General features: G+C 46.9%; 113 protein-coding genes, 5 pseudogenes and 2 riboswitches (1 of these 120 cut by a window edge). Of the genes and pseudogenes, 77 read left to right on the top strand and 41 right to left on the bottom strand.

Annotated features, from left to right (window positions below):
• Positions 1 to 2010, top strand: the 3' portion of a protein-coding gene (locus R5H20_RS19725) for a heavy metal translocating P-type ATPase (RefSeq protein WP_006639095.1). The gene continues 426 nt to the left of window position 1, outside the view; 2010 of the gene's 2436 nt are visible here — the last part of the coding sequence; the start codon falls outside the window, past its left edge; it ends in the stop codon at positions 2008 to 2010.
• The gene (locus tag R5H20_RS19720) at positions 2007 to 2141 is read left to right on the top strand and encodes a hypothetical protein (protein WP_006639094.1); all 135 of its coding nucleotides are present in this window, start codon (positions 2007 to 2009) and stop codon (positions 2139 to 2141) included. Before R5H20_RS19725 ends, R5H20_RS19720 begins: the two co-directional genes overlap by 4 nt.
• A 93-nt stretch (positions 2142 to 2234) precedes the next feature.
• Here the strand turns inward: R5H20_RS19720 and R5H20_RS19715 are convergent, their stop codons facing one another.
• The 15 genes from R5H20_RS19715 to R5H20_RS19645 form a co-directional block, all read right to left on the bottom strand.
• Positions 2235 to 2417 carry a hypothetical protein gene (locus R5H20_RS19715; protein WP_141231089.1) on the bottom strand — a complete coding sequence of 61 codons (183 nt, stop codon included), beginning with the start codon at positions 2415 to 2417 and terminating at the stop codon, positions 2235 to 2237.
• A gap of 14 nt (positions 2418 to 2431) precedes the next feature.
• Positions 2432 to 3283: a tagatose bisphosphate family class II aldolase gene (locus R5H20_RS19710; protein WP_006639092.1), complete on the bottom strand. Its 852-nt coding sequence runs from the start codon at positions 3281 to 3283 to the stop codon at positions 2432 to 2434.
• Positions 3284 to 3306: 23 nt separating this feature from the next.
• Positions 3307 to 3765, bottom strand: a complete 459-nt coding sequence (locus R5H20_RS19705) for a PTS sugar transporter subunit IIA (RefSeq protein ID WP_006639091.1) — start codon at positions 3763 to 3765, stop codon at positions 3307 to 3309.
• A 5-nt stretch (positions 3766 to 3770) separates the two neighbouring features.
• Positions 3771 to 5174: a PTS fructose transporter subunit IIC gene (locus R5H20_RS19700; protein ID WP_006639090.1), complete on the bottom strand. Its 1404-nt coding sequence runs from the start codon at positions 5172 to 5174 to the stop codon at positions 3771 to 3773.
• Positions 5175 to 5190: 16 nt separating this feature from the next.
• Positions 5191 to 6105: a 1-phosphofructokinase gene (gene pfkB, locus R5H20_RS19695; protein WP_006639089.1), complete on the bottom strand. Its 915-nt coding sequence runs from the start codon at positions 6103 to 6105 to the stop codon at positions 5191 to 5193.
• Between the two features lie 83 nt (positions 6106 to 6188).
• Entirely contained in the window at positions 6189 to 6977 is a 789-nt protein-coding gene (locus R5H20_RS19690) for a MurR/RpiR family transcriptional regulator (RefSeq protein ID WP_006639088.1), read from the bottom strand.
• A gap of 129 nt (positions 6978 to 7106) precedes the next feature.
• On the bottom strand, positions 7107 to 7436 hold the full coding sequence (locus tag R5H20_RS19685; protein WP_224254438.1) for a four-helix bundle copper-binding protein: 330 nt from the start codon (positions 7434 to 7436) through the stop codon (positions 7107 to 7109).
• A gap of 107 nt (positions 7437 to 7543) precedes the next feature.
• A complete protein-coding gene (locus tag R5H20_RS19680) occupies positions 7544 to 8479 on the bottom strand; it encodes a metal ABC transporter substrate-binding protein (protein WP_006639086.1) in 936 nt (311 codons plus the stop codon).
• Between the two features lie 19 nt (positions 8480 to 8498).
• On the bottom strand, positions 8499 to 9356 hold the full coding sequence (locus R5H20_RS19675) for a metal ABC transporter permease (RefSeq protein WP_006639085.1): 858 nt from the start codon (positions 9354 to 9356) through the stop codon (positions 8499 to 8501).
• Positions 9356 to 10099 (bottom strand): metal ABC transporter ATP-binding protein, encoded by a 744-nt coding sequence (locus R5H20_RS19670; protein ID WP_006639084.1) that lies wholly within the window; start codon positions 10097 to 10099, stop codon positions 9356 to 9358. Before R5H20_RS19670 ends, R5H20_RS19675 begins: the two co-directional genes overlap by 1 nt.
• Positions 10100 to 10325: 226 nt before the next feature.
• Positions 10326 to 13262: a glycoside hydrolase family 3 C-terminal domain-containing protein gene (locus R5H20_RS19665; protein WP_029419524.1), complete on the bottom strand. Its 2937-nt coding sequence runs from the start codon at positions 13260 to 13262 to the stop codon at positions 10326 to 10328.
• Between the two features lie 13 nt (positions 13263 to 13275).
• Entirely contained in the window at positions 13276 to 15588 is a 2313-nt protein-coding gene (yicI, locus tag R5H20_RS19660; protein WP_006639082.1) for an alpha-xylosidase, read from the bottom strand.
• A 16-nt stretch (positions 15589 to 15604) separates the two neighbouring features.
• The gene (locus R5H20_RS19655; protein WP_006639081.1) at positions 15605 to 16423 is read right to left on the bottom strand and encodes a carbohydrate ABC transporter permease; all 819 of its coding nucleotides are present in this window, start codon (positions 16421 to 16423) and stop codon (positions 15605 to 15607) included.
• Between the two features lie 2 nt (positions 16424 to 16425).
• A complete protein-coding gene (locus R5H20_RS19650; protein WP_006639080.1) occupies positions 16426 to 17316 on the bottom strand; it encodes a carbohydrate ABC transporter permease in 891 nt (296 codons plus the stop codon).
• Between the two features lie 25 nt (positions 17317 to 17341).
• Positions 17342 to 18568, bottom strand: coding sequence for an ABC transporter substrate-binding protein (locus R5H20_RS19645; RefSeq protein ID WP_407654256.1), 1227 nt, complete (start codon positions 18566 to 18568; stop codon positions 17342 to 17344).
• Between the two features lie 249 nt (positions 18569 to 18817).
• Here R5H20_RS19645 and R5H20_RS19640 point away from each other — a divergent pair, with 249 nt between their 5' ends.
• The 4 genes and pseudogenes from R5H20_RS19640 (at position 18818) to R5H20_RS19625 (ending at position 22740) form a co-directional block, all read left to right on the top strand.
• Positions 18818 to 20932: a heavy metal translocating P-type ATPase gene (locus R5H20_RS19640; protein ID WP_006639078.1), complete on the top strand. Its 2115-nt coding sequence runs from the start codon at positions 18818 to 18820 to the stop codon at positions 20930 to 20932.
• A 127-nt stretch (positions 20933 to 21059) separates the two neighbouring features.
• Positions 21060 to 21755 carry a DsbA family protein gene (locus tag R5H20_RS19635; RefSeq protein WP_006639077.1) on the top strand — a complete coding sequence of 232 codons (696 nt, stop codon included), beginning with the start codon at positions 21060 to 21062 and terminating at the stop codon, positions 21753 to 21755.
• Entirely contained in the window at positions 21745 to 22158 is a 414-nt protein-coding gene (locus R5H20_RS19630) for a disulfide oxidoreductase (RefSeq protein ID WP_006639076.1), read from the top strand. The genes R5H20_RS19635 and R5H20_RS19630 overlap by 11 nt, the downstream gene beginning before the upstream one ends.
• 95 nt (positions 22159 to 22253) lie before the next feature.
• Positions 22254 to 22740 (top strand): annotated as a pseudogene (locus tag R5H20_RS19625) (N-acetyltransferase family protein).
• Positions 22741 to 22811: 71 nt separating this feature from the next.
• On the opposite strand, the pseudogene R5H20_RS19620 reads toward R5H20_RS19625, so the two are convergent.
• A pseudogene (locus tag R5H20_RS19620) lies at positions 22812 to 23587 on the bottom strand (HAD-IIB family hydrolase).
• A 90-nt stretch (positions 23588 to 23677) separates the two neighbouring features.
• On the opposite strand from R5H20_RS19620, the gene R5H20_RS19610 reads away from it, so the two are divergent.
• On the top strand, positions 23678 to 24106 hold the full coding sequence (locus tag R5H20_RS19610) for a Crp/Fnr family transcriptional regulator (protein WP_006639075.1): 429 nt from the start codon (positions 23678 to 23680) through the stop codon (positions 24104 to 24106).
• Positions 24027 to 24245 (top strand): GrpB family protein, encoded by a 219-nt coding sequence (locus R5H20_RS23670; protein ID WP_081605399.1) that lies wholly within the window; start codon positions 24027 to 24029, stop codon positions 24243 to 24245. Before R5H20_RS19610 ends, R5H20_RS23670 begins: the two co-directional genes overlap by 80 nt.
• Before the next feature lie 316 nt (positions 24246 to 24561).
• Here R5H20_RS23670 and R5H20_RS19605 read toward each other — a convergent pair whose 3' ends face one another.
• Entirely contained in the window at positions 24562 to 24738 is a 177-nt protein-coding gene (locus R5H20_RS19605; RefSeq protein ID WP_006639073.1) for a GrpB family protein, read from the bottom strand.
• 183 nt (positions 24739 to 24921) lie between these two features.
• Between R5H20_RS19605 and R5H20_RS19600 the strand changes: the two genes are divergently transcribed.
• Both R5H20_RS19600 and helD read left to right on the top strand, forming a co-directional pair.
• Complete coding sequence (locus R5H20_RS19600) at positions 24922 to 25530, top strand: trimeric intracellular cation channel family protein (protein ID WP_006639072.1); 609 nt, start codon at positions 24922 to 24924, stop codon at positions 25528 to 25530.
• Between the two features lie 190 nt (positions 25531 to 25720).
• Positions 25721 to 28054 carry an RNA polymerase recycling motor HelD gene (gene helD, locus R5H20_RS19595; RefSeq protein ID WP_317907700.1) on the top strand — a complete coding sequence of 778 codons (2334 nt, stop codon included), beginning with the start codon at positions 25721 to 25723 and terminating at the stop codon, positions 28052 to 28054.
• 3 nt (positions 28055 to 28057) lie between these two features.
• On the opposite strand, the gene R5H20_RS19590 is transcribed toward helD, so the two are convergent.
• Together R5H20_RS19590 and R5H20_RS19585 are read right to left on the bottom strand one after the other, a co-directional pair.
• Positions 28058 to 28471 carry a DUF5412 family protein gene (locus R5H20_RS19590; RefSeq protein WP_006639070.1) on the bottom strand — a complete coding sequence of 138 codons (414 nt, stop codon included), beginning with the start codon at positions 28469 to 28471 and terminating at the stop codon, positions 28058 to 28060.
• Between the two features lie 76 nt (positions 28472 to 28547).
• Positions 28548 to 29685, bottom strand: a pseudogene (locus tag R5H20_RS19585) (aminotransferase class V-fold PLP-dependent enzyme).
• A gap of 253 nt (positions 29686 to 29938) precedes the next feature.
• On the opposite strand from R5H20_RS19585, the gene R5H20_RS19580 reads away from it, so the two are divergent.
• The 3 genes from R5H20_RS19580 to R5H20_RS19570 all read left to right on the top strand — a co-directional run bounded on the left by R5H20_RS19580 (position 29939) and on the right by R5H20_RS19570 (position 33805).
• Positions 29939 to 31894 (top strand): Na+/H+ antiporter, encoded by a 1956-nt coding sequence (locus R5H20_RS19580; protein ID WP_206702708.1) that lies wholly within the window; start codon positions 29939 to 29941, stop codon positions 31892 to 31894.
• 93 nt (positions 31895 to 31987) lie between these two features.
• Positions 31988 to 32869, top strand: coding sequence for an ROK family protein (locus tag R5H20_RS19575; RefSeq protein ID WP_006639068.1), 882 nt, complete (start codon positions 31988 to 31990; stop codon positions 32867 to 32869).
• A 90-nt stretch (positions 32870 to 32959) separates the two neighbouring features.
• Positions 32960 to 33805, top strand: coding sequence for an aldo/keto reductase (locus R5H20_RS19570; protein ID WP_006639067.1), 846 nt, complete (start codon positions 32960 to 32962; stop codon positions 33803 to 33805).
• Positions 33806 to 33852: 47 nt separating this feature from the next.
• Here the strand turns inward: R5H20_RS19570 and R5H20_RS19565 are convergent, their stop codons facing one another.
• From R5H20_RS19565 to R5H20_RS19555, 3 genes are all read right to left on the bottom strand, one after another.
• Positions 33853 to 35304 (bottom strand): MDR family MFS transporter, encoded by a 1452-nt coding sequence (locus R5H20_RS19565; protein WP_006639066.1) that lies wholly within the window; start codon positions 35302 to 35304, stop codon positions 33853 to 33855.
• Between the two features lie 204 nt (positions 35305 to 35508).
• Positions 35509 to 37365 carry an LTA synthase family protein gene (locus R5H20_RS19560; protein ID WP_006639065.1) on the bottom strand — a complete coding sequence of 619 codons (1857 nt, stop codon included), beginning with the start codon at positions 37363 to 37365 and terminating at the stop codon, positions 35509 to 35511.
• A gap of 90 nt (positions 37366 to 37455) precedes the next feature.
• The gene (locus R5H20_RS19555; RefSeq protein WP_006639064.1) at positions 37456 to 37926 is read right to left on the bottom strand and encodes a metal-dependent hydrolase; all 471 of its coding nucleotides are present in this window, start codon (positions 37924 to 37926) and stop codon (positions 37456 to 37458) included.
• A 224-nt stretch (positions 37927 to 38150) separates the two neighbouring features.
• On the opposite strand from R5H20_RS19555, the gene sspJ reads away from it, so the two are divergent.
• The 13 genes from sspJ (at position 38151) to R5H20_RS19490 (ending at position 54303) form a co-directional block, all read left to right on the top strand.
• Positions 38151 to 38294 (top strand): small acid-soluble spore protein SspJ, encoded by a 144-nt coding sequence (sspJ, locus tag R5H20_RS19550; protein WP_006639063.1) that lies wholly within the window; start codon positions 38151 to 38153, stop codon positions 38292 to 38294.
• Positions 38295 to 38469: 175 nt separating this feature from the next.
• Positions 38470 to 38648, top strand: a riboswitch (Lysine riboswitch).
• Positions 38649 to 38760: 112 nt separating this feature from the next.
• Positions 38761 to 40167: an amino acid permease gene (locus R5H20_RS19545; RefSeq protein WP_006639062.1), complete on the top strand. Its 1407-nt coding sequence runs from the start codon at positions 38761 to 38763 to the stop codon at positions 40165 to 40167.
• A 149-nt stretch (positions 40168 to 40316) separates the two neighbouring features.
• Complete coding sequence (locus tag R5H20_RS19540; RefSeq protein WP_006639061.1) at positions 40317 to 41381, top strand: FecCD family ABC transporter permease; 1065 nt, start codon at positions 40317 to 40319, stop codon at positions 41379 to 41381.
• On the top strand, positions 41381 to 42400 hold the full coding sequence (locus R5H20_RS19535) for a FecCD family ABC transporter permease (protein ID WP_006639060.1): 1020 nt from the start codon (positions 41381 to 41383) through the stop codon (positions 42398 to 42400). Before R5H20_RS19540 ends, R5H20_RS19535 begins: the two co-directional genes overlap by 1 nt.
• Before the next feature lie 63 nt (positions 42401 to 42463).
• Complete coding sequence (locus tag R5H20_RS19530) at positions 42464 to 43231, top strand: ABC transporter ATP-binding protein (RefSeq protein ID WP_051056697.1); 768 nt, start codon at positions 42464 to 42466, stop codon at positions 43229 to 43231.
• A gap of 174 nt (positions 43232 to 43405) precedes the next feature.
• A complete protein-coding gene (locus R5H20_RS19525) occupies positions 43406 to 44131 on the top strand; it encodes a response regulator transcription factor (protein WP_006639058.1) in 726 nt (241 codons plus the stop codon).
• Positions 44128 to 45873 carry a sensor histidine kinase gene (locus R5H20_RS19520; protein ID WP_006639057.1) on the top strand — a complete coding sequence of 582 codons (1746 nt, stop codon included), beginning with the start codon at positions 44128 to 44130 and terminating at the stop codon, positions 45871 to 45873. The genes R5H20_RS19525 and R5H20_RS19520 overlap by 4 nt, the downstream gene beginning before the upstream one ends.
• A 167-nt stretch (positions 45874 to 46040) precedes the next feature.
• On the top strand, positions 46041 to 47462 hold the full coding sequence (gene uxaC / locus R5H20_RS19515) for a glucuronate isomerase (RefSeq protein ID WP_006639056.1): 1422 nt from the start codon (positions 46041 to 46043) through the stop codon (positions 47460 to 47462).
• A gap of 35 nt (positions 47463 to 47497) precedes the next feature.
• The gene (locus tag R5H20_RS19510) at positions 47498 to 48886 is read left to right on the top strand and encodes a glycoside-pentoside-hexuronide (GPH):cation symporter (RefSeq protein ID WP_006639055.1); all 1389 of its coding nucleotides are present in this window, start codon (positions 47498 to 47500) and stop codon (positions 48884 to 48886) included.
• A 79-nt stretch (positions 48887 to 48965) separates the two neighbouring features.
• Complete coding sequence (locus R5H20_RS19505; protein WP_006639054.1) at positions 48966 to 49964, top strand: LacI family DNA-binding transcriptional regulator; 999 nt, start codon at positions 48966 to 48968, stop codon at positions 49962 to 49964.
• Positions 49965 to 50022: 58 nt separating this feature from the next.
• A complete protein-coding gene (locus R5H20_RS19500) occupies positions 50023 to 51489 on the top strand; it encodes a tagaturonate reductase (RefSeq protein ID WP_006639053.1) in 1467 nt (488 codons plus the stop codon).
• Positions 51489 to 52979 carry a UxaA family hydrolase gene (locus tag R5H20_RS19495; RefSeq protein WP_006639052.1) on the top strand — a complete coding sequence of 497 codons (1491 nt, stop codon included), beginning with the start codon at positions 51489 to 51491 and terminating at the stop codon, positions 52977 to 52979. Before R5H20_RS19500 ends, R5H20_RS19495 begins: the two co-directional genes overlap by 1 nt.
• 13 nt (positions 52980 to 52992) lie before the next feature.
• Positions 52993 to 54303: a glycoside hydrolase family 28 protein gene (locus R5H20_RS19490; RefSeq protein ID WP_006639051.1), complete on the top strand. Its 1311-nt coding sequence runs from the start codon at positions 52993 to 52995 to the stop codon at positions 54301 to 54303.
• 47 nt (positions 54304 to 54350) lie between these two features.
• Here the strand turns inward: R5H20_RS19490 and R5H20_RS19485 are convergent.
• Positions 54351 to 55255: pseudogene (locus tag R5H20_RS19485) on the bottom strand (LysR substrate-binding domain-containing protein).
• A 182-nt stretch (positions 55256 to 55437) separates the two neighbouring features.
• Between R5H20_RS19485 and R5H20_RS19480 the strand changes: the two are divergent.
• Complete coding sequence (locus R5H20_RS19480) at positions 55438 to 56121, top strand: MOSC domain-containing protein (RefSeq protein ID WP_006639050.1); 684 nt, start codon at positions 55438 to 55440, stop codon at positions 56119 to 56121.
• A 51-nt stretch (positions 56122 to 56172) separates the two neighbouring features.
• Here R5H20_RS19480 and R5H20_RS19475 read toward each other — a convergent pair whose 3' ends face one another.
• Positions 56173 to 56967 carry an SDR family NAD(P)-dependent oxidoreductase gene (locus R5H20_RS19475; RefSeq protein ID WP_224254437.1) on the bottom strand — a complete coding sequence of 265 codons (795 nt, stop codon included), beginning with the start codon at positions 56965 to 56967 and terminating at the stop codon, positions 56173 to 56175.
• Between the two features lie 71 nt (positions 56968 to 57038).
• The gene (locus R5H20_RS19470; RefSeq protein ID WP_157678855.1) at positions 57039 to 57182 is read right to left on the bottom strand and encodes a hypothetical protein; all 144 of its coding nucleotides are present in this window, start codon (positions 57180 to 57182) and stop codon (positions 57039 to 57041) included.
• 440 nt (positions 57183 to 57622) lie between these two features.
• Here R5H20_RS19470 and R5H20_RS19465 point away from each other — a divergent pair, with 440 nt between their 5' ends.
• The 11 genes from R5H20_RS19465 (at position 57623) to R5H20_RS19415 (ending at position 67356) form a co-directional block, all read left to right on the top strand.
• A complete protein-coding gene (locus tag R5H20_RS19465) occupies positions 57623 to 58576 on the top strand; it encodes an ABC transporter substrate-binding protein (protein WP_006639048.1) in 954 nt (317 codons plus the stop codon).
• Positions 58539 to 59612, top strand: a complete 1074-nt coding sequence (locus R5H20_RS19460) for a FecCD family ABC transporter permease (RefSeq protein ID WP_006639047.1) — start codon at positions 58539 to 58541, stop codon at positions 59610 to 59612. The genes R5H20_RS19465 and R5H20_RS19460 overlap by 38 nt, the downstream gene beginning before the upstream one ends.
• Positions 59596 to 60999, top strand: coding sequence for an ABC transporter ATP-binding protein (locus R5H20_RS19455; protein ID WP_006639046.1), 1404 nt, complete (start codon positions 59596 to 59598; stop codon positions 60997 to 60999). The genes R5H20_RS19460 and R5H20_RS19455 overlap by 17 nt, the downstream gene beginning before the upstream one ends.
• Entirely contained in the window at positions 60999 to 61577 is a 579-nt protein-coding gene (locus R5H20_RS19450; RefSeq protein WP_006639045.1) for a cob(I)yrinic acid a,c-diamide adenosyltransferase, read from the top strand. Before R5H20_RS19455 ends, R5H20_RS19450 begins: the two co-directional genes overlap by 1 nt.
• Positions 61578 to 61701: 124 nt before the next feature.
• Positions 61702 to 62655 carry a pectinesterase family protein gene (locus R5H20_RS19445; RefSeq protein WP_006639044.1) on the top strand — a complete coding sequence of 318 codons (954 nt, stop codon included), beginning with the start codon at positions 61702 to 61704 and terminating at the stop codon, positions 62653 to 62655.
• 180 nt (positions 62656 to 62835) lie between these two features.
• Positions 62836 to 63225: a protein LiaI gene (locus R5H20_RS19440; protein ID WP_006639043.1), complete on the top strand. Its 390-nt coding sequence runs from the start codon at positions 62836 to 62838 to the stop codon at positions 63223 to 63225.
• 22 nt (positions 63226 to 63247) lie between these two features.
• On the top strand, positions 63248 to 63931 hold the full coding sequence (liaH, locus tag R5H20_RS19435) for a stress responsive protein LiaH (protein WP_006639042.1): 684 nt from the start codon (positions 63248 to 63250) through the stop codon (positions 63929 to 63931).
• Between the two features lie 102 nt (positions 63932 to 64033).
• On the top strand, positions 64034 to 64894 hold the full coding sequence (locus R5H20_RS19430; RefSeq protein ID WP_006639041.1) for a LiaG family protein: 861 nt from the start codon (positions 64034 to 64036) through the stop codon (positions 64892 to 64894).
• Between the two features lie 32 nt (positions 64895 to 64926).
• Positions 64927 to 65658 (top strand): cell wall-active antibiotics response protein LiaF, encoded by a 732-nt coding sequence (gene liaF / locus R5H20_RS19425; protein WP_006639040.1) that lies wholly within the window; start codon positions 64927 to 64929, stop codon positions 65656 to 65658.
• A complete protein-coding gene (gene liaS / locus R5H20_RS19420; protein WP_006639039.1) occupies positions 65655 to 66743 on the top strand; it encodes a two-component system sensor histidine kinase LiaS in 1089 nt (362 codons plus the stop codon). The genes liaF and liaS overlap by 4 nt, the downstream gene beginning before the upstream one ends.
• The gene (locus R5H20_RS19415) at positions 66721 to 67356 is read left to right on the top strand and encodes a two-component system response regulator LiaR (RefSeq protein WP_006639038.1); all 636 of its coding nucleotides are present in this window, start codon (positions 66721 to 66723) and stop codon (positions 67354 to 67356) included. The genes liaS and R5H20_RS19415 overlap by 23 nt, the downstream gene beginning before the upstream one ends.
• Before the next feature lie 37 nt (positions 67357 to 67393).
• Here R5H20_RS19415 and R5H20_RS19410 read toward each other — a convergent pair whose 3' ends face one another.
• From R5H20_RS19410 to R5H20_RS19395, 4 genes are read right to left on the bottom strand one after another with little or no spacing between them, the layout of a single operon-like run.
• Positions 67394 to 67780, bottom strand: coding sequence for a hypothetical protein (locus R5H20_RS19410; protein WP_224254436.1), 387 nt, complete (start codon positions 67778 to 67780; stop codon positions 67394 to 67396).
• A gap of 37 nt (positions 67781 to 67817) precedes the next feature.
• The gene (locus tag R5H20_RS19405) at positions 67818 to 68939 is read right to left on the bottom strand and encodes a Ger(x)C family spore germination protein (RefSeq protein ID WP_006639036.1); all 1122 of its coding nucleotides are present in this window, start codon (positions 68937 to 68939) and stop codon (positions 67818 to 67820) included.
• Positions 68936 to 70036, bottom strand: coding sequence for an endospore germination permease (locus R5H20_RS19400; protein ID WP_006639035.1), 1101 nt, complete (start codon positions 70034 to 70036; stop codon positions 68936 to 68938). Before R5H20_RS19400 ends, R5H20_RS19405 begins: the two co-directional genes overlap by 4 nt.
• Positions 70005 to 71447 (bottom strand): spore germination protein, encoded by a 1443-nt coding sequence (locus tag R5H20_RS19395; RefSeq protein ID WP_155011477.1) that lies wholly within the window; start codon positions 71445 to 71447, stop codon positions 70005 to 70007. The genes R5H20_RS19400 and R5H20_RS19395 overlap by 32 nt, the downstream gene beginning before the upstream one ends.
• Before the next feature lie 127 nt (positions 71448 to 71574).
• On the opposite strand from R5H20_RS19395, the gene R5H20_RS19390 reads away from it, so the two are divergent.
• A complete protein-coding gene (locus R5H20_RS19390; protein ID WP_006639033.1) occupies positions 71575 to 71742 on the top strand; it encodes a YvzF family protein in 168 nt (55 codons plus the stop codon).
• A gap of 79 nt (positions 71743 to 71821) precedes the next feature.
• A complete protein-coding gene (fumC, locus tag R5H20_RS19385) occupies positions 71822 to 73210 on the top strand; it encodes a class II fumarate hydratase (protein ID WP_006639032.1) in 1389 nt (462 codons plus the stop codon).
• A gap of 63 nt (positions 73211 to 73273) precedes the next feature.
• On the opposite strand, the gene R5H20_RS19380 is transcribed toward fumC, so the two are convergent.
• Positions 73274 to 74155: a TetR/AcrR family transcriptional regulator gene (locus tag R5H20_RS19380; RefSeq protein ID WP_006639031.1), complete on the bottom strand. Its 882-nt coding sequence runs from the start codon at positions 74153 to 74155 to the stop codon at positions 73274 to 73276.
• A gap of 185 nt (positions 74156 to 74340) precedes the next feature.
• Between R5H20_RS19380 and spxO the strand changes: the two genes are divergently transcribed.
• A complete protein-coding gene (gene spxO, locus R5H20_RS19375; RefSeq protein ID WP_006639030.1) occupies positions 74341 to 74505 on the top strand; it encodes an anti-adapter protein SpxO in 165 nt (54 codons plus the stop codon).
• A 23-nt stretch (positions 74506 to 74528) separates the two neighbouring features.
• Here the strand turns inward: spxO and R5H20_RS19370 are convergent, their stop codons facing one another.
• Positions 74529 to 75872, bottom strand: coding sequence for a two-component system sensor histidine kinase CssS (locus R5H20_RS19370; protein ID WP_006639029.1), 1344 nt, complete (start codon positions 75870 to 75872; stop codon positions 74529 to 74531).
• A complete protein-coding gene (locus R5H20_RS19365; RefSeq protein ID WP_006639028.1) occupies positions 75869 to 76543 on the bottom strand; it encodes a response regulator transcription factor in 675 nt (224 codons plus the stop codon). Before R5H20_RS19365 ends, R5H20_RS19370 begins: the two co-directional genes overlap by 4 nt.
• A 232-nt stretch (positions 76544 to 76775) precedes the next feature.
• Here R5H20_RS19365 and R5H20_RS19360 point away from each other — a divergent pair, with 232 nt between their 5' ends.
• Positions 76776 to 78146, top strand: coding sequence for a S1C family serine protease (locus tag R5H20_RS19360; protein ID WP_006639027.1), 1371 nt, complete (start codon positions 76776 to 76778; stop codon positions 78144 to 78146).
• A gap of 47 nt (positions 78147 to 78193) precedes the next feature.
• Here the strand turns inward: R5H20_RS19360 and R5H20_RS19355 are convergent, their stop codons facing one another.
• Together R5H20_RS19355 and R5H20_RS19350 are read right to left on the bottom strand one after the other, a co-directional pair.
• Positions 78194 to 78658 (bottom strand): Dps family protein, encoded by a 465-nt coding sequence (locus tag R5H20_RS19355; protein WP_006639026.1) that lies wholly within the window; start codon positions 78656 to 78658, stop codon positions 78194 to 78196.
• A gap of 78 nt (positions 78659 to 78736) precedes the next feature.
• Positions 78737 to 79595, bottom strand: a pseudogene (locus R5H20_RS19350) (oxidoreductase).
• Between the two features lie 133 nt (positions 79596 to 79728).
• Here R5H20_RS19350 and R5H20_RS19345 point away from each other — a divergent pair.
• From R5H20_RS19345 to R5H20_RS19335, 3 genes are all read left to right on the top strand, one after another.
• On the top strand, positions 79729 to 80886 hold the full coding sequence (locus tag R5H20_RS19345) for a D-alanyl-D-alanine carboxypeptidase family protein (protein WP_088273043.1): 1158 nt from the start codon (positions 79729 to 79731) through the stop codon (positions 80884 to 80886).
• A 105-nt stretch (positions 80887 to 80991) separates the two neighbouring features.
• Entirely contained in the window at positions 80992 to 82770 is a 1779-nt protein-coding gene (locus R5H20_RS19340) for a M3 family oligoendopeptidase (RefSeq protein ID WP_006639024.1), read from the top strand.
• A gap of 85 nt (positions 82771 to 82855) precedes the next feature.
• A complete protein-coding gene (locus tag R5H20_RS19335) occupies positions 82856 to 83305 on the top strand; it encodes a YusW family protein (protein WP_006639023.1) in 450 nt (149 codons plus the stop codon).
• Positions 83306 to 83402: 97 nt separating this feature from the next.
• Here R5H20_RS19335 and R5H20_RS19330 read toward each other — a convergent pair whose 3' ends face one another.
• The gene (locus R5H20_RS19330; protein WP_006639022.1) at positions 83403 to 84380 is read right to left on the bottom strand and encodes an ABC transporter substrate-binding protein; all 978 of its coding nucleotides are present in this window, start codon (positions 84378 to 84380) and stop codon (positions 83403 to 83405) included.
• A 148-nt stretch (positions 84381 to 84528) separates the two neighbouring features.
• On the opposite strand from R5H20_RS19330, the gene R5H20_RS19325 reads away from it, so the two are divergent.
• The 5 genes from R5H20_RS19325 to R5H20_RS19305 are packed head-to-tail and all read left to right on the top strand — an operon-like array spanning position 84529 to position 88402.
• Positions 84529 to 85530 (top strand): FecCD family ABC transporter permease, encoded by a 1002-nt coding sequence (locus tag R5H20_RS19325; RefSeq protein WP_006639021.1) that lies wholly within the window; start codon positions 84529 to 84531, stop codon positions 85528 to 85530.
• Entirely contained in the window at positions 85527 to 86582 is a 1056-nt protein-coding gene (locus R5H20_RS19320) for a FecCD family ABC transporter permease (RefSeq protein ID WP_006639020.1), read from the top strand. Before R5H20_RS19325 ends, R5H20_RS19320 begins: the two co-directional genes overlap by 4 nt.
• Positions 86583 to 86599: 17 nt before the next feature.
• The gene (locus R5H20_RS19315) at positions 86600 to 87418 is read left to right on the top strand and encodes an ABC transporter ATP-binding protein (RefSeq protein ID WP_006639019.1); all 819 of its coding nucleotides are present in this window, start codon (positions 86600 to 86602) and stop codon (positions 87416 to 87418) included.
• The gene (locus R5H20_RS19310) at positions 87411 to 88151 is read left to right on the top strand and encodes an IucA/IucC family C-terminal-domain containing protein (RefSeq protein ID WP_006639018.1); all 741 of its coding nucleotides are present in this window, start codon (positions 87411 to 87413) and stop codon (positions 88149 to 88151) included. The genes R5H20_RS19315 and R5H20_RS19310 overlap by 8 nt, the downstream gene beginning before the upstream one ends.
• Complete coding sequence (locus tag R5H20_RS19305) at positions 88151 to 88402, top strand: YusU family protein (RefSeq protein ID WP_006639017.1); 252 nt, start codon at positions 88151 to 88153, stop codon at positions 88400 to 88402. Before R5H20_RS19310 ends, R5H20_RS19305 begins: the two co-directional genes overlap by 1 nt.
• Positions 88403 to 88438: 36 nt before the next feature.
• On the opposite strand, the gene R5H20_RS19300 is transcribed toward R5H20_RS19305, so the two are convergent.
• The 3 genes from R5H20_RS19300 to R5H20_RS19290 are packed head-to-tail and all read right to left on the bottom strand — an operon-like array spanning position 88439 to position 89262.
• Complete coding sequence (locus R5H20_RS19300; RefSeq protein ID WP_006639016.1) at positions 88439 to 88780, bottom strand: spore coat protein; 342 nt, start codon at positions 88778 to 88780, stop codon at positions 88439 to 88441.
• A gap of 11 nt (positions 88781 to 88791) precedes the next feature.
• Positions 88792 to 89043, bottom strand: a complete 252-nt coding sequence (locus R5H20_RS19295; protein ID WP_006639015.1) for a hypothetical protein — start codon at positions 89041 to 89043, stop codon at positions 88792 to 88794.
• 57 nt (positions 89044 to 89100) lie between these two features.
• On the bottom strand, positions 89101 to 89262 hold the full coding sequence (locus R5H20_RS19290) for a YuzL family protein (protein ID WP_081605413.1): 162 nt from the start codon (positions 89260 to 89262) through the stop codon (positions 89101 to 89103).
• Between the two features lie 219 nt (positions 89263 to 89481).
• Between R5H20_RS19290 and R5H20_RS19285 the strand changes: the two genes are divergently transcribed.
• The 20 genes from R5H20_RS19285 (at position 89482) to sufB (ending at position 107612) form a co-directional block, all read left to right on the top strand.
• On the top strand, positions 89482 to 91872 hold the full coding sequence (locus R5H20_RS19285) for a 3-hydroxyacyl-CoA dehydrogenase/enoyl-CoA hydratase family protein (RefSeq protein ID WP_006639013.1): 2391 nt from the start codon (positions 89482 to 89484) through the stop codon (positions 91870 to 91872).
• Positions 91873 to 91883: 11 nt separating this feature from the next.
• Positions 91884 to 93059, top strand: coding sequence for an acetyl-CoA C-acetyltransferase (locus R5H20_RS19280; RefSeq protein WP_006639012.1), 1176 nt, complete (start codon positions 91884 to 91886; stop codon positions 93057 to 93059).
• Between the two features lie 16 nt (positions 93060 to 93075).
• Positions 93076 to 94860 (top strand): acyl-CoA dehydrogenase family protein, encoded by a 1785-nt coding sequence (locus R5H20_RS19275; RefSeq protein WP_006639011.1) that lies wholly within the window; start codon positions 93076 to 93078, stop codon positions 94858 to 94860.
• Between the two features lie 118 nt (positions 94861 to 94978).
• Complete coding sequence (locus tag R5H20_RS19270; RefSeq protein WP_006639010.1) at positions 94979 to 95335, top strand: arsenate reductase family protein; 357 nt, start codon at positions 94979 to 94981, stop codon at positions 95333 to 95335.
• 60 nt (positions 95336 to 95395) lie between these two features.
• Positions 95396 to 95779, top strand: coding sequence for a glycine cleavage system protein GcvH (gene gcvH, locus R5H20_RS19265; protein ID WP_006639009.1), 384 nt, complete (start codon positions 95396 to 95398; stop codon positions 95777 to 95779).
• Positions 95780 to 95834: 55 nt separating this feature from the next.
• Positions 95835 to 96071 carry a YusG family protein gene (locus tag R5H20_RS19260; protein ID WP_006639008.1) on the top strand — a complete coding sequence of 79 codons (237 nt, stop codon included), beginning with the start codon at positions 95835 to 95837 and terminating at the stop codon, positions 96069 to 96071.
• Between the two features lie 74 nt (positions 96072 to 96145).
• Complete coding sequence (locus R5H20_RS19255) at positions 96146 to 96487, top strand: toprim domain-containing protein (protein WP_006639007.1); 342 nt, start codon at positions 96146 to 96148, stop codon at positions 96485 to 96487.
• 29 nt (positions 96488 to 96516) lie between these two features.
• Positions 96517 to 96825, top strand: coding sequence for a thioredoxin family protein (locus R5H20_RS19250; protein ID WP_006639006.1), 309 nt, complete (start codon positions 96517 to 96519; stop codon positions 96823 to 96825).
• 118 nt (positions 96826 to 96943) lie between these two features.
• Positions 96944 to 97291 (top strand): SCP2 sterol-binding domain-containing protein, encoded by a 348-nt coding sequence (locus R5H20_RS19245; RefSeq protein WP_006639005.1) that lies wholly within the window; start codon positions 96944 to 96946, stop codon positions 97289 to 97291.
• A 201-nt stretch (positions 97292 to 97492) separates the two neighbouring features.
• Positions 97493 to 97599, top strand: a riboswitch (SAM riboswitch).
• A 106-nt stretch (positions 97600 to 97705) separates the two neighbouring features.
• Complete coding sequence (metN, locus tag R5H20_RS19240) at positions 97706 to 98731, top strand: methionine ABC transporter ATP-binding protein MetN (RefSeq protein ID WP_006639004.1); 1026 nt, start codon at positions 97706 to 97708, stop codon at positions 98729 to 98731.
• Positions 98724 to 99392, top strand: a complete 669-nt coding sequence (locus R5H20_RS19235; protein WP_006639003.1) for a methionine ABC transporter permease — start codon at positions 98724 to 98726, stop codon at positions 99390 to 99392. Before metN ends, R5H20_RS19235 begins: the two co-directional genes overlap by 8 nt.
• Positions 99393 to 99405: 13 nt before the next feature.
• The gene (metQ, locus tag R5H20_RS19230) at positions 99406 to 100236 is read left to right on the top strand and encodes a methionine ABC transporter substrate-binding lipoprotein MetQ (protein WP_006639002.1); all 831 of its coding nucleotides are present in this window, start codon (positions 99406 to 99408) and stop codon (positions 100234 to 100236) included.
• Between the two features lie 89 nt (positions 100237 to 100325).
• On the top strand, positions 100326 to 100709 hold the full coding sequence (locus tag R5H20_RS19225) for a carboxymuconolactone decarboxylase family protein (protein ID WP_034325733.1): 384 nt from the start codon (positions 100326 to 100328) through the stop codon (positions 100707 to 100709).
• 182 nt (positions 100710 to 100891) lie between these two features.
• Positions 100892 to 101038, top strand: a complete 147-nt coding sequence (locus tag R5H20_RS19220) for a YuzK family famiily protein (protein WP_006639000.1) — start codon at positions 100892 to 100894, stop codon at positions 101036 to 101038.
• A gap of 178 nt (positions 101039 to 101216) precedes the next feature.
• On the top strand, positions 101217 to 102137 hold the full coding sequence (locus tag R5H20_RS19215; protein ID WP_006638999.1) for a cation diffusion facilitator family transporter: 921 nt from the start codon (positions 101217 to 101219) through the stop codon (positions 102135 to 102137).
• 286 nt (positions 102138 to 102423) lie between these two features.
• Positions 102424 to 103209 (top strand): Fe-S cluster assembly ATPase SufC, encoded by a 786-nt coding sequence (gene sufC / locus R5H20_RS19210; protein WP_006638998.1) that lies wholly within the window; start codon positions 102424 to 102426, stop codon positions 103207 to 103209.
• 17 nt (positions 103210 to 103226) lie between these two features.
• Positions 103227 to 104540 carry a Fe-S cluster assembly protein SufD gene (sufD, locus tag R5H20_RS19205; protein WP_006638997.1) on the top strand — a complete coding sequence of 438 codons (1314 nt, stop codon included), beginning with the start codon at positions 103227 to 103229 and terminating at the stop codon, positions 104538 to 104540.
• Positions 104540 to 105760 (top strand): cysteine desulfurase SufS, encoded by a 1221-nt coding sequence (gene sufS / locus R5H20_RS19200; RefSeq protein WP_006638996.1) that lies wholly within the window; start codon positions 104540 to 104542, stop codon positions 105758 to 105760. Before sufD ends, sufS begins: the two co-directional genes overlap by 1 nt.
• Positions 105750 to 106196, top strand: coding sequence for a Fe-S cluster assembly sulfur transfer protein SufU (gene sufU, locus R5H20_RS19195; RefSeq protein ID WP_006638995.1), 447 nt, complete (start codon positions 105750 to 105752; stop codon positions 106194 to 106196). The genes sufS and sufU overlap by 11 nt, the downstream gene beginning before the upstream one ends.
• A gap of 18 nt (positions 106197 to 106214) precedes the next feature.
• Entirely contained in the window at positions 106215 to 107612 is a 1398-nt protein-coding gene (sufB, locus tag R5H20_RS19190; protein ID WP_006638994.1) for a Fe-S cluster assembly protein SufB, read from the top strand.
• 185 nt (positions 107613 to 107797) lie between these two features.
• Here sufB and R5H20_RS19185 read toward each other — a convergent pair whose 3' ends face one another.
• Both R5H20_RS19185 and R5H20_RS19180 read right to left on the bottom strand, forming a co-directional pair.
• Complete coding sequence (locus R5H20_RS19185) at positions 107798 to 108466, bottom strand: YqeB family protein (RefSeq protein WP_006638993.1); 669 nt, start codon at positions 108464 to 108466, stop codon at positions 107798 to 107800.
• A complete protein-coding gene (locus R5H20_RS19180) occupies positions 108463 to 109053 on the bottom strand; it encodes a TetR/AcrR family transcriptional regulator (RefSeq protein ID WP_006638992.1) in 591 nt (196 codons plus the stop codon). Before R5H20_RS19180 ends, R5H20_RS19185 begins: the two co-directional genes overlap by 4 nt.
• 296 nt (positions 109054 to 109349) lie before the next feature.
• Between R5H20_RS19180 and R5H20_RS19175 the strand changes: the two genes are divergently transcribed.
• Positions 109350 to 109811: a GNAT family N-acetyltransferase gene (locus tag R5H20_RS19175; protein WP_238548710.1), complete on the top strand. Its 462-nt coding sequence runs from the start codon at positions 109350 to 109352 to the stop codon at positions 109809 to 109811.
• Between the two features lie 33 nt (positions 109812 to 109844).
• Here R5H20_RS19175 and R5H20_RS19170 read toward each other — a convergent pair whose 3' ends face one another.
• Entirely contained in the window at positions 109845 to 110306 is a 462-nt protein-coding gene (locus R5H20_RS19170) for a GNAT family N-acetyltransferase (protein ID WP_006638990.1), read from the bottom strand.
• A 188-nt stretch (positions 110307 to 110494) separates the two neighbouring features.
• Here R5H20_RS19170 and R5H20_RS19165 point away from each other — a divergent pair, with 188 nt between their 5' ends.
• From R5H20_RS19165 to R5H20_RS19145, 6 genes are all read left to right on the top strand, one after another.
• Complete coding sequence (locus R5H20_RS19165) at positions 110495 to 111880, top strand: M20/M25/M40 family metallo-hydrolase (RefSeq protein WP_006638989.1); 1386 nt, start codon at positions 110495 to 110497, stop codon at positions 111878 to 111880.
• 195 nt (positions 111881 to 112075) lie between these two features.
• Positions 112076 to 112204, top strand: a complete 129-nt coding sequence (locus R5H20_RS19160) for an AbgT family transporter (protein ID WP_118310559.1) — start codon at positions 112076 to 112078, stop codon at positions 112202 to 112204.
• A gap of 16 nt (positions 112205 to 112220) precedes the next feature.
• Positions 112221 to 112358 carry an AbgT family transporter gene (locus tag R5H20_RS23665; protein ID WP_157678854.1) on the top strand — a complete coding sequence of 46 codons (138 nt, stop codon included), beginning with the start codon at positions 112221 to 112223 and terminating at the stop codon, positions 112356 to 112358.
• A 527-nt stretch (positions 112359 to 112885) separates the two neighbouring features.
• Positions 112886 to 113359, top strand: coding sequence for a lasso peptide biosynthesis B2 protein (locus R5H20_RS19155; protein ID WP_006638987.1), 474 nt, complete (start codon positions 112886 to 112888; stop codon positions 113357 to 113359).
• A gap of 15 nt (positions 113360 to 113374) precedes the next feature.
• Positions 113375 to 115057 carry an asparagine synthase-related protein gene (locus tag R5H20_RS19150; protein ID WP_006638986.1) on the top strand — a complete coding sequence of 561 codons (1683 nt, stop codon included), beginning with the start codon at positions 113375 to 113377 and terminating at the stop codon, positions 115055 to 115057.
• The gene (locus tag R5H20_RS19145) at positions 115050 to 115307 is read left to right on the top strand and encodes a PqqD family protein (RefSeq protein WP_006638985.1); all 258 of its coding nucleotides are present in this window, start codon (positions 115050 to 115052) and stop codon (positions 115305 to 115307) included. The genes R5H20_RS19150 and R5H20_RS19145 overlap by 8 nt, the downstream gene beginning before the upstream one ends.
• The last annotated feature ends 36 nt before the right edge of the window (positions 115308 to 115343 follow it).

Below are 115343 nucleotides of genomic sequence, written 5' to 3'. Positions count from 1 at the left end.
GATAAGAGCGAAGGCGGCGCGGCAGAGCAGAGGGAAAAAGACATCCAAAACCAGACGGGAAAATTCATATTTTCCGCCATTTTGTCTTTTCCGCTGCTGTGGGCGATGGTCAGCCATTTCAGATTCACGTCATTTATCTGGCTGCCTGATATGCTGATGAATGCGTGGGTGCAATTGGCGTTGGCCACCCCGGTGCAATTTATTGTCGGCAGACAATTCTACGTCGGCGCTTACAAAGCGCTGCGGAACAAAAGCGCCAATATGGATGTGCTCGTCGCACTCGGAACGTCGGCGGCCTATTTTTACAGCCTTTATTTAAGTATTGCCAGCCTCGGAACCAATGGACATCCAGAAGGCCTCTATTATGAAACAAGCGCCATCCTGCTGACGTTGATTATTTTAGGGAAGCTGTTTGAGGCTAAAGCGAAAGGCCGCTCATCTGATGCGATCAAAAAGCTGATGGGACTTCAGGCAAAGACTGCGACCGTCGTCAGAAACGGCGAAGAAATGACCGTGCCGATTGAACAGGTGCTGGCCGGCGATATCATGCACGTCAAACCCGGCGAAAAAATTCCGGCGGACGGAGAGATTGTTGAAGGCCGTTCAGCCTTGGACGAATCGATGATTACCGGTGAAAGCATCCCCGTCGACAAAACGGTCGGAGATCAAGTAATCGGCGCTACGGTCAATAAAAACGGATTTTTGAAAATCAGAGCTGAAAAAGTAGGAAAAGACACGGCATTGGCGCAAATTATTAAAGTGGTGGAAGAGGCGCAAGGGTCAAAGGCGCCGATTCAGCGGCTTGCTGACCGCATTTCAGGTGTTTTTGTCCCGATTGTCGTCGCGATCGCCATCATAACGTTCGTGGCCTGGTATTTGGCCGTGAATCCCGGCGATTTCGGCGCAGCGCTCGAAAAGCTGATCGCCGTTCTTGTCATCGCATGTCCGTGCGCGCTCGGGCTTGCAACGCCGACTTCGATAATGGCGGGTTCGGGACGGGCGGCCGAATACGGCATTTTGTTTAAAGGCGGAGAGCACTTAGAGACCGCTCACCGCTTAGACACGGTGATTCTTGATAAAACGGGGACAGTCACAAACGGAAAGCCGCAGCTCACAGATGTACGCCCCGAATCATGGCTGAATGAAACGGAATTCCTCACATTGGCCGGATCGGCGGAAAAAAATTCCGAGCATCCGCTTGCCGAAGCGATCGTTGAAGGCATCAGGCAGAGAGGAATCGATCCGGACGATCCGAGCCGCTTTGAAGCGATACCCGGATACGGTATTGAAGCCGCTGTTGATGAGAAGCAGGTTTTGATTGGTACGAGACGGCTTTTGGAACAGCACGGGATCGATATTTCCCACGTACTTGGCAATATGGAGAAGCTTGAGAAACAAGGGAAAACGGCGATGCTTGCAGCAATTGACGGCCGGTTTGCGGGATTAATTGCCGTGGCCGATACGATCAAGGATACGTCGAAAGCGGCGGTTGAAAGGCTCAAGGATATGGGGCTTGACGTCGTCATGATTACCGGAGACAACCGGCGGACGGCAGAAGCGATCGCTGCCGAAGCGGGAATCGAGCGGGTGGTAGCCGAAGTGCTGCCTGAAGGAAAAGCGGAAGAAATCAGAAAGCTTCAAGCGCAAGGAAAAAAAGTCGCCATGGTCGGCGACGGCATCAATGATGCTCCGGCTTTAGCAGCGGCAGACACGGGTATGGCCATCGGAACAGGGGCCGACGTTGCTATGGAAGCCGCCGATATTACCCTGATCCGCGGAGATTTAAACAGCATCGCCGATGCGATCTCCATGAGCAAGCTCACGATCAAAAACATTAAACAAAATCTGTTCTGGGCGTTCGCGTACAACAGTGTCGGCATTCCATTCGCCGCCCTCGGCTTTTTAGCCCCGTGGCTCGCCGGCGCCGCCATGGCGTTCAGCTCGGTATCGGTCGTTCTGAATGCGCTCAGGCTGCAAAAGGTGAAACTGGATTGGAGGAATCCGTCTTGAAAAACAGAAAAGTGCTGATTTGGACGGTTTCGGCGGTTGTTTATGTGGGACTCGTAATTGGCGTGTACAGCATTTTTTCCGGCCAGAATTCCACTCCGGATGAACAGCATCCGAGCCATCAGTCAGAATAATGTGAGGAAAGGATCCCCGGTTTGTTTTCCAGGGATCCTTTTCATTTTTTTGAAAGCGGAAAACATCTTGAAACAGAATGGAAGATGCACGCATCATAATCCTTCTGTTTCAAGATGGCTGAATGGCATTGATTTACAGACGGAACAGCGCCGATCTGTGACTGATGAAGCGGGATCGTAATTTTCCGGCTGTGGTTCGATCCGCCCGGCCGGCCCTGCGGCGGAGATGGATTCGTATTCCAGGCGGAAAGCCGGATGCCCTTCAAAAGGAGGCATCCGGCTTTTGCTGTTTAATATCTTCCGTTGCTCATACACATATAAATTTTTTCTTCGACGATTTTTTTCATCGCTTCTTTGGCGGGAGCCATGTATTTTCTCGGATCGCTCGCTTCGGGATGATCGTTTAGATAATGGCGCAGCTTATCGGAAAAAGGAATTTTTAATTCTGTCGCGATGTTCACCTTTGCGCAGCCCAGTTTGATGCACCTTCTGACGTCTTGTTCGGGAATCCCTGATGCGCCGTGCAGGACCAGCGGGATCGAGACGCGTTTTTGTATCTCGGCCAGCCGGTCAAAATCGATTTTCGGCTCTGAAGAATAAAGGCCGTGAGCCGTGCCGATCGCAACGGCCAATGAGTCGATGCCGGTTTTGTCGACAAACTCCTTGGCCGCATCCGGATCAGTGTAATATGCATCAGCCTGATCCACGACAAGATCATCTTCCTGTCCGCCAAGCCGTCCGAGCTCCGCTTCAACAGTGGCGTCTTTCTGCCGGGCATACTGAACGACTTTTTTCGTCATTGCGATATTTTCTGCGAATGGATGATGGGACGCATCGATCATCACGGATTTCGTTCCCAATGTCAATGATTCGCGAATATCATCGATGTGCTCATGATGGTCAAGATGAAGGGCGACCGGTACCGTGCAGCGCGCCGCAGCCGTCTCTGTGATCGCCTGGATGTAGTCGCGGCCGGCATAGCTGAATGTTCCCGGGGTCGCCGCAAGAATCACGGGCGACCTAAGAGCTTCCGCCGTTTCGGTCACGGCCTGCACGGTTTCGAGATTGTGAATGTTGAAGGCTGGCACCGCATAGCCGTTTGCCTGCGCGTCCAGCAGCATTTTTTTTGTATTTGTCAGCATTCCGATTCCTTCTTTCATAAGAATTAAGATATATAGGCTGAGATGGTGTGCTGAATGGCTTCAGGGCTTTCCGCCTCAAGCAGCTGCCGTCTCACATCGTCATGAACGAGCATGCGCGACAGGGATGATAGCAGTTGCAAATGCGTGCTGTTTGCCTCGGCATCAGGTATAAATAAAGCAATGATGAACGTGACCGGTGTCTGATCAAGAGCGTTCCATTCAATACCTGTTTTGTTTTTCATTATCAATACGGCCGCTTCTTTTATGTCCTCAAGCTTTGTATGAGGGATGGCAAATCCGTCGATAAAGCCGGTCGTGCTTTCCGTTTCTCTTTTTGCCAAACCGTTTACGACCGCTTCCTTTGATGCTGCGATTCCAGAGTCATAGGCGATTTCGGCCAGTCTGTCAAAGACCTCAGCTTGCGATGACAATTCTTCGTGAAGGCAGATATGCTCTTTTTTTACAAATATCGTTGTGCTCATAATGATCAGCCTTTCTCAATTTTTTCATATGCCCGTTTTTGGTATAAGCCGTACAAGAAAGCGCCGATGAGCGAACCGATTAAAATCGACACGACCCATTGAAATGCTCCGTTGACGACTGGGAGGACAAGGAAACCGCCGTGCGGGGCCGGCACCTGAACGCCGAACGAATACGTTAAAATGGCTGATACTGATGAACCGATCATCAAAATCGGGATGACAGGGATCGGTTTTTTGGCGGCGAACGGGATGGCGCCTTCTGTGATGTGAGTGGCGCCGAGAATGAAATTGACGAGCCCGGCATTCCGGTCCTGCTGGCTGAAGTATTTTCGGAAAAACAAAGTGGCAAATGCAATGACGAGCGGCGGGGTGATGCATGCGGCAGAGACGCCGGCCATGAAATACTGGTTCCCTTCGGCAAGCAGCGCGGTTCCCGTGACATATGCCGCTTTATTGACTGGTCCGCCCATGTCGAAGGCGCTCATACATCCGATGATGAGGCCGAGAATGACGGGACTCGCTCCTTGAAAGTCGGCCAAAAAGTGCTTCATGCCTTCATTGATCGCTGTCATCGGTTCCACTAATACGAACATGACGGCTCCGATCAGAAAGATGCCGAGGACGGGATAAAGGAAGATCGCTTTTAATCCTTCAAGCGACTGCGGCATTTTTTTCAGTACATAAGATAGGCCGTAAATGATCAGCCCGGCTAAAAATCCGGAGACAATTCCGCCTAAAAAGCCGGCTCCGCCCGTACTGGCGATCATTCCGCCGATAAACCCGACAATCAGGCCCGGGCGTTTGGCCATTGAATCGGCGATATATGCCGAAAGGATCGGAACCATCAGCTGGAAGCCGAACGCGCCGGTTTTGTTTAGCAATTCGGCAAACGCGTTATAGCTTGGATGTTTCGGATCAGCGGAATGAATGCCGAATAAAAACGAGATCGCGATCAACACTCCTCCGCCGACGACGAACGGAAGCATGTGGGAGACGCCGTTCATCAGGTGTTTATAAATTTTCCGGCCGGCCGACCCGGATTCGATGATGTCTGTTTCTTCCGCTGTTTTTTCGGCTGTCTTTTTGCCGTAAATCGGTGCTTTTTTATTGATCAGCGTCTGAATCAGTGCTTCCGCATCCCGAATTCCGCGGGCGACGGGAACGTCAAGAACAGGCTTGCCTATAAAACGGTCGGCGCCCACATCCTTGTCCGCCGCAATAATCACCCCGTCAGCCTGCTTAATGTCCTCAGCCGACAGTTCGTTTTGCACGCCGACCTGGCCGTGGGTTTCCACTTTGATGTCGACGCCCAGCTTTGCTGCGGCTTGTTTTAAAGCTTCTTCAGCCATAAACGTATGGGCGATTCCGGTCGGACAGCCGGTCGCGGCAATGATTTTGATGTTTGCCATGTTAAAACCCCCTTTTTTATAAATGAGTGATCCGAATTTGCGGCAGGATATCATCGAGTCTGGACAAATCGCAGAGCCCTTTTGAAAAGGCCGTCAGCGCTCCTGCGGCCGACGCCTGCTTTAATGCGTCTTCAAGAGGAATGCCGAGCTTCTGTTTGCCGATGAACACCGCGAGCATGGCATCACCCGCACACGCGGTGTTGACGACTCTGCCTTTGGCTGATGTCACCTTTAATGTCTGATTGCGGTCAAAATATACCGCACCGTCCTTTCCGCGGGTGACGAGCACCCGTTCAGCCCCCCGCTCTAAAAGCTCCCGGCCGTAATAGACGATTTCCTCCTCTGACAGCGCTTTCTTCATATTGAAAAATGCGGCCAGTTCCTGTTCATTCGGTTTGATCAGGTAAGGGCGGTATGGAAGGCAGTCGAGAAGTGCGGGCGAGCTGATATCTAAAATCAGCTTTAAGTCCCGTTTGGCGGCAATACTGGCCAAAGCCGGGTAAATGTCTTCCTGAACGCCTTTTGGAAGGCTGCCGGAAACAAATAAAATGCGTCCCCGCGGAATCTCGCGAATTTTATGGATCAATTCCTGTGTCCGCTCTTCTGATATGAGCGGTCCTTTGTTGACAATTTTGAATTCACGGTGTGCGTTGATAAAAATATTAATCCGGGAAATTCCGTCAACCTTTACAAAATCGGTTGCGATGTTTTCTTTTTTCAGCTCATCTTCAATAAAGCGCCCTGTAAACCCCCCTGTAAATCCGAGCGCCGTATTGTCGAGGCCGAGGCGCTTCAGCATAAAGGAAATATTGACGCCTTTTCCGTTAGGCTGGTAATCTTCATCTGTCGTGCGGTTGACAATATCGGGAAGCAAATCACCGGTTTCCACAAACAGGTCGATGGCGGTATTCATCGTGCATGTATAGATCATGTTGTTTCCCCCCTTTATCTATGACTTCACAGACATTATGTCACAGATCAAAGGAGGGATGTTTACAGGTTGTGTAAAGGTTTTCAACCAGATGTTTCATGCGAGGTGCGAATCACGTATGAATCGAGCATAATGCGGGAGAGGACTTGCAGGGGCAGGCGTGAGCGGACTTCGTAATCCGGAAAAAAAGACTGTTCTCCTTTGAAACCGACCAGCACGATCTCAGACAGTTTTGCGAGCCTGGAGTCAATTCTTGTCGTCAACGTAATCGAGGAAATCGCCTGCAATTTGAAATTGGTTGCGGCCTCGACCAGTTCTTCCGTTTCCCCGTTCAGTGAGATAAACAGGCCTAGATCCTGTTTTGTCAGTGTTTTCGATTTGCCTCTGATAATGTTCGGATCGCTGTGCATTTCGCAGTTTTTTCCGAGCAGCTGGAGCTTGATCGTCATTTCCGTACCGATCATTTCAGATAAGCCTCTTGCAAAAATATAAATTTTTGCGGCATTGTTGATTTTCTGTATGGCGTCTTCAATCAGGCCGATATCAAGCATTTTGATCGTATCAAGGACTTCCCGTTCGTTTTTCAATATGGCCTGTTTGATCTGGCTGTCGATATCATCCATGAGGGGAGTATGTCCGAGCTGATGGCTCTCTTTCAATGCATATTTAAAGGAAGTGTAGCCGTCATAGCCGAGCTTTTTCATCAGCCTGACAATCGTAGCTGTTGAAACATTGGCATTTTCGCTTAGTTTCACGATCGACTGGGTTGAGATCAGGTCCAGGTGCTGATAAATATACTCCAGCAAATGGCGTTCGGAGTCGCTGAGTGTCTGATATGTGTCGGAAGTCATTTGGAACAAGCTGTCTTTCATATGGAAAACCCCCTTTTATAGTCATATTGTATCAGTTTGACAGGGGGAGAAGACTAAAAATCGCAGGGGGAGAGAAATAAAAAAACCGGCTTCATGCCCAAATGTTTGGACACGCCGGATGTTCTTTCATTAAGAAGCCATGTTTCTGCAGGCCTCGGCACATCTGAAACAGCTTTCAGCGCATACCTGGCAATGGCTATGCTTATGGAAGCTGCACTCGTTTCCGCATGCTTCACAAACCTTTGCACACAACAAGCAAATATCTTCAGCATACGGGCTGTTCCGTGTCATTGCCTGGACGGCGGCATGGCATATGTCGGCGCATTCTCTGTCCAAGCGGATGCATTCGGCCATCATGGAGGCGTCTTCTTCCATTAGGCATTTGTCAAAGCACTCGTTGCAAAGCTGAAGACACTCCTGACAGGCTTTGATGCACTCATCATATGATACGTTTTCCACAGTAAACACTCCTTTTTCCGCGCTTTCTGTACACAGTACCCTTCGCGAAAATCGGGCAAACCTGACAAACGGCTGCAGATCCATATACAGCCACAGCCGTTTGCCATTTATTCCGCGAGTCCCTGATGGATGCGGTCAAGATTTTCTTTCATCATCTGATAATAGGATTCTCCGGCTTCACCCGGCTTGCCGATCGAATCGGTAAATACTTTTCCTTTGATCGGCACGCCGGTTTCGGCTGACAGGCTTTCCATACTTCGCGGATCAACGCTTGTCTCTACGAATAATGCCGGAACTTTCTTTTTCTTCACCGTGTCGACGATCTTTTTCATCTGCCCGGGGGTGCCTTCATTTTCGGTATTAATCTCCCAAATATATTGGGCGTCTACACCGTATGCCGCCGCAAAATATTTAAAGGCGCCTTCGCTTGTCACGAGGATGCGGCGGTCTTTCGGGATGTCATTAAAGCGGTCCACCGCTTCGACATGAAGCTTTTCCAGCTTTTCAATATAGGCCGCCGCGTTTTTTTCGTAGTCTTTTTTATGATCGGGATCTTTTTTGATCAGCGCGTCCCGTGCATTTTTAGCATATTGAATCCCGTTTTGAATGTCGAGCCATGCATGGGGATCTTCTTCTGTTTCTTTTCCTTTCGATGTGAGGTGCTTCGCTTTCACACCTTCGCTCAGCTTATAAACCGGGGCATCATCTCCGGCTTTTTCGGCCGTTTCAAGCAGCTTGGTAAACCAGCCGTTGCCTGTCTCAAGATTCAGCCCGTTATAAAAGACGATATCGGCATCCGTCGTTTTTTGGACGTCCTTTGGCAGCGGGTCGTATTCATGAGGATCTGTGCCGACAGGGACGATGCTGTACAAATCAATGTGATCGCCCCCGACGTTTTTGACGATGTCATAAAGGATCGAATACGTGGTCACAACTTTCAATTTTCCGTTTTCTTCACTGCTGCTTTTCGCTGAACAGCCGGCGGCGAGAAACAGCATCACAGCCGCCAGAAGCGCGAATTTTTGTTTGACGAACCGTTTCATTTGATTTCCCCCTCTATTTTTATTGAAGTGCTGCTCTTTTCCGTCTTGATCTCAATGATCTCCAGAGCACACCTTGTTTCGGTGAAAACATAAAGGCCAGACCGAACAGGATCGTAGCGGTAAGAACAATCGCCGCCCCAGATGCGAGATTGTACGTGTAGCTCAGCCCCAGGCCGATGACTGCCGACAAAGCGCCGAAGAAAGCGGCCATATAGATCATCACCCACAGCCGGTCCGTCAATAAGTATGCGGTGGCGGCAGGCGTGATCAGCATCGCGACGACGAGGATGATGCCGACGGTTTGAAGCGATGCGACCGTCACCATTGTCAAAAGCGTCATTAAAAAGTAATGGATCAGCCGGTTCGGCAAACCGTAGACGGCGGCCATCGTCGGGTCGAACGAAGTGATCAGCAGCTCTTTATAAAACAGAAAGACGGCTGTCAGGATGAGGATGCCGATGACAAGCGTGATCCACATATCTGATGAACGGACGGCGAGTACATTGCCGAATAAAATGTGGTACAGATCGCTTGAGCTTTTCACAAGCGTGATCAAAATGATGCCGACCGCGAAAAAGGCGGTAAACACGATGCCGATGGCCGAATCGTTTTTTATCCGGCTGTTTTGGCTGACATAGCCGATTCCGAGCGCGGTCAGTACGCCGGTGAAAACGGCTCCGAAGAAAAAGTTGACGCCCAGCATATAAGAAATGGCGACCCCCGGCAGGACGGCATGGGAGATAGCGTCGCCCATGAGCGCCATTCCCCGTAAAATGATGAAGCAGCCGATTACTCCGCAAATGATGCCGACCATAATTGATGTAAACAATGATTTTTGCAAAAAGGAATATTCCATCAGTCCATTGATAAATTCCATCAGATTGCCCCCCGTTTCGTTTGCAGAAATGAAAGCTGAGATTCATAGGCTTTCATCATTACGTCCGGCTCGAGGATTTCGGAGACGGGGCCTTTTTGAATCAGCTTTTTATTCAGCAGGATCAGTTCATTGAAGTAGCTGTCCGCTTTGCTCAGATCGTGATGCACCACGAGTACGGTTTTGCCTTCATCACGCAATTCCTGCAATATCCCGACAATCATCTCTTCACTGGTGACATCGATTCCGACGAATGGTTCATCAAGGCAGAACAGCTCAGCTTTTTGGGCGAGCGCCCTGGCAAGAAATACGCGCTGCTGCTGTCCGCCCGACAGCTCGCCGATCTGGCGCTTGGAGAAAGCGGCCATTCCGACTTTTTCAAGGCAATGGTGCGCCCAGTCTTTATGGCTTTTTTTCGGGCGGCGGATAGGCCCCAGCTCAGGATATGTTCCAAGCAGGACGGTATCGAGAACATTGATCGGAAATGTCCAATCCATGTCATTCCGCTGGGGAACGTACGCGATTTTTCTGCGAATCTCCTTCAAAGGTCTTTCAAGCAGGCGGACCTCGCCTTTATCTTTTGGGATCAATTCAAGGATCGCTTTTAATAGCGTCGATTTGCCGGCGCCGTTTGGCCCGATGATCCCGGCCATTTTCCCTTGGTCAATGGAGAAATTGATATCATGGAGCGCCTCGCTGCCATGATATGAAACATATAAATCTTTAACGGTCAATGCTTGTTTCATAGCTGTCATGAACCCCTTTCTATGTCTATATGAAATTAACCCTTATACAATATTTTTAGCTTGGCAACTTTTTTGTTGCCTTGAGACATTTTTTTTACCTAGTGCAACTTTTGGTTGAATTTTAATACATATCCTTTGACTTGTAAAGTTCAAAAATTTCTTAATAAATGGCCAAAGCCATGCAGAACACGCTGCATGGCTTTGTAAATTTTTCTTTTTCTTCAGATTACCGGCGGAATTGAAACGTATCGAGCGCTATTTTTCCTTTGAACACGAAATAAACGCGATGGGTGCCTGTCGTTTTTGGGAGCGAAGTTTTGATTGTTTTCCAGTTTTGCAGTCCTGAAGTATCCGGCACGTTTAGTGAACCGATTTTTTTTCCTTTTACAGGGTGATCCAAATAAATGCCGATTTCTCCGCCACCGCTGCTTGATACCGCTGCTTCAAACCGTTTTTCGCCTTGAAAGCTGGCCAGATGGAAGGCAATCCAGGCGTCTTCTGTATCCGTTTTTACCGCGTCTCCGCCGTGTTTGGATTCTTCAGTGATCCGAACGCCTTTATAATCATCGTAGTTTTCGGCCTTCGTTTTTTTGCTCATATTTCGTTTGGGAATGGTTTCTCCGTCTGCCGGAATTCGTTTCACCAGGCGGATATCCTCTGAGGAACTGCCGATCTTGATGCTGTAGGGGCCTTTTTCGACGGCGAATCTTTCTCTCGTGACGTCCCAAAAGGCGAGGTCTGTCTGTTTCAGTTTAAATGTGACGGTTTTCGTTTCTTTCGGTGAAAGCGTGATGCGCTGGAACCCCTTCAGATCCTTCTTCGGCTGCTTCACCCTTGTGTTGAATTCCGGCGAGGTATAGAGTTGGACGACCTCATCGCCTGTTCTCGCGCCTGTGTTCGTGACCTTGAAGCGAACCGTGACAGATCCGCCTTTTTTCAGGCTTTTGAAGGGGACTGTCAAACCGTGATAGCGAAACGATGTATAGGACAAACCGTGGCCGAACGGATAAAGCGGCCGATCTTCAAAATATTTGTATGTTCTTTTCCCTTTGATGATGTCGTAATCCATCATATCAGGAAGCTCATGGATGGATGCGTGCCACGTCTGCGTCAATCGTCCGCCCGGCGCTTTATCGCCGAAAAGGATATCAGCCAGCGCACGGCCGGCTTCCTGTCCGCCATGAGCGGAATACAAAATGCTGGGTACATGTCTGTCAGCCCAGTTCAAGGCGAACGGATAGCTGCTTGTAACGACCAGCGCTGTGTTCGGATTGGCTTTTGTGACAGCTTTTATCAGCTCCTCTTGTGCGGGAGGAAGGGTGATATCTTTGCGGTCCTGTGTTTCCCGGCCGTTGATATAAGGGTTGTTTCCGACAAAAACAATTGTTTTGTCCGCCGATTTTGCCAGTGCCGCTGCTTCTTCGACGGCGCTTTTGACAACGGTTTTTGCGAATTTTTCCGCCGCTGTCAGCGGCGTATCAGCCGAGGCTGTTAATGTCCCGTCCTTTTTGGCGGTGATGTATTTGCCGTTTGCCGTATTTTTGATGGCATATGTCCCGTCAGGCTGTTTTTCAAGCTGGAAGGTCTCCTTGACCGTCCAGCCGTTTGGCTGCTTTTGGTCCGGAACGACGCTGCCGTCCTCATGAAGTGATGCATAGCGGCCGTTCGCTTGAGCACGCAGCGTGTATATGCCGTCCCCCCAATCGGCCAAGTCGAATGTTTCGCGTTTTTTCAATTCATCTGCAGTTGCCGAAAGCGGTTGTTTTTCGTCTTGAGCTGTCACATATTTTCCCGTCAGTGCGGATCGAAAACCGCTTTGTTCGATTCCTTCCGCGAAAGAGACGCGGTCTTTGCCGATTTTGTCCGTGATTCCAGCAAGCGGGGTGATTTGATAAGGCATTGTCCCGCTGTACCAATCCTCATAAAGCGCATCTCCAAACGGGCCGATTACAGCGATCTTTTCATCCGCGCGCCGCTCGAGAGGGAGCAGCTGTTTGCTGTTTTTTAATAACACGATTGATTGTTCCGCGGTTTTTTTGGCAAGCTTTTGATGTTTCGGGCTGTTGATGACATTCTCTGTGAGACGGCTGTACGGATTGCGCTTATCCGGATCAAATTCGCCCGTTCGGAAGCGGAGGCTGAATACGTTTGCCAACGCCTGATCCAAGTCTTTTTCAGCGATCAGCCCTTTTTTGAGGGCGCCTGTGACTGCGTTCTTTGTCAATGCGGGATTTTCCCCCTGGTCTGTGAAGCTGTCAATCCCCGCTTTCAGAGCATGTGCATGCGCTTCTTCGTGATTGTCATAATAGCGGTGATCATTTACAATTCCTGATGGATCAAAAGCGTCGCTGACGATAAAGAAGTGCTTTCCCGCCCATTTGTTTTTGACGGCGGTGTGAAGAAGCGGGCTTAAAATGGCCGGTTTATCATTGATCGAATTGTAAGCGGGCATCAGTCCGTATGCGGCTTTTTCAGTAATCGCGGTTTCAAACGGCTTGATGTAATACTCCTGCATGTTCCGCGGGTCGATGCTGGAAGAGCTGAAGCCCCGGTCTGTTTCATTGTTGTAGCCGAGAAAATGCTTTAGTGTTGGAACCGTTTTCAAATAAAAAGGGTGGTCTCCTTTTAAGCCGGATGCATAGGCGGCTGATATTTTTCCTGTTAAAAAGGGATCTTCTGAATAGCCTTCTTCATTTCTTCCCCACCTTGGATCACGCAGCAGATCGACGACGGGAGCCCATACATTGACGCCGTTGGCGGCGGGATTGAGATGGTGAAAGCCGCGGACTTCGTCTCCGACCGCAGAGCCGACCCGCTTAATCAAAGCGGGATTCCAGGTGTGAGCGAGCCCCACAGCCTGTGGGAAAACAGTCGCTTTACCGAGCCAGGCGACGCCGTGAAGCGCTTCAGTGCCCGTTTTAAAAGCGGGAATCCCGAGGCGGGGGATGGCGGGCTGATATTGGTGCATGAGCGATACTTTTTCTTCAAGCGTAAGTCGGGAAATGAGATCGCTGACCCTTTTTTCGACGGAAAGCCCGGGGTTTTGAAAAGGGAATTCATATGCCGGTGCTTCAGCCGCCGCCGGGCGCGGCAGGCTGAAACCCGCGATTGAAAGGATTATGCATAGCGCGGTCGCTATGGTCATGCGGACTGACTTCAGCATAGTTTCACTCCTTTCAGAAAAAAATGACGACATCCCGCTGTTCCTCTTTCGGCCGAATCCCCGTTCCTTCTTGAAGGGCTTCCGCGGCTCCGTTTATCACGGAGCTGACGGGTGGATGGTTGCGGAGGATCAGCTTCCATTTCTTTTGAACGCCTGTTGAGTTGACTGTGATCGTATTTTGGTTTCGGACGGCCCTGATGGTCATTGATTCACCGTTTACATTATAGACCGCCTGTTCCGCCGAGCAGCCGTCTTTTAAGTGGTACAGGCAGAATGTGACGCCGTCGAGGTAGTCATAGTCTGGGCGGTCTGACACATTTCCGAGCGGAAGCAGGGTGTTTTCCCTGACGAAAAGAGGGAGCCCCATATAGCCGTATTGTTCTTCTTTCCACTCTCCGCCTTCTGTTTCTTTTCCTGTTAGAAGGTGTGTCCACGTTCCTTTCGGCAAATAGTACGAGACAGCGCCGTTTTCTTGAAAAACAGGAGCGACAAGCAGGCTGCCGCCGAGCATATACTGCCTGTCAAGCCAGTCACAGGTCCTGTCTTCGGGGAATTCGAGCAGCATCGCACGCATCACGGGAATGCCTTCTTTGTGTGCTTCATAAGCGGCGGCATACAAATACGGCATCAGCCTGTGCTTCAATTTGACAAAATATCTCATCACATCTGACGCTTCTTCGTCAAACAGCCACGGCACCCTGTACGATTCGCTGCCGTGGAGGCGGCTGTGCGTTGACAAAAGCCCGAATGCCGTCCAGCGTTTATACAAATCGGCAGAGGCCGTGCTTTCAAAGCCGCCGATATCATGGCTCCAAAATCCGAATCCGGAAAGAGAAAGGGACAGACCGCCGCGAAGGCTTTCCGCCATCGAATCATAGCTGGCAAAACAATCTCCTCCCCAGTGAACGGGAAATTGCTGGCACCCGGCCGTCGCCGATCTTGCAAAAACAACCGCTTCCTGTTCGCCGCGTTTTTCTTTGAGGAGATCGAAGACGGTTTTGTTATATAAAAATGAATAATAATTGTGCATTTTTTCAGGATCAGATCCGTCAAAATACACGGCGTCGACCGGGATTCTTTCGCCGAAGTCGGTCTTAAAGCAGTCCACGCCCATGTTCAGCAGATGTTCCAGTTTTGAACAGTACCAATCGCGCGCTTTCGGGTTTGTAAAATCGACGATCGCCATTCCCGCCTGCCAGCGGTCCCACTGCCACACATCGCCCTGGTCGTTTTTTAGAAAATAGCCGTTTTCCTTGCCTTCTTGAAAAAGTTTCGATTTTTGAGCGATATAAGGATTGATCCATACACAGATCTTCAGGCCTTTTTCTTTCAGACGGCTGAGCATGGCTTGAGGCTGCTGAAAAAAACGCTCATCCCATTCAAAATTGCACCATTCGAATTCTTTCATCCAGAAACAGTCAAAATGGAAGACGCTGAGCGGAATATCCCGCTCTTTCATCCCGTCGATAAAGCGGGTAACCGTTTCTTCCGAGTAATCGGTTGTAAATGATGTCGACAGCCAAAGACCGAAGGACCAGGCGGGCGGGAGAGCAGGTTTGCCGGTTAGCTGGGCGTATCGACTTAATACATCTTTTGGCTCTCCGCCAGCGATAATGACATAATCGAGAGATTCTCCTTCAACGGAAAATTGCGCTTTTGAGACGACTTCAGAACCGATTTCATAGGACACAAGCTCAGGATGGTTGACAAACACGCCATATCCTCTGTTTGACAAGTAAAACGGGATATTTTTATAAGCCTGCTCAGTGCTTGTTCCGCCGTCTTTGTTCCAAATATCGACGGATTGGCCGTTTTTCACAAATGCGGCAAAGCGCTCCCCGAGTCCGTAAATCGTTTCACCGACGCCGATATCAAGCTGCTCTCTCATAAATGTCCGGCCATCCTCTGTCGTAATATAGGCGAGGCTGTTCGGAGAGCTTTCTGTCAGCTTGCGCCCGGCGCGTGAAAATTGATAGCCCCAGCCGTTTTTGTACACGTTTACGCTCAGACTGCCGCTTTGGAATATCAATGCTTCGGCATCTTCCGTAATCAGCGGCTTCACGTCTGTCATTCGAAGTTCAAAACCGGGCTTGTTGTCGATTCTTCCTTTAAAGTGGAAAACCTGAACGCGGATCACGTCTTCAAGCGGGCTTGAAAACCTGACGGTCAGCATTCGGGTGTCCAGCGTGTCTCCCCTTTTCTGTATCGCTTTGACAGGACCGTATACAGTCAGTGACCGTCCGTCAATCCGGTGATCATAAGCTTCCTTTGGCGTATTGATGTCATAGCCGTCCCGGGTCAGCCAGTAGCCGTCGGAAAATTTCATATACAGCACCCTTTCTTTATTTAATTGAACCGCTCACAAGGCCTTTGACAAGCTGTTTTTGCAGCAGGACAAAGATCAAAATGACAGGCAGAACGGAAATGACGGCAAAGGCCATCAGATCATTCCACTCGATGCCATATTGGCTGATCACATTGTAGATGCCGGCCGTTAAGGGCCACAGCTCCTGATTTCTGTTAAACGTCAGGCTGAAAATCAAATCCCCCCACGCGAAAAAGAAGGAAATCGCGCCGCTGACGGCGATTCCCGGCATGGCAACAGGCAAAATGATGCGGATGAACGCTGTCAAACGGCTGCATCCATCTATTTTTGCGGCGTCCTCAAGATCTTTGGGAATCCCGAGGAAAAACGTTCTGAGCATCAACACCGAAAAAGGGATGCCAAGCGTTGCAGCGGCCAAAATCGGGCCGAGGTATGTGTTTAATAGGTTCAGCTTGTTAAACACGATAAACAGCGGCGTCAAAATGACGGTCGCGGGCAGCATTTGCGTGATAAGAAACAGCAAAATAAACAGTTTTTTTCCGCGGATTTGAAAGCGGGCCAAGCCGTAGGCGGAAGGCACCGAGAGCAGCAGGACGATGCCGGCCGCAGTTCCGGAAATCAGCAGGCTGTTTACAAAATATTTGGCGATCCCTTTTGCAAATACCGCTTGAAAACCGGCAATCTGAAAGGTCTCAGGCCAAAGGGAAGGCGGTGTTTGAAACAATTCCGCCCCGGTTTTGAAAGCCGTAACGACCATCCAGTACACCGGAAACAGAAAAATCGCCGTGATCAAAATTCCCAAACCGTTGAGGAACCATTCTTTGCGTCCCGGCATGATCACATCACCTCATCTTTTTTGATCAGCCGCAAATACACGAGGCTGACCAAAAGGAGAATGAAAAACAGGATATTGGCGCTGGCCGCTCCCATGCTGAACTGAAATTGATCAAAGGAATAGCGGTAGCTGACGGTTGATAGCACTTCAGTCGAATGAACAGGACCGCCTCCAGTCATCACAAAGACAAGGTCGAATACTTTGAACGTGTATATAAATCCGAGCATCATGACGACGATGATCACCGGCCGCAGTAAAGGCAGTGTGATATATATCAATTTCTGAAACCTGCCCGCCCCGTCAAGGCTTGCGCTTTCGTATACATCTTCCGGCAGGGAGCTGAGGCCTGCGGATATGAGCAGCATGTTGAAGGGAATGCCGACCCAAATATTGGCGATGATGACCGACCAAATCGCGGCATCCGGATTTGACAGCCATGGAACAGGGCTGTCAATGATCCCCCATGATAACAGGAGCTGATTGAAAATCCCCTCGTTTGAAGCCATCATAAACTTAAACAAAAGCGCCGTAACCGTCAGCGGTATCAGCCAGCTGACCATCATCAGGCCCCGCAGGAACGGGGCAAGGCGAAATTTCAAATTGAAAAACAAAGCAAGCAAAAAACCGATGACAAATTGGAAGATGACGCTTCCTGCTGTATATGCGAGCGTGTTTTTCAAGGACGCCCAAAATACTTGATCTCGGGCGAGGCGTTTATAATTCTCAAATCCTATAAACCCGGCATCATGAGAGGCCAAATTTGATAGGGACAGGTTCTGGAAGCTGAGCAGCAGATTGTAGATTAACGGGTAGCCGATAAGGGCAAGCATAAAAAGTACCGCCGGAAACATAAAGACATATCCTTCCCATTTTCGGATGAACGCTTTGATCATGATCCAACTCCTTACCCGCTTACAGCTAGTGTAGTGTTTTGATTTTCCGGGCGGCATCCTTCAGCGCGTCTTCCGGCGGTTTGCTTTCGCTGAGTGCTTCCTGAAGGGCCGTCTGCAATGCTTCGGACATTTTCGGCCAATCTTTCGAAGGACCCCGTGCCGAAGCAATATCCATAATCGGGATAAACGCCTTTACATGTTGATCTGTTTTCCAACGGTCCGATTTTTCAAGTATGTCTTTACGCGGCGGGAAAACGCCGGTCTCAGCCGTCAGTGTTTCAAGCCGCTTCGGATCGATGAGCCAGGTGATGAAATCCCAGGCGCCGTCAGCGTTTTTCCCTTTGACGACGGCGATGTTCTCCCCTCCGAGAGCGGAAGCAAAGGTTTTGTCTTTTGGAATAAAGGTGATCCCGTAATCCAGCTGCTCTGCTTCTTTCAGCCGTTCGATATTCCAAGAGCCATTGATCATCATGGCGAGCCGCCCCGCTGCAAACTGTCTGGCAAGGTCATCCTGTGTGGCATTTAAGACTTCTTTGTCCATCGAGCCGTCTTTTATTAAATCGGTTAAAAATTGAAGGGAAGAAACCGCTTTCTCTGATTGCAGATGATTGAACTCGGCGCCGGACGACAGGAGGAACGGATAAAACTGAAAAGCGCTTTCCTCCGATTTGACGGCGGACATCGCGAAGCCTTTCGTTTGGCCTTTGCTTGTTTTTTGGGCGGCCTTTCTCAGTTCGCTCCATGTTTTTGGCGGCTCCGCCAAACCGGCAGCACGCAGCAAATCTTTGTTGTAAAACAGGGCAAGCGCATTGCTTGCGAAAGGAACGCCGTAGTATTTTCCATCATAGCGTGCGGATGACAGCGGTCCATCGTAAAATTGATCGGTCTGTCCCCATGTTTCGATTCTGCCGGTCAAGTCTTCAAGAACCCCCATGGCGGCGAATGAGGCATTGTCAACATTGTCGAGAAAAACGGCGTCAGGAAGCGCAGCCCCAGCAGCACCGACGGAAAGCTGCTTTTTCACTTCGTTGAACGGGATATACTCTGTGACCACTTTATAGCGGTCCTGTGATTGATTGTACTGATCGACAAGTTCATGATAGAGCTCCTGCTGTTTCCCGGTAAAATAATCCCAGACTTTCACCTCTTTTGCCGCTTCGGCATTTTCGCCGGTGCTGCTGCAGCCTGCGGAAAGGAAAAGCAGAACCATAAGGCTGAACAGAAAAACACGTTTTTTTCTCAAGCAGACCACTCCTTAACTGGAAAAAGCTTGTTAGTCTAATAGCTAAACTAAGTATATTGGGAGGCTGCTTCCAATATGCCTTCTGAGTTTCGGTGTGGAACCGGGGAAACGGTGAACACCGTTTCGCTTGGAAGCCGGTGCATGTAGCTGATTGACACATTTTCATGCTGGGGCATATAATAAAGCTATAAACTATATGCGTATATGTTCATATATGATATAAATCGCTCCAGCTTGATATAAAGAAAGGTGAGAGAGATGGAAAAAGTGAAGCAGGAATATATGTTAAACGGCCTCGACTGCGGAAACTGCGCCCGAAAAATTGAAGACGGGGTCGCCGGGATGAAAGGAATTGAAGCATGCTCGGTCAATTTTGCGACAAGCACCCTGACAGTGACGGTCGCGACAAGCAGCGGGTCTGATATATCATCTGAGATTAAGAAAAAAGTGAACGCCATAGAGCCGCATATCAAAGTTGCGTTGAAAGAAGAGGCTTCACAAAGGGAACAGGGAGGCGACAAGCGCATCCAAAAAACGCTTGCGAGGCTTGCAGCGGGGACGGCATGCGGAGCAGCCGGATTTCTTGTTCCCGCCGGAGGGATGGCGGAATGGCTTCTCTTTTTCCTTGCTTACCTGATCATTGGCGGCGATGTTGTATTCAGAGCGGTCAAAAACATCTTTCAAGGTCGGGTCTTTGATGAGCATTTTTTGATGACCATTGCCACAGCCGGTGCTTTCATTATCGGACAATACCCTGAAGGGGTGGCGGTGATGCTGTTCTACCAAATCGGCGAGCTGTTTCAGGGAGCCGCTGTCAGCCGTTCCCGAAAATCGATCAGCGATTTGATGGATATCCGTCCGGAGTATGCCAATTTGAAAACGGAGGGCGGAGCTGTCAAAGTGTCTCCTGAAACCGTCGCTCCGGGCGATGTGATCATCATCAGGCCCGGGGAGAAAATTCCGCTTGACGGCCAGGTAGCAGAGGGAAGGTCAATGGTTGACACTTCCGCTTTAACAGGAGAATCCGTCCCGAGGGAAGTAGGGCCGGGCAAAGAGGTATTAAGCGGATTCGTCAATAAAAGCGGAGTACTCGAAGTGAAAGTCGAAAAAGAATACGGGGAATCGACCGTTTCGAAGATACTCAATTTGGTGCAAAACGCCGGCAGCAGAAAAGCGAAAACCGAAAATTTCATCACGAAATTTGCGAGGTACTACACACCGTTTGTCGTCATCATCGCTCTTCTTTTGGCATTTGTTCCGCCGCTTGTCATTCCCGGCGCTTCATTATCGGATTGGGTGTACAGGGCGCTTGTCTTTTTGGTGATTTCGTGTCCATGTGCGCTCGTTGTTTCGATTCCGCTCGGCTTTTTCGGGGGAATCGGTGCCGCGTCAAAAGCCGGCATTCTTGTAAAAGGCAGCAATTATTTAGAAGCGTTGAACGATGTGAAATATGCGGTGTTTGACAAAACAGGCACATTGACGAAAGGGGAATTTGCGGTCGTCAAACTGTCGCCGGCCGGTGGAGAGATCAAAGAGGAAGAGCTGCTGGAATATGCGGCGCTTGCCGAATACCACTCAGGCCATCCGATTGCGGAGTCGATCCGTGTAGCATACGGAAAGACCGTTTCACCGGAAGACATAAAAGATTACAGTGAAATGCCGGGCTATGGCGTCAAGGCGGTTGTAAACGGGAAAAGCGTTTTGGCCGGAAACGCCAAGCTGATGAAGCGGGAACACATCCGCTATCAAGAAGAGAAGGGCATCGGAACCGTTATTTATGTAGCGATCGATCATGAATTCATCGGTTCGATTCTCATTGCGGATGACGTAAAAGAAGATGCCCGCCGCGCGATTTCCTCCCTGAAAAAAGCGGGTGTCGCAAAAACAGTGATGCTGACGGGAGATGCGAAAGAGGTGGGCGAGGCTGTCGCAGAGGCGCTTGACATTGATGAAGTCCATGCAGAGCTTCTGCCGCAGCACAAAGTTGACCGCATCGAAGAGCTTGATAAGCAAAAGCTTCCTAAAGAAAAACTGCTGTTCGCCGGTGACGGCATCAATGATACACCCGTGTTGGCGAGAGCGGACATCGGGATCGCGATGGGCGGACTCGGATCAGATGCGGCGGTTGAGGCTGCAGATATCGTGATCATGACGGATCAGCCGTCAAAAATCGCAGAAGCGATCCACATTGCCAAACGGACGAGAACGATCGTCTGGCAAAATATTATTTTTGCCCTCGGCATAAAAGGCGTTTTTCTCATGTTGGGCGCTTTCGGAATCGCCACGATGTGGGAAGCCGTATTTTCAGATGTCGGCGTGACGCTTCTTGCTGTTTTAAATGCGATGCGGGTTTTAAATGTTAAAGAATTGTAACATTTTTACCATCTAAAGAACTGGAAAATCATTTTTTAGCGTCTTCACGAACATGGCTTGACTTGTTAAAATGAAAGAGATTATGAAACTGACATATTAAAAAAATATAAAATAATGAGGTGTCTAAGTGAAAAAGAAACAGCAGTCACCGATGAAATTTGCCGTCATAATGACAGTCGTGGTCGTTTTCCTGATCGGTGCATTGATCGTTATCAACAATCAAACCAAAAACGCTTCGCAAACGTTTGATGACAAGCCATCGACAGAAGGACAGCCGATTCTCGGAAATAAAAGCGCGGCGGTCACCATTACAGAATTCGGAGACTACAAGTGTCCGAGCTGCAAACAATGGACTGAAAACGTATTTCCGGATTTGAAAAAAGATTATATTGATAAAGGAAAAGTTAATTTTTCATATATTAATTTTGTCAATGAACAGCATGGCAGAGGTTCTGAACTGAGCGCCCTGGCATCAGAACAGGTGTGGAAAGAAGACCCGGATTCCTACTGGGCGTTCCATGAAGCATTATATAAAGCGCAGCCCGACAATGACACGATGGAATCAGAGTGGGCGACACCGGCGAAGCTGGCCGATATCACCGAATCTCATACGAAAGTCAAGCGTGACAAGCTTATCAAAAGTCTGAGCGACAAAACTTTCTCAAAAGAACTGGGAACGGATGAGTCGCTGATTAACGAATACAAAGTCAATTCGACGCCGACGATTTTCGTCAACGGCGAAAAGATTGCCGAGCCTTTTAATTATGACAAAATTAAAGAAGCGATCGAGAAAGAGCTGAAAGGCAAATCAAATGAAAAATAAGTTGATTTTTCTATATGGCGCCTGGATCGTCTCTTTAACGGCGACACTCGGCAGCCTGTACTTCAGCGAAATCCGTAAATTCATTCCTTGCGAGCTTTGCTGGTACCAGCGGATCATGATGTATCCGCTGGTTCTGATTCTCGGGATTGCGACATTCCAGGGGGATGTCCGCGTCAAAAAATATGTGCTGCCGATGGCGGCCATCGGCGGATTTATTTCCCTGATGCATTATTTGGAGCAAAAGGTTCCCGGATTCAGCGGGATTAAGCCCTGTGTTACAGGAGTGCCGTGTTCGGGGCAATACATCAATTGGCTCGGTTTTATCACCATTCCGTTTCTCGCGCTCATCGCATTTATTTTGATTATCATCTGCATGTGCTTGATGAAAGGGGAAAAAGAATAAGAGCGTTGCATATGCAATGCTCTTTTTTATATTCATTCGGGTGGAGAGATGTTATAATATTTGGAAAACTTAGATGGATTGGAAGAGGTGTCTATATGGAATTTCATATCCGGACGATGCAAAAGAAAGACATCCCGCAAGTTCAGCACATCGCGAAAATAAGCTGGAATCATACATATGAAGGCATCATCCCCCGGGAGATCCAAGAAAAATTTCTGGATTCCGCCTATAACGATGAAAGGATGAAGCAACGCCTGAATCGTTCTTTCTTATTCGTTTCAGAAGCGGATGGGAAAATCGTCGGCTTTGCCAACTATTCCCCGGTCAATGAGAAGGGGGGAAATCTTTCTTGCCGCGATTTATGTATACCCGGAATATCAGGGAAAAGGCATTGGAACGGCCTTGCTGCATGAGGGGATCAAACAGCTGGAAAAGGTCAGAAAGATTTTCGTCGACGTTGAAAAAGAAAATCAAATCGGCAAAACCTTCTATACAGCAAAAGGATTTGAGAAAGTTTCTGAGTATGATGAAGACTTTGAAGGACATATTTTGAAAACGGTGAGAATGGTATTAACAAGATAGGGGTAACTTTGAACAGATGAGCAGCTGCAAGCTGTCCGCGACAAGTCTGCGGCTGGCTCAGCTGTTCTTTTTTATTTCATTGCCTTTTCTGAATAGACACGCCCCAGTTCAGCCAATGTTTGAACGAGAGAATGTTCGATATGATCATGTAATGGCAGCTGTTCGGAAGAAAACGGCGCCAATTGGGGATGATGACCGACCATCACAGCATACAGCGCATATTTAAACATCGGAATATCATTCGCATCATTTCCAAATGCGATATATTCTCCTTGTTTTATTCCAAGCTGCTGAAGTCCGCTCCACTTGTCCACTCCTCTTGGACTTACATCGAGAACGCCTTCATTGGCGTGGACGTGTACAACAACATCCATTTTGCCGAGTTGTTCCTCTACTTTTTTCATATTTTTTGAGGTGAGCAGCAGGATTTTCACAATATGCCGCAATTCACCCAGGGCAACATTTTTAGCGCGCTTTTGCGGATCAAGATGTTTTAAAATGGGATGCCCGGCCGGACCGGTATATGCATAATCCCAATCACTGTCTATTAAATAAGCGAGACGATGCTCCTCCAGCAATTGCATCATGTCGGAAAGGGTGCGGTCATCGAAGCATGCTGTCGACATGATCTTTCCTTCTCTCGCAACCATTGAGCCGTTGCCGCCAACCATTTTGTCATGATGAAACCGTTCATGCAAAACAGGAAGCAGATCCGGATCGGTCTTGCTGAAGCAAAAATGACTTCATGGCCCTGGGCTTTCAGTTCTTCAAACGACATGAGCAGATGTTCAGAAACCGGTTGTCCTTCAAAACAGATGGTGCCATCCAAATCAAATACAAAATTCACGATCTATCCACTCCTATCCGTTGTCCTATCCATATCCTATCAATTCAGCTTATAATGAAAAGGACATTTGTCCAAAAAGGAGCTTTCATCGTGAAAATTATTCAAGATTCGCAGCTGCTTGAAACAATCTTATATAAATATCGTTTTGAAAATATGTTTGACCGAATCGAAAACATCCCATTTCGGCTGCAGCAATACGAACCAGGTGAAATCATTTTGCATGAAGGAAGTGATATGGAGTCGCTTTTATTTTTGGTTGAGGGCAAGTTGAAGGTCACTTCGAGCGTTGAAACCGGAAAATCACTTTTGCTCCGATTCAGCTATCCTTTATCAGTTATAGGGGACATTGAATTGATTAGCGGAGTACCCGTTCAGTCGCAAATTGAGGCAGTCGGCGAATGTTTGCTGGTGGGGCTGTCTTTTCAATATATTCGGCGGCATGAGATCGATAATCCCAAGCTGCTGCATACATTGCTGCGATTATGTAAGAGCCCATCCAAAGGCCCGGAAAGATTATGAAGCGCAGAAAAGAGATTTGGCTCAGCGTTTTCCGCGCGACCGTATATCCTATACAGAAGGAAAAGCGCCATTTATTACAGACGTGATTGAAAAAGCAAAGCGAGAGGAGCAGACGCATGTTCAAAAAAACGAAGCATAAATTAATGACCATGACAATCGCATTGATTATGGCTGTTCTATTATATTACTATGTCCAATACACAAAGTAACCAGGCGGCTGCATCAGAAACAAACCCTACGCTTCCCCCTCAGCCTTTTGCCGCTCTTACAGACAAGTTGATCCGCTTTATAAAGACGGCTAAAGGCGGTCATCCCCTTCGTCAAAAGAAAGGTCGCCCACGCTCTATTCATATCGTATCCCATTGGATAACCCTTTTAGCATGGTCCAGTTTAATATCCGGATAGAATCTTTATTTCTTTCGATGATCTTCCTTTGAGAAAGAGAATGAATGACTCTATTTAAATGTCAATCGTTCTGCTTCGAGGTGTTTGCTTCCAATCATCAGATCCAGCACTGGTTTTGCGGCAAGACTGAAAACGGCGGTGCTCCCGATGTGTTCGATCCCGAACGAAGTTTTTTCAAAGAGTGCCTGCAGCCGCTTTTTTTCTTCTTCATATTGAATGCCATTCATCTTTGGCATCTTCTATGGTGATGATCTGTTCCATCGCTCCACTCCTTTTATGCTGGGAGAGAAGGCCGTCCTCCCCGGTATACTTCCATTATTATAAGATATATTTTATTTTACATGTTGATTTCAAGGCTGGGGTAGTTATAAAATCAAAAAGATTGAAAATTCGTATGGAGGACACCTTGGATGGCTTGGGAAGCGTTGAGCATCATCGGAACCATTGCCTTTGCGATCAGCGGAGCGATTGTTGCAATGGAAGAAGAGTATGATATTTTAGGAGTTTATATATTAGGAATTGTCACAGCGTTTGGCGGAGGGGCGATCAGAAATCTGCTGATCGGTGTTCCGGTGTCTGCTTTGTGGGAGCAGGGATCGCTGTTTCAAATCGCATTGGCCTCGATCACGTTCGTATTTTTGTTTCCAAATCTCCTGCTGAAGCATTGGAAGGTATGGGGGAACTTTTCGGACGCGATCGGTTTGTCCGCATTTGCGATCCAGGGAGCGCTATACGCCGTTCACATGAATCATCCCGTCAGTGCGGTGATCGTAGCTGCAGTATTAACTGGAAGCGGCGGGGGAATGATCAGGGATCTTTTGGCCGGGCGCAAGCCGCTTGTCCTGAAAACGGAAATTTACGCGGTTTGGGCTGCTTTAGGAGGATTGATTATTGGGCTTGGCTGGGCGGAGAAGCCTTTTGCCCTATATTTGCTGTTTGCCGTGCTTGTCGCGTGCAGGGTCTGCTCCTATATGTTTAATTGGAAATTGCCAAACCGTTCGCTCCGTTCAAACAGCTGAATAACGACAAAAAAGCCGATTTTTCTCGAGGAAAGAATCGGCTTTTTTTATTTGGTATATTGATCTGAACGGGACATCTATGATAAGATGAAGTGTATTTTAACATAAAATATCATTATTTATATTTTTATCCATATTTATTTTATCATGGTTTATTTTCTTTGTCAAATCTTTTTAGGGAGTGATTCAGATGACGGAAACCGGCAAGGATTGGCATGAAGAAGAAAAACGAATCGAACAGGTTCTAAATGAATTAGATCAAAAACTTCATTCTCTAAAGAGTAAGACCGGCTGGCTAAAAGAGGACATTATTGATTTGAGAAAAAATTTCTGGGATGATGTCACCTTGAATTTGGCCGATGTAAACGAAGCGATCGAAACGTTTTCAAGCATTAAACAGCAGGCGGAGGTATTGTCAGAACGGGAAAGAAGCCATCAGCAATTTTACAGCCAATTGAAAAGGCTTTTGAAAGTGAAGGATTCTCCTTATTTTGGCCGCGTCGATTTTTTGGAAGAAGGTGAACAAAAGGCTGAAGCGGTGTATATCGGACTCAGTTCATTAATGGATGAAAAGGAAGAACGTTTTTTGATTTACGATTGGAGAGCGCCGATTTCCAGCTTGTTTTACAACCATGGACGGGGTCCGGCTCAGTATGACGTTCCCGGAGAGACGATTGCCGGCGCGATTGAGCTGAAAAGGCAGTTTCTCATCAAAAACGGCAAACTGAAATCCATGTTTAATACCGATATGGCGATCGGGGATAAACTGCTCCTGGAAGTGCTCGGGCAGCAAGCCAATGTGCAAATGAAAAGCATTGTCGCCACCATACAGAAGGAGCAAAATCAAATCATCCGAAATGAGACGAGCCGCTTTCTAGTCGTTCAGGGAGCGGCGGGAAGCGGAAAAACGTCGGCCGCGCTGCAGAGAGCCGCCTATTTGCTGTACCGCGGACGCGGACAGATCGAGTCCAATCAAATGCTGCTCTTTTCCCCGAACCTGCTGTTCAACAGCTATGTCGCCAATGTCCTGCCTGAGCTTGGCGAAGAAAACATTCAGCAGACAACGTTTCAGGAATATTTACAGCTGCATCTCGGAAAAGACGTGTCATGCGAAAATCCGTTTGATCAATTGGAATTTTGTTTGACGGCTCCGGAAAATGGAGATTACAAAAGCCGGATGCATGCAATTGCATATAAGGCGGGCCTGGCATTCAAAAACTTTATTGATGAATATGTCCGCTACTTGGCGGAAGGCCACCTGCTGTTTAAAAATATTGTGTTCCGCGGAAAAAGAATTGTAACAAGCGGTCAAATTCAGGATTATTTTCGTTCGCTCGGCGCTTCGGGATCGCTTTCACACCGGATTGAACTGACGGCGAAATGGCTGCTGCATCTATTGAGAAAACAAGAAAAACGGGAAAGAAAAAAGGAGTGGGCGCTTGAAAAGAGCAACCTGTTAGATCAAGAAGAATATTTGCGCGTCTATAAACAGCTCCAGGAAGAACGCCAATTTACCGAGGATACATTTGATGATTATGAAAGAGAGCAGGCCCTCCTGGCCAAAATCATCGTTGAAAGGGAGTTCAGGCCGCTAAAAATGGCGGTGAAAGCTTTGGGCTTTATTGATTTCAAGGGAACGTATCTGCAGCTTTTTTCAGACTGGAATGCTGGCGAGGTGCGCCCGGATCATTGGGAAGGAATATGTGCATACACGAAAAAAAGCTTTTGCACCAATCGGTTTCCATATGAAGATGCAACACCTTATCTATATTTGAAAAATCAAATCAAAGGCGGGATGAAGAACACGGCGATTCGCCACTTATTCATTGATGAAGCGCAGGATTACTCGCCTTTTCAGCTTGCTTTTCTTAAAACCCTTTTTCCTTCAAGCAAAATGACGATACTGGGGGATTTAAACCAGGCGATTCTCGCCCATAGCGTTCATGGGAAAGATCTTCTGTCTGAAGATGTGTTTGAAACAGAGAAAACGGAGACGATCAGACTGATCCGAAGCTACAGATCGACAAGGGAAATCGTCGAGTTTACAAAACCGCTGATCAAGGGAGGAGATGAAATTGAACCCTTTAACAGAAGCGGCGTCAAGCCGGTATTGACGATTTCGGCCGATCCGGCTGAACATCATGAGCGGATAGCGGCGCGTATTGCCGCATTGCAACATGAAGGGCATGAGTCGATTGCGGTCATCTGCAAAACGGTTCAGGAATGCAAGGAAGCGTTCAGCTGCCTGAAGGCCCATACCGAGCTCAAGCTGATTGATAAAGAAACGCGCTCATTCCAAAAAGATGTGGTGGTCATCCCTGTGTATTTGGCAAAAGGCATCGAATTCGACGCCGTCATCATCTATGATGGATCGAAAACCCAATATTGGCGCGAGCGTGAGCGGACACTGTTTTATACAGCCTGTACAAGAGCGATGCATGAGCTCCATTTATTTGCGCTCGGAGAGAAAAGCCCGTTTTTAGACGATGTTCCAGAAAGGCTGTATACAATGAAGAGGGAGTGAACATCACTCCCTTCTCCAATCATATGTATCGCTGCGGACATCAAGCACCTTGTCATTGATGGAAACGTGGTTTTCGTCTTTCCATTCGACTTTTGGATGATCTGCTTTGTCTCCCCAATAAATATTCCTTCGTTCGCCGCTTGAGGCGGTTGTCAATTCCCCTCTGATGGAAAAGCCTTTGGCGTTTCCTCTTTTAGGGGTTCGATATATGCTGATGGTGTATGTTTGATTTGGCGATGTAAGCGACATGAGCTGCACACCTTTTGGCAAGTGATTCATGGAGTAAAATTGGGTATATACAACATAGCCGATCGGTATGCCGAGAGCGAGAATAAATGCTAAAAGCGTGAAGAGCGTGTTTCGGCGGGCTTTCTCTTTCAACTCTTTTTTCCATTCTTCATCAATAAAACGCTGCAAAGTGTATCATCATCCCCTGATCGAAATGTTTTTTTATAGTGTAAGGAAAAAACGCTCCTCTGTCTATTTTCAACGTCTAATTCGATAGCAGCGCCGAGATTTCATCAATTGCATATTTCATCTCATCTTTTGTGCTGTAAAAATGCGGGGCGATTCTGATGATATCTTTTCTTGCTGATGTGATAATGTTTTTTCTCCTCAGCTTAGCCTCTATCCCGGCCGCGTCTTCAGCATAAACCGAAATCAGGCTTGTTCTGCCCTCGACAGTCTGCGGCCCCGCGATCTGCAGCTCTTTTTCCGCGGCGTATTGCAGAGAAAAACCGGCAAGCTTCCGCAAATAAGAGCCGATGCGGTCCGTTCCGGCTTCAAGCAGGATCTTCAGGGCGGCGTCTGCTGCATAAAGGCCGGCAAATGACGGTGTTCCCGTTTCAAACCGTTTTGCTCCTGCTGCAAATCGGGAATCAAACAATTCAAAGGCTGAATCCCTGTCTTTGACAAACCATCCGGTCATCTGCGGTTTGAACTGTTCTGCAAGTTCCCGTTTGATATACAGAAACGCCGTTCCCGGAATGCCGAGCATATATTTTCTTGTACCTGCTGCAAGAATATCGATATCCATGTCTTTGACATTGATCGGAATATGTCCGGCGGATTGGTAGGCATCAACGAATAAAAGCGATCCCTTCTGATGGATGATTTCCGCAATCTGTTTCAAATCTTGCTGAAATCCGTTGTAGTGGCTGACATGGGGAACGCATGTCAAAAGGGTTTGATCCGATATTTCGTGTTCGTATTGCGTGATGCCGATGATTCCGCCATGGCCGTGGATGACTGTGAAATTGTGTTTAAAACGGTCCTGGGCAAGCCAGACTTGTCCGACTGCAGGAAAATCGATATCGGTAAAAACGATATTGTTTTTTTTGACGATGATGCGGCAGTGAAAGCGCAATAGCCGAAACGGCGTCGGAAACAGAGGCCAGAACGGCGACTTCCTCTCGTTCGGCGCCGATCAGCCGTGCGAATTGATCCTTTGCCGCTTCCATCTTCTCCATGGATGCTCTCCAATCGGCTCCCGAGTATAGGAGTCTGCGGCGGTATTCGTCCATCGCTTCTGAGACAGGCAAAGCCAAAGCGCCGGCAGAACAGGCGCCCAGATGGATATGATCTGTTAAAACAGGGAATAACGAACGAAATGAACGAAATGGATGATTCATGATCAGCAATCTCCTTTTTGCAGAGTATGCAAATGATACTTCGTTCCAAGCGTGAAAAACCCTTCATCTAAGAAGAAAAAGACGTTTCCAAAGGCAAATGTATAGGTTTTCGGCCGCGAAAGAATACTGAACAAAGAAGAGCATGGCCGAAGACAGCCGGCATGAACGGCTGAACAGGCATGCTTTGCGGTATATAGGAGGTATTTGAGTGGCCATTTTCCTCGCTGTTTTGGTTCTTTTAACAATTATCGCGATGTCGAATATCATTCACCGGTTGATTCCATTTGTTCCCGTTCCATTGATCCAGGTGGGATTGGGCATCATCGCGGGGGCTTTTCCGGGCGGTCTTCATATCGCGCTCAGTCCGGAGCTTTTTTTTGTTTTATTTATCGCTCCCTTGCTGTTTAATGACGGAAGGCGGATACCGAGAGACGAGCTGTGGAAATTGAGGACGCCGATCCTTCTTTTGGCGCTCGGCCTTGTATTTGTAACCGTGCTGCTTGGAGGCTATGCGATTCATTGGATGATTCCGCAGATTCCGCTGCCCGCATCTTTTGCCCTTGCAGCCATTTTATCGCCGACAGATGTTGTCGCCGTCAGCGCGCTTTCGAAACGGATCGATATGCCGACGAAGATGATGCGTCTTCTTGAAGGCGAAGGCTTGATGAATGATGCATCAGGTCTTGTCGCCTTTAAATTCGCAATTGCCGCGGCCGTGACGGGCGCTTTTTCGTGGTCAGCGGCGGTGTTCAGCTTTTTGCTGATCGCTTTTGGCGGTCTGATCACCGGTGCGGTTCTTTCTTTTCTGATTCTTCGGTTTCGCTATTTGCTCCGCAGATTCGGGATGGAAGATGTGACAATGCATATGCTGATTCAAATTCTGACCCCTTTTGTGGTTTATTTGACGGCAGAGGAGCTTGGCGTGTCGGGAATCCTTGCCGTCGTGGCCGGGGGAATTACACATGCGGCTGAGCATGACAGGGCCGAATCGGCGATGGTCAAGCTGAAGATCGTGTCGGCCAGCACATGGAGCATCATTCTTTTTATTTTGAACGGTCTTGTCTTTGTTCTGCTTGGATTGCAGATGCCGGGCGCCCTCTCCGTCATATTTGGGAATGCGGCGTTTAACAATGCAAGAGTAGTCAGCTACATCATTCTGATTACGCTGCTATTGCTGATTCTCCGTTTTGTATGGGTGTTTTTGTTTTGGCAGGGCAATTGGGGGCTTCAAACGAAACAGGTTTCGGGCAGGGAAAAGCTGCGCTCCCTGCTTCAGATGTCGATTTCGGGCGTACGAGGAGCGGTGACCTTGGCCGGAGCGTTTTCGATTCCTTTTGTGTTGGAGGACGGCCGTCCGTTTCCGGAACGCGATTTTATCATCTTTCTGGCAGCCGGGGTGATACTGTGCACATTGATGACGGCGAGCGTCTTTTTGCCGCTTCTTTCAGAAAGGAAGGAGCTCCCGTCAAGCGGAAGCCAGTTTCAAAGCGTCAGAAGAAAGCTGATGAAAACAACGATCAAGGCATTAAAAGAGGAGATGAATGACAAAAATAGAGCCGCTGCACTGGCCGTCATATCAGAGTACAACGAAAAGATGAAAAGGCTCAGATTTGAACAATATTCGCTCAAACAGCATTTGCGCCTCAAAAAGCAGGAAAACAAAATCCGTGCGCATGCCTTGAAAGCGGAACAGGTGGAGCTGGAGGCTATGCGAAAAAGCAAACAGATCACAGAGCGCATCGCAGACAACCTGAAAGAAAGGCTTCAAGAGAAAGAAATGCTCTTTGCCAATCCGTTCAAAGCCGGCGTGTCCGTCATAAAATTGAAGCATTTGATAGACAGCGGAAAAAAAGAAGAGACGGGAAGGCAGCGGGACGAAAGCGCGGACATGCTGAAAAAGGCCCGGATTCAAACGGCAAAAGCGGCCATCGAAACGGTAAAACAGCATATGAATGACGACAATAAAGAAGCGGCCCAGTCTGTCATCGCTTTTTATCAGCGCCTGATTCTGCGGCTTCAGCACGGAACCGCAGGACGACGGGAAAATGTCCGCTATGAAAAACAAAAAAAAGAGATTCGCTTAAAATCGGTCCAGATCATTCGCAATGAAATTCAAGAGCTGTTTGAAAACCGTGAAATTTCCAGGGAAACAGCCCACCAGCTGCGCCAGTACATCAATGATTTGGAAGCCGAACTTCTTGATGAGTGAGGGTTTTCAAAGGTATATTGAATTGCTTTCCTCCTTTGTCTGATTTATCATTCAATTAAAGACAAGAAACCAGACAAAAAAGGAGCCGAGATGATGAAATATTACGGAGCAATTGAAGCAGGGGGAACAAAATTTGTATGCGCGGTCGGAACAGAGAACGGGGAAATCATCGACAGGCTGACGATTCCGACAGAGACGCCTGAAGAAACGATTGGAAGGCTGTCCGCTTTCTTTGATATGTATCAGCTCGAATCAATAGGTGTCGGCTCGTTCGGACCGATGTCATTGGCAAAGGAAAGCCCTGATTTCGGCTATATTACCAATACGCCGAAATTGGCATGGAGGAACTATCCGTTGATTCCTGAGCTGAAAAAAAGGTTCGGCATTCCCGTTTCTTTTACGACGGATGTCAATGCGGCTGCACTCGGGGAAATCACGAAAGGAGCCGCACAAGGGCTTGACAGCTGTCTTTATATCACGGTCGGCACCGGCATCGGCGCAGGGGCTGTCATCGGGGGCAAACTGGTTCAAAGCTTCAGCCATCCTGAAATGGGACATATTCTCATCAGGCGCCATGAAAAGGATACGTTTGCAGGAAACTGTCCATATCACAACGATTGTCTTGAAGGAATGGCATCAGGACCGGCGATTGAAAAACGCTGGGGCAAACAAGGAAAGGATTTGGCCGGCCGCAACGAGGTGTGGGAGCTTGAAGCCGATTATTTGGCTCAGGCGCTTATGCACTATATTTTGATTTTATGTCCGGAAAAAATCGTGATGGGCGGAGGAGTCATGAAGCAGCAGCAATTATTCCCGCTTATTCGTGAAAAGCTTTCCGAATATGTAAACGGATATCTCGTCCTCCCGGATCTTGATCAGTATATCGTGCCGCCGGGTCTTGGCGACGATGCGGGAATCACGGGAGCGCTCGCTTTGGCTTTGGCTTTGCCTGAGCGGGCAGCAGAAGGCAAATGAGCAATTTATTATGTCAATTCCCTCCAATATGAGATAATGGACATGATGCTTATTTAAGCATTCTGAATAAATGAAAGGTGGTCATTCAATATGGTAAGCAGTTTACAAGACACTGTTACATTACATAACGGAGTGAAAATGCCGTGGTTTGGTCTTGGGGTCTTTAAAGTAGAAGAGGGCAGCCAAGTCGTCGAATCTGTAAAAGCAGCCATTAAAAACGGATACCGGAGCATTGACACAGCTGCGATCTATCAAAATGAAGAAGGCGTCGGCAAAGGGATTAAAGAATCAGGCGTTGGCCGCGAGGAGCTTTTCGTCACTTCAAAAGTTTGGAACGGTGACCAGGGCTATGAGCAGGCGTTGGCCGCTTTTGATGAAAGCCTTAGAAAGCTTGGCCTTGACTACCTTGATTTATATTTGATTCACTGGCCTGGAAAAGATAAGGCCAAATTTAAAGATACATGGCGCGCATTGGAGAAGCTGTATAAAGACGGCAAAGTCAGAGCGATCGGCGTCAGCAATTTTAATGTGCATCATCTGGAAAGCTTATTGGAAGATGCAGAAATCAAGCCGATGGTCAACCAGGTCGAATTCCACCCGCGCTTAACACAGCTTGAATTAAGAGAATACTGCAAAAAGCAGGGGATTCAGCTTGAAGCATGGTCTCCATTGATGCAAGGTAAACTCCTTGACAATGAAGTGCTTGCTGACATCGCCAAAAAATACAACAAATCTGTCGCTCAAATCATTTTGCGGTGGGATCTGCAAAGTGAAGTCGTTACGATTCCGAAATCAATCAAGGAACACAGAATTATCGAAAACGCCGATATCTTCGACTTTGAACTATCCAAAGAAGATATGGAAAAAATCGACGCCCTCAACAAAGACGAGCGCGTAGGTCCTGATCCTGAAACGATGACAAACGGCTTCGAATAAAATCGCAAACAAAATCCCGGGTTCTTGTCATGAACCCGGGATTTTGTCTATTCTTCGTGCAACACGAGGCGGCTTTTGGCCGGTTTACGTCTGCGGTCATTCAGCGGTCCGCGGCGATTATGTTTAATAAAGAATGCGAGGACCAATCCGACGCCTGATAAACCGGCCGCGGTCATAAAGGCCAGATTGACGCCGTGGATCATCGCTGTTTCCGAGCCTGGGCCCGCCGGATCAGCTAAAGCCCGCTGCGTCATGATTGTGATCAGAATCGCCGTTCCGATTGAACCGGACATTTGCCTCATCGTATTGTTCATGGCTGTGCCATGCGGTATCAGGTGGCGCGGAAGCTGGTTCAGCCCGGCTGTCGTCACCGGCATTAACACCATTCCCATTCCGACCATTCGAAACGCATAGACGGTCGACAGGTATGCGAAAGGAGTCGCCTCTGACAGGTGTGTCAACAGCAGCGTCGTAACGAAAATGGTCGTCAAACCGGTAATGCTTAACACCCGCGCCCCGATTTTATCGAAAATTCTTCCGGTAATCGGCGACATCAAGCCCATGACAACAGCTCCCGGAAAAAGCATCATCCCTGATTCCATTGCGGTGAAATGGCGCATATCCTGCATGTAGATCGGAACGATTGTCGCAGCCCCGATCATCGCCATAAAGACGACCATGCCGATGACCGTGGCAAGCGTGAACATCGGATATTTAAATACCCTGAATTCCAAAATCGGCTCTTTTAAATGGAGCTGCCTCCATATAAACCAAAACAGGGTGACGGCACCAATCGCAAATCCGGCCAGCACATCCGGGCCGGTCCAGCCGTCGACGCCTGCGCTGCTGAACCCGTAAAGAATGCCGCCGAATCCAAAAGAAGACAAAATGATCGAAGGCACATCCATCTTGGGCGATGTTTGTTCTGTCACATTTTTCAAAATAAACGAGGCGATGATCATATCAATAATTGCGAACGGCAGAAGAAGATAAAACAATACTTCCCACGGATAACGGTCGACGATCCAGCCCGATAGCGTCGGTCCGAGCGCCGGGGCAAAGGCGATGACAAGACCGACCATCCCCATCGCTGAGCCGCGTTTTTCCTTTGGAAAGATCAGCAGAAGCACTGTCTGCATTAAAGGCATCATGATCCCCGCGCCGGCCGCCTGTACGATTCGTCCAACAATTAAAGCGGGAAAGCTGAACGATAATGCGCAGATCAGGGTTCCTGCCGTAAATAATGACATGGCGGCCATAAACAGCTTTCTCGTCGTGAATTTTTCAATTAAAAACGCCGTAACCGGAATCATAATCCCGTTTACAAGCATAAAAACGGTCGTCAGCCACTGGGCGAGCCCCGGGGTAATGTTCAAATCCCGCATGATAGGCGGCAGCGCCGTCGTCAGCAGCGTCTGGTTTAAAATGGCGATAAAAGTCCCGGTAATCAATACGGCAACAATCGGCATTTTGTTTATCTTTTGTTGTGTTTCACTCATTTTAAAACCTTCTTATTCAGAAATTTTATAACACTTCATGAAATAATCGGCACCCGAAACAAAATTGTCTATTCATTAGATTATCGAAGGATTAGCAAATCCGCAAGGCCATATCGAACATTCGGTATATAATACCCAACCGTCCGCAAATTTAAACAGCCCCTCCCACCGCAGTAAATGCTTGTGGGAGGGGGCGAAACAGACTTATTTTTTATAAAACCTCAACAAATCTCCATTGATGATTTTATCGGACAGGGAAAGCTCCTCATTCGCTTTCTCTTTCAAAGACCCGCATTTGTCTTTCGCATCCTCAAGGAGCTCTCCGGTTTTTTGATTGTAGCAGGCATTTTTCGTATAGAGATAGTCGTTTGTAATAAAGCTTCCATTCCTTAGTACGGCGAAAGGCATTCGCTCGTTAGAAAATAGATCGTTTCCAAACTGGATCATGCCTTTTGTATCGACTCCCAGCAAATGAAGCAATGTCGGTTTGACATCGATTTGTCCGCCTATTTCTGAAATGGTTTGCGGCTTTTTGTCGGTAATCCCCGGGATGTGGATAATCAATGGGACACGCTGAAGCTGGACAGTATCATACGGTGTGATTTCGCTTTTTCCTAAAAATTGGGCGAGTGCATCGTTATGTGCTTCAGAAATGCCGTAGTGGTCCCCCATAAAGACAATCACCGAGTGTTCATACAGCCCGTTTTCTTTCAGCTTCGCGATAAAATGCTTCAGTGCTTCGTCCTGGTAGCGCACTGTCGTTACATAGCGGTTTAACACCTCGCTGTTTGAATCATATTCATCAATCAGCCGATCCTTGTCATCAATTTGGAATGGAAAGTGGTTGGTCAGCGTAATCAGGCTGCTGTAAAACGGCTGCGGCAATTCCTTCATGATATCTGCGGACTGCGCCAAAAATTCTTTATCCTTCAGTCCCCAGCCTGTTGAATTATCATCTGTCACATTGAAATTATCCACATCATAAAAGCGGTCAATGCCGAGAGAGCCGTACATGACGTCCCTGTTCCAGAACTTTTTGTTGTTGGCATGAAATACGGCGGAGGTATAATCGTTTTTCGACAGTGTTTTATATATCGAATTGTATTGATTTTCGCTTTTGGTAAAAAAGACAGCTCCGCTTAACGACGGATAAAGAGAATTGGCGACGATAAACTCGGAATCAGAGGTTTTTCCCTGTTCGGTCTGCTGATAAAAGTGGTCAAAATAATAGCTCTTTTTAATGAATTGATTCAAAAACGGAGTGATTTCTTTTCCGTTCACTTTTTCATCGATGACAAAGCTTTGCGTCGATTCAAGCGTCACGAAAATGACATTGCGCCCTTTAGCGGTGCCGAACATCTCTTTGTTTGGCTTGCTGTAGTCGGCATTTGTATAATTTTCGATCGTCGCCAGACTGTTCTCATCCGCAACCGCCTTTTGCGTCAAATTAAACGTTTGCGTAATCCCGTCGAACAGATGGAACTGGTACAATCCGATATGCTTGACCAGCACTTCCCTGTCAAAGGAGTTGGCTAATAATTTCGGCTGATCGAGTTCTGATAAGGCGAGATTAAAAAGCGCGATTCCGGCTGCTGCGGTATAGTAGAGTTTGATGGCTTTCCGCGACGGCTTCACTTCTGTTTTCCGGCGTTTTGCCAGCCATGCGAGTAAAGCCAAGTCAAAGAAAAGAACGATAAATAAAGGATTGAACAGCTCCTGAAAACTGCTTCCGAGTCCCCCGAGGTTTTTGGCCTGGAACAACACGGGGATTGTAATAAAATCAATATAAAAACCGTAAAAAATGCAGTTTGCGATCAGAATGCCCGTAAGTATGACGTTTGCAGCGATTAGAAACAGCCGCTTTGTTTTTTCGCGGCAAAAAAGACTGATGCCGAATACGGGGATGAGAAAGCTAAGCGGGTTCAAAAACAGAATCAGCTCCTGCAGCGCATTGTCAATCTGCAGGTGAAACCCCAGTTTGTAGATGAAATACGTCTTCATCCACATGAAAAAAATCGATAAGCATAAAAACCACTGCTTTTTGAAAAAATGTTCTTTCATTTATCAATAGCTCCTCACAAATTCTTAGCCCCGCATATGTTTAAATTACTAAAAAAAACTTTCGGTGGCAAATAAAACTAATTTCGCCGTTCATGCCATTAAGACGGCAATAAAATAACATGAAAGAATGGTGAGGGCAGCCATTACGCCCTGTTCGGCTTTGCCGCCTGTTTTAATGTAAAGCGGCAGGCGGATTCTGATTGATGAAGGAAAGAAAAGCTTGATGCCGTTTGTCGTCCCCGCATCAAGCAGCAGATGGCTGGCCATTCCCGCCATCAGTCCGACCAAAATGCTCTGATTTGCAAAGTATAAATGTGCAGCAAATGCGGTAAGCAGTAAAAAAAGCAGGCTGTGCGTGAATGTCCTGTGGCCGAATATCGAACTGACCAGCGTTGATAAAATCGGAAGCTTTCTGCCTATTTTGCTTTTCGTGTGGCAAATATCGGGTATCAATGCGCCAAGAACGCCTGAAGCGGTCATAAATACGGGATCATATCCATAAAAATAAGCGACAGCCGTACAAGAAGCGACTCCCCCCATAATGTGTGTTTTTCCTGTCATATTCGCTTCTCCTTTAAGACCTAATTCCTAAAGAAAACTATATCAAGAGATCTGAAGGCCTTCAAGACTGATTCTGCCGACTTTCGGGCTTGATTTTTTTTTCGGGAAGAATATGCGAAAACGGAAACATCCCGCAGCTGGATGCAATGGGTAAAGCTTGCAGCATATTTTTTTGATGATAAGACAAATTAAAATTGTACCAAATTTTTAAAGAGGTGATTCATGTGGGTTTTTTCTTCAATAAAGATCGGGGAAAAAATAAAGCCAAAGATCAGAACGCCGTTCAGGGGGCGCTTGAAGATGCAGGGGCGGCATTAAAAGGAGACCCTCTGCAAGAGGCGGTCCGAAAAAACAAAAATAACCGATAATCGCCATAAATGGATGGGGACCTGCGCGCTCCGTCCGCCAAGGCTGCCGAAGCAGGCGGCCTTTTACGTTGATATGCAGGCTTCAACCGTTTTTCCATCAGTTCCCTTTGACAGATCAAAATTTCTCTGGTAACCTTCGGATGTGAATATGTGATAAATCCTCACTCTTAACTCTTAGTGAGGTAGAGGTTGCGCGGATGATAAGTCGCGCATGTGAGGCTGAATTGGAGCCTGTGATCATGCGTAAAAGGCATCAGCGCCGAAGCATAAAGAAGCCATTCATTCTTTATGCTGGGTCTGCATTGAATAAGTGCAGGACTGCCGCGGGGTTCCCTGCGGAGGGCTATCCGGAGATCAAGAGTGTATGTTGTTTTGGCATGGACTTTTGTTCATGCTTTTTTTATTTTGACTGATCTCACGGTCTGGTCCGGCATATTTTTTATAAAATGCTCGGAGGTATTATAAGATGGAACAGACAAAAAAATGGGGCTTCTGGCTTTTAACGGCGTTTGTCGTCGGAAATATGGTCGGCTCCGGAATTTTTATGCTCCCAAGCACGCTCGCCCAGACGGCAAGTCCGCTTGGTGTAACGGTGGCATGGCTTGTGACGGGTGCGGGCGTTTTAATGATCGCTCTCGTATTCGGACATTTATCGATCCGCCGTCCGGATCTGAAAGCGGGCCCGCAAAGCTATGCAAGGGCGCTCTTCTCAGATCCGAAAAAAGGAAACGCGGCTGGCTTTACAATGGTGTGGGGCTACTGGGTGGCAAGCTGGATCAGCAATGTGGCCATCATCACGAGCCTTGCCGGTTATTTGACAACATTCCTGCCGATTTTAACTGATGGACGCAAGATGTTTGAGATTGGCGGGCATGCCGTCACACTCGGACAGCTTTTGACATTTATCGTCTGCACGATTCTGTTGTGGGGCACTCATTTCATTCTCGTCACAAGCTTAAACGGAGCCGGAAAACTCAACTTTTTGGCGACGTTTTCCAAAGTGCTCGGATTTGTTCTGTTTATTGTAGCCGGATTATTCGTTTTTCAGGTGTCTTTATTTGAATCATTTTATTTTCCTGTTGAAGCTGAAGGAAAAAGCGTGGGGCTTGGCGGTCAGGTCTATAATGCGGCGATTTCAACGCTGTGGGCGTTCGTCGGCATCGAGTCAGCCGTTATCTTATCAGGGCGCGCTTCTTCGCAGCGGGATGTCAAACGGGCTACGATTACGGGACTGCTGATCGCGCTTGGCATTTATATGATTATTACACTCATTACGATGGGCATTATCCCGCATGACCAGCTGAAGGCTTCAGATAAGCCGTTTGTTGATGTGCTGCACGCGATTATCGGCGGCTTGGGGAGCGTTGTGATGGCCATTCTGGCGATCGTTTCCCTGTTCGGCTCCATGCTCGGCTGGATTTTGATCGGGTCAGAAGTTCCATACCAAGCCGCTAAGGCTGGCGATTTTCCTGCTTTTTTTGCGAAGACGAACAAAAAAGGAAGTCCTGTCAATTCGTTGATCGTCACGAATGTCATGTCTCAGATTTTTATATTCTCGACGATTTCCGGAACGATCAGCCAGGCCTTTACGTTCTTGACGACATCGGCGACGCTGGCTTATCTTGTCCCATATTTGATTGCAGCACTATTCAGCCTGAAGCTCATCCTAAAAGGGGAAACTTATGATGAGCTGAAAGGATCGAGACTGGGCGACGGCATCATTGCACTGGCAGCTCTTGCTTATTCTTTATGGGTGATCGTCTCCGGAACGTCTGATTTACTTACCTTTATATTGGGAATCGGATTGTTCTTTGTCGGACTTGTCATCTACCCGTTTGCGGCCAAAAGGTTTGGCAAGAATCGGCAGTCATGAGCCATGGGCCCGCGGTCTTCTTTCGAAGATCAGCGGGCTTTTTTTCATTTGATAAATTTTTTCTTAAAAATTCGGCCTGAGACTGATATACTATAAAATGAAAATGATAATCGTTATCGATTGTAGATATAGGAAAGGAATGGCATCGATTGGGGTCATACAGAAATATTCATCAGATCACCAGCGGGGACGAGCCGGAGCATGAAGAACGGCTGGTAAGCCGTCCCCTTGGAGCCGTATTTGTCCTTCTGGGCGGACTTGTCATCCTGTTGTTCGGCGGGGCATTATCGATAGCCCTCGGTGCGGCTGATATCAAGCTTGGCACTGTATGGGACGCGCTTTTTCACTTTGATTCAAAAAATACGGCCCATCAAATTATTTTGGAGCTCAGGCTGCCGAGGACGGTCAGTGCAATGCTTGTCGGCGCTTGTCTGGCCGTTTCCGGCGCGATCATGCAGGGCATGACGAGAAATCCGCTCGCTTCGCCGGACATTATGAGCGTGACAGACGGCTCGGCATTTGCGATAGCCGTCGCTTTTGCCTGTTTTCCCGGCATCTCTGCCCTCGGGCTGATGGCCTGGTCATTTGCCGGGGCGGGTTTGGGAGCAGCGATTGTTTTTGCGGTCGGAATGTTTTCAAAAGGCGGCCTTACTCCTGTAAAGCTGGCCTTGGCGGGAACGGCGGTCGGAACGTTTCTCAGGGCGCTGTCATCAGGCATTGCGATACATTTTGATGTAGCCCGCGATGTGAGCTTTTGGTATGCCGGCGGTATCGCAGGCATGAAATGGTCGAGCGTAGAGCTTTTGGTTCCCGCAGCGGCACTCGGATTGATGCTTGTCTTTTTGATCGCCCGTTCGATAACCGTTTTAAGCTTGGGAGAGGAATTGGCAAAAGGGCTTGGCCAATCGACAAACACGGTCAAAACGATCGGGGTCGTTTCCGTCGTTTTGCTTACGGGTGCCGCAGTGTCTGTGGCAGGCTCGATTGGTTTCATCGGTTTGATCATCCCGCATATTACCCGGTTTTTGGCCGGCATGGATTATCGCTGGATCATTCCGTGTTCAGCGGTGTTGGGGGCTGTGCTTCTCCTTTATGCCGACATAGCGGCAAGGATGATCAACCCTCCTTTTGAAACACCGGTTGGAGCGGTGACGGCGCTTGTCGGCGTCCCATTCTTTCTCTATTTGGCCCGGCGTGAAGGGAGGGGGCTGTAATGGAGACCATCAAAAACAAAAACAGCCGCGCGGCAGTGATCATGCTGGTTATGGCCGCGCTGATCACCGGCGTGTTTTTACTCAGCCTGAATAGGGGAGAGATTCGGATTGCTCCGCTTGACACGCTGAAAACGTTGTTTGGAGCCGGCACGCCGCAAGACGAGCTAGTGTTATTTGAGTTTCGCCTGCCGCGCATGATTCTTGCAATGATCATCGGCGCCGGGATTGCCGCAGCGGGGGCCGTCTGGCAGGGGATTTCCCAAAACGACCTGGCTGATCCGGGGATTTTGGGAATCAATGCCGGAGCGGGTTTTGCCGTGGTTCTGTTCATCTTCTTTTTACAGGGGTCAATCGACCGCCTCGAAGCAAGCATGATGTTTTCCCTGCCGATTTTTGCATTTATAGGAGCTTGCATTTCGGTCATTTTGATTTATTTGCTCGCATGGAAAAAGGGGCTTAATCCTGTCCGCCTAGTTTTGGTCGGCATCGGAGTCAACGCCGCATTTGGCGCGGCCATTCTCATGCTGCAGCTGAAAATGGATCCAAACGATTTTATGCAGGCGACCGTATGGCTTTCGGGAAACATATGGAACGCCAACTGGAGCTTTGTTTGGGCAACCCTTCCATGGATTGCCGTATTGCTTCCTTTTATCCTATATAAAGCGCGCTATTTAAATGTACTTAATCTTGGCGATCAGATTGCTGCCGGCCTTGGAACGGCCGTTGAAAAAGAACGGCGCACACTGCTGTTGGCCGCGGCAGCTCTCAGCGGCGCCTGCGTGGCGGCGGGGGGCAATATCACCTTTCTCGGTCTGGTTGCTCCCCATATCGCAAGAAGGCTTGTCGGGCCGAAACATCAGCTTTTGATACCGGCGTCTGCGTTGACGGGGGCTTTGCTCTTTTTGCTGGCCGATTTGATCGGCAGAAATCTCCTCGCGCCATCGGAGATTCCCGTCGGACTAGTCATTTCCGTTTTAGGCGCGCCGTACTTTATATATTTACTGATGAAAACAAATTAAAGAAGGGAAGATTGCAAAGTGTCTCTTTCTACAAATGAGCTGGGGATTGGCTATGGCGAGCAGATGATTGTCGAAAATCTAAATCTTACAATTCCAAAGGGAAAAGTCACGACGATGATCGGGCCAAATGGCTGCGGAAAATCAACGATTTTGAAGACCATGGCCCGAATCCACCGGTCCAAAACAGGCGCCGTCTATTTGAACGGAAAGGCAATCCATCAAATGCCGACGAAAGAGATCGCCAAACAAATGGCGATTCTTCCGCAAACGCCTGAAGCTCCCGGCGGCCTTACCGTATATGAACTTGTGGCATACGGCCGCTTTCCCCACCAAAAAGGTATGGGCAGACTGACAAAAGAAGACCGCCGCATCATTGAATGGTCGCTTGAGGTTACAGGAATGCTGCCGTTTCATGAGCGGCCGATTGAAGCCCTTTCCGGGGGCCAGCGCCAGCGCGTCTGGATCGCCATGGCCCTCGCCCAAGAGACGGAGCTGCTCTTGCTTGACGAACCGACGACCTATTTGGATTTGGCCCATCAGCTTGAAATCCTCAAGCTTTTGGAAAAGCTGAACCAGGAACAGGAACGGACGATCTTGATGGTCATCCATGATCTGAATCATGCGGCCCGATTCGCCCATCACATGGTAGCGTTAAACAGCGGCAAGATTATTAAAGAGGGAACGCCGGAGGAAGTCATGACGCCGGAAGTATTAAAGCAAGTGTTTCAAATCGACGCCCAGATCGTTGCAGATCCGCGCACAGGCAAACCTGTATGCCTGACCTATGATCTTTTTGAGAAAGAAGAGGCAAAAAAGCTGGCAACCGGATAAAACAGACACGAAAATGTGTCTGTTTTTTTGTCCCGGTATTTCCGTTTTTGAAAGAAGATTTCTGAAAAAGTTTATTTTTACTTTAAAATCTGAAAAATACGGCCGATATAGATAGGATAGATGGTAAGATGAGGATATAAAAAACATGCAAGAGACAGAAAGGAAAGAAGGAAATTGGAGAATGCAACGATTTTGATTGTGGATGATGAGGATGCCATTGTTCAGATGGTCAAGCGCGTCCTCACGAAAGAAGGCTTTACCGAAGTCTTGACCGCGAACAGCGCCGAAGAGGCCCTTGACCTCGTCAAAAAAGAAACCGTACATTTGATTCTTCTTGATGTCATGATGCCTGGGCAGACCGGATTTGAAGTGTCTCCCGAGCTTCGGCGCCATACCAATGCCCCGATCTTTTTTCTGACCGCGAAAACATCTGATCTTGATAAGCTGTCAGGATTTGCATACGGCGCGGATGACTATATTACAAAACCTTTCAATCCGCTGGAATTAATCGCCAGAATAAAAGCTCATTTAAAAAGAACATACATACAAAAGGAAGTTGCTGCATCTGTCGCATCTTCATACGAATATGAACGATTCACGTTTCACCCCGACTTCGCCGAGCTGATCGTCGATGGCGAGGCTGTCAGCTGCTCCGCCCAGCTGCTTCAGCTTCTTCAATACTTTTGCGATCATCCGAACAGGGTGCTGTCAAAGGATCAGATTTATGAAAAGGTGTGGGGGGTCCCGTCATACGGCGACAGCAACACCGTGATGGTACATATCCGAAAGCTGAGAGAAAAAATTGAAGCAGATCCGAGCAATCCCGAATACATTGTCACGATTCGCGGATTAGGCTATAAATTCATCCCTAACAAAGCAAGAAAAGAGAGTGAAGGATGAAGCTCAGGGGAAAATTAGTTCTGCATTTTACGAGTCAAATTTTTTTAATTTTACTGCTTGTCGGCGCCATCCTGTTTTTATCCTTTATTTTCTTCGGGCTGCAATTGAGTGAAAGTGAAACAGATGCCGGTCTGGCAAAAGCGACATCAGACACATTTGAAACATGGATCACCGTTGATGACGACAACAATTGGGAGATTGATGATCTCTTAAAATATGCCGTTGATAAGCAGGGGGGCTGGCTTCAAATATTAAACGGGAAAGAGGAAACCGTTTATTCGTATCATCTTCCGCCGGAGATCCAAAAAAAGTATCATAGAGAAGATCTCGTATCGGCAATTTCTGCAAAAAAGATTAAAAAATATCAAGTCAACTTTTGGTCTGCCAATTTAAATGACAAAGATTATGTCATTCTCTTCGGCTGGGAGTCCAAAAGCGATACGATCCTGTCGTATCTGGAGAAAGAAGAAAAAGATCCGGCTTCCCTGTCTTCCTACAAGAAAAGCACGCTTGATTTCATTAAGAAAAATAATGGGTCCGTTTACCTGTTTAATGAAAAAGGAACACTTTTGCAATCGGTTTACGAAGATATCGACTACAGCGAGGGCATCAATGAATTAGAGCTTTTGAAGTATACCTCGAAACCGTGGAACTATGAGCACGAATTTTCATACAGGCGCTTAAGCGCTACAGAGTGGCTGATTGCGGCCACACCGAATCCGATATATAATCCGGACCATGAGTTTAACCGGTCGATGGTCAGCCTTGCGATCAAAATCATTGTTCTGATGATCGGCATCCTGCTCTTTTTAATCACCATCATGACCCTTTGGTATTCCTTCCGGTTCGGCATGCCGATCATCCATACGATTAAATGGATCGTCAATCTCTCAAAAGGGCGCTTTGAAGAGCCGAAAAACCGAAAAGGCCTGCCGAGGAGCCGGAATAAAAAAGGAAAAAGGAAGCAGCCTTACCGGCTGTTTACCGAAATTTTCGAATCGATGGAGCAGCTGATGGAAACATTGAAGAAAGACGAACAGAACCGGAAAAAAATCCAAACGACGAGAGAGGAATGGATCGCAGGACTTTCCCATGACTTGAAAACGCCGCTCAGCACGATCTATGGGTACAGCATGATGCTCGAATCTCCGAATTATGAGTGGTCAAAGGAAGAAATCTGCGAAATCGGCCAGGCGATGAAAGAAAAGTCGGATTACATGTCCCAGCTGATTGAGGATTTGAATTTAACGTACAGACTCAAAAACGACGCCCTCCCGATCAAGCGGGAAACGGTCAGACTTGTTCCGTTTTTAAAAAGCTTTGTGGAAGAGTTCAGGCGCTACCCGTTTTCAGAAGGTTATCATGTATCTTTTGAATATCAATCTGAAGACACGGCATTTTCGATTGACAGAGGCTGGTTTAGAAGGATATTGGAAAACCTTCTTGCCAATGCGGTCAAGCATAATAAAAAGGGCACTGACATCAAAATCATTCTTGAAGAAACAAAACAAACCATCATTCTTAAAATTGAAGATAACGGCAAAGGAATGGATGCTGAAACTGTCTCTAATTTATTTAACCGTTATTACAGGGGAACGCACACGAAGGATTCGACAGAAGGAAGCGGGCTCGGCCTCGCCATTTCGCTTGAGCTTGTCCATCTTCATGACGGATGCATTGAAGTGGACAGCCGGACGGGGATCGGCACGGAGATCACAATGGAATTTAAGAAAAAACAATAAAAGGACGAAGCTGTCCGGTTTTAACCGGACGGTTTTTTTAATATTTTGCGAACATAATGGAAAAATAGGTTCCGCTGGTATAAAATAAGATTAAATGTTAACGTTCACATTTTTGCCTGAGCCATTTTGTTAACGTTAACAAAAATATTTAAGGAAGGTGAAAAGCAGTGAAAACGTTTCTGGATGACCAATTTCTTTTATCAAATGATACGGCGGCAAAGCTGTATCATGAGTACGCAAAAGGCATGCCGATCATCGACTACCACTGTCACTTAAGTCCGAGAGAGATCTATGAAAACAAAACCTTCAAAAATATCACCGAAGTCTGGCTGTACGGCGACCATTACAAATGGAGGGCGATGCGGGCGAACGGCATAGCAGAGGAATTCATTACAGGGGACGCGTCAGATGAGGAAAAATTCAGCGCCTGGGCCAAGACGGTGCCGATGACGATTGGAAACCCGCTTTATCATTGGACACATCTGGAGCTGCGGCGGTTTTTCGGCATTTATGAGCTGCTTGATGAAAACAGCGCACCCGAGATTTGGCGCAATGTGAATGAGCAATTAAACGGGAAGGGCTTTGGAGCAAGAGACCTGATCGAAAAATCCAATGTTGAAACCGTCGTGACGACTGATGATCCGACAGACAGTTTGGAATACCATTTGAAGCTGAAGGAAGACGATTACAATGTAAGCGTTTTACCTGGATTCAGGCCTGATAAAGCACTGGAAATCAACCAGGAAGGGTTTTCCGGCTGGGTGAAAAAGCTTGAAGATGCCAGCGGTCTTGCGATCAGCGATTATGACGATTTTTTGGAAGCGCTTAAAAACAGGATCGGCTTTTTTCATGAAGCAGGCGGCCGGATATCGGACCACGCCATTAACGAGATGATGTATGTGGATGCAGATTTAAAAGACGTTCAGCCGATTTTTGCCAAGGCGATGAACGGTGAAAGGGTCACGGTTGAAGAGGAGTGCAAATTCAAATCGTACACCCTCCATTTTCTCGGCGAATGTTATGCGGAAAAAGGCTGGGCGATGCAGCTGCATATCAATGCTTTGCGGAACAACAGCAGCAAAATGTATGCGAAGCTCGGCCCTGATACAGGATATGACGCCATCAACGATCAGGACATCGCAAAGCCTTTGTGCCGTTTTCTTGATTCTCTCGATCGAAAAGGCGCGCTGCCGAAGATGATTCTTTATTCGTTAAATCCGCGCGACTATGTCGTGCTTTCAAGCCTCTCTGGAAGCTTTCAGGATGGAAGGACGCCCGGGAAAATCCAGCATGGGACGGCATGGTGGTTCAATGACACGAAGGACGGCATGCTTGAACAAATGAAAACGCTCGCGAATATAGGGCTTTTAAGCCGTTTTATCGGCATGCTGACGGATTCGCGAAGCTTTCTTTCCTACACAAGACATGAATATTTCAGACGTCTGCTCTGCGATGTAATCGGCAGCTGGGCGGAAAATGGCGAAGCGCCGAATGATATCGAACTGCTTGGACAAATTGTCAAAGGAATCAGCTATGAAAACGCAAAGCACTATTTTCAGTTTGAGGTGAAAGATCGTTTGAAAGCCTGAATCAAGCAAAATGATTGCAGAGGAGCTGCGTTCCCATGGAAATATCGACGGACAGACAGACCGAAACGGTAGTCACCACCGAAGAAAAATTGAGCGTAAAAGAAAAGATTTCTTATGGTTTTGGGGATTTTGGAAATGGATTCATGTTTGACCTCGGGCAGCTTTATCTATTGAAATTTTTTACGGATGTTGCCGGCATTCCGGCGGCCGCGGCCGGAGGGATCTTTCTTGTGAGCAAGCTTTTTGCCGCTGTCGTCGATCCGATTGTCGGGACATCGATCGATTACAGGAAGCGCATCGGACCGAAAGGGAAATTCAGGCCGTATTTATTGTACGGGAGCATCGTGCTCGCCATATTGACGGTTCTGACATTTATCTCGCCAAACCTTTCGCCGACAGGCAAATTAATATATGCGTATGCGTCATACATGATCTGGGGCCTCGGCTATTCATTCGTCAACATTCCTTACGGATCGCTGGGTGCGGCCATGACGCAAAATTCGGTGGAGCGGACATCGCTTGCTTCCTTCCGCCAGGCCGGTTCTCTCGGCGCGCTATTCATCACAAGCATTGTTGTGATTCCAATGATTGTAAGATTTGACAATCCTGTGGTCGCGTATCCGGTTGTCATGGGGCTGATGTCGATGCTGGGCGTGCTGTTTTTCTACATCTGCTACCGGAACTGCAAGGAACGGATTATCGTCAAGGATCAAAAATATAAAGAGGAAAAAGTGACGTTCAAGGCCATTTCAAGAACGTTTTTTACAAATAAACCGCTGCTGACGCTTATATTGATGACGGTTTTCACAATTTCCGCGTACAATCTTAAATCTGCGATGCTGGTTTATTTCGCCGAGTATAACCTCGGAAATGCCGAGCTGATGGCATCAATGAACTTCATTATCATCGGTTCTTCCTTTGTGGGGGTCCTTATGCTGCCGAAGCTTGTCAAAATGTTCGGCAAAAAGAAAACCGCGATTCTCGGTCTTGCGGTTTCCGTAGCAGCCGACATCATCAACTTTACCATGCCGAGCAATGTCTTTTTATTTACGATTCTCGCAAGCATCGCATTTATCGGAATCAGCATCCCGAACGGGGTCACTTGGGCATTTGTATCGGATGCGATCGATTATGGCGAATGGAGCACAGGGGAGCGGAAAGAAGGCACTGTTTATTCATTGTTCAATTTCTCAAGAAAGCTTGCCCAGTCGCTTTCAGGTTTTTTGTCGGGGATCGGGCTCAGCATCGTCGGCTATGTCCCGAATGTTGCCCAAAAAGCCGGTACGCTTCTCGGCATTAAAGCGATTCTGCTTTTGTATCCGGCGGTGGCCTTGTCTCTCGCCATGCTTGTTCTCGGCTATTTATACCGCCTGACAGACGAGAAGCATGCCGAAATGGTAGCCGACTTAAACTCGAGATCATAAGGGTAATTCTCTCTGATAAGCGCTCATAATATGATAAACTGATGGTATCAACAGCAGGGAAAAAGGCAGGTTAAAATAAATGTCAGTAACGATTAAAGATATTGCCAGGCTGGCGAATGTATCGCACACCACAGTATCCAGAGCGCTTAATAACAGTCCGCTGATTAAAGAAAAAACGAAAAAGAAAATACTCGACATCGCAGCCGAAATGAATTATAAACCGAATTTTAACGCGAAAAGCCTTGTGACGCAAAAAACGTTTACGATCGGCCTGTTTTTAACAAGTCTGACGGACGGAACATCTTCTAGCTTTTTTGCCGATGTTCTGCGCGGCGTCAACAATGTGATAGATGAGCACTATAATATGTTCGTCAGGGGGATTGATGCTTATCATGATTTGTCATCCATCCACCGCAACCGCTATGACGGGATCATCTTAATCAGCCAAAGCGAACGGGATCAGGCGTTTATTGATCATGTGACAGATCAGAATATCCCGATTGTTGTTCTGAACAGAAAAATTGAGGGGCAGCCCGTGATCAATATTTTGGCCAATGAGAATGAGGGGGCATATCTCGCAGCTTGCCATTTTATCGAAAACGGCCATAAGCGCATTGCGATGGTTCAGGGAAAAGAGGGTTTTAAATCCTCGCAGGAAAGACTTGAAGGCTTTCTCCATGCGCTTCGTACGCACGATCTGCCGATTCAAAACGAATATCTCGTCCGTGGGGACTATACGATGAAAAGCGGCTATAGCGCGGTTGAAACGCTCCTGACACTGGAGAATCCTCCGACAGCCTTGTTTTGTGCAAACGATGATATGGCGATCGGAGCCATGAACGCGCTTTATGCAAACGGAAAGCGGTGTCCCGACGATATGTCGATCATCGGCTTTGATGATATCGGTTTTTCCGCATTTACGACGCCATCTTTGACAACCGTCAAAAAACCGACCGAAAAAATCAGCATGCTGGGCGCGGAAAGCCTGTTGTCGCTCATCGAACATCCGGAGACGAAAGGCAGACAGTCGCTGATCAGCACGGAATTGATCATCCGGAATTCCGTCCGGAGATTATAGCATCATATTGATGCGCATAAAAATGTGAACGTGTGCAATTAAAAGAGGAGGGATGAAAGTGGAACGGCTATCCAAAAAAATAAAGCCCAAGCCGTCATACCCCGAACGGATTTTGCAGATCGGGGAAGGGAATTTTTTGAGAGGGTTCATAGACTGGCAGATTCATAAATTAAATGAAGAGACTGATTTTAAAGGCAGCGCCGTCGTCGTTTCCCCGCGCCGCGGTTCGGTGGTGCAGGCCATTAATGAACAGGACGGTCTTTATACGCTTTACCTTGAAGGCTTCCAAGAGGGAAGGGAGATCCGCGACTCGGTTGTCATCAGGTCGATCAGCAGAGGCATCAGCAGCTATGATCAATATGATGAATTTATGGCTGTCGCCGATCAGCCGGAACTGAGATTCATCTTTTCGAATACGACAGAAGCCGGGATCGTGTTCATGGAGGAAGACCGGCTCAGCGACAGGCCGCAGGAAAGCTTTCCGGGAAAGCTGACAGCCCTGTTATACAGGAGGTATCAAACCTTTCACGGAAGCGAAGAGAAGGGCTTTGTGATTCTGCCCTGCGAGCTGATTGAGGACAACGGCGAAAAGCTCAAGGACATCGTTTTGCAGTATGCGGATTTGTGGAAGCTTGAGAAAGGGTTCATCGATTGGCTCGAACATGCAAATGTGTTTTGCAATACACTGGTTGACAGAATTGTGCCGGGCTTTCCGAAAGATAAAGCCCTCGAGCTGGAGAAGGCTGCCGGATACCGCGATTCCTTGATCGTGACCGCAGAGCCGTACCACTTGTTTGTCATCGACGGCCCGGATTGGCTTCAAGAAGAGCTGCCATTTCAAAAGGCGGGGTTGAATGTACTGTTTGTCAATGATGTGACACCGTACAGGGAGAGGAAGGTAAGGATTTTAAACGGCGCACATACGGCGATGACGCCTGTCGCTTATTTGGCGGGGCATGATACGGTACAAGAAGCTGCCGCAGATGAGCTTGTCGGACAATTTGTCAAAGATCTGCTCAAGCATGAGGTGATCCCGACGATTGAACTGCCTGAGAACCAATTGCAGACCTATATGGAAGAGATTCTTGACCGGTTCAGAAACCCGTTTATCCGTCATCAATTGCTCGATATATCCTTGAATTCGTTTTCGAAATTCAAAATTAGAAACTTGCCGGTCATGAGGGAACACATCAACAAAAACGGCAAGCTTCCTGAAAGAACTGTCTTTGCGTTAAGCGCGCTCATCTATTTTTATAAAGGCAAGCGCGGACATTCGCCTATTCCTTTAGCCGATGATGCCGACACGCTGTCATTTCTGAAAAGGCTGTGGGAAGATGAAACAGACCCCGCTGAAATCGCGCGCCGTGTACTTGAATCTGAAACATTGTGGGGCGAGAACCTGAATGAATGGCCGGACTTAGCGGCAAAACTGGCGGGGCATTTGGACGGCATCATGCAAAACGGCATGAAGGAAGCGCTGAAAAAACTGATCAACAGCCAAATGGCTGAGCTGGGGGATAGATAATGAAAGATTGCCTGATCATCAATCCTGCAGATAACGTCGGAATCGCTTTAAGAGATTTGCAGCCGGGCGAAACGATCGCCGCGGGAGAACAGACGATTCAAATGAAAGGCCCGATTATGAAAGGACACAAATTTGCTTTGACAGACATTGCTGAAAATGAAAACGTCATCAAATACGGTTTTCCGATCGGGCATGCCATAGAACCGATTCAAAAGGGAGAATGGGTGCATACAAACAATACGAAAACAAATCTGGGCGGAGTCCAGGAATACAGCTATCATCCTAGATTTACAGAAAATCCGCATCAGAAAGAACCGCTCACCTTTAAAGGATTTAAACGAAAAGACGGGAAGACGGGCATTAGAAACGAGCTTTGGATTGTACCGACGGTCGGCTGCGTAAATGGAGTCGCCGAGCTTATAATCAAACAATTTAAGGCTGACATCGGCGATATCTCGCCGTTTGATAGCGTGCACGTTTTAAAACATCAGTACGGATGTTCGCAGCTTGGTGACGACCATATCAATACGAGAACGATACTTGCCAATGCCGTGAAACATCCAAATGCGGGCGGCGTTCTCGTGCTCGGCCTCGGCTGTGAAAACAACAGCATTCACGAATTTCGCGAGGCGCTCGGGGACTATGATGAAGAGCGGGTGAAATTTCTCCTTTCCCAGGAGGTTACAGACGAAGTCGCTGAAGGGGTCAAATTACTGAAAGACATTTATAAACATGCAAAATATGACAAGCGTGTCGATGTACCGATTTCAGAGTTGAAGATCGGGCTGAAATGCGGCGGTTCTGACGGTTTTTCCGGGATCACCGCAAATCCGCTGCTCGGGCGGCTGTCCGATTTTCTGATCGCCCAAGGCGGTACGGCGGTCCTGACGGAGGTCCCGGAAATGTTCGGGGCGGAGACGCTCTTGATGGAGCGGGCGGAAAACGAAGAAGTTTTCCATAAAATCGTCCGCCTGATCAATGAATTCAAACAATATTTCATTGACCACCGGCAGCCGGTCTATGAAAACCCTTCCCCGGGAAACAAAGCGGGCGGGATCACAACGTTGGAGGATAAATCTCTCGGCTGTACGCAAAAAGCCGGAACATCCAAGGTAACCGATGTGCTTGATTATGGAGAAGTTTTGAGAAAAAGAGGGCTGAACCTGCTGAGCGCCCCGGGAAACGATCTTGTCGCTTCATCGGCGCTTGCAGCTTCCGGCTGCCAAATCGTTCTGTTTACGACAGGCCGGGGGACGCCTTTTGGCACCTTTGTACCGACGATGAAAATCTCGACAAATACGTCTATTTATGACACAAAGCGCCATTGGATCGATTTTAACGCGGGCCGGGTGCTGGAAGATCTTTCTGAAGAGGAGATGCTGAAGGAATTGATTGCCTTTTTGCTTGAAGTGGCAAGCGGAAGACAGCTCAACAATGAAAAGAACGATTTCAGAGAGCTGGCGATCTTTAAAACAGGCGTTACACTGTAAGGGGGATGGTCATATGATTCTGAAAGGAAAGAAAGAGGAGATTATGCGGCAGATTAAGGTTCCCGTTTTTCCCGACCGCCGATTTGATGTCACCCGATTTGGGGCTGATAGCGGCGGGAAGACGGATTCAACGGCTGCTTTTCAGCAGGCGATTGATGAAGCGCACCAAAAGGGCGGGGGAAGAGTTACAGTGCCGAAAGGCGTCTTTCTTACCGGGGCCCTCAGGCTGAAAAGCAATGTGGAATTGCATGTCACAAAGGATGCGGTCATAAGATTCAGTCAGAATCCCGCTGATTATCTGCCCGCTGTTCTAACGAGATTTGAAGGTGTCGAGCTCTACAATTATTCCCCGCTGATCTATGCTTACGAAGCCGAAAATATTGCCATTACCGGAGGCGGAATGCTTGACGGCCAGGCTGATGACCGGCACTGGTGGCCGTGGAAGCGGGGAACAAACGGGCAGCCGTCGCAGGAAAAAGACCGCGATGCGCTGTTTGAAATGGCGGAGCGGAATGTGCCTGTTGAAGAGCGCCGCTTTGGAACAGGCCATTATTTGCGGCCGAATTTTATTCAGCCGTACCGCTGCAAAAACGTGTTCATACAAGGCGTTACCGTGATGAATTCGCCGATGTGGCAGATTCATCCGGTGCTTTGCGAAAATGTGACGGTTGACGGAGTCAAGGTGATCGGACACGGCCCGAATACGGACGGAGTCGACCCCGAATCATGCAAAAGCATGATCATTAAGAATTGCCTGTTTGATAACGGTGATGACTGCATCGCAATCAAGTCGGGAAGAAATGCCGATGGCCGGAGGATCAATGTCCCTTCGGAAAACATTGTCATCGAAAACAACGAAATGAAGGACGGGCACGGCGGCGTCACGATCGGCAGCGAAATCTCCGGAGGCGTAAAAAACGTATTTGCCGAAGGCAATCTCATGGACAGTCCGAACCTTGACAGAGCCCTTCGCATCAAAACAAATTCCGTACGGGGCGGTGTGCTGAAAAACATTTATTTTTACCATAATGTCGTCAAAAGCCTGAAACAGGAAGTCATCGCCATTGATATGGAATATGAAGAAGGGGATGCGGGAGAATTCAAACCCGTCGTCCGCGGAATTGAAGTCGATGAGCTGAAAAGCGCAGGCGGCCGGTACGGCATTCGGGTTTTGGCGTACGATCATTCGCCTGTCACAGGACTGAAGGTGACCAATTCGGAAATCAATGACGTTAACATCCCGATGGAACTGAAAAACGTGAAAGACCCCGTTTTTTCAAATCTGTATATTAACGGCAAGCGGTATGACTCGCCGGAACAGTAAAAAAGAAATCCTCTGCCGTTGAGCAGAGGATTTCCGTTTGAAATTTGTCAATCGGGCTTACTTGATGCCCCGTTTTTTACCGTTGAAATGAACTGCTCTATAAAAACCCGGCTTGCGGCGCACAAATATTTGTTTTTGCGGTAGACGATGCCGATCTCTGTCGTAAGAACGGGACTTTGGATAGGGATCGTCTGAATGGATGGATCAGCGATATCATCAAGATAGCCCTTTGGCAGTATGGTGGCGCCGACTCCTTTGCTGACCATGTTCGTAATCGATTCCATCGTCGTCATTTCCATGACTGGCCGGGGCTCGATCCAAGCGCGCGGCACTGCTCGTTGATCAGCTGCCGCAGAAAATACGTGTCAGGCAATAAAATGGAATCAATTTCTTTTAACATATCGAGCGTGACAAACGGCTCTTTTGCGATGGGATGATGTTTCGGCGCTGCAAGAGCGAGAGGCTGTTTGAAAAAAGGAATCGCTTCTATATCATCATGTTCTACGGGCAGACAGACAATGCCCAAATCGAGTTCGTTTTGCAGCAGCCCGTGATAAATATCTCCGGTTCGCATGCCTAAAACAGATAGTTTGATATTGGGATGGCTGCGGTGAAATTCGATGACAGTCTGCGGAAGCAAATAGCTCACAACCGTCAAAAGCGCCCCGATTTTTAAATTTCCCCTTTTTAATCCCTGCAGCTCGCTAATGGCGGCGCGAGCCTGTGACAGCTCATGAAAGATATGATAACTGTGATGGAGCAATATTTTCCCCGCTTCTGTCATTGCCGTCCGTTTGCCGGTGCGGTCAAACAAAGGCATCCCGATTTCATGCTCAAGCAGACGGATCTGCTGGCTCAGCGAGGGCTGGGCGATGCCGAGCTTCTCGGCTGCACGCGTAAAGTGAAGCTCCCGGCAGAGGGTCATAAAGTACTCTAATTGTTTTAGCTCCAATGAATGTTCCTCCCGAATGATTTTCTCGTCATAGGCTACAGCTATTGTTTTGATAAAAATGATTGAATTGTTTAATGATAGATGCAAGATTATACTTAAATTCGAAGCTGAAGCGACAATCCCTTTGGTGTAAAAGGACGTCTTTTCCTTTCTTATAAAATATGAAAACTGAGGTGATGTCAATGGAACATGCCGAAATCCTTTCGATCAATGTCGGGAAACCCAAGCAGGTTCAGTTTAAACATAAAGCGGTTTCGACCGGAATATACAAGAGGCCTGTACAAGAATGTCTCTTTCTGTCATCGACGAACCTTGAAGGAGACGGGCAGGCGGATCTTGTTCATCATGGAGGAAGGGAGAAGGCTGTTTGCGTCTATCCCTATGAACATTATTCATTTTGGGAGCATGAATTGCAGAGAAAGCTGGAATACGGTGCACTTGGAGAAAATCTGACCATCAAAGGACTGTTGGAAACGGATGTTTGCATCGGCGATATCTTTCAGCTGGGAGAAGCGGTCGTTCAGGTGAGCCAGCCGCGGCAGCCCTGCTACAAATTATCTGTAAGGTACGGTGTGCCCAATATGGTGTTAAAGGTTCAGGAAACCGGCTATACGGGCTTTTATTTCCGCGTGCTTCAAGAAGGACGTGTTTTTAAATCCGGCGGTTTAAAGTTGATCTCCCGCCATCCGAAAGCGATAACGATTTCTTGCGCAAATCGCATCAAGCATCATGACAAAGATGATATCGACGGCATCAAAAGGCTTCTTGAGGTGGAGGAATTGTCGACAAGCTGGCGCGAGTCTTTTTTAAAACGCCTTGATGGCGTTGAGCCGGATCATCGCGAAAGGTTGACCGGCAATTTGTGATGGCTTGCCTCTCAAAGTGAAGCATCCTCTGCCGGCAGGCAGAGGATGCTGTTAGATGGAGCGGATGATCCCGCCTTCCACCCTTTGAGCCGAACCATTGATGGCCGCCGCTTTCTCTGATGCGAGATAGACGATCGTACTGGCGACTTCCTCAGGTTTGGCATAGCGCTGGATTAAAGAAGTTGGCTCATTCACTTTGAAGTAATCTTTGACAAATGCGTCTAAATCGGTATTCTCCGCTGCGGCAGCCCCCTTCATATAATTGGCGACGCCTTCGGTCCAGGTGGGTTCGGGAAGAACCGAATTGACAGTCACATTCTTCGTTCCTTTCGTCATTTCCGCCAGCCCTCGTGATAAACTGATCAAAGACGTTTTGGTCATGGAATAAGGAATCATCTGCGGGAGCGGCTTAATGCCGGCTTCACTCGCCAGATTGAGGATTCTTCCCGCGTTCCGTTTCAGCATGTTCGGCAGGAAAGCGCGGCAAAGGCGGACGGCGCTTAACACGTTTACTTCAAAATACTCAAGCCATTCCTCATCTGAGACGTCCGCGAATTCTTTTACCTCAAAAAACCCCATGTTATTGACAAGGATATCAAGCTCGCCGATCTGTTTCGTTTTTTCAATCAGTGTCCGGCTTTGTTCGCGATTTGAAAGGTCTGCGGCGATTCCGTGGACGGTTCCGTGTTTGGAAAGCTCGTCTACGACTGACTGGACCTTTTCTTCCGTACGTCCGTTCACAATGACCCTGGCGCCTTCCGCCAAAAAGGCTTCTGCCGCCGCTTTTCCAATCCCCGCTGTTGATCCTGTGACTAAAACGAGTTTGTTTTGCAGCTGTAAATCCATATAAAATCAATCCTTGTATTCGAAGTCTAAGATGAAAAAACATCCATTTAAAAGTATAGCGCAGTCATGCATCATGGTCGAAAATCCTGCTTAGCATGTCTATTTTTCTCTTCTTTCAGCAATTTATGAATGTCTTTTATCGGCCGCGCCGCTTTTTTCAGCTTTGGAATCTGCAGCCGGGCGAGCGTCAGCTTTATAGAGCCCCAGACCTCCAAGAAGCTGGGGCCGCCTCGATGTTGCAGGGCCAATCGTCTCGTCATTGATTATTTTTTAGAAAGCTTGTGTTGCGAAATCGCATTGATCACCTTTTTTTCTATATGCCAAACATCGCTGAAAACACCCTTTTTAGAATCTCATATACAACCCTGATCCGGTTATAGTATAATAATTCCGAAAATAGGATACGAATGAGTCAGAAAGGTGCTGCCAATACTGCCGGCGCGGTCCCGCCGCTGTAATGGTGAGCGAAACGAAAGCGGATATTAAACTCCGTCAGCGATGATCAAGAGCCAGAACACCTGCCTGGATGACGACACGCGTAATCTGCGAGGACAGATGCGGTGTAGCGGTGTGCACTTGTTTTGTACGTTCATTGTTTACTGCATCTTTACCCAAGTAGAGATGTTTTTTATTTTTATCCCAAGGAGGAAGCAGCATGAAGAAGTTAGCGGGTTTATTGCTTTCACTGCTTTTGGCCGTCGGTGTGCTCGCCGGCTGCGGAACAGCGAAAGCTCCGGAAGAACCGAAGAACACACAGGAAAAGACGGCTGAAGCGTTTCCGGTCACAGTAAAGGATGCTTCAGGAAAAGAAATCAAAATTGCAAAAGAACCGAAGAGAATCGTCTCGTTGATGCCGAGCAATACGGAAATTGCATACGCCCTCGGCCTGGGCAAAAAAGTCGTCGGTGTGACGGATTTTGATACATATCCGAAAGAAGTGAAGGATGTTGAAAAAATCGGCGGCATGGAATTCAACACGGAAAAAATCATCTCTTTAAATCCTGATTTGGTGCTGGCCCATGCCTCAGCCATGCAGAGCGCGGAAGAAGGGCTGAAGCAGCTGCGCGATGCCGGCATCACGGTAGTGACGGTCAATGATGCGGCATCATTTCATGACACCTATCAATCGATTGACATGATCGGAAAGGCGACAGGTGCGAACCGGGAGGCTAAAGAACTTGTAAGCAGCATGAAGTCTGATCTCGCGGCAATTAAAGAAAAAGCGCAAAACATCCCGGAAAAAGAACAGAAAAAAGTGTTTGTCGAGGTTTCTCCCGCTCCTGACATTTATACAACCGGAAAAGGAACCTTCATGAATGAAATGCTGGAAGCCATCCATGCGAAAAACGCCGCTACCGGGCAGGAAGGGTGGGCAAAGATGACCGAGGAGTCGATCATCAAGCTGAATCCCGATGCGATCGTAACGACGAACGGCGCTTCATCTGTCAAAGAGATCAAAAAGCGGAGCGGCTGGAGCAGTGTACAAGCCGTTAAAAATAATGAAGTATACGACGTGGACCCCGACCTTGTGACCCGTCCGGGACCGCGGCTGATCAAAGGGGTTGAAGAGCTTGCGGACATCATTTACCCTGACGTTTATAAGAAATAGCCGTCCAGCGGCATATATCGTAAGCCTGGCATTTGTAGCCGCCTCTATTCTTATGGGAATCTCTATCGGTTCATTGGAGATTCCCATTCCTTCTATTATCAAGGTTTTTCTCCATGAATGGTTTGGTATTCAAGGGATAGAGACAGATCCGATGCAGGCGAACATCATCATGAAAATCAGGCTGCCGAGAGTGCTGCTGGCTGCGCTTGTCGGTGCGGCACTGGCCGCGGCAGGTGCGGCGTTCCAGGGACTGTTGAAAAATCCGCTTGCAGACCCTTATACGCTCGGCGTATCTTCCGGAGCGGCGGTCGGAGCGGTTGTCACCTTGTTTTTCGGCATCCAGCTGCCCGTCATCGGCGGTTTTACGCTGCCGCTTTTAAGCGTCGCGGCAGCGGTCGCCGTGATGTTTATCGTTCTGTTTTTTGCCCGGCTTGTCCATCCGGCACTGACGCTGTCCGCCCTGATTTTAACAGGTATTATTTTCAGCTCATTTTTAGGCGCGCTTATTTCTCTCATGATTGCCCTGACAGGGGATGATCTAAAGCCGATCGTTCACTGGCTGCTCGGAAGCGTCTCGATGCGGGGCTGGAGCTATATTTTTCTGTTTCTTCCCTTTTTTATATGCGGAACCGCGGGGCTTTTGCTGAATGGAAGAGAATTAAATGTGATGACCTACGGTGAGGAAAAAGCAAGGCTGCTTGGCGTTAATGTGGAGAAAAGGAAAATCGCCGTACTGATCTCAGGCTCTATTTTAACGGGAGCGGCTGTCGCCGTTTCCGGCACGATCGGTTTTGTCGGCCTCGTCGTGCCGCATGTTGTCCGTCTCCTATGGGGAACAGATCATAGGCATTTGCTGCCGCTCTCCATTTTAAACGGCGCCGGTTTTCTCGTGCTGGCCGATTTGGCGGCGCGGACGATCATCGAGCCGTCTGAACTGCCGATCGGCATCATCACAGCTTTAATAGGAGCGCCGGTGTTCGGGATCATTCTGATTCGCCGACAGCGTGGAGGAATGCATGATGCTGGACGTTCGTGACCTGTCAGGAGGATACGGCGGCAGGGATATTGTGAAGCATATCAGCTTTTCTGTTGCAAAAGGAGAATTTTTGGGGATATTGGGGCCCAATGGCAGCGGAAAAACGACGCTATTACATTTGATAAACGGAACGCTGAAGCCATCCGGAGGCGCTGTCCATTTAGCGGGAAAACGGCTTGAGTCCTATCCGCCGAAGGCATTGGCCAGGATGATGGCCTCGCTCCCTCAAAAAACGGAACAGGCATTTTCCTTTACCGTCAAAGAAACCGTTTTATTCGGACGATATCCTTATCAAACAGGCATATTCAAACAATCAGGCGAAGAAGATGAACGGATCGTTGCGAGGATGATGGAAGAGACAGGCGTTCTCCCGTTTGCCGATCAATCGATTCACGAACTGAGCGGGGGAGAGCAGCAGCGCGTCTACCTGGCCCAGGCTTTAGCCCAGGAGCCTGAGGTTCTTTTGCTTGATGAACCGACCAATTTTTTGGATTTGGGTTATCAAAAGCAGCTGCTCGATCTGATGAAGTCGATGGCTATCGAGAAGGGGCTTGCGGTCATTGGCATATTTCATGATCTCAATTTGGCCAGTCTCTACTGCGACCGGCTGCTGATGATGAAAAACGGGGAAATGGAAGCGCTCGATGTCCCGGAGCAGGTGATGAGGGAACGAAAGATCAATGATGTTTATGAAACGGACGTCCGTCATTTGGTTCATCCGCACCGTCCGAATCCGCAGATCTCTATTGAGCCTGGGCAAGCTGAACAGATGAAGCAAGCGATTCCGTTTGCCGAGCTTTTTCAATGGCGATCAGACGGTTTTTTGATGCAGACGGATCAGCCGCTTCGCGTTGTCTCAACAGCTCTTGTCGGAGGGGGGCTCGGCTGGAAACGGGCGTTTGTCAGCCGCTATGTGCCGATAGAGGAGCAGTCCGGCAAGCTGTCTGCCGATCTGGAGCGTTTTCTTGCCGAAAAGGGGATCAGCCCGCATGGCTGCTGTGCAGCTGTGACCGCTGCCAACCCCAAAAATGCAGTGTTTCGGACGTTTTCAGAAGGGGGCGCCTCACTTTTTATCGTGGCCGCGGCATCCTCAGGCCGGCCGGAGGATGTCACTGTCTGGGTGATGATCAATGGAAAGCTGACAGAAAAAGCCTTCGTTCAGGCTTTCATGACGGTGTCAGAAGCAAAGGCTGAAGCGGCTTTCGCTGAGCGGACAGACGGCGGCGGAGCGCCTATTCCGGCTCCATACGCTGAAACGGTGCTGATTGCGGCTGACGGGAGCGGTGATCAGTTTGACGATGCTTTAAAAACGTCTTCTCTCGGGGCTTTGATCAGTAGGAGCGTCTTCGAGTGCTGCAGAGAAGCGATCAGAAAGGGGAATGAATAATGAAGCTGTACACGAAAACGGGCGATAAAGGGAAGACCCATGTGATCGGCGGCCGCGTTGACAAAGATGATATCCGTGTCCAATGCTACGGGACCATTGATGAATTGAACAGCTTTATCGGACTCGCGCTTGCCGAGCTTGAAGATGAGCGCTTCAGAGATATTGGAAGCGAGCTGTTAAAGATCCAGCATGAGCTCTTTGACTGCGGGAGCGATTTGGCTTATCTTTCGCCGAATGGGGAAAATAAGCTGAAGGAAGATGCCATCGGGTTTTTGGAAGAACGGATTGATGCGTACAGTGCGGAAGCCCCCGAGCTTAAGAAGTTCATTCTGCCGGGAGGCTCCAAAGCATCGGCATACATGCATGTAGCCAGAACCGTCGCGCGCCGGGCCGAGCGGCTGGCTGTGGCGCTGATGAAAGCGGCGGATCTTCGCGAGACGCCGCTCCGGTATTTAAACAGACTGTCAGATTATTTGTTTGCGGCCGCAAGAGTCATCAATTTCAGAATGAACATCAAAGATGTAGAATATGAAAGAAGCGCCATCGTTTTCAAAGGAAAACAGAGAGGCGGAAACTAAAAAACAGCGGGCGGAAATCCTTACCTGTACCGCGCCGAACGAAGCAATGCCGTTTTCCGGAAGGGGAAAGCGGCTTTTTGTCGTATCTGTTAGTAAACGTTTTCATTGGAGGGGGAGTACGTAGATGAACAATCGGGAAACAGCCGCCGTCCGCTTGACGGTTGCAAAAGACGGCAGCGGGGCGTGTAAAACCGTGCAGGAGGCGGTTGATGCGCTGCCGGAGTACAGCCGTGAAAGAAAAGAGATCTTGATTAAAAAAGGAATCTATAAAGAAGTGGTCCGCATTCCGGCAACAAAGCCGTTTGTCACCCTGATTGGAGAAAGCGCCACCGACACCGTGATCACATATGACAATTACGCTGGAAAGGAGAAGGAAGGGGGAGGGGAATACGGAACGAGCGGGAGCGCCACAGTGTTTATCTATGCCGATCATTTTCGAGCTGAAAACCTGACATTTGAGAACTCGTTTGACCGAACGAAAACAGATACGGCCGGTACGCAGGCAGTGGCAGTTTATAGCAAGGGCAGCCGGATCAGTTTTAAACATGCGAGATTCTTAGGAAGGCAGGATACGTTATTCGTAAATGACGGAGAACAGTATTTTGACAACTGCTACATTGAAGGGGACGTCGATTTTATTTTTGGAGGAGCAAGAGCGGTGTTTGACCAGTGTCGTATTCACAGCGTCGATCGCGGCTCCGCCACAAATAACGGCTATATCACCGCCGCCAGCACGCACATCACAAAACGGTTCGGCTTTTTCATTGTCAATTGCACGCTGACAAGCGATGCAGCGGACGGAACGGTTTATCTTGGCCGCCCGTGGCATCCGGGGGGAGACCCTGACGCCATTGCAAGCGTTTTATACAAAAACTGCTCTATGGGCGCCCATATTAAATCGGAGGGCTGGACGGACATGTCGGGATTTTCGGCCGCTGATGCAAGGCTTTATGAATATCGGAATACAGGACCGGGAGCGGTTTCTCATCAGGAGAGAAGGCAGCTGTCGGATCAGGAGGCTGCAAGCTGGACGATTGAGAATGTATTGGATGGCTGGAATCCGAAAATAGAATCATAGATCTGGCAAGAGGAAGCTATTCAAAAAAACCGCTCAAATGAGCGGTTTTTTATGTGAACGGGCGGCGCGGTCTTACCGGCCATACGACTCTGGTCTTACGACAAAATCAATCTGTGACTCGTTTTGTCGAATGCTGAAATTGACTATAGTAAAGACATGAACGAGAAAGGAGGAACAGACATGACTATAACCGGAAAATCAGTCATCGGCTTTTTTCTGATCCTGTTCGGCATCTCGCTGTTTTTTGGGGGAGGCCAAATCGGAGGATTAATTGCCGGGGCAATCGGAGCTGTTCTTTTATGCTACGGGATCAAAAAATGGAAGGAAGGCCGCCAGATTGCCAGCGTGCTGCTGGTCATCATCGGCATCATGTTTCTGGGTGGAGCGCTTCCGTTTCTGATCGGGATCGCACTTGCCGCTGTCATGATTTATTTTGGCTGGACCATGATCAAGCAGGGTGGAAAAAAAGAAGAAAACGTCTATTCCCCAGAAAGCAGCGAGCCTTCGACTGCAAGATATGACACGGGCTTTGATGCAGAATGGGAAGACTTTTTAAAAAAGAATAAATAAACGAATCAGGGAGGAATAAATGATGGCATTAAAAAGACTCAGAGATATGTTTGTCGCATCAATCAATGAAGGACTGGATAAAATCGAAAATCCGCGGGTGATGCTCAATCAATACGTACGCGACATGGAAAGCGATATTGCAAAAGCAAAACATACGATTGTCAAGCAGCAAACGATTGTGCAAAGCTTTAAAGGAAAATATGAAGAAGCTGAAAAACTGGCTGTCAAACGGAAAAATCAGGCGCAGCTGGCATTTGATGCGGGGGAAGAGGAACTTGCCAAAAAGGCCCTTTCAGAAATGAAGTATTTTGAAGAAAAAAACGGAGAATATCAAGAAGCCTACCAGCACGCAAGCAAGCAGCTTGGCGAATTGAAAGAACAGCTGGAAAAGCTGGAGGTTAAGCTGCGCGATGTCAAAGACCGCAAACATGCATTAATCGCGCGTGCAAACGCCGTAAAAGCAAAAGAACATATGAATGCTTCCTTTAACAAGATCGACAACGAAAGCGCCTACCGCGAGTTTATGAGAATGGAGAGCCGCATCGAAGAAATGGAAGCAAGGGCAAACAGCTATGCCGAGCTGTCCGCATCCTCTGGCAGCCCTTACAGCCGGGTTGAATATGCAAAAGAGGTTGAAGAAGAGCTTGAAAAAATGCGCGCTAAAAAAATCGGCCTGGAAAAACAACAATCAGCCGGAAACGAATAAAACTGGGGCTTTAAAGGCCCCTTTTCACAATTTTTGATTTCTTTCAAAGAAAACTTTCCTTATAATAAGGAACATACACTTACTGCCGAAAGGATTGGACGAATGAAAAAAACGGTTGGAAAACTGCTGATCATCGCCGGCATTCTGATTCTAGCAGGCCTAATGTTTAACGGCGGCCGCCATATTTTCTTCGGCAAAAATCAGGAAACGGTCCGGTCAGCCAGCGCTTCGCCAAAGAAAATCAATCATATCGACATCGATTCAAAAAGCATAACGGTGAAGATCAAAGCTGAAAACCGTGATGATATAGATGCTGAACTGTCAGGAGGAAACGCGCGGCTGGAATCTTCCGAACAGGGGGACACCCTGCGGCTTTCGGTTGAGCAGCAGGGCTTTAGGTTGTTTTTCTTCAAAAAAAATGAACTGACCGTTCACATTCCGTATGAATATCAAGACAATCTGTCGATCACATCAGGGAGCGGGAACGTCAAAATACTCGGCGAGCATTTATCATTGCAAAAGGTATCCCTCAGTTCGGGAAGCGGCAGCCAGAAAGTCGATCATCTTCAGGCTGATGAGCTCTCAGTCAGAGGGACTTCGGGAAATATTCGGCTGGAACACGTGGAAACGGCAGAAGCCGATATACGCTCCACATCCGGGAATACCGAGCTTGAAGATGTCACCGGCAAGCTGACAATCAAGCACACGTCAGGCAATTTAGAAGCTTCTTTTTCAACGGTCAATGCGCCGTTGCGCATCAGTCAGACCTCCGGAAATGTCAGGCTTGAACTTCCGGATAACGCAGACATCAGTCTTCAAGCAACACTGACGAGCGGAAACATCAGCCATTCCTATCCGTTTGATCAGACAGAAGGCGATAAACGGACACTGATTGGAAAAAACGGAGATGGAAAGAATAAAATTGATATTTCGTCTACGAGCGGAAATGTATCGATTGATTAACCGCAGAAAAGAGAGGGGGGCCTTTAGTCGGCATGCGTCTTACCAAAAAACAACTGATCGGATTGTTCATCGTTCTGTTCGGGTTCAGCGTATTTTTGCAAAACAGCGGGCTCGGTGGCGCTTTGTTCTGGCCGCTCGCTTTTCTTTTTGCCGGATACATTCTCCATAAAAGTTCACGCCGCTGGCTCGGCTCTGTCATGTATATTTTTGCGGCATTCCTGCTTTTGAAAGACATTTTCAGCATTACATTCAGTCTGTTCGGCTTCTTTTTTGCCGCCTTTTTAATTTATGCGGGCTACAGGCTTGTCACAAACCAGCCTGTTTTTGACCGTGACAAGAACAAAGCGCAAGTGAAAGAAAAAACGGATGCCGAACCGCTGCAGCAAAAAAAGAATACCGGACAGCGCAGCTTTTTCTTCGGCGATGTCAAATTGATGAAAAAACCTTTTGATTTAAATGATTTGAACATTTCCGGATTTATCGGCGATGTCAAAATCGATTTGTCAAAAGCGATCATATCAGAGGGAGACAATACGATTGTCATTACCGGGCTGATCGGAGATGTCGACATCTATATTCCGTCAGATCTCGATGTCTCCATCAGCTCTTCGGCGTTTTTAGGCGACATCGATATCATCGGTGAACGAAAAAGCGGCATCGGCAACCAAATCTATACCGAGTCAGAGAATTATGAACAATCTTCAAGACGGGTAAAAGTCTCGATTTCCCTGTTTATCGGCGATGTGGATGTGCGGTTCATATGAAAACGAACAGGCTAGCAAACATTCAGTGGCGCTCCGTCCGTTTGTCTATGGGGGTCAGTTTTACCATCTTCATGACCGTCCTGGGGTTCATGCTGTTTTATTATCAGCTCGACCCGCGGGTGCTCATTGCTTCCAGATGGTTCGGCATCCCGTTTGTCGTTCTGCTTTTCTTTATCAGCGCCGCTGTCGGGTTCGGTTCGGGATATGTGTTCGGAAACCAGCTGAAGAAGCGGCTCGAAAAGCTGATCGAATCGATTTTAAAATATGAAAACGGCAATTTCGCATACCGGATTCCGTCGCTTGGCGATGACGAAATCGGACTCGCCGCTGATCAGCTGAATGAAATGGCCGAACGAATCGAAAGGCAGGTCGCTTCACTCCAAAAGCTGTCAAATGAAAGAGCCGAATGGCAGGATCAAATGAAAAAATCCGTCGTGTCCGAAGAGCGGCAGCGGCTTGCCCGGGAGCTGCATGATGCCGTAAGCCAGCAGCTTTTTGCGATTTCAATGATGACTTCCGCCGTATTGGAAGGAATTCCTGCTTCGGCTGATGAAAAGCTTGTGTCAAGGCTGAAGATGGTCGAAAAAATGGCGGGCGATGCCCAAAATGAGATGAGGGCTCTGCTTTTGCACCTGCGTCCTGTCACGCTTGAAGGCAAAGGATTGAAAGAAGGGCTGGCAGACCTGCTGAACGAATTCAAAGCAAAGCAGTCGATGGATATCGATTGGGAAATCGAAGATATCGGCAAGCTGCCAAAAGGTGTTGAAGATCATTTGTTCAGAATCGTACAAGAAGCGCTGTCAAATGTGTTCAGGCATTCAAAGGCAACAAAAGTTTCCGTCAGGCTGCTGCTCAGAAACCGGCAGCTACAGCTGAAGGTCATTGACAATGGCGAAGGATTTAAAATGGACTCCGTCAAAACGTCATCGTACGGATTAAACTCCATTAAGGAAAGGGCAAGCGAGGTCGGCGGTGTGGCGGAAATCATTTCATTTGCGGGCAAAGGGACGCAGGTTGATGTAAAAGTTCCGATTTTTGATCAAGGAAAAGGAGAGAATCAAGGTGATCCGAGTACTGTTAATTGATGATCATGAGATGGTAAGAATGGGGCTTGCCGCTTTTTTGGAATCCCAGCCGGATATTGAGGTGATCGGAGAAGCCTCGGACGGCAGACGCGGCGTTGAGCTTGCGGTTGAAATGAACCCGGACGTCATTTTGATGGATCTTGTGATGGAGGGAATGGACGGGATTGAGGCGACAAAAGAAATCTGCCGCAAGCTTGACGGCCCGAAAATCATCGTGCTGACAAGCTTTATTGACGATGATAAAGTGTATCCGGTCATCGAAGCGGGAGCCTTCAGCTATTTGCTGAAGACGTCGAAAGCCGGTGAAATCGCCGATGCGATCAGGGCGGCCAGCAATGGAGAACCTAAGCTAGAGGCAAAGGTGGCCGGAAAAGTATTATCCAAGCTAAGGCATTCGTCAGGGGAGGTCCCGCTTCATGAATCATTGACGGCCAGGGAAATGGAGATCCTTAAACTTGTCGCAGAAGGGAAAACAAATAAGGATATTGCGGAGGAATTATATATCACCATTAAAACGGTGAAGACACATGTAACCAATATCCTGTCAAAGCTTGACGTCGATGACCGCACACAGGCCGCGGTATATGCCCATCGCAACAAGCTTGTTCAGTAGCGGGCATAAAAAAACAGCTTTCTGTAGAAAGCCGTTTTCACCCGTTCCAATATTTCCGGTCATCAGCTGCTGGAAGCGCAAATGAATCTCTGTCAATGTCTTGATCCCGTCCTTCTGCAGGATGGCCCGCCTCTTTTTGGGCGGCAATGCCGCCTTGTTTGAAAATGGAATCGAGTTTTTCAGCCAGTATCGCATTGTTTTTTTCCTGCAAATCGATCAGTTTGCTGATGCCGAGCAAAATACATCCGCCGATCATGCAAAAAACCGGAGTGGAAAGGTACGTACTGACCGTGAAGAACAGGATCGACATGGAATCTTCCATAAATGGATCATACGTGACATCATTGATTATGAACCCGGACAGAATGATTGCGGCTGCAATCAGGAAAATGCCTGTCATCTGCAATATCCGCTTCAAGCTCATCACCCTTTCACAAACATTTTATCAGAAAAACCGCCTCCTATCTTTTTTTCGTCGCCCCTTTCGTGCCAAAGTCCTGAATCGTCGCTTTTACATGGTAGTCGATATCTGCTTCCGAAAAATGTTTGTCCCAGTTGTATTTGTCCTTCTGCCATTCCTTCGGATAGTGGATTCGGGCATAATCCGCAAGGTCTGTGACATCCGTTTTTAAATCGTTTTGCAAAAGGCGGATGAAGCGCCTGACACGCTGGCGGATGTCTCTTTCAACCGATTGTTCGATAGCATCGATATATTTTTGATTAAATGAATCCTCGCCTCTATACCAGTCTTCGGACAGCCTTCCTTTAATCTCGGAGTGAATGTCAAATTTATATTTTCCGTTTCTTCTCATCGTGTCAATTTGGTGATTCATCGAAAACACTTCAAATGAAAACAGGTGTCCCTGGTGCTTGGAATCGATTACTCCGCCGATGACTCTGCCGGACAGCAAATTCAGCGCCTCGATATCAAGAGGCGATAGATTTGCATATTGTCTGAGGTTTTTTATGACAGAGGCGCCTTCGATCTGGAGCTGCCCCTTTTCCTCTACAACCCGAGGCATGACAAAAGATAAGCCCGTCTGCATTTTAATTGAGATATCCCCCAAGGTTACCGGCTCCAGCAGTCTGATGGTCGACGCCCTGTTTTCAGCGATGTTATGGATCACGTCAGAGGCGGGGTCCCCTTCATCAGCGATCGTCAGCAGCTTGCCGGCCGATCCGGGCGTCATGTAGACTTCGCTGCTCCTCCTGATGCTGTTGTCCCGGATAAATTGATTGATTAAGGCATCAAGGGCAATGTCTGACGCGATTTTTTCCGAAAAAATTATGACTTGAAGATGCTGGGAAAAAATCGGGTAATCTTTTAACGATGTTGACCGGATCGTTTGATGAACCGTATTTCCGGAGGTTGACACGAATTTGGTCGGATCGCTGCTGCTGCCGTTTGGGCCGATTTTTTTCGGAACGAGGATCTGGTATGTCAGCTTTACATTTTTTTCGCCTTCTCCTTTATCCATGCCGAGGCCGATGGCAATGCTCAGCTTTTCAATCTGCCTGCTGTCCCAGCAGCCTGTCAGCAAGAGAAGAAGGGACAGCACCGCCAATATCCCTTTTTTTTTCACGATGCCTTCAACCTCCTTTTCACCGAAACGAGCAAAAAGATCAGAACGGGAAGAACACAAAACACGATGATAAAGATATACCCCAAGTAATCGCTGTACATCGTAACCTCATTGACGTCTTTCGGCCAAAGCGCTGCGAGGAACGTAATGGCACCGATGAATAAGACGTTTTTCTTAAGGGACCACCCAAACACTTTTTCAAGGCCTGAAGCCGCGAAATAAGTGTAGGCGACATATGTTGTAAAAAACTGAATCGTCCAGATGACAAGCAAAAATGATTCAAACCGTTCGATGAAAATTCCTCTGATTTCAAACGACTGGAACAGCGAGATCGTCGGCCAGATCATCGTCATCACCTCTGATGCGGTCAGCGCGCCTACGACGACGACGAACGTCAGTACATACAAAATGGCCGGGATGCCGAATCCAATGACCGCCGCTTTGAACAATTTTTCTTTATTTTTCAGATATTTTGGCAGAAACAGCATCAATTCGGCACCTAAAAAGGATATCGAGACAACCGTCAAAGCGTTTTTGACCGGACCGAGTCCGAGTCCGAGGACCGGTCTCAAATGGTTGAATTGGAACATTTTCAGACTCAAGCCATAGACAGTGAGAAGAATGACGATGGTGATCGAAAGAAAAAACGGAAAAACCCTTGACATGTCATTGATCCCTCCGATGACCAGATAGATCGCGCAAATGATAAACGCGAAAATCGTGACGCCCATCGGGGTGAACTGAAGAAGAAAAAATTTCACCATCTCAGCCATCGCCCGGGCTTCAAAGCTTGCCACCCCCATGAAATATAGAGTGATCAAGACATTTACTATATTTCCGATCAGCACGCCGCACCCCTCTTTTGTGTAATCAAAAAAAGAATCGACGTTGTGTTTTTTGACGATTTTGGCGTTCATATAGATGATGAGAATAAAAACAAGGCCTTCAAAAACGAGAGCGATCCATCCGTCGGGGGAGAGCGTTTTCCTCGTCAGCGCTCTCGGGAGCGTCAGCAGTCCGGCGCCGAGCATCGTGCTTGTAATAATGGAAGCGGCTGCATATGAGCTAATCTGTTCTTGCTGATGTTTTTGCCTCATTTTTATGTTTCACCTCACGGTTCTTTGTTGGTAAGCGAATGATGGCTTCATCCGAACGTTTTAAGCTGAAAAAATTATTCGGGTTGAAATATGGGATGCCGAAGCTTCTCTGTCTCACCAGATGGGTGAAGATCACAAGCATGAATAAAATGATCCCGTAAAGACCCAATACCGCGGCAATCAGCATCGACAAAAAGCGTAAAACCCGAAATGACAGCCCCATCCCGTATTGCGGAACTGTAAACGATGCCAGAGCGATAATGCTGACGATAATCACCATGACAGAGCTGACGATGTGGGCTTCGACCGCAGCCTGCCCGATGACCACTCCGCCGACTAAGCCGATTGTCTGTCCGAGCGGATTGGGGAGCCTTAATCCCGCTTCCCGCAAAAGTTCAATCGTCACTTCCATAATCAGAGCTTCAATAAGCGGCGGGAACGGAACATTTTCCCGGGTGCTTGAGATGGTTACAGCCAAAGCCGTCGGCAGCATGCCTTGATGAAACGAGACAAGGGAAATATAGAAAGCCGACAAAAACAGCGTAATGAAAATCGAGCTGAAACGCAGGAGCCTGATCAGGGATGTGGCGATCCATCTTTCATAAAAATCATCCGGGGACTGCATGACCATGCCGAAGGATGCCGGAACGATCAAGGCAAAAGGCGAATGATCGACAAAGATGGCAATTCTGCCGTTAAACAGGGCTGATGACACTTTATCAGGCCTTTCGGTATTTTGAATCTGAGGAAAAGGAGAAAATTGGTTGTCTTCGATCAATTCTTCAAGGACTCCGGAGTCTTGAATGTCATCCAGCTTCACTTTTTTCAGACGTTTTTTTAGATCCGCTAAAATCGACTCATCCGCTTTGCCGTTAATGTATAAAATGGTTGCGTTTTTAAATTTGCTTTTTCCGATGGGGAGTTTTTCAACGATCAGATCATGATCAGGAACACGCTGTCTGATCAGCGCCACATTTGTATCCGTATCCTCAATAAAGCCGACTTTCGGACCTCTTACGACATTTTCGGTATTTACTTCTCCGAGGCTTCTTTTCTTTTTTGCATTGGTCGGCAGTATAAATACCGTATTCATCCCGTTGACCAGGAGAATGCATTTGCCGTTGAAAAGCTCGTTGATGGCGGACTCCACTTTATACATGGGTTCGGCATTCAATTTATTCAGCTCAAGGCTGACGTTTTCCAATGAGAGGGGATGTTCGTCACTGCACAGCGTTTTGGCGGCTTTTTGTATTTTCTTATCATCATTCAGTTCCCTGAAATAGAGAAAATAAAAAATGATGCCGTTTTTCAGCATTTTTTTATTTTGAACGAGGTCGTCGTTACGCTCGATATGGGGGAGAAGCAATGCAAGATTTTCATGGATATGATCCTTGAATTCTGAGGGATTCACGGCTGACCACCTGTCCTGTCGTTTTTGAATTTGGATATAGGTTATCTTTACCTGTAAAAAAAACAATATACTGTGTTACAGTAGTGTTTGGCGAAATTTCCAATACAGCAGAGACGGAGTGAGAAAGTTGGCGCAAATCAGGCTTACGGGGAAACCTGACGAAATTGAAAGCATCATTCATTCTTTTTCAAAACATTACGAGGTTACATATGTATCGAAAGAATATGGAAAGACAAATCCGAAATATAAATACAAAAAAGAATCGCGTGTTTATATTGAGCTAAAATTAAAATAAAGCTAAAATTTAAATAAGAGGGTTTTTTCAATTTATATCGAAATTAAGTAATGTAGACTGGAGAAGGAAGGGATACATAGTGGATTACAGAATTGAAAAAGATACGATGGGTGAAGTCAAGGTTCCGGCGGATAAATTTTGGGGTGCCCAGACCCAGAGAAGCAAGGAGAACTTCAAAATCGGTTCTGAAAAAATGCCGAAGGAAATTGTGTATGCGTTTGCAATTTTGAAAAGGAGCGCTGCCATTGCAAATGAAAGGCTCGGAAATCTGGAAGCGGAAAAATCTGAAGCGATCGTATCGGTATGCGATGATATTTTAAAAGGAAAATACGACGGCCATTTTCCGCTGGTTGTCTGGCAGACGGGAAGCGGAACGCAAAGCAATATGAACATGAATGAAGTGGTGGCAAACAGGGGAACGGCATACTTGCAGGAAAAAGGCTCAAGCTTGACCATTCATCCGAATGACGATGTCAACCGCAGCCAAAGCTCAAACGACACCTTCCCGACGGCGATGCACGTTGCTGCCGTTCTGGCAATTTACGACAAGCTCGTTCCGGCGATCGACCGCTTGAGAAACACGCTGAATGAAAAGGCTGAAAGCTATCAAGATGTCGTGAAAATCGGCCGCACACATCTTCAGGATGCGACGCCGCTCACACTTGGACAGGAGATCAGCGGCTGGGTATATATGCTTGACCGCTCCAAAGAAATGATTCTCGAAGCAACTGAGAAAATCCGTGAGCTCGCCATCGGAGGAACCGCGGTCGGAACAGGGATCAACGCCCATCCTGAATTCGGCAGCACAGTTGCCGAGGAAATCAGCAGCCTGACCGGGCAGACGTTCAGAAGCTCGCCTAATAAATTCCACGCGCTGACAAGCCATGATGAACTGACCCATGTTCATGGCGCGCTTAAAGCCCTTGCCGCAGATCTGATGAAAATCGCCAATGACGTCAGATGGCTGGCAAGCGGACCGCGCTGCGGAATCGGCGAGCTGACCATCCCTGAAAATGAGCCGGGCAGCTCCATCATGCCGGGCAAGGTGAATCCTACGCAGAGCGAAGCGCTGACAATGATCGCTTCCCAGATCATGGGGAATGACGCTACGATCGGATTTGCCGCAAGTCAGGGCAACTTTGAATTAAACGTGTTTAAACCGGTGATTATTTATAATTTCCTTCAATCGGTACAGCTGCTTGCTGACGGCATGAACTCTTTCCATGATAAATGCGCAGTGGGTATTGAGCCTCATCGTGAGACGATTGAAAAGAACCTGACAAACTCACTGATGCTTGTAACGGCTTTAAACCCGCATATCGGCTATGAAAATGCCGCAAAAATCGCGAAGCTGGCCCATAAAGAGGGACTGACGCTGAAAGAAGCGGCTCTCCGCCTGAATCTTCTAACAGAAGAACAGTTTGACGAAGTGGTCAAACCTGAAGACATGGTGAAGCCGAAAGCATAAACAAAAAAACGGCCGCATATACGGCCGTTTTTTCTTTATCCGCATTAGACCGGACGGTCACCCTCAGCCTGAATTCCGGTTGTCTTTTTTTACCATCCGGGCGAGTCTGTCCGCTTCTTTTTGCAGCGTTTCATATTCCTTTAGATTAAACAGCATTCCTTTGATGACCGCATTTCTTGGTTTTCGTTTCTTCAGCTCATCCTCCAAAATATCAAGGCTTTCGGTCAGGTCTGTTGGGGGAGCGCCGCCAAACTGTTTATCCGCTTTGATCCGCATCTCATTAATCAGCGCTTCTTTCAAAGGATCGAATGTATAAAAAGGGCCAAACCATTTGTCCGCTTTTTCGAGAGAGATCAGTAATTTTTCCTTTCGCTTCATCATTCCCCTGGCCAGATCATCGAGACTGTTCAGCATATGATCGGCGAGCAGATGAAGATCGAACGAATGGTGCAGCAAAATCATGAGTTCAAGATAAACTTCACTCATTCCGTTGATCATAAAGCACAGCTCTGCGCTGTACGGTTCGATCTCTTTTCCGTAAATGTTCTGGATATTTTCAATATGAAGCCGGAGTGTGGTCGACCGCATTTTTTTGGCGAACGCTTCAATTTCTTCATTAACGGGAAGCGGCCGCTCCATGAATTGCATTTTAAGAAACTCTTTGTGTTCGAGAATATTTTCAAAAAAAACGATCAGTTGTTTGTGATAGGCATCCCGCGGGTCGTCATTTTCCGTCCGGATTTTTTGGATTCGGGTAAACACCTTGTCATAGTAATAGTGAAGCACTGAAAGGAGAAGCGCTTCTTTCGATTTAAAATAGATATAAAAAGCGCCTTTTGAGATTTGGCATTCTTTCGCAATTTCTTGAACTGAAGTTGAATTGTAGCCTTTTTTGGCAAAAAGTTTAATCGCTGTTTCAATGATGACTTTTTCTTTTTGTTTCATGGCCTTCACCTTCCTGAAAGGTTGACATCGCAGTTTTCCGGGCGCAGCTGCTGACTGGGGGGTCACTTCTTTTGGCCCGTCATAATTTTAACTAGATTGTAACTTGTTTTTTTGTTTGATATTATTTATATTATAAAGTAAGGTGACCGAGTGGTCAAAACTATGCTGAGAAAGGGTGAAGTTTGTTGAAAGAAATCGATGAAATGATCAGCCGACTGCGCAGCCGAGGCATTAAAGTGGACAAGGTCAAATATCCAAAACATGTCCTGACGCAAAAGAAATGGATGAAAAAGCCGAAGAAAACAGTGAAACCGAGCTATCGCGATTTTAACGGCTATTCGTTTATATGAAAAAAGACTGCAGCGTCTACAGTCTAATTTCTTGGAACGGTTATTGAGTAACAAACACCTGTTTGATCATTCCGAATGGTCATATCTGCTTGATGGAGCGTCAAAATTCGCTTCACGATGCTGAGTCCAATTCCGAATTCGCCTTTCTTCCCTTTATTAAAAGGCTCGTAGAGGCTCGTAAGCATCTCTTCTTCAATGTGAGGCCCGTCATTTCTTATGGTGATGACAATTTGATGTTTCGTCGATTTCATGGTGATCTCGATGAATGTTTCCGCATAGCGGATCTGGTTTTCAAGGACGTTTTCCAAAAGCTTGCTCCACTGTTCCTGATCGCCAGTCATCATGGCATCCTCTTCAAGATCAATCTTCCAGTCCAGATCTTTCTTAGACCATCTTAACCGTTCAACCACTTCTTGAATGACCTCTTGAATATCAAAACTTCCGTATTGTCTTTCCTGCTTTAATAAATAATCAAGTTTTGTAAGATAAAGCAAGTCTTTAATTTTCTTTTCCAGCTTTTCAGCTTCACCTTCAATGACTTGAATCGTGTTTTCCAAGTCCCCTTTAGGATAAATGCCGTCTTTAATGGATTGTGTATAGCCGCGGATCACCATAACAGGCGTTTTCAGGTCATGCGAGATGTTTTGCAGGAGCGTTCGCTCTGTCTCATCCTTTTGAATCAGTTTCTGCCGCATATCCTCAATGGTATGTCCGAGCTTTCCGATTTCATCCTCCCTGTCGACGATGACCGGGTCATCCCAATCCTGCTTGGAAATTCGCTTGACATGCTTTTCAAGCGTTACAAGCGGCCTTGACAAATATTTTGCCAGCCATATTGACGGAATCCAGCTGAGCACAATCACGACGATCAGTATGAACAGCAGCTGTTTGAACAGCGTTTGCGACAAGTCGTCCCGATAAGAGTCAAGCGCATAGGACAATAAAAGAAACGTCTGATCCTGGGCGCGGATTTTCTTTAAAACAAAAAAGATATGTTCGCCGTTAAGGTTCTCCGAATATCTTTTTGACGTTGCCACCTGTTTTTTCGCCAGCTTTTGCACTTTATCGATAAAGGAGTCCGGCAGAATCTGCGGACTTTGATAGACGGTTCCTTTCTCCGGGAGCAGGATATGCTGTACATAGCGGTTGCGGCTCCGTGAGCTGTTTCCTTCAAAGCCTCTTTCTGGCGAATCGGAAAATCCGTATTCTGTCAGGACATGCTGCTCATTCTCGATGTTTGTATAAATTTCATCCGTAAAAAAGTTTCTTAATGTAGTAGAAAATAAAAACATCAGCAAAATAGAGACGGTTAATAAAATGCCGCAAATGACCGTCCAGATTTGAAAGGCGAGCGATTTATTTTTCATGATTTCAACATCCTGTAGCCAAAGCCGTAAATGGTTTCCACTTTAAGCTCCGGCATTTTTTTGCGCAGCCTTCTGACAAGGTCGTCGACGACGCGGTCGGTTCCGAAATAATCGTCTCCCCAGACTTGATTGAGAATATCTTCCCTTGAGAACGCCCGTCCCTGATTGTTCATGAACAGGAGAAGCAGGTCGAATTCTTTTGACGTCAGATTAATTTTGCTGCCGTTTTCATAGACTTCCCGCAGTTCTTCAAATACTTCATATGAAGAAACGGACGTTCCTTTATTCTTTTCTGATGGTTCGTCTTTATAAATCAGCTTGAGCAGCTTTTGAACGCGGATGATCAGTTCCCGCGGAAGAAAAGGCTTTGATATATAATCGCTGCTGCCGAGCTCGAGTCCGAGCACCCTGTCGATATCCGCATCGCGCGCCGAAATGAAGATGACAGGGACATCGGGATCTTCATTTTTTATTTCTTTTATTAGCGCATAGCCGTCGATATCTGGTAACATTATATCGAGAATCCATAAATGGGGTGACTGGCCGATGTGCTGTCTGGCGCTTTCACCATTGAGAAAAGAAGTGACGTGCCAGCCTTCACTTTCTAAATATTTGGTCAGCAGTTCATTTAAATTCTCTTCATCTTCAACTAGATAAATGGTGTATGACAAGGGAGCCACATCCTTTCTACGTCATTATACTAGTTTTAACATAAGTCTGGTCAATTTTCATAATTTCACATAATCTTTTCATTTTTATCCCACAATGTTGGCGTAGGATGCGGATAAGGGAAGAAAGGAACATTATGAAAATATACGGCCGGGTGTCTCTTTTTTGCGCGTGTTAAAGCTTTCTGCCATTTTCGATAGTTGAAGACAAGAAAAACAAAGGAAGTGTACGCACATGGATTTTAGACGCGATGACGCACACAAAAATGAAAATGAACAGCCATTGCAAGAAGAGGCGAAACTACCGGAAATGGCAGGTTCTGAGAATGAGGAACCGGAACAGCAGGTAAAGAAGCCCGAGCTGATTATGAAACAAGATACTGAAGAACAGTCAGATTTTTCTCATAAAGAAACAGCGGCAGCACTGGAAAACGGAAGAGAAACCAGAGCTGCAAAAGAAAAGCGGCGCAAGGCTTCCTGGCTGAGCCCGATTTTGGGAGGCATCATCGGAGGCGGCCTCGTTCTGGGAATCTCTCCGTATCTGCCTGTCGATAAACATGACGAAGCCGTCACAGGCAGTCAGGCAGAAACGAAGCAGTCGCAGAATTTTACAACAAAACCTGTGACAGACGCCGATAATGTCGCGGATATGGTTGAAGATTTGGAGCCGACGATTGTCGGGGTTTCCAATATTCAAACCAGCTTCGGCTTCTCTGAGGATGATGTCGAAGAAAGCGGAACAGGGTCGGGCGTCATCTTTAAAAAAGACGGTGACAAAGCCTATATTATTACAAACAACCATGTCGTTGAAGGGGCGACAAAGGTGACCATTTCCTTGTACAATGGGAAAACGGCGGATGCTAAGATCGTCGGCAGCGACGCTTTAACCGACCTGGCCGTTTTGCAGATCAAAAGCAAAGGTGTAGAAAAGGTTGCGGGTTTTGGAGATTCTTCAAAACTGCGCGCCGGTGAAAAAGTAATCGCGATCGGAAACCCTCTCGGCCTGCAATTTTCAAGAACGGTTACAGAAGGAATCATCAGCGGCGTCAACCGGACGATTGAAGTATCGACATCTGAAGGAAAATGGGATATGAACGTTCTCCAGACAGATGCCGCGATTAATCCGGGAAACAGCGGGGGACCTCTGATCAACAGCAGCGGACAGGTGATCGGGATCAACAGTTTAAAGATCAGCCAAAGCGGTGTTGAATCGCTTGGGTTTGCCATCCCGAGCAATGACGTTCAGCCGATTGTCGATGAGCTTTTGCAAAAAGGAAAAGTAGAACGGCCGTTCTTGGGCGTTCAAATGATCGATATGCAGCAGGTTCCTGAGCAGTATCAGCAAAATGCGCTGGGGCTCTTTGGTGAACAGCTGAACAAAGGCGTGTATATCGATAAAGTCTCACCGGGATCACCTGCAAAAGACGCGGGAATGAAAGCCGGAGATGTCATCGTCAAAATGAACGGCAAAAACGTTGAAACAACTTCTGAGCTCAGGAAGATTCTTTACACTGAAGCAAAAGCGGGAGATACCGTCTCGTTTGAAGTGCTGAGAAAAGGCAAGACAACAACATTGAAAACAAAGCTTGCGAAAAGCAAATCATAAAAAAACGCCATGGCAGCGACCTGCCATGGCGTTTTTTTATGTGTTGATTACTTGTCCAAAAATGAAGAAAGCATCCAAATTTGCTTATCAATTTCCTCTGTCAAGCCGATATAAAGGTCAGCAGTGGCATTGTCTGACTTTTCTTCGGCAAGCTCGATTGCATGTTCAATCTCCTGTCTGATTTGGCGGTAATCGCTGACAAGCGTGGAAACCATGTCAGACGCCGTTTTTTCAGATCCGGATTCTGAGATGGTGCCGTGGTCAAGATAGTCTTTCATAGATGCGAGAGGCTGTCCGCCGATGGCTAATAAACGTTCGGCGATGACGTCGGCTGTTTCGGCGGCATGGTTGTAAAGCTCTTCAAATTTTTCATGCAGCGTAAAGAACTGAGGTCCTTTGACATACCAGTGAAAGCGATGAAGCTTCGTATAGAGGATGAACCAGTTTGACAAATTCGTATTCATTGAGGTTTCAAGTACAGGGTTTTGCTGTTTTAATTGTTGAGAGATCATGTAGATTTCCTCCTCGTGTTTTTCATTTGATACTTATATTATAACAAATATAAAATTAAAATCAATACTAAATTATAATTATTTTAAATAAGGTGATTTCAAAAGTTTTCTGAGGACGGCTCTCTCCCACAATCGCCAAGGAAGCCACGAATGGCAGAAGATCAAGAGGCGAACTCCTTTCCCGACCGGATAGCGGAGCTTGTTGAGCCGTTTTTTCGCCGCCATCCTGCCGATTAATTCGGCGACATCTTCCGGGTTTCCATATTGGCTCCGGCTGTTATTGATGTAGGCTGATATCCGTTCAAAATATCGGGCATATTTCGAATCCGGTTTTGGTAATGTGACACGTTCTGCAAAAGATGTGTCCCAGATTTTTGTCCGGTATGACCCGGGTTCGACCACTGCAACGTCAATGCCGAAAGGTCTCAGTTCAAGGCGGAGGCTTTCTGAAAAGCCTTCGACCGCATATTTGGAAGAAGCGTAGGGGGGAAAAAGCGGGAAAAGCGATCTGTCCGCTTATGCTGCTGATATTGATGATTTTGGCGCCGCCGTCTTTCTTCATATAGGGAAGGACGGCTTTGGTCACGGCAATAAGGCCGAACACATTTGTTTCAAATTGTTTTCTGTAATCGTCCAATGACAGCTCTTCTGCAAATCCTCCGTAAGCAGCTCCCGCATTATTGACGAGAAGGTCGACCGTTCCGTAATGCTTCAGTTTTTCGGAGAATAATCTGATGGATTGCTCATTGGTGACATCCAGATCTGTCACCTCGATTGCTGACCCGGCATTGTGTTCGGCGATCTGTTTTTGCAGTGCTTCCGCTTTTGCCGGTTGTCTCACTGCCGCAATCACAAAATAGGTGTTTGCGAGTTTTAAAGCGGTCAGCAGACCAAATCCGCTGCTGGCCCCTGTTACGATGGCGATTTTATTTTTCAAAGCGGTTCCTCCGTTCGAATGCTTATTGACGAATAACCCTTGTCAGAGGGAAGAAATCATTGCTAAAATTTAAAAAGTGCTAAAAGACATAATGTTGAAAGCCGTTAATTTGCGCTGAAAGCAAGGTGAGACGATGGATAGCAAAGTATCCTTCTTGATGTTTATTGTACTATGTATGACGCTGTTTTTTCATGGTTCGGCCAAAGCCGGGGAAAAACACAAGCCTGACATTAAAAGCGCTTCCGCCATTTTGATCGATGCGAATTCCGGTCAGGCCATTTATGAAAAACACAGCCGCAAAAAAATGTATCCTGCAAGCATAACGAAAATCGCGACGGCGATATATGCGATTGAAAAAGGACATTTGAAAGATGATGTAAAAGTCAGCAAAAAAGCAGCTGAAACGGAAGGGACAAGCGTTTATTTGGAGAAAGGCGAAACCGTTCCGCTAAAACGGCTCCTCCAGGGGCTGCTGATGAACTCCGGGAATGACGCCGGAACAGCGATCGCTGAGCATTTGAGCGGGAGCGTTGAACAATTTGCAGACGACTTGAATGCGTTTGTCGCCAAGCGGGCCGGTGCGACAGACACCCATTTCACGAATCCCCACGGGTTATTTGACAAAAACCATTATACGACAGCCGCCGACATGGCGAAAATCACGGCATATGCCGTGAAGAATAAGACGTTTCGGTCGCTTTTTTCAGAAAAAAAAGCCGCCTGGCACGGGCAGACATGGGATACGACGCTGAAAAACCATCACCGGATGCTGACGGGGGAGATTCCTTATAAAGGGATTACAGGCGGTAAAACAGGCTTTGTCAATGAATCGAAGCATACGCTTGTGACAACGGCAACACGCGGTCAGCTTGATTTGATCGCCGTGGTGATGAAGGCCGATGATCAAAACATGATGTATAGGGATACAAAAAAGCTTCTGGATGAAGGGTTCAATGGTTTTGAAACGGTTGCATACGAAAAAGGCAGACCATTTACAGATCATGATGGTGTCCAGCATAAGCTGAAGGAGACTTTATTTGTCACGAAAAAGAAAGGTGAAATTCTGACAGAGGATCTTGGAAGCGACGGGGCGTTGACGATTGAAGGAGAGGACGGACGGCTGATTCGTTCCCTGCAAATCGCTGACAAGCCCGGAACTGATGAACAGTCTGCCGGGTTTGGGGCCGCACAGGGGGAGCAGCACCATAAAAGCGGGCTTTATTTCTTTTTACTGGGCTTGATTGGATTATTGACGGCCAGCTATGCGGTGAAACGGCTGAGGCAGCTGTAGAAATGATGCCAAAGAAAAGGCGGTTGAACATGAAGCCGTCTTTTTTTAACCTCAAAAGGCAAAATTATCTTATAATGGAATCATGACGAAAAAGGGGGACTGTCCATGAGTTTACAGCATCTGAAGGATACATGGGATCTCGACGTGTTTTTTAAAGGAGGAAGCGATTCCTCAGATTTTCGGGATTATGCAGAGGAAATTAAAACCTTGCTTTCTTCTTTTCAGGAGAAGGCAGATGCCCTTGATGGAGGAAAACCGGACATCGGCAAATTAAAAGACGCGATCGGGCTTTTTGAGAAAATCGATGTGAAAATCAGGCAGTCTCAGGCTTATGTCGGCTGTTTGCAAGCACAGGACATGGCAGACTTAAAAGCGAACGTCCTCAATTTTGAAGTGACCCGGCTGACGGCTGAATTTCAAAAGGTGCTGGTCATGTTTGACAACAAGCTTGCTGATATGGATGACGCCGACTGGAAAACGGTTCTCAAGGAATGTTCAGACATTGCCTATATTTTAAACGAGAGAAGAACAAGGGTAAAAGAAAAGCTCGGAATCAATCAGGAAACTCTGATTGAAGAACTTGCCGTGGATGGGTATCATGCATGGGGAGATTTATATGACAGCATCATCGGCCAAATCCAAATTCCTTATGAAGAAGACGGCAAAACGGAAATCCTCTCGGTCGGCCAGGCGAACAATCTGACATCCAAACCTGATCGAAACATCCGCCGAGCCGTCTCAAAAAATCTGGACCATGCATGGGAGCAGCATGCAGATCTGTTCAGCAGCACGCTCAATCATCTGGCGGGCTTCAGATTAAGCGTGTATCAAGCAAGGGGCTGGGATGATGTGCTGAAAGAGCCGCTAGCCGTCAACCGGATGAAGCTGGAAACCCTTGATGCGATGTGGCAGGTCATTATTGACCATAAAAAACCGTTTGCAGACTATCTTTCGCGAAAGGCATCCCTTCTCGGCTTGGAGCGTTTGGATTGGTATGATGTCGATGCGCCGATCGGTTCGTCTGCAAAGGAATACTCATATGACGAGGCGGCATCTTTTATCACCAGTCAGTTCGAAACGTTTGGCAAAAAGCTTTCTTCCTTTTCTGAAAAAGCGTTCAAAGACAGGTGGATTGAGGCCGAGAACAGGAGCGGCAAAAGGCCCGGCGGATTTTGCGCCAACTTTCCGGACAGCGGCCAGTCGAGAATATTCATGACCTATTCCGGAAGCGCCTCAAACGTTTCAACCCTCGCTCACGAGCTTGGCCATGCTTTTCATCAGGACGTCATCATGGGCGTCAGGCCGCTGAACAGGGGGTATGCGATGAATGTCGCCGAAACCGCCTCGACATTTGCGGAAATGATCGCTGCAGATGCCGCGTTAAAACAGGCTGGTTCTGAGGAAGAAAAGCTTGTTCTTCTTGAAGATAAAGTTCAGCGGAGCGTCGCCTTTTTCATGAATATACACGCAAGATTTTTATTTGAAACCCGCTTTTATGAGGAGCGCAAAAACGGCGTTGTTTCCGTAACCAGGCTGAACGAGCTCATGGAAGAGGCTCAAAGAGAGGCGTTTTGCGGGGCGCTCGGCGAGTATCATCCGTATTTCTGGGCTTCAAAACTGCATTTTTATATTACGTCGATCCCGTTTTATAATTTTCCGTATACGTTCGGCTATCTGTTTTCACTCGGCATTTACGCCAGAGCTCTGAAGGAGGGGCGGGACTTTGAAGAAAAGTATATCGCCCTGTTAAAAGATACGGCTTGCATGTCTGTTGAAGATCTGGCGATGAAGCATCTCGGCGCCGATTTGACGAAACGGGATTTCTGGGAGGAAGCCATACAGCCCGCCCTCCGGGATGTGGAAGCGTTTTTGAAGATGACTTGAATCCCCAGCCGTTCTCTTTATTTGAATGAGCTGCAGCAAACGTGGACATAGCTAAGAATAATGTGCATATAGGAGATGAAACTGTATGAACTTATTTCGGATGGCCTGCATTGCTGTGCTCGTCATATGGATGAACGGCTGTCAGGCGGCGCCTGGGGAGCATGTCAAAGGCCAAAAGACCGCTGCGGAGGACGCGCCCGTCTCAGATGTAAAAAGCGTCCCGTATGATTTGTTTGCCCTGAAAGTAAATTACGGGGACGGAAAGCATAATACGTTTGAAGCGGAGTATCATAAACAGGAGCGCGAAGAAGCTGAAATCAAAGACAAATTAAATGATGCGGATCGTGAAGGGGAGGAAGCTTTAAATGAAATGAAAATGGTGCTGAGCGAACTCTCCGTCACCAAATCTGACAAAGAATCGGCGGTCATTCGCAACGTGCTGGAGGCTTTTAACCTTGATGACGGATATGACCGGTTTCAGCTGAAGGTCAAATGGGCTGATGGAACATCAAAAATATATACCGGAACATCATAAAGGAGCATTTCCGTTTCGGAAATGCTCCTTTCACTTTACAAAGCTTGGTGTATACACTCACGCATTTAAAACAACATCGGGTTTGCCTGATGAATTACTACGATTTCAGAAAATATTTTTCAATGTCATCAAGGAACAGGTATGCCGCTTTAACACCGCCGGCCGTTGTCCAGATGGCATCATCGACTTCATGCGCATTTCCGGATTTTACGGCATTCAGCTTTTTCCAAAGCGGATCGCTTGTCCAGTCATTTTTCCATGTCAACGCATCCTTTTTGCTTTCGGCAGGTTGATATGTGAAATAAAACAGAACATCCCCGTCCATTTCCGGAATCGATTCTTTGCTTTCCGTCATAAATACAAATTTGTCTTTTTGTTTTTCAAACAGCTTTTTCTGCTTTTCAGGGAAATCGAATCCGAGCTGTTTCAAAATAATGCCCGGGAATGAATCTTCATAATAGATCCTTGACTGGCCGGCCATGAATCGGATGACTGAAACCCGTTTCTTTTTCTGATCGCCAAGCTTTTTGCTTAATTCGCTGACCCGGTTATCAAAATTCTTTAACACTTCTTTTCCTTTAGCCTCTTTGTTGACCGCTTTTGCATAAAGCGAGAAGTTGTCTTTCCATTCGCCGCGGAGCGTTTCGGAGAAGACCGTTGGAGCGATTTGTTCAAGCTTGTCATAAATTTTTTCATGCCTCATTTTGTTCCCGATGATCAGATCGGGCTTCAGTTCGGCAATTGCTTCAATATTCGGCTCGCCTTCAAGTCCGACTTCTTTTACGCCTTTCATCTCATCTTTGATGTGGCTGTACCACGGATCGCCCGTCCATGATTTGACTGCGCCCACCGGTTTAATCCCCAGCTCCAAAAGCGCTTCTGTCCCTTCATTTGTCAGCACGACCACCCTTTTGGGATCAGCTGGTACTTTATTCTCAGTGCCCATTGCATGCTTAACGGTTATCGTATTCTTGCTTTCTCCGCCGCTTGCGGAATCATCTTTACCGCCGCTGCAGGCCGCAAGTGCGGAAACCGCTAACAATGCGATGAGTCCGATTAATGACCATCTTTTCATGTGTGTCCTCCTCAGAATGAAAGTCTTTCATCATGATCTTAATTTTGACAAAGAATTTTGTCAATTGTTAATTGAAAATGATTTTCAAGATCAGTGTTATCTGATACAATAGCCAGTAGATGTGCAGTTAAAGTAGGAGAAAATATGTATGCTCTTCACAACGAATAAATATAGAACAATCGCACTACTGGCTTTCATTTTGATTTTAATAGCCGCCATTTGCGCCAGCGTCGTCTATGGCTACACAAATACGTCCTGGTCAATGGCCTACAAAGCGTTCACTGATTTTAACGGTTCAAACGAGCACCTCGTGCTGAGAAACGTGCGTTTGCCGCGCGCTTTGATCGCCGCCGTTGTTGGCGCTTCACTCGGAGTCGCCGGCGCTTTAATGCAGGCGATGACGAAAAATCCTCTCGCCTCACCCGGCATTTTCGGGGTGAATGCTGGGGCCGGTTTTTTCGTCGTCTGCGCTCTGTTTTTCTTTCATATCGGATCACTTCAGGCGGTTGCGTGGATTTCGTTTGCCGGAGCGGCGTTTGCTGCTTCAGCCGTTTATTTTATCGGCTCACTTGGAAGGGAAGGCTTGACCCCTGTAAAGCTGACGCTTGCCGGAGCTGCGATGTCGGCGTTGTTTTCATCTTTGACACAAGGGATGCTCTCAGTTAATGAAGCGGCTCTTGAGCAGGCGCTCTTTTGGCTGGCAGGCTCTGTACAGGGGCGCGACCTCAGTCTGCTGCTATCTGTCCTGCCTTATATTGTGCCGGCATTCATCATCAGCTTTCTGCTGGGCTCCAAAATCAATGTGCTGACAATGGGGGAGGAAGTGGCCAAAAGCCTTGGCCAGAAGACATGGCTTGTCAAAGCGCTGATGGCTCTCTCAATTATTTTGCTTGCCGGCGGTTCGGTAGCGGTTGCCGGGCCGATCGGCTTCATCGGCATCGTCATCCCGCATTTTGCGAAATTCATCGTCGGTCATGATCATCGCTGGGTTCTGCCATACTGCGCCGTACTCGGTGCGATCCTGCTCGTGGCCGCCGATATCGGCGCAAGGTACCTGATTATGCCTGAAGAGGTTCCGGTCGGCGTCATGACAGCCATCATTGGAATACCCATTTTTGTATACATTGCGAGAAGGGGGTTCCAACATTGAAGAATTATCGCACACTGCGGATCGGGAAAAGCGGCGTCTCATTTTTAATCGGCAAAAAAGCGCTGCTTTCCTTTATCATCTTATTGCTTGCCACGGCATTGGCCGTCGTGCTCAGCGCGGGGATCGGCGAACGGTTTATTTCCCCGGGGACCGTGTTGAGGACCTTTTTTGGAGCCGGAGATCCGGCGGATGAACTGATCATCATGTCATTTAGAATGCCGAGAATTTTGGTTGCGTTGTTTGCGGGAATCTGTCTGGCGGCGGCCGGATCCATTCTTCAAGGGCTGATTCGCAACCCGCTGGCGTCTCCGGACGTAATCGGTGTTACAGGCGGGGCATCGGTTGCCGTCGTCTTGTTTTTAATGCTGTTCTCAAACAGCAGCAACGCGCTTACGGTCAGCCTCGGCTGGCTTCCTGTCGCCGCATTTATCGGTGCGGCATTGGCCGGGATGCTCGTATATGTTCTGTCTTATAAAAACGGCGCCTCTACATTTCGGCTCATTTTAATCGGCATCGGCTTTTCAATGCTGGCCCAGTCTTTAACGACTCTGTTTATGATTAAAGGGCCGATATACAGAATGTCACAGGCGAATGTATGGATTACCGGATCAGTATATGGATCGAACTGGCAGGATGTGCATATTTTATTGCCGTCTGCGCTCATCCTTTTAGTGATATGCGCTGCAGCTGCCAGAAGCATCAACATTCAGACGCTCGGGGAAGAATTGGCGACAGGCGCAGGCAGCGCCGTTCAGCAGAATCGCTTTTTGCTTCTTTTGCTGAGCACCGGCTTTGCCGGAATCGCTGTCGCTTTTTCCGGAACCGTCGGCTTTGTCGGCCTGATGGCTCCACATATCGCAAGAAGGCTTGTCGGCTCTTCATTCGGAGCCCTCTTGCCGGTCGCTTCGCTGATTGGCGGACTGCTGGTTCTTACGGCCGATCTGATCGGGAGAACGCTGTTTTCTCCTGTTGAAGTGCCTGCGGGCGTGTTCACGGCCGCAATCGGAGCCCCTTATTTCATCTACTTGCTGTATAAAAGCAGAAACCAATAAAAGGAGAGATTTCATTTATGAGTGCCATTTCAACAGAAACGTTAAGCTTAGGCTATGGAGAAACAATCATTATTGATGAATTAAACTTAACGATACCAAAAGGTGAAATCACTGTATTTATCGGCAGCAACGGCTGCGGTAAATCGACTCTCCTTCGGTCTCTTGCGCGTTTGATGAAGCCAAAAGGCGGGTCTGTGCTGCTTGAGGGCAAATCGATCGCCAAGCTTCCGACAAAAGAGGTGGCAAAAGAGCTCGCCATTCTTCCTCAAGGACCTGCGGCACCGGAAGGCTTGACGGTTCTCCAGCTTGTCAAGCAGGGAAGATATCCTTATCAAAATTGGCTCAAACAATGGTCTGCGGAAGATGAAGAAGCCGTCAATAAAGCATTAAAAGCGACCAGAATGGAAGAGCTTGCCGAGCGTACGGTCGATTCATTATCAGGCGGCCAGCGTCAGCGCGCCTGGATCGCCATGACGCTCGCCCAGGAAACGGATATCATTTTATTGGATGAACCGACGACATATTTAGATATGACCCATCAAATCGAAATTCTCGATCTTCTGTTTGAATTAAATGAACATGAAAAGCGCACAATTGTGATGGTGCTTCATGATTTGAATCTCGCCTGCCGCTATGCGCATCATTTAGTGGCGATCAAGGATAAGCAGATTTATGCGGAAGGCAGACCTGAATCGATTATTAACTGTCAGCTTGTCCAGGATGTGTTTGAAATGGATTGTGAAGTAACGAGAGATCCGCTTTTCGGCACACCGCACTGTATTCCGTACGGCAGGGGAAGATGCATTGTACAGCAGGTAGCTGAATCCCATGCTTAATTTAAAAGAAAAGGAGCTTGAGTCTCTGCTTCGTTTCCGCCTTGGGACGAAACGGACCGGCTCCTTGCTGTCTGTAAAGGGCGGACAGCTTTTGAATGAAGATTTTTTGAAACGCTATCTGCACGAGATGAAAGGGCGGCTCAATGCTCCGAACGAGAAGGTTGCCGCCTCTTTGATGCTGAAAAGCTGCGGAATGCTCGTCGCGCTTCATTTTTATCTGTTTACTGTTTTCGGAAAACGTTTGCCCGGCGACCCTTCTTTGATGTCTTGGGAAATCGATGATGAAAGTCAGGGCTGGCTGCCTTCCTTTTATTTTGACCGGGGGGCGGAAATCGCAGAGGGGAGCCGGGAAGAGCAGCTAAAAAAGCTGACGGAAGACGTGTTCAAGCATCATGTGAGTCAGCTGATTACATCATGTTGTCAGACATGCTCGATTTCAAAGCGGATTCTTTGGGAAAATATTGCGGTTTACCTTTTTTGGATGTATGGCACGGTGCAGACGGAGATGACGGATCCGGAAATGAAAAAACGGGCCAAGCGGGATTTCTATTTTCTGTTATATGAAGCGGAGCCTGAGCTTTTTGGCTTGTCCGAGCATCCGTTTGCCGGATTTTATCCGGGGCAGGCAAAGGAACAGACGCGCTCTACCTGCTGTCTGTATTATGCAACGGACAAAAACGGTGTAACCTGCAGCACATGTCCGAGAAAAAAGCAAAAAGAAAGGGTGTCATGATGGAGCGGAAACTTCAGGAGCAGCTGGACGGACTCCTTGAAAAATATACGGAGCTGCTTTTGGGCCGGACAGATAAAGAGCTTCAGGAACAGGTGAAAATGTGGATCGTTTATTCGCATATCGCCAAAAGCATGCCGCCGCTCGTCAAGCATTGGAATCATACATATCCAGATGCAAAAGAAGGAATTAAAGAAGTCATCCAAAGCATCAAAAAAATGAATGAAGCGCATCGCGCCGACCAGCAGAAATAAGCAGAGATATCTTCAATCTCTCTGCTTATGTTCGTTTTATTGGCTGTTTTGATAGGGCGACTGCATGTGAAGAGTCGATTGAAACTGCTGGTATGTCTGCTGGATTTTTTGCGCATCTTCCGCTTCAACTTTGTACCAGCCGTTTTGAAACATGACATCGTATAATCTCCGCTGTGCGTTTTGCGCTTCCTGAAAAAGAGGCTGAATGGCCTGATAAAGAGACGAGTGGCTCAGTTCATTCAGCGCTGTGGAGTATGCGGATGTGATATATTTTTCGGTAGTGAGCAGTTCATTGACAAAATCCCTGTCATTCATGGCGCTCGTCTTTGGAACGGGGGTTTCCTGATTGCCGATTTTTTGCTGATTTTGCTGGTTCATCTTTCGTCCTCCTATTGCATATAGCCTGACGGATTCTGGTTTTGTGCCTGACGAAGCTGCTCCAGAATCGTGTTGTAGTGGTTATGGTGCATTTGCCCGACGCGGTCAAGCTCTGCTTTTAGCGACTGATCCTGACACTGTTCCGCCATAAAATGAGCTTTTTTCATCGCGAGCAAATTCCAATTCAGCATATCCTGCAAATATAAATGATCCTTTGTAGAAATGACTGGCGGCGGTGCTGTCATTCCCTGCTGATTCTGCATGCTGGACGCCTCCTTTTGTTTTTTAATACGTAAAGATTGCAATGCTTTTAAAAAGGGCTAATGTTCTTCAGGAACACCTATGTTATGCTTTTTATACTGCTGGTTTTGACTTGTGCGTTTGCCGCCCGCATTTTCTTTTTTGTAGTCGGGCCCCGCGTTTCCTTTCATGCTTGCCGCGCTGACTGCCGCAGAAGAAGGGTTCTTTCTTTCGCGTACCATGCCTTCACCTCCTCTGTATAAGCCTGTCCCAAAAGCCGTGAAACATGTAACAAGCGAAAGCCCGGCTGCCGGCAACCATTCAAAAAATTTCTGACATTTTGCACGAAGGCTATTGAACTCATTTCCAAAATCTTTTAAGATGGAAGAAGACAGGGAAGTTTTATTTTTTTGAAGCAAAAATGAATGAGTATTCATTCAAAGTGTGGGGGAGGATCATTCATGGTCAAGCATATTCGAAAAGCCGCCGTTTTAGGATCAGGAGTCATGGGATCTGGAATCGCGGCTCATTTAGCCAATATCGGCATTCCTGTGTTAATGCTCGATATGGTTCCAAATGAATTAACGGAAGAAGAAGAAAAAAAGGGCCGCACTCTTCAAGACCCCGACGTCCGCAACCGGCTGGCCAGAACGGCTGTCAAAAGGCTGCTCAAGCAAAAGCCGGCACCGCTGACTTCCAAGAAGAACATCGGCTATATCACGACAGGGAATATGGAAGATGATTTTGAAAAAATCAAAGAAGCCGATTGGATTATTGAAGTGGTCGTTGAAAATCTGGACATCAAAAAGCAAGTGTTTTCTAAAGTCGACCAATACAGAAAACAAGGGAGCATCGTCAGCAGCAACACCTCTGGAATTTCCGTCAAGCAAATGGCGGAGGGAAGATCACAGGATTTCAAAAAACACTTTTTGGGAACTCATTTTTTCAATCCAGCCCGCTATTTAAAGCTTCTGGAAATCATTCCGATCGAAGAGACCGATCCGGACATACTGTCCTTTATGAAAGCATTTGGTGAGGACGTTCTTGGCAAAGGGGTGGTTGTCGCTAAAGACACGCCAAACTTCATCGCCAACCGCATTGGAACATACGGACTTCTTGTGACGGTCCAGGAAATGCTTAAGGGCGGCTATTCGGTTGGTGAAGTGGATTCGATTACAGGCCCTCTCATCGGACGGCCGAAAAGCGCAACGTTCAGAACGCTTGATGTCGTCGGACTTGATACATTTTCACACGTCGCCAAAAATGTGCACGATCAGGTTGAAGGAGAAGAGAAAAAGATTTTCCGTCTGCCCGAGTTTATTGACAGCATGCTTCAAAACGGCTGGATCGGCAGCAAAGCGAAACAAGGCTTTTATAAAAAAGAAGGAAAAGACATTTTTGAGCTCGATCCGATGACAATGACATACGGCGAGCGCAAAAAAATAAATACGCCCGGGCTTGAAGCAGCTAAGCAAATGAAAGGATGCGGGGCAAGAATGAAAGCGCTTGTTTATTCGGATGACCGGGCCGGAACCCTGCTTTGGAATATCACGGCGCCTACCCTGGCATACTCGGCAGCCCTGACAGGAAAAATCGCCGACAGCATAACAGCTGTCGACCAAGCGATGAAATGGGGATTTGGCTGGTCTGAAGGGCCTTTCGAAATGTGGGACAGCATCGGTGTAAAAAAATCGGTGGCAAAACTTGAAGCCGGCGGCTGGAAGATTGCGGATTGGGTCAAGGAGATGCTTGGCAAAGGGCATGAATCATTTTACCTCCATGAAAATGGAAAAACGTTTTTCTACGATATCAAAAGCGGTGATTATCGGGCGCTTCAGGAAAACAAGAAAAACATCCATCTGTCTTCCATCAAGGAGACAAAAGGTGTCATCAAGAAAAACAGCGGCGCGAGTTTAATAGATTTGGGCGATGATGTCGCACTGCTGGAGTTTCATTCGAAAAGCAATGCGATCGGCTTTGATATTATCCAAATGCTGAATGCCGCGCTTGATGAAGTGGATGCCAACTATAAAGGGCTTGTCATCGGCAATCAGGGCAAAAACTTCTGCGTCGGCGCAAATCTGGCGATGATGCTCATGGAGGCCCAAGACGAAAATTACTTCGAAATTGATATGATCATCCGCCAGTTCCAGCAGACGATGATGAGAGTGAAATACAGCTCAAAGCCGGTGGTCGCCGCACCGTTCGGCATGACGCTGGGCGGTGGAACAGAGCTGTGCCTGCCTGCAGCGCGTGTCCAGGCCTCAAGTGAATCCTATATGGGTCTCGTGGAAACGGGAGTCGGCCTGATTCCAGGGGGAGGAGGCAACAAAGAGCTTTATTTAAATCATATCAAAGGGCTGCCTGAAGGGGGCCAGGCTGATATTCAGCAGGCGGCAAACCGCACATTTGAAACGATTGCCTTGGCGAAAACATCGACATCCGCACACGAAGCCAGAGAATTAAATATTTTAACCGCACACGATCAGATCAGCATGAATCAGGATCATCTGCTGTACGACGCGAAATCGCTTGTCCTGGCGCTTTATGAAGCAGGCTACCGTCCTCCGGTCAAGGAAAAAGTCCGGGTCGTTGGCGAAACCGGTTATGCCGCGCTCCTGCTCGGAGCAGAAGCTTTGATGCTGTCCGGGGCAATCTCTGATCATGATATGAAGATCGCGAAAAAGCTGGCGTTTGTCATTGCCGGCGGAAGAGTCCCATACGGCGCGGAAGTTTCAGAGGAATATTTGCTTGACTTGGAAAGAGAAGCTTTTCTGAGCCTTGTGGGTGAACCAAAATCCCAGGCGAGAATGCAGCATATGCTTGTGAAAGGAAAACCTTTGCGTAATTAGGAGGGAAACATATGAAAGAGGCAGTCATTGTGTCGGGAGCAAGAACCCCGGTCGGAAAAGCAAAAAAAGGTTCATTGAAAACAGTCCGCCCTGATGACCTGGGAGCTCACGCTGTAAAAGAAACACTGAAAAGAGCCGGCGGATATGAAGGAAACATCGACGATTTGATTATCGGCTGCGCCACACCCGAAGCTGAACAAGGATTGAACATGGCCCGGAACATCGGAGCGCTTGCCGGTCTTCCTCATACTGTGCCGGCTGTCACGGTCAACAGGTATTGCTCTTCAGGGCTTCAATCGATTGCATACGGAGCAGAAAAGATTATGCTCGGCGCAGCGGACACGATCATTGCCGGCGGCGCAGAGTCAATGAGCATCGTGCCAATGATGGGGCATATCGTCAGACCGAACGCGGCTCTGGCGGAAACGGCTCCCGAATATTATATGGGAATGGGGCACACGGCAGAGCAGGTTGCCATGAAATACGGCGTGTCCCGGGAAGATCAGGACGCATTCGCCGTCAGCAGCCATCAAAAAGCGGCCAAAGCGATAGCTGAAGGGAAATTCACAGACGAAATCGCACCGCTGGAGGTCACTGTCAGAGAAGTAGACGAAAACCATCGATTAAAGGAAGAAACGTTTACGTTTTCTGTCGATGAAGGCGTCCGTCCGCAGACGACGGCGGAAGTGCTTTCCACCTTAAAGCCCGCATTCTCCGCAAAAGGAACGGTTACTGCGGGAAATTCTTCGCAGACGAGCGATGGAGCTGCAGCCGTCATGCTGATGGACAGAGAGAAGGCGGATGCGCTTGGTTTGGCGCCGCTGGCAAAATTCAGGTCGTTTGCAGTCGGCGGCGTTCCGCCTGAAGTGATGGGAATCGGTCCGGTTGAAGCAGTGCCGCGCGCGTTGAAAATGGCGGGGCTTGAGCTGAAGGACATCGGCTTATTTGAATTAAATGAAGCCTTTGCATCACAGGCGATTCAAGTCATCAGAGCGCTTGGGATTGATGAAGAGAAAGTCAATGTAAACGGCGGAGCGATCGCGCTGGGCCATCCGCTCGGCTGTACGGGAACGAAGCTGGCTCTGACGCTCATCCACGAAATGCGGAGGAGAAACGAACAATTCGGTGTCGTGACGATGTGCATCGGCGGCGGCATGGGAGCAGCGGGCGTCTTTGAATTAGTTTAAAAAAGGGGATGGGAATATGGAACAAACAAAGGATCATATGAAAAAAGGCGGCGCCTTTTTGATAGAAGACGTAACAGCGGATCAAATGTTCACACCGGAAGATTTCACAGACGAACATAAAATGATCGCCAAAACGACGGAAGATTATATTCTCGGCGATGTTTTGCCTTATATCGACGACATTGAAAACCACAATTTCGACCATTCTGTCAAGCTGCTGAGAAAAGCAGGCGAGCTTGGACTGCTCGGCGCCGATGTCCCGGAAGAGTTCGGCGGCCTCGGCTTAGATAAAATCAGCTCGGCATTGATCACGGAAAAGTTTTCAAGAGCGGGCAGCTTCTCTCTGTCGTATGGCGCCCATGTCGGGATCGGAACACTGCCGATCGTATTCTTCGGTACAGAGGAGCAAAAGGAAAAGTATTTGCCTTCGCTTGCATCAGGCGAAAAAATTGCCGCCTATGCATTAACAGAACCGGGTTCGGGGTCTGACGCACTGGGGGCGAAGACGACGGCCGTTTTGAATGAGGCCGGTACACACTATATCCTGAACGGGGAAAAACAGTGGATTACCAACTCCGCTTTCGCTGATATATTTGTCGTCTATGCGAAAATAGACGGAGAACATTTTTCGGCATTCATTGTTGAAAAAGACTATCCTGGCGTCTCAACCGGTCCGGAAGAGAAAAAAATGGGCATTAAAGGCTCATCAACCCGGACGCTCATTTTAGACCAGGTGCACGTTCCGAAAGAAAACCTGCTGGGAGAGGCGGGAAAAGGACACGTCATCGCCTTCAATATTTTGAATATCGGCCGCTACAAGCTGGCTGTCGGGACGATCGGCGCTTCCAAACGGGTGATCGAGCTTTCCGCCGCTTACGCCAATCAGCGCCGCCAGTTTCAGACGCCGATTTCCAGCTTTAGTTTAATCGGCGAAAAGATCGCGAATATGTCTGCAAAATTGTATGCGATGGAAAGCTCTGTTTATCGGACAGTCGGGCTTTTTGAAGACAAAATGGGCACCCTTTCTGCCGAAGATCAACAGGACGGCCGCCAGGTGGCAAAATCGATCGCCGAATATGCAATCGAATGCTCATTAAATAAAGTGTTCGGCTCGGAAACGCTTGATTATATAGTCGACGAAGGCGTCCAAATCCACGGCGGATATGGTTTCATGCAGGAATACGAAGTTGAGCGTGCTTACCGCGACTCAAGAATCAACCGGATTTTTGAAGGAACAAATGAAATCAACCGCCTGATCGTTCCGGGCACATACTTGAAAAAAGCCTTGAAAGGAGAACTGCCGCTTTTTGAAAAAGCAAAGGCGCTTCAGGAAGAGCTGATGATGCTTATGCCTGAAGAACCGGGAGACGGCGTATTGGATCAGGAAAAGTACCTGCTGAAAAACGCCAAAAAGATCGCGCTCCTCATCGCAGGCCTGGCCGCGCAAAAATACGGAAAGGCTATTGATAATGAACAGGAAATTCTGGTCAACATCGCAGATATTGTCAGCCAGGTGTATGCAATGGAATCGGCCGTCTTAAGAACAGAAAAAGCCGTCATTGACGCAGGCGAAGAAAAAAATGCGCAAAAAATTCTGTACACGCAGATTTTCACACAGGAAGCCTTTCAAGAGATTGAAAGTCATGCAAAAGAATCCTTGATTGCGATGGAATCCGGCGATTCGCTGCGGATGATGCTTTCCGCTCTACGCAAATTGACCCGCTTTACACCTGTCAATGTCATTGAGAAAAAACGCCGGGCCGCCAAGGAAGTCTTTCAAGCGGAGAAATTCATCGTGTAAAGCCATAAGCCCCGCCCATCGAGCGGGGCTTTGCAGTGCTTTTAGAATAAAGCAACGTTTTAGGTTTTTAAAACGATCTGTGTTAAAATAGCCTCGATTAACCGAGAGGGGTGAATATATGGCTTTAGACTTTTATTGGTACCCGAAATGCGGGACGTGCCGAAAAGCGAAAAAATGGCTTGAAGACCACGGCAAAGAGGTAAACGGGATACATATCGCCGAACAGCCGCCCAGCAAGGAAAAGCTGAAGGAGCTCTATGAAAAAAGCGGACTTGAATTAAAAAAATTCTTTAACACAAGCGGGCAGAAGTACCGCGAGCTTGGCTTAAAGGATAAGCTTCAGGGGATGTCAGAGGAGGAACAGCTCGAACTGCTGGCTTCGGACGGAATGCTGATCAAGCGCCCGATTACGACTGACGGCAAGAAGGTAACGGTCGGTTTTAAAGAAGATGAATTTAAGACATACTGGTTATAATGCATGAAAATGTGATATCTTCAATGTAAGAGAATGAAAACAATATATGGAGGGGTTAGCATGAGCACACCAAAAGAACTGCGTTATTCCGAAGAGCATGAATGGGTCAAAACAGAAGGGGACAAAGTGAGAATCGGGATTACCGATTTCGCTCAATCCGAGCTTGGAGACATCGTCTTTGTCGAGCTTCCTGAAGTAGGAGACGAAATTAAAGCGGACGAGCCTTTTGGAAGCGTCGAGTCTGTAAAAACCGTATCCGAATTATATGCTCCGATCAACGGGAAAGTTGTTGAAGTGAACGAAGATTTAGATGATAACCCGGAATTTGTAAATGAATCTCCATATGAAAAGGCATGGATGATTGTCGTTGAACCTGCTGACGCTTCAGAAATTGACAGCCTGATGACAGCAGAACAGTATGACGAAATGATTAAAGAAGACTGATTTTAGGATAATCACCCGTCATTTGGATACTCTAGGAGATAAGGGGGGTGTCCAATTGACGCTGGGAAAAGAGAAAATCGATATAACAGAACATGTTCAAGGCCGTTTTGAAAATGGCGGCATGCAGCTGTATCATGAGAATGAACCGATCGGCCGCATGACCGGCATGGATCAATACGATTTAAAGTCCGGATACTCATTCCAGAATCAAAAATTTTACAAAATGGCTGATACTGTAAAGAAACCGGACGCAAAATATGTGGATTGTGATGATCATCAAGGCTGGTGTTAATCGGCTCAGGCGGTGAAAGTGTTCACTGCCTTTTTTTTGAAATGAATCTATTTTTCTCTCAAAAGGTGATCTAAGTGCCAATAAATGGAAAAGTAATAATCGTTGAAGGGAAATCCGATAAGCTGAAAGTAAAGCATGTCATCGAAGAGCCCCTTGACATCATCTGCACAAATGGAACGATCAGTCTATCCAAACTCGATGAGTTTGCCGAAACTCTGTATGATCAAGACGTCTATATTTTGGTTGATGCCGATGATTCCGGCGAAAAGCTGCGCAGGCAGCTGAAAAGGGAATTGCCAGAAGCGTCCCATTTATACATTGACAAGGTTTACAAGGAAGTCGCTGCTGCACCTTATCATCACGTAGCAGAGATCCTTTTCCGGGCCGATATCCGGGTAAACGCAAAATTTTTATGATAAGAAAGTATTGAGGTGCGGTTCAACTTATGCAGGAATTTGAGGAACGAGATCTAAAACAGCTTGGCCGGCAAACATGTCTTTTGTATTTATATACTCCATTCTGCGGAACCTGCCAGCTAGCAGGCAGAATGCTGGAAGTCGTTGATGAAATGCTTCCGGATGTCCCTTTCTATAAAAATAATCTCAATTATTCCCCGACATTCGCCAAAGAGAATCAAATTGAAAGCGTGCCATGCTTTATTGTTTACAAAAATGGCCGCATCGTCAAAAAAGAATACGCTTTTCATTCTGTTTCTTACTTATATGATACGATTAAACAAAATGCTGTTGATTAAGGGCGTTTTTGACATATTTCTCGGGAAATAACCTTCAAACTTGTCGAGCAAATCATAAAGGACTCCCGCTGTATACAGAGAATCTGTATGTATGACCAATTGACGGGAGGTTATACAGTTGGAGAAAATAGGATTGGTAGAAAGAGAGGATCGGGCTCCTTTTTTAAAACCTCTATTATCCACAACAGCTTTGCTGATCACCTTTCAAGGAGAAAAAGAAGCTTTCACATTAATGATTAATGAGCAGGGGGAAATGGAAAAATCTTCGCCTGTTGAAAAAGCTCATTTGACTTTTTTTGGAGAGCAAAGCGAGATTATTGACCTTCTTCACGGGGACATTTCATTACAGCAGCTCGTTCAGCGCGGCAGTGTCAAAGTCAAAGGCTCTTTCAGGGCTTTATTGAAGCTTGAAGCGATTTTATGGCTGACAGACGGGTTCTTCAAAAACAGCGACCTTCATTCATAAACATTCAGATGTTGAAAAATTGACATATTTCACTCCGTATGATCTGGACGGCGGGCTGGCGGAGCCCGCCTCTTTTTGGTTTTTTAGATACAGAAGCTGGTAGGACATTTGTCTCACGAAAAATAGTTGACAACTATTTTTCCACATGATATCCTACTTGAAGAATTCCGATCATCATTATCAAAAATAAAATATATGATTCTCTTATCAAGAGAGGTGGAGGGAAGTGCCCTATGAAACCCGGCAACCATCAACAGTCGTTGAAATGGTGCCAATTCACGCGAAGCGTATGCTTTGAAAGATGAGAGAAAGGCCGAGCTTTTCAAAAGCCTTTCTGCTCATGTGTGCAGAAAGGCTTTTTTTCATCAATATGATTGGACCTCGAAGAATAGAGCAAGAAAGCAGGTGATGACTTTGATAAATCTTCAGCATGTTTCAAAGGTTTATCGGTCAAAGCATGGAGATGTCAATGCTGTCCAAGATGTCACCCTTGCAATCAAAAAAGGTGAAATCTTCGGAATTATTGGATATAGCGGAGCCGGAAAAAGCTCCTTGATCCGCCTCTTGAACGGACTGGAAAAGCCGACATCCGGAACCGTTGAGGTAGCGGGCAGAACGATCAGCCAAATTAAAGGGAAGAAGCTGAGGGAAGCGCGGCAGGAAATCAGCATGATCTTTCAGCATTTCAACCTTTTATGGTCGAGAACGGTCCGCGACAATATCGCGTTTCCGCTGGAAATTGCCGGCGTGAAAAAAGAAAAACGCTTAAAACGGGTTGATGAACTGATTAAGCTCGTCGGTCTTGAAGGAAAGGAAAATGCTTATCCTTCCCAGCTGAGCGGAGGCCAGAAGCAGCGTGTGGGCATTGCAAGAGCGCTCGCCAACAATCCGAAAGTACTCCTTTGTGATGAAGCGACATCTGCGCTTGATCCGCAGACGACTGACTCGATCCTGGGTCTTCTGTCTGATATCAACGAAAGATTGGGGCTGACGATCGTCATGATCACCCATGAAATGCACGTCATCAGGAAAATCTGCCACAGAGTGGCGGTCATGGAGAACGGAAGGGTTGTTGAAGAAGGCGATGTACTGAACGTGTTCAGGAAGCCGAAGGAAGACATGACAAAACGCTTTGTCCAGCAGGTGACAGAACCGGAAGAGACAAAGGAAACCTTGAAACACTTCCTTGAGGAAACGAAAACCGGTCAGACGATTCAGCTTACATTTGTCGGCGAAGCCGCCGAATCGCCGCTTATCACCCAGATCATCCGGAAATTTGATGTTGAAGTCAATATTCTTCAAGGGAAAATTTCGCAGACTCAAGACGGCGCATACGGCTCCCTATTCATTCATGTGGACGGGGATGCGGGCGAAGTCAGCAGAGTGGTCGAGTTCATCAAGAGCCGTCAGGTAGAAGCAGAGGTGATCACAAATGTTTGAAAAATGGTTTCCTAATGTGAATATGGAGAACCTGTGGAATGCGACATACGAAACGGTTTATATGACAGGGATATCGCTTTTGTTTGCGTTTATCATCGGGATTATTCTCGGTTTGCTGCTGTACTTAACATCCAAGGGAAATATATGGCAAAACAAGGCGGTAAACGCCGTGATTGCAGCGGTCGTCAATGTATTCCGGTCCATCCCGTTTATTATATTAATTATCATTTTGCTCAGCTTTACAAAAATAATAATGGGAACCATTTTGGGGCCGAACGCAGCTTTGCCGGCATTGATTGTCGCCTCAGCTCCGTTTTATGCCCGGCTAGTGGAAATCGCTTTGCGGGAAGTCGATAAAGGCGTGATCGAAGCGGCGAAATCAATGGGGGCGAAAACGTCGACAATCATTTTCAAAGTTCTTCTGCCGGAATCAATGCCCGCTCTTATTTCAGGCATCACGGTCACGGCGATCGCGCTTATCGGTTCAACAGCTATGGCAGGCGCGATCGGTTCCGGAGGACTAGGCAACCTTGCATATGTCGACGGGTTTCAAATGAATAACACCGATATTATTGTAATTGCAACCATCTTTATTTTAGCCATCGTATTTATCATCCAATTTATTGGAGATTTCATAACAAACAAATTAGACAAACGTTAGGGAGGCTATCCAAATGAAAAAAGGTTTATTAACTGCTTTGTTCATTATTTTTGCCGGCATTTTGGCCGCCTGCGGATCTTCAAGCAGCCAAGGCGATCAGGACAGCAAAGTCATCACTGTCGGAGCGACGCCGACACCTCATGCGGAAATTCTTGAACAGGCAAAACCGCTTTTGAAGGAAAAAGGCTATGACCTGCAAATCAAGAAATTTACCGACTACAAGCTGATCAACAAGGCGCTCGCGTCCAAAGATCTTGACGCAAACTACTTCCAGCACGTTCCGTATCTTGAACAGGAAATGAAAGAAAACAAAGATTACAAACTTGCGAATGTCGGTGCGGTTCACCTTGAGCCATTCGGCATCTACTCCAAAAAGTATAAATCGTTGAAAGAGCTTCCTGAGGGAGCGAAGATTATCATGAGCAACAACGCCGCTGAGCAGGGCCGCATGCTGACAATGCTTGAAAATGCCGGTCTGATCAAATTAAAATCCGGTATAGAAAAAGTCAACGCGACGGTGAAAGACATCACGGAAAACAAGAAAAACCTGAAAATCGAAAACAATATCACGCCGGAAATGACAGCAAAAGCTTATGAAGCCAATGAAGCTGACGCCGTGTTCATCAATGTGAACTATGCGATCCAAAACAAGCTGAACCCGAAAACGGACTCCATCGAGCTTGAGTCTCCTAAAGACAATCCTTACGCGAACATTATCGCTGTTCGCAAAGGTGATGAAGACTCTGCCAAAATCAAAGCGCTGATGGAAGTATTGCACTCAGATAAAATCAAAGAATTCATTGACAAAAAATATGAAGGATCAGTTCTTCCTGTAACAGAATAAAAATGAAACCCCGGTTTGTTTAAAACCGGGGTTTTTTTGGCGCGTATTTTGCAAAAAGTTGTCCATAATAAAGAAAAAATCTAACACAAATGGAGGAAGCGCACGTGAACCAGCAGGAATCAGAAGGCATCATCGAATCGGCATTGCATGAGTATAAAGCGGGAATCGGCATCTTTTCAGAAAAAATGCCCGGGATTGCCGCCAAATACAATGAGTTTACACAAGAATGTTTTAAAAAAGGAGCACTCAGTGAAAAAGAAAAGCAGCTGATCGCTCTCGGCATCAGCATCAGCTCACAGGATGAATATTGCATCATCTACCATGTCAAGGGGTGCCTTGACGGAGGAGCGACAGAGGAAGAAATTCTGGAAGCTGTCGGCGTCACCGCCGCATTTGGCGGAGGAGCGGCGATGAGTCAGTCGGTGACACTCGTTTTGCAGGCGATGGAAGAATTCAAGCAAATGAAGCACTGATGCCCAGACACCCCGGGGCTTCGCTGGTGAATCTCCGCCTTTTCAGAGATATCCGGGTATATAGACAGCACATTCAACTTTGCCATATTGTGCATATGATGAGTATCATGTAGGAAAGTCTGAAAGGATGATTCATTATTTGTTCAAGCAGAGACCAGCTTGACCTTGAATTCACGGCGGAAATGGAAAAAGCGATGCACAGGTCGCACGGCATCGGCTACGGCGAATACACGAGAAGCCATGCTGTTCGTCTTGAAGTGGAGAAAAAGCGTGAAGAGCAATACAAAAAAAGCAAGGAAATCGTCTTGGATCTGATGATGACAGGTTAAAGGGGGGGACGGATATCATTCCGTCCTTTCTCATTCCTTCCCAAAACATGCTTCCTGAAGCAAAATGATTGAAGAAAACGGTTGACCGTCTAAATAGAAAGAGATAAAATCAATATATGAACATATGATCATATATAATTAAAATGAAGCTTCCCGGGTTGAAAAGGAGGAGTTTATGATGAGTCATTCACACAATCATCACAGTCATGGAAAGCACAGCCATCATCATGGCCACAACGCCAACAGAAAAGCATTGTTCATCAGCTTCGGCCTGATTTTCGCCTTTATGGTGATCGAATTCATCGGCGGAATGATGACCAACAGCCTCGCTCTTTTGTCCGATGCCGGACATATGCTCAGTGATGCGGCTGCCCTTGGATTAAGCCTCGCTGCCCTTGCGTTTGGAGGAAAGGAGGCAAACACCAGCAAAACATATGGGTACAAGCGTTTTGAGATATTGGCTGCTTTTATCAACGGCATCACATTGCTCGCGATCTCGATTTATATTTTTTGGGAAGCGTATCATCGCTTTTTCAGCCCTCCTGAAGTTGCAAGCGCCGGCATGCTGGGAATCGCCGTTGTCGGACTGGCCGTCAATATTGCGGCTGCCTGGATTTTGATGAAAGGGGACATGAGCGGGAATTTAAACTTGAGAAGCGCATTCCTGCATGTGCTTGGAGATCTGCTCGGATCCGTTGGTGCGATCATCGCCGGCCTTTTGATGATGATCTTCAATTGGAACATCGCCGACCCGATTGCCAGCATCATCGCGGCTCTTCTCGTACTTGTAAGCGGCTTTCGAGTCACAAAAGAATCGGTTCATATATTAATGGAAGGAAAGCCGGAGCATATCGACACCGATACACTCAAAAAAGGGATTCTTTCAATTCCGTCTGTGAAAGATATTCATGATCTTCATATTTGGTCGATCACATCCGATTTTCCGTCTTTAAGCTGCCATGTGGTTGTCAGCGAGGATGGTGACAGGGATAGAATTCTGCAACAAGTATCAGAATATCTAAGGAAAGAATTCAGACTGGAACATGTGACAGTTCAGATTGAAGGGGAAGGTCATTCCCATTATCATCCTTGCAATTGAGAACGAACCGGGGACATGCTTGATGGAAACATATCGATCTCCGTTCACATATTGGCCTTGGCTTTTCTTTTGTAATAGATGTCAATAAACTTATGTTTTGGATGGATCTGTATGAGAGAAAGTTTCTTTCCTTAATCTCTTTAAGAAAAAAGCAATTTTTGTTACACTTGAAAACATGTACATGAAAAGATCAAAAAGACTTTTGTTGTATTCAATTTTCATTTGTTATAAAATTAGAATGAGAATAAATTGAGAATAATGATTATCTATATTGGAGGTATATTTCATGGCTGCTTCGACATTAACAATCAAGGATCTTCACGTTGAGATTGAAGGGAAAGAGATTTTAAAAGGTGTAAACCTTGAAATAAAAGGCGGGGAATTCCACGCTGTCATGGGACCGAACGGTACAGGTAAATCGACTTTATCTGCAGCGATCATGGGACATCCGAAATATGAAGTGACAAAGGGCAGCATCCTGCTGGACGGGGAAGACGTGCTTGAGATGGAAGTGGACGAGCGCGCTCGTGCAGGCCTGTTTTTGGCAATGCAATATCCGAGCGAAATCAGCGGTGTTACGAACGCTGACTTTCTCCGTTCTGCCATCAATTCACGCAGAGAAGAAGGCGATGAAATTTCATTGATGAAATTTATCCGCAAGATGGATGAAAACATGGAATTTCTTGAAATGGACCCTGACATGGCGCAGCGCTATCTGAACGAAGGATTTTCAGGCGGGGAGAAAAAACGCAACGAAATTCTTCAGCTGATGATGATTGAACCTAAGATCGCCATTCTTGACGAGATTGATTCCGGTTTGGACATTGACGCTCTTAAAGTCGTTTCAAAAGGCATCAACAAAATGCGCGGCGAGAACTTCGGCTGCCTGATCATCACACACTATCAGCGCCTATTGAACTACATCACGCCAGACAAGGTGCACGTCATGATGCAGGGCCGCGTCGTAAAATCAGGAGGGCCTGAGCTTGCACAGCGCCTGGAAGCTGAAGGATATGACTGGATTAAGCATGAGCTGGGAATCGAAGACGAAACTGTCGGTCAAGAAGCGTAAGCGTTAGGGGGATAATCATGACACTGGAAACAAAACTATCTGTAGACCGGGAATATGTCAAAAGCTTCTCTGAGAAGCATCAGGAACCGGCTTGGCTGCAGGACCTGCGCTTAGAAGCGCTTGAAAAAGCAGCAGACCTGCCGCTGCCAAAACCTGATAAAACAAAAATTACAAATTGGAATTTTACGCAATTTGATAAGCATACTGTAGAAAATAAACCGCTTGATTCCTTGGATGATCTTTCAGATGAAGTGAAATCGCTGATCGATCTGGAAAACGAAAACAAGACGCTTTACATCCAAAGAGACCAGACGCCTGCATATCTGTCACTTTCCAAAGAACTCAAGGATAAAGGCGTCATCTTTACAGATATTCATACCGCTGCCCGCGAACACAGCGACCTTGTCAAAAAGTATTTCATGAAAGACGGCGTTAAGCCCGACGAGCATAAATTAACAGCATTGCATGCGGCGCTTTTGAACGGGGGAGCATTCCTTTATGTTCCGAAAAACGTTGAGCTTGAAGCTCCCGTTCAGGCGGTTTATGTTCATGAAAGCAATGATACCGCGCTTTTCAACCATGTGCTCATTGTCGCTGAAGACAACAGCTCAGTGACATATGTGGAAAACTACATCAGCACGGTGAACCCTAAAAAAGCGGTGTTTAACATCGTGTCAGAAGTGATCACCGGTGCGAACGCACGCGTTCAATACGGGGCGGTAGACAATCTGTCCGCAGGGGTTACGGCATATGTAAGCCGCCGCGGAGCAGCCCTTGGACGCGACAGCAAAATCGAGTGGGCGCTTGGTCTGATGAATGACGGAGACACCATTTCTGAAAATACGACAAATCTGCACGGGGACGGCACGTTCGGCGATACGAAAACGGTTGTCGTCGGCAGAGGGGAACAGACTGAAAACTTTACAACGCAAATCATTCACCACGGAAAGCATTCAGAAGGCTATATCTTAAAGCACGGCGTCATGAAAGATTCCGCATCTTCGATCTTTAACGGAATCGGAAAAATCGAGCATGGCGCATCAAAATCAAATGCGGAGCAGGAATCCCGCGTATTGATGCTGAGCGAAAAAGCGCGCGGCGATGCGAACCCGATCCTTTTGATCGATGAGGATGACGTAACAGCGGGCCATGCTGCATCTGTCGGCCGCGTCGATCCGGTTCAGCTCTACTATTTAATGAGCCGCGGAATTCCGAAAGAAGAAGCAGAGCGCCTCGTCATTTACGGCTTCCTTGCACCGGTTGTCAACGAACTGCCGATCGAAGGCGTAAAGAAACAGCTGGTCTCTGTGATTGAAAGGAAAGTAAAATAATGAATGTCAAAGATATTCGCGAACAGTTTCCGATTCTCCACCAGCAAGTCAATGGACACGACCTCGTCTATTTGGACAGCGCGGCTACATCGCAAAAGCCGCGCGTCGTCATAGACACGCTTGATGAGTATTACAAATCTTATAATTCCAATGTCCATCGCGGCGTTCATACGCTTGGTACGAAAGCAACCGATGGATATGAAGGGGCACGTGAGAAGGTCAGGAAGTTTATCAGCGCGAAATCGATGCAGGAAATTATTTTTACGCGGGGTACGACAACGAGCCTCAACACTATTGCGCTCAGCTATGCCCGCGCCAATCTGAAGCCGGGGGATGAAATCGCCATTACGCCGATGGAGCACCACGCCAATATTATTCCTTGGCAGCAGGCGGCGAAAGCGACCGGCGCAGAACTGAAGTATATTCCGCTGCAGGAAGACGGCACCATTTCACTGGATGATGTCAGACAGACTGTGACCGCCAAAACGAAAATCGTATCAACCGCACATGTGTCAAACGTTCTTGGGTCGATTAACCCGATTAAAGAAATCGCCAAAATCGCCCATGAAAACGGCGCGGTGATGGTCGTCGACGGCGCGCAAAGCACACCGCACATGAAAATTGATGTTCAAGATTTGGATTGTGATTTCTTCACCTTCTCCGCCCACAAAATGTGTGGTCCGACCGGAATTGGGGTACTGTATGGTAAGAAAGCTTTGCTTGAAAATATGGAACCTGCAGAGTTCGGCGGAGAAATGATTGATTTTGTCGGTCTTTATGAATCGACCTGGAAGGAGCTTCCGTGGAAATTCGAAGCGGGCACACCGATTATTGCGGGTGCGATCGGATTGGGAGCGGCGATTGACTTCCTGGAAGAAATCGGACTTGACGCCATTTCAGAGCACGAACATCGCTTAGCTTCATATGCGCTTGAACGGTTTAAGGAGCTTGAAGGCGCGACGGTCTATGGTCCGAAGCACCGTGCAGGTCTTGTGACATTCAACCTTGAAGACGTCCATCCGCACGATGTCGCAACGGTACTGGATGCTGAAGGAGTCGCTGTCAGAGCCGGACACCACTGTGCACAGCCTTTGATGAAATGGCTGAATGTTTCCGCTACTGCAAGAGCAAGCTTTTATCTGTATAATACAGAAGAAGATATCGACAAATTGATTGCAGCTCTGCAGAAGACAAAGGAGTATTTCACAAATGTCTTTTAATGTGAACTTGGATACACTGTATCGGCAGGTCATTATGGATCACTACAAAAACCCGAGAAATAAAGGGGTTTTAAATGACAGCATCGTCGTTGACATGAACAATCCGACATGCGGTGACCGGATCAGACTGACGATGAAGATTACCGACAATAAAGTAGAAGATGCAAAATTTGAAGGTGAAGGCTGCTCCATTTCCATGGCATCCGCCTCGATGATGACGCAGGCGATCAAAGGAAAAGACGTGGAGACCGCACTTCACATGTCACAGATTTTTTCAGATATGATGCAGGGCAAAGACTATGACGATTCGATCGATTTAGGCGACATCGAAGCCCTTCAAGGCGTTTCAAAGTTTCCAGCCCGAATCAAATGTGCAACCCTTTCATGGAAAGCCCTTGAAAAAGGCGTTGCCAAAGATGAAAGCGATAATGAATAAAGATTGGAGTGAAAATGGATGGCCAAGAAAATGCCGGATATCGGCGAATATAAATACGGTTTTGCCGACAAAGACGTTTCCATTTTCCGTTCTGAGCGGGGACTGACAAAAGAAATCGTTGAAGAAATTTCACGCATGAAAGAAGAGCCTCAATGGATGCTTGATTTCCGTCTGAAATCTCTCGAGCATTTCTATAACATGCCAATGCCTCAGTGGGGCGGAGATTTAAACTCATTAAACTTTGATGAAATTACGTATTACGTAAAACCTTCTGAGCGTTCAGAAAGATCATGGGACGAAGTGCCGGAAGAAATCAAACAGACATTTGACAAACTCGGCATCCCTGAAGCCGAACAAAAGTATTTGGCCGGGGTTTCCGCCCAATACGAATCAGAAGTTGTTTACCACAACATGAAAGAAGACCTTGAATCTCAAGGAATCATCTTTAAAGATACAGACAGCGCCCTCAAGGAAAACGAAGACATTTTCCGCGAGCACTGGGCAAAAGTCATCCCGCCGACAGACAACAAATTTGCGGCCTTGAACTCAGCGGTATGGTCAGGCGGATCATTCATCTACGTGCCGAAAGGTGTGAAAGTCGATACTCCGCTGCAAGCATATTTCCGCATCAACTCTGAAAACATGGGTCAGTTTGAACGGACGCTGATCATCGTAGATGAAGGTGCGCACGTTCACTATGTCGAGGGATGTACCGCTCCTGTCTACACGACAAACTCCCTTCACAGCGCGGTCGTTGAAATTATCGTCAAAGAAGGCGGATACTGCCGCTATACAACGATCCAAAACTGGGCGAACAACGTCTTTAACCTTGTTACAAAACGCGCCGTTTGTGAAGCGAACGCGACAATGGAATGGATCGACGGAAACATCGGCTCCAAGCTGACAATGAAATATCCTGCTGTCATCCTGAAAGGCGAAGGCGCCCGCGGCATGACGCTCAGCATCGCACTGGCAGGAAAAGGGCAGCATCAGGATGCAGGTGCGAAAATGATTCACCTTGCGCCGAATACGTCATCAACAATCGTGTCAAAATCGATTTCAAAACAAGGCGGAAAAGTCACATACCGCGGAATCGTCCACTTCGGACGCAAAGCGGAAGGAGCCCGCTCAAACATCGAATGCGACACGCTGATTATGGACAACAAATCAACATCAGATACGATTCCTTACAATGAAATCTTGAATGACAATATTTCATTGGAGCACGAAGCGAAAGTATCAAAAGTATCTGAAGAACAGCTCTTCTACTTGATGAGCCGCGGCATTTCCGAAGAAGAAGCAACGGAAATGATCGTCATGGGCTTCATCGAGCCATTCACAAAAGAACTGCCGATGGAATACGCGGTTGAGATGAACCGCCTTATCAAGTTCGAGATGGAAGGGTCTATTGGCTAATGATTGATCCCAAAGGGTGTGATCGGATTTATATTTGATTGCATCTCATGATTCCGCAGATACATATGTATCTGCGGTTTTTTATTGATCTAGTATAGCAGCCTGCGAAGCCCTCATCCAGTTGCTTCAAAATAACAATAAGCGCCCTTTGTAATAAAAGGCGCCCATTGTGTTTATTCATGCACTTATACCATCCTTACATATTGCCGCTTATCATCATCTTGAATGACCACTCCAAGCTTTGACAGGTCTTTGCGGAGGATTTTTGCCTCTTCCTGTTGATTTTCCTGCAATGCCCGTTCTCTTGCTGAAAGAAGAGCATTGATATGGGAGGGGAAATGAGGATGATCCGCAACCCAGCGCTGGTACTTATTCTTGAACGGATCTTCTTCCGCCCATTGGTAACCGTGATGTTTAAAAGCTTTTTCAACAAGCGGCTTCTTAGCTTCAATCTGTTCACGGTACAATTCATTCCCATTAACACCAAGAATAACAAGATCTTTATTCTCAAGATAAACCGTAGAAATCTCTTTTTTCTCGATCATTTCTTCTTTTTCTTTCATTAACAGCCTTACGTTTTGATCAGAAATCAATACTTTTAGGATTTCATTAAAAATATATTGAGAAAAGAACAGGCCGGCTATGATGCCGATGATGGCAGCGATAATCGATACCCAGTAGCTGTTGAATGATGCGACAAATTCCAAAGGCCCTTTAAACGGAACGATCGGAATCATCAGCATCCAATCTGCAATAACAGGCAAAAACCATCCCAGAACAGCTCCTAAAACCGGCGGAATCATCAAATATAATGCTTTCTCCAGCTTTGTTATTCCAATCATCGTTTCATTCAATATGTTTCACTGCCTTTCATTGCGTTGCTGACTGCTGTTTCCCAAATTTTTTTATAATCTATTTCAATTCCCAAGATCATAAAGTTGCCCAAATTATCAATGATAAGCGCAAGCGTATGTGCATTCACACTGGTATTTTCAGAAGAGACCACACCAAGTTCAACACCGTAAGAAAGCAACGAGTCAAAACCTTCTAAGAAATGTTCCACCATCGCTTTAAGCTTTTTCTCATATCTTGGGCTGTGTGCTGCGCTTAAAACAAATTCGTGAACCACTTTCAAAGCAGGAGAGTTATGTTTATACTCTTCAAAATAGCGGATGCCGTCTGCAATTAACCGTTTTTTAAAATTTTTCTTCGTGTACTCTTCGATTGAAAAATAAGCAGAGAAATGATGGCCATCAAATACTAAATGAAAAAGGTAATCGACCAGCTCTTCTTTAGATGAGAAATAATAGTATATAGCAGGCTTTGAAATGCCTACTTCCGAGGCAATCATTGATAAGCTCGTATTTTTTAAACCATGTCTGCCGATAAGTGCAAATGCAGCTTCTACAATTGCCTCTTGTGTTTTGCTTTCCTTTTTCATCAACATCATTCCTTGTATAATTTATATCTTTATTTTACTTACCGGTAGGTAAAAAATCAAGAAGATTGAGGTGAACCTGGCACACGGAAAAGGGCAGGCACGCTAAGTTTTGGTTCTTTTAAAGTTTGTGGAGCCGCTGAAAAAAGATTGTTGTTGGGAAAAATATCGGCGGGACTGCTGGAAGATGTTATGATACAATGTGGTTGATAAAGCATAAGGATTGATGTATAAATGAGCACCTATTTTCTTCAGACAGAACGCCTTGGTTTTTCTTTATGGCAAAAGCGGATTTACATTTGGCAAAAGCGTTATGGGGAGATGCAGATGTGACAAGATACATATCTGCGGATGGAAAATGGACTGAAAAAGAGGTGAAAGACCGTTTATTGAAAGAAATCGCACAATATCAAAATCATGGCGTTCAATACTGCCCCATATTTGAAGCAAAACAGAATGTGTTCATCGGATGTTGCGGCCTCCGTCCTTATGATTTGGAAAACGGAGTGTACGAATTCGGATGTCATCTCGTGCGTTCAATGTGGGGAAAAGGCTATGCAAGTGAAGCAGCCATGGCGATGATTGACTATGCATGTAAAGATATCAAAGCAAATAAGCTGTTCGCAGGACATCATCCTCAAAATTCTGCCTCGCGAAAGCTCTTGGAAAGACTGGGCTTTCAATACACCCACGACGAATATTATCCGCCCACAGGACTTCACCATCCTTCCTATGAATTAAAACAGCCTCCCGCACAATAAGCGCAGGATGGCTGCTTGCTTCTTGAAGTCTTGTTATACAAGCTGGTATTGAAAAATATCCACATGATTATTTTTTTGGTCTGAGACAGACTCGATGAATGTCCATCCTCTTTGTTTGTAATAATCAGAAGCATTTTCAGTTTTTAAATATATGCTGGTATGGCCCAGAGCTTTTACATGAGACAGCAGAGCTTCCATTAAACGGAGTCCGATTTTTCGATTGCGGTACTGTGGTTCAACATAAAGAGATGCCAGCCAAGGCTTGTATTGCGGCCGTTCCTTCAAATCATTTTCAAACGCCGAAACAGTTCCTGCACATTCGCCGTCAATGATAGCGATAAGCGTGATCGGAAACGTGGTTAAATGGGTATTTGAAAAAAACGCAACGGCATCATCGTAAGTCATTTTACGATCGTGTGCTGCAAACTCCTGATAGACCATATATGCAACAGCTTCAATATATGTTTCATTCTCATGCAACAGGTGAATCTGCATTTTGATAAGGCCTCCCCTCTGAACGTATTTTGACCACAATAATAACTGATTAGCTGGATTTTGGAAAACTGTATTCAGTGCACATTTGTCATTTAGGCGTATTCATAGTAACATGGAGAAATCATTTATTTTGATTAGTCTAAATATTACATGTTTTATGAATTTGGATAGGGGGAGAAATAAACAGCATGAGTCTTGAGAAAGCGTTGGATATGGTACATAACAGAAAAGATGACTATTTACAGCAGCTTTTTATTCTCCTGCGTCAAAAAAGCATCAGCACTCAAAATATAGGAATCACAGAGTGTGCAAAACTGCTGAAAAACATGATGGAGGAAGCGGGCATTTCGTCCCGCCTGATTGAAACGAAGGGACATCCTGTTGTGTACGGCGAATATATAAAACATGAGCAGGCATATACAATGCTCATTTACGGACATTATGACGTTCAGCCGCCGGAACCCGTCGAGGAGTGGGTCACGCCTTCATTTGAGCCTTCCATTCGGGACGGCAGGATATACGGCAGAGGAGCGGGAGACAATAAAGGACAGCTGATGGCCCAGCTTCTTGCTTTTCAAACATATAGGGATGCTTTCGGAGAATTGCCGATCAATGTCAAGTTTGTATTGGAAGGCGAAGAGGAAAAAGGAAGCGTCAATCTCCCGGCTTTTGTCGAAGAACATAAGGAACTGCTAAAAGCCGATCTCGTTTATACATCTGACGGCTCTTCCCACAACAGCGGAGCGCCCCTGATTCTGCTGGGGGTCAGGGGGGTCTTGGCCCTTGAGCTGAAAGCTAAGGGAGCCGATTGGGACAACCATTCGGGAAATACGGGGAACATCCTGCCAAATCCCGTCTGGCAGCTGATCGACTTATTGCAGACAATGCGCGGCCGAGATGGAAGAGTATTGATCAAAGGGTTTTACGATCATATCCGTCCGGCCACTGCAAGGGAAGAGGAACTGCTTGCTTCCCTGCCTTTTGATGGCGGGCAAATCGGCGAGAAAATCGGCTACAGCCGTTTGGATATGGATGGAAACACGTATTACCGCAAACTGACAATGGAGCCGACCTTCAATATATGCGGTATTGAAGGCGGCTATACGGGCGAAGGGGTTAAGACGATTATTCCATCGGCAGCCTCTGTCAAAATGGATATCCGGCTGATCGCGGACCAGGACCCGATCGATATTTACGAAAAGGTTTGCCGGCATGTCGAACGGCATGCACCAGACATTGACGTCAAGTACTTAGGGTCTATGAAACCATCCAGAACATCTGCAGACCTTGAGGTGGTGAACATTGTTGCCGGCGCCGTCCAGCGCGCTTTCCAGAGAGAGCCCCTGATACAGCCGAGCCTCGGCGGATCTTTGCCCGACTATGTCTGGACAAAAATACTGGACGCCCCGTCAATGATCGTTCCTTATGCAAATTTTGATCAGCGCAATCATTCTCCAAATGAAAATATAGAAATCGATTATTTTTTAAATGGAATCACATGTACATGCCATGTCATTCATGCGCTTGGAGCGTACGCCAAACATCAGACCACGGAACGCGAGGCCGGCAGATGAATCAGCATCAACCCGGTACATCATCTATGCGCCCTAAATATGTTTCCATATTGGAAAGGATCTTCCGCACCCAGTATTGATTTTGTCTATTTATCTGTTTTTGTCATCATCGCTTCCTGGATATGCAGCCTCCTAACAGCTGGGATCGGATAAAGAGCTAGCGGTCAAAAGTCTGCTTTCAGCAAAAGGCAATATATGCTGACCTCGATGCCCGATAATGTTATCAGGTTCAAACCGCTGGGCATTGTGCTCGCTCTGACTCTTGGCATCGGTTTGGCCGAGAAGGCGGGCCTGTTTGAAGCAGCCATTCAAAAAAACTGTTAAAGACGCCCAAATTCTTATGAACTATGCGATTTTTTTGATCGCCATTATGGGAAATATCGCATCAGATTCGGCATATATTATCGTTTCGCCGCTGGCTGCCATGATATTTCATCTGTCAGATTGTCGGCGTATTCGTTACAGAGCGAATTATTGAGCAGAGACTTGGCAGCTATCAAGATGATGCAATGCTTGCGAACATATCCGTCTCCCATCATAATCCTTTCGTCAATACGCCGCACTTCTTAAGAGGAAATAGTAGAAAAATATGTAATATTATGGCGTTTATCGGCATTTTTCCGTCTTCTCATACAACGTTCTTTCTATTCGACGGACAAAAAATTCGCTTAAAATAAAAGATTAGAGATTAATTATTTTCGCATTATCAGTATTTAATTACCATCTTTTCTATTTTGTGTTGAAAATATTTTCTGGATTATTTATACTCACAGTATAGTTAGTCAATTATACAATAGAGGGGAGGGTAATCGAAATGAAAGAAAAATTGGTTTTTGAAGAACCTAAACTCATCAAAGAGGGAAATCTGGAAGAATTAACAGGCGGCATGGCTGGTAGAGTTCCGGATGGAATGCATGGAGGACGGGGATTTTAACTTTATATAAATAAATAGACCCGCAGGATTGGGTCTATTTATTTGTGTAATCAAAAGAAAGGGAAGAAGCTATGAAATACTATCAATTCCTTATAACTGGTGACGATAAAATCCATTATCCTGTTCCGCGAATCGGTATCGTAACAAAAGCACGCATGATTTTTCTTGTCATAAAGTTTATGTCTATATTTAAAAACAAAGGGGGAAATGAGTGTTTAAAGCGTTTAAAAAAGATCCAGCCAACAAAAAATTATAATTTTTCCGACAAAACTGAGAAGTATCTTTTTGCGAGAAAAGTAAATTCATTCGTACAAAAATGGGTGAACGTTAAGCATAAACAGGCGATATGTTTAGAAAGGGCTGCTGTAATTTGTGCAGCGCTCCGGTTTGTTGGCTTACCGGCTCAGGTGGTAATCGGACGGCGTAGAACGATTATGTCTGTCATTGATTATGAATTCCATGCATGGGTTGAATTAGATAATGTCCCGGTAAATGATAAAATAGCTTACCAACAATTGTGTATGGAAATCCATCGTGCTCCTTAAGAAAAGGGTGATGAAATGAGATATGATACAAAAATGCGAGGAGAATTCACACCGGATTTTCCAGTCATGAAAAAAAATTTAATGCTGAACGGCTTTATTTGGGAAAATGATGGCAAAGTAAATAACGAGTGGTTTCAAGGGCTTTTAAAAGAACGGGAAAGCGAAGCAGCTCAAGATTTTATTGATCTATTTTCCAAAAGGGGAATGGATTCCTTGTGCGATGTCGATGGTGCGTTTTTATTAGCGCTTTATGATCAATATCGTGGCCGAGGTTATTTGTACCGCAGTTTGCTTTGCAAAACGTCATTATACTATCGATTTGATAATGGAAAATTAAAATGGTCTATGAATCCTGTTGATTTGCTGAATAACAATATCCTGGATCATATTCAAACAGAGTTATTATTGGTGGCCTGCTTTAATAACAATCCTCCGAATAATGAGAGCTTCTTTCAAGATGTATATCGACTTCCCCCGGGTTATAGCTTAACTTATATGAATGGGGATATTAAAATCGAACAAATCGAAAAATTAGAAGTGAAAAAAGGCAATCAATATCGTAGTATTTGGGGTTATGTCGAGGAAGCAAATGAATTAGTGGATAAAACTTTTAAGCGGCGATTTACTTCTAACGATACTGTTGCTGTCCAGTTAAGCGGGGGGATAGATTCAGCGTCTGTACTGAGCCGGCTGAAACATATCGGTGTACCGGTTATTGCCTTTCATTGGTCATTTAAAGGTATAGATGCGGGAGATGAAACAAGTGATGCACGTTTAATTACAGAATATCTTGACGTTCCTTTAAAGGAAATAGAAGTTTCAACCGTATTAAAACATAAAAATTATATCGACCAAAATTGGAAGTTTTTTACCCCGTATGGGCATAGCTTTTATAAATTGTTTGAACTTACAGCTCAAAAGATTAAAGAATATAATATAGATACTGTTACTAATGGTCATTTTGGTGATCATATATTTGGACCATTACCTGACATTTCAATGAATAATCATTTAAGAACAATACCAATTCGAGAAAGATTTAAATATTGGTTTGAGAGTATAGGAACAGATAGGTCGAGTCCCGCATTAGAAAAGGAATGGGAAGAAATATCCCCCAAAATGTTTTTGTATAAGGATATTTTGACGAATAAATCCATAGAGTTAGCAAGATCAAAATCAGAATTATTGAGATTCCCCAAAAATATGAAAGAGGCTTTTTTAGAGATTCTCAATCATGAAACAGAATCTTCTTTGCAAAGCAACCTTTTTGAAAAAAATATCCACATGATGTACCCTTTGGCCAGCAGAGAATTGATTGAGTTCGCACTGCGAATTCCATATGCATATAGAAACATACCAACTGGTGGAATTTGGGTGGATAAACCTATACTTCGTCTAATGAATATGGGGCGATTGCCGTCTAAGATAGTTTCTAAGAATTATAACTATAATATGGGAGCCTTGGATGAGCAATACGTAATACAGAATATTGGCCAAGTAAAGTTGCTATTGGAAGATTCCTTTTTAACGCAATATAAAATTATTGACCCGGATAAGCTGAGGAAAGCTTTAGAAAACAAAAAAATGGCTGCTAAATTGGCAACGAGTCTTATTTCATGTTGTATGGTTGAAATATGGCTTCGAAGTTTACATAGAATAGATGTTAAAAAATTAACGAAGGAGGAGCAGCATGTATAAGCCAAGCAGACAAGTCAAGGTATCTACACTATATGGCGACATTATACTATTGAATACCGGTACTGGAGAGTACTTGTCATTTAATGAAACTGGCCAATTATTTTGGCAGGCCATAATTAGCACAAAAAATGAAGAAGACGCCCTGCAATTTTTAGTGGAACGGATAGATGCTTCAATTGATACACTGAAAGCCTCTTTTTATAATTTCAGGGAAAATTTGATTAAAGCAGATTTAATTGAAAAAATATAATGAATCCAGTATAACGATTAGTTTTTTCTAAACTGA

The organism is Bacillus sp. KICET-3 (assembly GCF_033261025.1).
Taxonomy (GTDB): Bacteria; Bacillota; Bacilli; order Bacillales; family Bacillaceae; genus Bacillus; species Bacillus sonorensis.
The sequence above is the reverse complement of the archived record's forward strand: the minus strand, read 5'-3'. Positions and strand labels throughout refer to the sequence as shown.

What these genes read in the sequence shown, in the direction of transcription:
- R5H20_RS19715 (WP_141231089.1), bottom strand. Translation starts at nt 2,417, where the DNA reads ATGCCTCCTTTTGAAGGGCATCCGGCTTTCCGCCTGGAATACGAATCC.
- R5H20_RS19710 (WP_006639092.1), bottom strand. Translation starts at nt 3,283, where the DNA reads ATGCTGACAAATACAAAAAAAATGCTGCTGGACGCGCAGGCAAACGGC.
- R5H20_RS19705 (WP_006639091.1), bottom strand. Translation starts at nt 3,765, where the DNA reads ATGAGCACAACGATATTTGTAAAAAAAGAGCATATCTGCCTTCACGAA.
- R5H20_RS19700 (WP_006639090.1), bottom strand. Translation starts at nt 5,174, where the DNA reads ATGGCAAACATCAAAATCATTGCCGCGACCGGCTGTCCGACCGGAATC.
- pfkB (WP_006639089.1), bottom strand. Translation starts at nt 6,105, where the DNA reads ATGATCTATACATGCACGATGAATACCGCCATCGACCTGTTTGTGGAA.
- R5H20_RS19690 (WP_006639088.1), bottom strand. Translation starts at nt 6,977, where the DNA reads ATGAAAGACAGCTTGTTCCAAATGACTTCCGACACATATCAGACACTC.
- R5H20_RS19680 (WP_006639086.1), bottom strand. Translation starts at nt 8,479, where the DNA reads ATGAAACGGTTCGTCAAACAAAAATTCGCGCTTCTGGCGGCTGTGATG.
- R5H20_RS19675 (WP_006639085.1), bottom strand. Translation starts at nt 9,356, where the DNA reads ATGGAATTTATCAATGGACTGATGGAATATTCCTTTTTGCAAAAATCA.
- R5H20_RS19670 (WP_006639084.1), bottom strand. Translation starts at nt 10,099, where the DNA reads ATGAAACAAGCATTGACCGTTAAAGATTTATATGTTTCATATCATGGC.
- R5H20_RS19665 (WP_029419524.1), bottom strand. Translation starts at nt 13,262, where the DNA reads ATGCTGAAGTCAGTCCGCATGACCATAGCGACCGCGCTATGCATAATC.
- yicI (WP_006639082.1), bottom strand. Translation starts at nt 15,588, where the DNA reads ATGAAATTTTCCGACGGCTACTGGCTGACCCGGGACGGCTATGACATC.
- R5H20_RS19655 (WP_006639081.1), bottom strand. Translation starts at nt 16,423, where the DNA reads ATGCCGGGACGCAAAGAATGGTTCCTCAACGGTTTGGGAATTTTGATC.
- R5H20_RS19650 (WP_006639080.1), bottom strand. Translation starts at nt 17,316, where the DNA reads ATGATCAAAGCGTTCATCCGAAAATGGGAAGGATATGTCTTTATGTTT.
- R5H20_RS19640 (WP_006639078.1), top strand. Translation starts at nt 18,818, where the DNA reads ATGGAAAAAGTGAAGCAGGAATATATGTTAAACGGCCTCGACTGCGGA.
- R5H20_RS19630 (WP_006639076.1), top strand. Translation starts at nt 21,745, where the DNA reads ATGAAAAATAAGTTGATTTTTCTATATGGCGCCTGGATCGTCTCTTTA.
- R5H20_RS23670 (WP_081605399.1), top strand. Translation starts at nt 24,027, where the DNA reads ATGAGATCGATAATCCCAAGCTGCTGCATACATTGCTGCGATTATGTA.
- R5H20_RS19605 (WP_006639073.1), bottom strand. Translation starts at nt 24,738, where the DNA reads ATGAATGGCATTCAATATGAAGAAGAAAAAAAGCGGCTGCAGGCACTC.
- R5H20_RS19600 (WP_006639072.1), top strand. Translation starts at nt 24,922, where the DNA reads ATGGCTTGGGAAGCGTTGAGCATCATCGGAACCATTGCCTTTGCGATC.
- helD (WP_317907700.1), top strand. Translation starts at nt 25,721, where the DNA reads ATGACGGAAACCGGCAAGGATTGGCATGAAGAAGAAAAACGAATCGAA.
- R5H20_RS19580 (WP_206702708.1), top strand. Translation starts at nt 29,939, where the DNA reads ATGTCGAATATCATTCACCGGTTGATTCCATTTGTTCCCGTTCCATTG.
- R5H20_RS19575 (WP_006639068.1), top strand. Translation starts at nt 31,988, where the DNA reads ATGAAATATTACGGAGCAATTGAAGCAGGGGGAACAAAATTTGTATGC.
- R5H20_RS19570 (WP_006639067.1), top strand. Translation starts at nt 32,960, where the DNA reads ATGGTAAGCAGTTTACAAGACACTGTTACATTACATAACGGAGTGAAA.
- R5H20_RS19565 (WP_006639066.1), bottom strand. Translation starts at nt 35,304, where the DNA reads ATGAGTGAAACACAACAAAAGATAAACAAAATGCCGATTGTTGCCGTA.
- R5H20_RS19560 (WP_006639065.1), bottom strand. Translation starts at nt 37,365, where the DNA reads ATGAAAGAACATTTTTTCAAAAAGCAGTGGTTTTTATGCTTATCGATT.
- R5H20_RS19555 (WP_006639064.1), bottom strand. Translation starts at nt 37,926, where the DNA reads ATGACAGGAAAAACACACATTATGGGGGGAGTCGCTTCTTGTACGGCT.
- R5H20_RS19545 (WP_006639062.1), top strand. Translation starts at nt 38,761, where the DNA reads ATGGAACAGACAAAAAAATGGGGCTTCTGGCTTTTAACGGCGTTTGTC.
- R5H20_RS19535 (WP_006639060.1), top strand. Translation starts at nt 41,381, where the DNA reads ATGGAGACCATCAAAAACAAAAACAGCCGCGCGGCAGTGATCATGCTG.
- R5H20_RS19530 (WP_051056697.1), top strand. Translation starts at nt 42,464, where the DNA reads ATGATTGTCGAAAATCTAAATCTTACAATTCCAAAGGGAAAAGTCACG.
- R5H20_RS19520 (WP_006639057.1), top strand. Translation starts at nt 44,128, where the DNA reads ATGAAGCTCAGGGGAAAATTAGTTCTGCATTTTACGAGTCAAATTTTT.
- R5H20_RS19510 (WP_006639055.1), top strand. Translation starts at nt 47,498, where the DNA reads ATGGAAATATCGACGGACAGACAGACCGAAACGGTAGTCACCACCGAA.
- R5H20_RS19505 (WP_006639054.1), top strand. Translation starts at nt 48,966, where the DNA reads ATGTCAGTAACGATTAAAGATATTGCCAGGCTGGCGAATGTATCGCAC.
- R5H20_RS19495 (WP_006639052.1), top strand. Translation starts at nt 51,489, where the DNA reads ATGAAAGATTGCCTGATCATCAATCCTGCAGATAACGTCGGAATCGCT.
- R5H20_RS19490 (WP_006639051.1), top strand. Translation starts at nt 52,993, where the DNA reads ATGATTCTGAAAGGAAAGAAAGAGGAGATTATGCGGCAGATTAAGGTT.
- R5H20_RS19480 (WP_006639050.1), top strand. Translation starts at nt 55,438, where the DNA reads ATGGAACATGCCGAAATCCTTTCGATCAATGTCGGGAAACCCAAGCAG.
- R5H20_RS19475 (WP_224254437.1), bottom strand. Translation starts at nt 56,967, where the DNA reads ATGGATTTACAGCTGCAAAACAAACTCGTTTTAGTCACAGGATCAACA.
- R5H20_RS19465 (WP_006639048.1), top strand. Translation starts at nt 57,623, where the DNA reads ATGAAGAAGTTAGCGGGTTTATTGCTTTCACTGCTTTTGGCCGTCGGT.
- R5H20_RS19455 (WP_006639046.1), top strand. Translation starts at nt 59,596, where the DNA reads ATGCTGGACGTTCGTGACCTGTCAGGAGGATACGGCGGCAGGGATATT.
- R5H20_RS19450 (WP_006639045.1), top strand. Translation starts at nt 60,999, where the DNA reads ATGAAGCTGTACACGAAAACGGGCGATAAAGGGAAGACCCATGTGATC.
- R5H20_RS19445 (WP_006639044.1), top strand. Translation starts at nt 61,702, where the DNA reads ATGAACAATCGGGAAACAGCCGCCGTCCGCTTGACGGTTGCAAAAGAC.
- R5H20_RS19440 (WP_006639043.1), top strand. Translation starts at nt 62,836, where the DNA reads ATGACTATAACCGGAAAATCAGTCATCGGCTTTTTTCTGATCCTGTTC.
- liaH (WP_006639042.1), top strand. Translation starts at nt 63,248, where the DNA reads ATGGCATTAAAAAGACTCAGAGATATGTTTGTCGCATCAATCAATGAA.
- R5H20_RS19430 (WP_006639041.1), top strand. Translation starts at nt 64,034, where the DNA reads ATGAAAAAAACGGTTGGAAAACTGCTGATCATCGCCGGCATTCTGATT.
- liaF (WP_006639040.1), top strand. Translation starts at nt 64,927, where the DNA reads ATGCGTCTTACCAAAAAACAACTGATCGGATTGTTCATCGTTCTGTTC.
- liaS (WP_006639039.1), top strand. Translation starts at nt 65,655, where the DNA reads ATGAAAACGAACAGGCTAGCAAACATTCAGTGGCGCTCCGTCCGTTTG.
- R5H20_RS19410 (WP_224254436.1), bottom strand. Translation starts at nt 67,780, where the DNA reads ATGAGCTTGAAGCGGATATTGCAGATGACAGGCATTTTCCTGATTGCA.
- R5H20_RS19400 (WP_006639035.1), bottom strand. Translation starts at nt 70,036, where the DNA reads ATGAGGCAAAAACATCAGCAAGAACAGATTAGCTCATATGCAGCCGCT.
- R5H20_RS19380 (WP_006639031.1), bottom strand. Translation starts at nt 74,155, where the DNA reads ATGAAACAAAAAGAAAAAGTCATCATTGAAACAGCGATTAAACTTTTT.
- R5H20_RS19370 (WP_006639029.1), bottom strand. Translation starts at nt 75,872, where the DNA reads ATGAAAAATAAATCGCTCGCCTTTCAAATCTGGACGGTCATTTGCGGC.
- R5H20_RS19360 (WP_006639027.1), top strand. Translation starts at nt 76,776, where the DNA reads ATGGATTTTAGACGCGATGACGCACACAAAAATGAAAATGAACAGCCA.
- R5H20_RS19355 (WP_006639026.1), bottom strand. Translation starts at nt 78,658, where the DNA reads ATGATCTCTCAACAATTAAAACAGCAAAACCCTGTACTTGAAACCTCA.
- R5H20_RS19345 (WP_088273043.1), top strand. Translation starts at nt 79,729, where the DNA reads ATGGATAGCAAAGTATCCTTCTTGATGTTTATTGTACTATGTATGACG.
- R5H20_RS19340 (WP_006639024.1), top strand. Translation starts at nt 80,992, where the DNA reads ATGAGTTTACAGCATCTGAAGGATACATGGGATCTCGACGTGTTTTTT.
- R5H20_RS19335 (WP_006639023.1), top strand. Translation starts at nt 82,856, where the DNA reads ATGAACTTATTTCGGATGGCCTGCATTGCTGTGCTCGTCATATGGATG.
- R5H20_RS19330 (WP_006639022.1), bottom strand. Translation starts at nt 84,380, where the DNA reads ATGAAAAGATGGTCATTAATCGGACTCATCGCATTGTTAGCGGTTTCC.
- R5H20_RS19325 (WP_006639021.1), top strand. Translation starts at nt 84,529, where the DNA reads ATGCTCTTCACAACGAATAAATATAGAACAATCGCACTACTGGCTTTC.
- R5H20_RS19315 (WP_006639019.1), top strand. Translation starts at nt 86,600, where the DNA reads ATGAGTGCCATTTCAACAGAAACGTTAAGCTTAGGCTATGGAGAAACA.
- R5H20_RS19310 (WP_006639018.1), top strand. Translation starts at nt 87,411, where the DNA reads ATGCTTAATTTAAAAGAAAAGGAGCTTGAGTCTCTGCTTCGTTTCCGC.
- R5H20_RS19305 (WP_006639017.1), top strand. Translation starts at nt 88,151, where the DNA reads ATGGAGCGGAAACTTCAGGAGCAGCTGGACGGACTCCTTGAAAAATAT.
- R5H20_RS19300 (WP_006639016.1), bottom strand. Translation starts at nt 88,780, where the DNA reads ATGAACCAGCAAAATCAGCAAAAAATCGGCAATCAGGAAACCCCCGTT.
- R5H20_RS19295 (WP_006639015.1), bottom strand. Translation starts at nt 89,043, where the DNA reads ATGCAGAATCAGCAGGGAATGACAGCACCGCCGCCAGTCATTTCTACA.
- R5H20_RS19290 (WP_081605413.1), bottom strand. Translation starts at nt 89,262, where the DNA reads ATGGTACGCGAAAGAAAGAACCCTTCTTCTGCGGCAGTCAGCGCGGCA.
- R5H20_RS19285 (WP_006639013.1), top strand. Translation starts at nt 89,482, where the DNA reads ATGGTCAAGCATATTCGAAAAGCCGCCGTTTTAGGATCAGGAGTCATG.
- R5H20_RS19280 (WP_006639012.1), top strand. Translation starts at nt 91,884, where the DNA reads ATGAAAGAGGCAGTCATTGTGTCGGGAGCAAGAACCCCGGTCGGAAAA.
- R5H20_RS19275 (WP_006639011.1), top strand. Translation starts at nt 93,076, where the DNA reads ATGGAACAAACAAAGGATCATATGAAAAAAGGCGGCGCCTTTTTGATA.
- R5H20_RS19270 (WP_006639010.1), top strand. Translation starts at nt 94,979, where the DNA reads ATGGCTTTAGACTTTTATTGGTACCCGAAATGCGGGACGTGCCGAAAA.
- gcvH (WP_006639009.1), top strand. Translation starts at nt 95,396, where the DNA reads ATGAGCACACCAAAAGAACTGCGTTATTCCGAAGAGCATGAATGGGTC.
- R5H20_RS19250 (WP_006639006.1), top strand. Translation starts at nt 96,517, where the DNA reads ATGCAGGAATTTGAGGAACGAGATCTAAAACAGCTTGGCCGGCAAACA.
- R5H20_RS19235 (WP_006639003.1), top strand. Translation starts at nt 98,724, where the DNA reads ATGTTTGAAAAATGGTTTCCTAATGTGAATATGGAGAACCTGTGGAAT.
- metQ (WP_006639002.1), top strand. Translation starts at nt 99,406, where the DNA reads ATGAAAAAAGGTTTATTAACTGCTTTGTTCATTATTTTTGCCGGCATT.
- R5H20_RS19225 (WP_034325733.1), top strand. Translation starts at nt 100,326, where the DNA reads ATGGAGGAAGCGCACGTGAACCAGCAGGAATCAGAAGGCATCATCGAA.
- R5H20_RS19220 (WP_006639000.1), top strand. Translation starts at nt 100,892, where the DNA reads ATGGAAAAAGCGATGCACAGGTCGCACGGCATCGGCTACGGCGAATAC.
- R5H20_RS19215 (WP_006638999.1), top strand. Translation starts at nt 101,217, where the DNA reads ATGAGTCATTCACACAATCATCACAGTCATGGAAAGCACAGCCATCAT.
- sufC (WP_006638998.1), top strand. Translation starts at nt 102,424, where the DNA reads ATGGCTGCTTCGACATTAACAATCAAGGATCTTCACGTTGAGATTGAA.
- sufD (WP_006638997.1), top strand. Translation starts at nt 103,227, where the DNA reads ATGACACTGGAAACAAAACTATCTGTAGACCGGGAATATGTCAAAAGC.
- sufS (WP_006638996.1), top strand. Translation starts at nt 104,540, where the DNA reads ATGAATGTCAAAGATATTCGCGAACAGTTTCCGATTCTCCACCAGCAA.
- sufU (WP_006638995.1), top strand. Translation starts at nt 105,750, where the DNA reads ATGTCTTTTAATGTGAACTTGGATACACTGTATCGGCAGGTCATTATG.
- sufB (WP_006638994.1), top strand. Translation starts at nt 106,215, where the DNA reads ATGGCCAAGAAAATGCCGGATATCGGCGAATATAAATACGGTTTTGCC.
- R5H20_RS19180 (WP_006638992.1), bottom strand. Translation starts at nt 109,053, where the DNA reads ATGAAAAAGGAAAGCAAAACACAAGAGGCAATTGTAGAAGCTGCATTT.
- R5H20_RS19170 (WP_006638990.1), bottom strand. Translation starts at nt 110,306, where the DNA reads ATGCAGATTCACCTGTTGCATGAGAATGAAACATATATTGAAGCTGTT.
- R5H20_RS19165 (WP_006638989.1), top strand. Translation starts at nt 110,495, where the DNA reads ATGAGTCTTGAGAAAGCGTTGGATATGGTACATAACAGAAAAGATGAC.
- R5H20_RS19160 (WP_118310559.1), top strand. Translation starts at nt 112,076, where the DNA reads ATGCTGACCTCGATGCCCGATAATGTTATCAGGTTCAAACCGCTGGGC.
- R5H20_RS23665 (WP_157678854.1), top strand. Translation starts at nt 112,221, where the DNA reads ATGAACTATGCGATTTTTTTGATCGCCATTATGGGAAATATCGCATCA.
- R5H20_RS19155 (WP_006638987.1), top strand. Translation starts at nt 112,886, where the DNA reads ATGAAATACTATCAATTCCTTATAACTGGTGACGATAAAATCCATTAT.
- R5H20_RS19150 (WP_006638986.1), top strand. Translation starts at nt 113,375, where the DNA reads ATGAGATATGATACAAAAATGCGAGGAGAATTCACACCGGATTTTCCA.
- R5H20_RS19145 (WP_006638985.1), top strand. Translation starts at nt 115,050, where the DNA reads ATGTATAAGCCAAGCAGACAAGTCAAGGTATCTACACTATATGGCGAC.